At 48.6% G+C, this 113,848-nt stretch carries 122 protein-coding genes, 2 tRNA genes, 3 pseudogenes, 1 riboswitch and 1 other annotated feature (1 of these 129 cut by a window edge); of the genes and pseudogenes, 18 read left to right on the forward strand and 109 right to left on the reverse strand.

All coding sequences use genetic code 11. The features are described from left to right. Positions 1–1,060: 1,060 nt before the first annotated feature. Together AC2JF6_RS02035 and AC2JF6_RS02040 are read right to left on the reverse strand one after the other, a co-directional pair. Complete coding sequence (locus tag AC2JF6_RS02035; RefSeq protein ID WP_500729100.1) at positions 1,061–1,363, reverse strand: hypothetical protein; 303 nt, start codon at positions 1,361–1,363, stop codon at positions 1,061–1,063. Positions 1,364–1,365: 2 nt separating this feature from the next. After that, the gene (locus AC2JF6_RS02040; protein WP_500729101.1) at positions 1,366–1,890 is read right to left on the reverse strand and encodes a hypothetical protein; all 525 of its coding nucleotides are present in this window, start codon (positions 1,888–1,890) and stop codon (positions 1,366–1,368) included. Between the two features lie 338 nt (positions 1,891–2,228). On the opposite strand from AC2JF6_RS02040, the pseudogene AC2JF6_RS02045 reads away from it, so the two are divergent. Together AC2JF6_RS02045 and AC2JF6_RS02050 are read left to right on the forward strand one after the other, a co-directional pair. Beyond that, positions 2,229–2,414, forward strand: a pseudogene (locus AC2JF6_RS02045) (DDE-type integrase/transposase/recombinase); the annotation flags it as partial. Positions 2,415–2,500: 86 nt separating this feature from the next. Beyond that, on the forward strand, positions 2,501–2,617 hold the full coding sequence (locus tag AC2JF6_RS02050) for an IS3 family transposase (RefSeq protein ID WP_500729234.1): 117 nt from the start codon (positions 2,501–2,503) through the stop codon (positions 2,615–2,617). Between the two features lie 179 nt (positions 2,618–2,796). Here the strand turns inward: AC2JF6_RS02050 and AC2JF6_RS02055 are convergent, their stop codons facing one another. From AC2JF6_RS02055 to AC2JF6_RS02185, 27 genes are all read right to left on the reverse strand, one after another. Continuing rightward, a complete protein-coding gene (locus AC2JF6_RS02055; protein ID WP_500729102.1) occupies positions 2,797–3,858 on the reverse strand; it encodes a C40 family peptidase in 1,062 nt (353 codons plus the stop codon). 49 nt (positions 3,859–3,907) lie between these two features. After that, on the reverse strand, positions 3,908–4,840 hold the full coding sequence (locus tag AC2JF6_RS02060) for a C39 family peptidase (RefSeq protein WP_500729103.1): 933 nt from the start codon (positions 4,838–4,840) through the stop codon (positions 3,908–3,910). 183 nt (positions 4,841–5,023) lie between these two features. Next, entirely contained in the window at positions 5,024–5,764 is a 741-nt protein-coding gene (locus AC2JF6_RS02065) for a hypothetical protein (RefSeq protein WP_500729104.1), read from the reverse strand. Between the two features lie 199 nt (positions 5,765–5,963). After that, positions 5,964–6,893: an SLAP domain-containing protein gene (locus tag AC2JF6_RS02070; RefSeq protein WP_500729105.1), complete on the reverse strand. Its 930-nt coding sequence runs from the start codon at positions 6,891–6,893 to the stop codon at positions 5,964–5,966. 172 nt (positions 6,894–7,065) lie between these two features. Further along, positions 7,066–8,082, reverse strand: coding sequence for a D-alanyl-D-alanine carboxypeptidase family protein (locus tag AC2JF6_RS02075; protein ID WP_500729106.1), 1,017 nt, complete (start codon positions 8,080–8,082; stop codon positions 7,066–7,068). A 134-nt stretch (positions 8,083–8,216) separates the two neighbouring features. Then, positions 8,217–8,582 (reverse strand): 50S ribosomal protein L7/L12, encoded by a 366-nt coding sequence (rplL, locus tag AC2JF6_RS02080; protein ID WP_500729107.1) that lies wholly within the window; start codon positions 8,580–8,582, stop codon positions 8,217–8,219. 49 nt (positions 8,583–8,631) lie between these two features. Beyond that, positions 8,632–9,141 carry a 50S ribosomal protein L10 gene (gene rplJ, locus AC2JF6_RS02085; RefSeq protein ID WP_500729108.1) on the reverse strand — a complete coding sequence of 170 codons (510 nt, stop codon included), beginning with the start codon at positions 9,139–9,141 and terminating at the stop codon, positions 8,632–8,634. Positions 9,142–9,174: 33 nt separating this feature from the next. Beyond that, positions 9,175–9,300: a sequence feature (ribosomal protein L10 leader region), on the reverse strand. A 33-nt stretch (positions 9,301–9,333) separates the two neighbouring features. Further along, positions 9,334–10,002 carry a phosphate signaling complex protein PhoU gene (phoU, locus tag AC2JF6_RS02090; RefSeq protein WP_500729109.1) on the reverse strand — a complete coding sequence of 223 codons (669 nt, stop codon included), beginning with the start codon at positions 10,000–10,002 and terminating at the stop codon, positions 9,334–9,336. A gap of 15 nt (positions 10,003–10,017) precedes the next feature. Beyond that, entirely contained in the window at positions 10,018–10,773 is a 756-nt protein-coding gene (pstB, locus tag AC2JF6_RS02095) for a phosphate ABC transporter ATP-binding protein PstB (RefSeq protein ID WP_500729110.1), read from the reverse strand. A 10-nt stretch (positions 10,774–10,783) separates the two neighbouring features. After that, entirely contained in the window at positions 10,784–11,584 is an 801-nt protein-coding gene (gene pstB, locus AC2JF6_RS02100; RefSeq protein WP_500729111.1) for a phosphate ABC transporter ATP-binding protein PstB, read from the reverse strand. Between the two features lie 9 nt (positions 11,585–11,593). Further along, a complete protein-coding gene (gene pstA, locus AC2JF6_RS02105) occupies positions 11,594–12,487 on the reverse strand; it encodes a phosphate ABC transporter permease PstA (RefSeq protein ID WP_500729112.1) in 894 nt (297 codons plus the stop codon). Positions 12,488–12,493: 6 nt separating this feature from the next. Next, the gene (gene pstC, locus AC2JF6_RS02110) at positions 12,494–13,486 is read right to left on the reverse strand and encodes a phosphate ABC transporter permease subunit PstC (RefSeq protein WP_500729113.1); all 993 of its coding nucleotides are present in this window, start codon (positions 13,484–13,486) and stop codon (positions 12,494–12,496) included. Next, positions 13,487–14,350, reverse strand: a complete 864-nt coding sequence (locus tag AC2JF6_RS02115) for a phosphate ABC transporter substrate-binding protein (RefSeq protein WP_500729235.1) — start codon at positions 14,348–14,350, stop codon at positions 13,487–13,489. Positions 14,351–14,485: 135 nt separating this feature from the next. Then, on the reverse strand, positions 14,486–15,178 hold the full coding sequence (gene rplA / locus AC2JF6_RS02120) for a 50S ribosomal protein L1 (protein WP_500729114.1): 693 nt from the start codon (positions 15,176–15,178) through the stop codon (positions 14,486–14,488). 71 nt (positions 15,179–15,249) lie between these two features. Beyond that, complete coding sequence (gene rplK / locus AC2JF6_RS02125) at positions 15,250–15,675, reverse strand: 50S ribosomal protein L11 (protein WP_500729115.1); 426 nt, start codon at positions 15,673–15,675, stop codon at positions 15,250–15,252. Positions 15,676–15,797: 122 nt separating this feature from the next. Beyond that, positions 15,798–16,346, reverse strand: coding sequence for a transcription termination/antitermination protein NusG (nusG, locus tag AC2JF6_RS02130; RefSeq protein ID WP_500729116.1), 549 nt, complete (start codon positions 16,344–16,346; stop codon positions 15,798–15,800). 103 nt (positions 16,347–16,449) lie between these two features. Beyond that, on the reverse strand, positions 16,450–16,620 hold the full coding sequence (gene secE, locus AC2JF6_RS02135) for a preprotein translocase subunit SecE (protein ID WP_500729117.1): 171 nt from the start codon (positions 16,618–16,620) through the stop codon (positions 16,450–16,452). Between the two features lie 6 nt (positions 16,621–16,626). After that, the gene (gene rpmG, locus AC2JF6_RS02140) at positions 16,627–16,776 is read right to left on the reverse strand and encodes a 50S ribosomal protein L33 (protein ID WP_500729118.1); all 150 of its coding nucleotides are present in this window, start codon (positions 16,774–16,776) and stop codon (positions 16,627–16,629) included. Between the two features lie 226 nt (positions 16,777–17,002). Continuing rightward, positions 17,003–17,221 (reverse strand): P8 family protein, encoded by a 219-nt coding sequence (locus AC2JF6_RS02145; RefSeq protein ID WP_500729119.1) that lies wholly within the window; start codon positions 17,219–17,221, stop codon positions 17,003–17,005. A 67-nt stretch (positions 17,222–17,288) separates the two neighbouring features. Next, entirely contained in the window at positions 17,289–17,864 is a 576-nt protein-coding gene (locus AC2JF6_RS02150) for a sigma factor (protein ID WP_500729120.1), read from the reverse strand. A gap of 293 nt (positions 17,865–18,157) precedes the next feature. Then, complete coding sequence (gene rlmB, locus AC2JF6_RS02155) at positions 18,158–18,916, reverse strand: 23S rRNA (guanosine(2251)-2'-O)-methyltransferase RlmB (RefSeq protein ID WP_500729121.1); 759 nt, start codon at positions 18,914–18,916, stop codon at positions 18,158–18,160. Beyond that, positions 18,903–19,346 carry a Mini-ribonuclease 3 gene (locus AC2JF6_RS02160; protein ID WP_500729122.1) on the reverse strand — a complete coding sequence of 148 codons (444 nt, stop codon included), beginning with the start codon at positions 19,344–19,346 and terminating at the stop codon, positions 18,903–18,905. The genes rlmB and AC2JF6_RS02160 overlap by 14 nt, the downstream gene beginning before the upstream one ends. Continuing rightward, on the reverse strand, positions 19,339–20,769 hold the full coding sequence (gene cysS, locus AC2JF6_RS02165; protein ID WP_500729123.1) for a cysteine--tRNA ligase: 1,431 nt from the start codon (positions 20,767–20,769) through the stop codon (positions 19,339–19,341). The genes AC2JF6_RS02160 and cysS overlap by 8 nt, the downstream gene beginning before the upstream one ends. Before the next feature lie 220 nt (positions 20,770–20,989). Further along, positions 20,990–21,142 carry a hypothetical protein gene (locus tag AC2JF6_RS02170; RefSeq protein WP_500729124.1) on the reverse strand — a complete coding sequence of 51 codons (153 nt, stop codon included), beginning with the start codon at positions 21,140–21,142 and terminating at the stop codon, positions 20,990–20,992. Positions 21,143–21,732: 590 nt separating this feature from the next. Beyond that, positions 21,733–23,238, reverse strand: a complete 1,506-nt coding sequence (gene gltX, locus AC2JF6_RS02175) for a glutamate--tRNA ligase (protein WP_500729125.1) — start codon at positions 23,236–23,238, stop codon at positions 21,733–21,735. 75 nt (positions 23,239–23,313) lie between these two features. Continuing rightward, a complete protein-coding gene (gene radA / locus AC2JF6_RS02180) occupies positions 23,314–24,690 on the reverse strand; it encodes a DNA repair protein RadA (RefSeq protein WP_500729127.1) in 1,377 nt (458 codons plus the stop codon). A gap of 14 nt (positions 24,691–24,704) precedes the next feature. Continuing rightward, positions 24,705–25,250 carry a dCTP deaminase/dUTPase family protein gene (locus tag AC2JF6_RS02185; RefSeq protein WP_500729236.1) on the reverse strand — a complete coding sequence of 182 codons (546 nt, stop codon included), beginning with the start codon at positions 25,248–25,250 and terminating at the stop codon, positions 24,705–24,707. Between the two features lie 114 nt (positions 25,251–25,364). On the opposite strand from AC2JF6_RS02185, the gene AC2JF6_RS02190 reads away from it, so the two are divergent. Both AC2JF6_RS02190 and pepC read left to right on the forward strand, forming a co-directional pair. Further along, positions 25,365–25,667, forward strand: coding sequence for a hypothetical protein (locus tag AC2JF6_RS02190; protein WP_500729128.1), 303 nt, complete (start codon positions 25,365–25,367; stop codon positions 25,665–25,667). 169 nt (positions 25,668–25,836) lie between these two features. Further along, the gene (gene pepC / locus AC2JF6_RS02195; RefSeq protein ID WP_500729129.1) at positions 25,837–27,183 is read left to right on the forward strand and encodes an aminopeptidase C; all 1,347 of its coding nucleotides are present in this window, start codon (positions 25,837–25,839) and stop codon (positions 27,181–27,183) included. Between the two features lie 102 nt (positions 27,184–27,285). Here pepC and AC2JF6_RS02200 read toward each other — a convergent pair whose 3' ends face one another. The 18 genes and pseudogenes from AC2JF6_RS02200 to AC2JF6_RS02285 all read right to left on the reverse strand — a co-directional run bounded on the left by AC2JF6_RS02200 (position 27,286) and on the right by AC2JF6_RS02285 (position 44,775). Then, positions 27,286–27,579 (reverse strand): nucleoside triphosphate pyrophosphohydrolase, encoded by a 294-nt coding sequence (locus AC2JF6_RS02200; protein WP_500729130.1) that lies wholly within the window; start codon positions 27,577–27,579, stop codon positions 27,286–27,288. A 50-nt stretch (positions 27,580–27,629) separates the two neighbouring features. Continuing rightward, positions 27,630–29,108, reverse strand: coding sequence for a UDP-glucose--hexose-1-phosphate uridylyltransferase (gene galT, locus AC2JF6_RS02205; RefSeq protein WP_500729131.1), 1,479 nt, complete (start codon positions 29,106–29,108; stop codon positions 27,630–27,632). 16 nt (positions 29,109–29,124) lie between these two features. Further along, complete coding sequence (locus tag AC2JF6_RS02210; RefSeq protein WP_500729132.1) at positions 29,125–30,288, reverse strand: galactokinase; 1,164 nt, start codon at positions 30,286–30,288, stop codon at positions 29,125–29,127. 181 nt (positions 30,289–30,469) lie between these two features. Beyond that, positions 30,470–31,405 (reverse strand): AAA family ATPase, encoded by a 936-nt coding sequence (locus tag AC2JF6_RS02215; RefSeq protein WP_500729133.1) that lies wholly within the window; start codon positions 31,403–31,405, stop codon positions 30,470–30,472. Positions 31,406–31,507: 102 nt separating this feature from the next. Further along, the gene (locus AC2JF6_RS02220; RefSeq protein WP_500729134.1) at positions 31,508–32,182 is read right to left on the reverse strand and encodes a 2,3-bisphosphoglycerate-dependent phosphoglycerate mutase; all 675 of its coding nucleotides are present in this window, start codon (positions 32,180–32,182) and stop codon (positions 31,508–31,510) included. Between the two features lie 3 nt (positions 32,183–32,185). After that, complete coding sequence (locus AC2JF6_RS02225; protein ID WP_500729135.1) at positions 32,186–32,368, reverse strand: hypothetical protein; 183 nt, start codon at positions 32,366–32,368, stop codon at positions 32,186–32,188. Positions 32,369–32,377: 9 nt separating this feature from the next. After that, the gene (locus AC2JF6_RS02230) at positions 32,378–33,268 is read right to left on the reverse strand and encodes a cation diffusion facilitator family transporter (protein WP_500729136.1); all 891 of its coding nucleotides are present in this window, start codon (positions 33,266–33,268) and stop codon (positions 32,378–32,380) included. A 57-nt stretch (positions 33,269–33,325) separates the two neighbouring features. Next, the gene (locus AC2JF6_RS02235) at positions 33,326–34,006 is read right to left on the reverse strand and encodes a histidine phosphatase family protein (protein WP_500729137.1); all 681 of its coding nucleotides are present in this window, start codon (positions 34,004–34,006) and stop codon (positions 33,326–33,328) included. 196 nt (positions 34,007–34,202) lie between these two features. Then, a complete protein-coding gene (locus AC2JF6_RS02240) occupies positions 34,203–34,865 on the reverse strand; it encodes an ATP-binding cassette domain-containing protein (protein WP_500729138.1) in 663 nt (220 codons plus the stop codon). A gap of 19 nt (positions 34,866–34,884) precedes the next feature. Further along, positions 34,885–35,544 (reverse strand): hypothetical protein, encoded by a 660-nt coding sequence (locus AC2JF6_RS02245; RefSeq protein ID WP_500729139.1) that lies wholly within the window; start codon positions 35,542–35,544, stop codon positions 34,885–34,887. Continuing rightward, on the reverse strand, positions 35,541–36,224 hold the full coding sequence (locus AC2JF6_RS02250) for a hypothetical protein (protein WP_500729140.1): 684 nt from the start codon (positions 36,222–36,224) through the stop codon (positions 35,541–35,543). Before AC2JF6_RS02250 ends, AC2JF6_RS02245 begins: the two co-directional genes overlap by 4 nt. Continuing rightward, positions 36,211–36,975, reverse strand: coding sequence for a hypothetical protein (locus AC2JF6_RS02255; protein ID WP_500729141.1), 765 nt, complete (start codon positions 36,973–36,975; stop codon positions 36,211–36,213). Before AC2JF6_RS02255 ends, AC2JF6_RS02250 begins: the two co-directional genes overlap by 14 nt. 101 nt (positions 36,976–37,076) lie before the next feature. After that, positions 37,077–37,535, reverse strand: coding sequence for a DUF2712 domain-containing protein (locus tag AC2JF6_RS02260; RefSeq protein WP_500729142.1), 459 nt, complete (start codon positions 37,533–37,535; stop codon positions 37,077–37,079). Between the two features lie 232 nt (positions 37,536–37,767). Next, on the reverse strand, positions 37,768–38,631 hold the full coding sequence (locus tag AC2JF6_RS02265; protein ID WP_500729143.1) for a helix-turn-helix domain-containing protein: 864 nt from the start codon (positions 38,629–38,631) through the stop codon (positions 37,768–37,770). A gap of 245 nt (positions 38,632–38,876) precedes the next feature. Further along, on the reverse strand, positions 38,877–40,184 hold the full coding sequence (locus AC2JF6_RS02270) for a PTS sugar transporter subunit IIC (protein WP_500729144.1): 1,308 nt from the start codon (positions 40,182–40,184) through the stop codon (positions 38,877–38,879). Between the two features lie 19 nt (positions 40,185–40,203). Further along, positions 40,204–41,565 carry a glycoside hydrolase family 1 protein gene (locus tag AC2JF6_RS02275; RefSeq protein WP_500729145.1) on the reverse strand — a complete coding sequence of 454 codons (1,362 nt, stop codon included), beginning with the start codon at positions 41,563–41,565 and terminating at the stop codon, positions 40,204–40,206. 125 nt (positions 41,566–41,690) lie between these two features. Then, positions 41,691–41,822, reverse strand: a pseudogene (locus AC2JF6_RS02280) (fructokinase/branched chain amino acid--2-keto-4-methylthiobutyrate aminotransferase); the annotation flags it as partial. Between the two features lie 349 nt (positions 41,823–42,171). Then, positions 42,172–44,775, reverse strand: a complete 2,604-nt coding sequence (locus AC2JF6_RS02285; protein ID WP_500729146.1) for a cation-translocating P-type ATPase — start codon at positions 44,773–44,775, stop codon at positions 42,172–42,174. 508 nt (positions 44,776–45,283) lie between these two features. On the opposite strand from AC2JF6_RS02285, the gene AC2JF6_RS02290 reads away from it, so the two are divergent. From AC2JF6_RS02290 to AC2JF6_RS02300, 3 genes are all read left to right on the forward strand, one after another. Further along, positions 45,284–46,012: a TatD family hydrolase gene (locus AC2JF6_RS02290; RefSeq protein ID WP_500729147.1), complete on the forward strand. Its 729-nt coding sequence runs from the start codon at positions 45,284–45,286 to the stop codon at positions 46,010–46,012. Between the two features lie 85 nt (positions 46,013–46,097). Beyond that, positions 46,098–46,195, forward strand: a riboswitch (purine riboswitch). An 83-nt stretch (positions 46,196–46,278) separates the two neighbouring features. Then, positions 46,279–47,667: a glycoside hydrolase family 1 protein gene (locus tag AC2JF6_RS02295; RefSeq protein WP_500729148.1), complete on the forward strand. Its 1,389-nt coding sequence runs from the start codon at positions 46,279–46,281 to the stop codon at positions 47,665–47,667. A gap of 14 nt (positions 47,668–47,681) precedes the next feature. Further along, entirely contained in the window at positions 47,682–48,968 is a 1,287-nt protein-coding gene (locus AC2JF6_RS02300) for a PTS sugar transporter subunit IIC (RefSeq protein ID WP_500729149.1), read from the forward strand. A gap of 72 nt (positions 48,969–49,040) precedes the next feature. Here the strand turns inward: AC2JF6_RS02300 and AC2JF6_RS02305 are convergent, their stop codons facing one another. Beyond that, positions 49,041–49,676 (reverse strand): SdpI family protein, encoded by a 636-nt coding sequence (locus AC2JF6_RS02305; protein WP_500729150.1) that lies wholly within the window; start codon positions 49,674–49,676, stop codon positions 49,041–49,043. Then, entirely contained in the window at positions 49,663–49,941 is a 279-nt protein-coding gene (locus tag AC2JF6_RS02310) for an autorepressor SdpR family transcription factor (RefSeq protein WP_500729151.1), read from the reverse strand. Before AC2JF6_RS02310 ends, AC2JF6_RS02305 begins: the two co-directional genes overlap by 14 nt. Positions 49,942–50,308: 367 nt before the next feature. Between AC2JF6_RS02310 and AC2JF6_RS02315 the strand changes: the two genes are divergently transcribed. The 7 genes and pseudogenes from AC2JF6_RS02315 (at position 50,309) to AC2JF6_RS02345 (ending at position 59,323) form a co-directional block, all read left to right on the forward strand. Continuing rightward, positions 50,309–50,968: an HAD family hydrolase gene (locus AC2JF6_RS02315; protein ID WP_500729152.1), complete on the forward strand. Its 660-nt coding sequence runs from the start codon at positions 50,309–50,311 to the stop codon at positions 50,966–50,968. Positions 50,969–51,003: 35 nt separating this feature from the next. Then, positions 51,004–51,588, forward strand: a complete 585-nt coding sequence (locus AC2JF6_RS02320) for a DJ-1 family glyoxalase III (RefSeq protein WP_500729153.1) — start codon at positions 51,004–51,006, stop codon at positions 51,586–51,588. A gap of 232 nt (positions 51,589–51,820) precedes the next feature. Next, positions 51,821–54,487: an SLAP domain-containing protein gene (locus AC2JF6_RS02325; protein ID WP_500729154.1), complete on the forward strand. Its 2,667-nt coding sequence runs from the start codon at positions 51,821–51,823 to the stop codon at positions 54,485–54,487. A gap of 205 nt (positions 54,488–54,692) precedes the next feature. Further along, positions 54,693–55,770 (forward strand): annotated as a pseudogene (locus AC2JF6_RS02330) (S66 family peptidase). A 200-nt stretch (positions 55,771–55,970) separates the two neighbouring features. Then, positions 55,971–56,654, forward strand: coding sequence for an ABC transporter ATP-binding protein (locus tag AC2JF6_RS02335; protein WP_500729155.1), 684 nt, complete (start codon positions 55,971–55,973; stop codon positions 56,652–56,654). Then, positions 56,651–57,919, forward strand: a complete 1,269-nt coding sequence (locus AC2JF6_RS02340) for an ABC transporter permease (RefSeq protein ID WP_500729156.1) — start codon at positions 56,651–56,653, stop codon at positions 57,917–57,919. The genes AC2JF6_RS02335 and AC2JF6_RS02340 overlap by 4 nt, the downstream gene beginning before the upstream one ends. Positions 57,920–58,105: 186 nt before the next feature. Further along, on the forward strand, positions 58,106–59,323 hold the full coding sequence (locus tag AC2JF6_RS02345) for a CPBP family intramembrane glutamic endopeptidase (protein WP_500729157.1): 1,218 nt from the start codon (positions 58,106–58,108) through the stop codon (positions 59,321–59,323). Between the two features lie 198 nt (positions 59,324–59,521). Here AC2JF6_RS02345 and AC2JF6_RS02350 read toward each other — a convergent pair whose 3' ends face one another. The 39 genes from AC2JF6_RS02350 to rpsL all read right to left on the reverse strand — a co-directional run bounded on the left by AC2JF6_RS02350 (position 59,522) and on the right by rpsL (position 81,492). Continuing rightward, a complete protein-coding gene (locus tag AC2JF6_RS02350; RefSeq protein ID WP_500729158.1) occupies positions 59,522–59,896 on the reverse strand; it encodes a DUF6176 family protein in 375 nt (124 codons plus the stop codon). Positions 59,897–60,020: 124 nt separating this feature from the next. After that, complete coding sequence (gene rpsI / locus AC2JF6_RS02355) at positions 60,021–60,416, reverse strand: 30S ribosomal protein S9 (protein ID WP_500729159.1); 396 nt, start codon at positions 60,414–60,416, stop codon at positions 60,021–60,023. An 11-nt stretch (positions 60,417–60,427) separates the two neighbouring features. Continuing rightward, positions 60,428–60,871 (reverse strand): 50S ribosomal protein L13, encoded by a 444-nt coding sequence (rplM, locus tag AC2JF6_RS02360; protein ID WP_500729160.1) that lies wholly within the window; start codon positions 60,869–60,871, stop codon positions 60,428–60,430. Positions 60,872–60,980: 109 nt separating this feature from the next. Next, the gene (truA, locus tag AC2JF6_RS02365) at positions 60,981–61,763 is read right to left on the reverse strand and encodes a tRNA pseudouridine(38-40) synthase TruA (protein WP_500729161.1); all 783 of its coding nucleotides are present in this window, start codon (positions 61,761–61,763) and stop codon (positions 60,981–60,983) included. Beyond that, complete coding sequence (locus tag AC2JF6_RS02370) at positions 61,763–62,560, reverse strand: energy-coupling factor transporter transmembrane component T family protein (RefSeq protein ID WP_500729162.1); 798 nt, start codon at positions 62,558–62,560, stop codon at positions 61,763–61,765. Before AC2JF6_RS02370 ends, truA begins: the two co-directional genes overlap by 1 nt. Before the next feature lie 6 nt (positions 62,561–62,566). Continuing rightward, positions 62,567–63,412: an energy-coupling factor transporter ATPase gene (locus AC2JF6_RS02375; RefSeq protein ID WP_500729164.1), complete on the reverse strand. Its 846-nt coding sequence runs from the start codon at positions 63,410–63,412 to the stop codon at positions 62,567–62,569. Continuing rightward, positions 63,388–64,248, reverse strand: coding sequence for an energy-coupling factor ABC transporter ATP-binding protein (locus AC2JF6_RS02380; RefSeq protein WP_500729165.1), 861 nt, complete (start codon positions 64,246–64,248; stop codon positions 63,388–63,390). The genes AC2JF6_RS02375 and AC2JF6_RS02380 overlap by 25 nt, the downstream gene beginning before the upstream one ends. A 177-nt stretch (positions 64,249–64,425) precedes the next feature. Then, positions 64,426–64,809 carry a 50S ribosomal protein L17 gene (gene rplQ, locus AC2JF6_RS02385; protein ID WP_500729166.1) on the reverse strand — a complete coding sequence of 128 codons (384 nt, stop codon included), beginning with the start codon at positions 64,807–64,809 and terminating at the stop codon, positions 64,426–64,428. Between the two features lie 24 nt (positions 64,810–64,833). Then, positions 64,834–65,772, reverse strand: a complete 939-nt coding sequence (locus tag AC2JF6_RS02390; protein WP_500729167.1) for a DNA-directed RNA polymerase subunit alpha — start codon at positions 65,770–65,772, stop codon at positions 64,834–64,836. A 45-nt stretch (positions 65,773–65,817) separates the two neighbouring features. Next, positions 65,818–66,201: a 30S ribosomal protein S11 gene (gene rpsK / locus AC2JF6_RS02395; protein ID WP_500727720.1), complete on the reverse strand. Its 384-nt coding sequence runs from the start codon at positions 66,199–66,201 to the stop codon at positions 65,818–65,820. 21 nt (positions 66,202–66,222) lie between these two features. After that, positions 66,223–66,573 carry a 30S ribosomal protein S13 gene (rpsM, locus tag AC2JF6_RS02400; protein WP_500729168.1) on the reverse strand — a complete coding sequence of 117 codons (351 nt, stop codon included), beginning with the start codon at positions 66,571–66,573 and terminating at the stop codon, positions 66,223–66,225. 22 nt (positions 66,574–66,595) lie between these two features. Then, positions 66,596–66,712: a 50S ribosomal protein L36 gene (rpmJ, locus tag AC2JF6_RS02405; protein ID WP_003647815.1), complete on the reverse strand. Its 117-nt coding sequence runs from the start codon at positions 66,710–66,712 to the stop codon at positions 66,596–66,598. A gap of 14 nt (positions 66,713–66,726) precedes the next feature. Next, positions 66,727–66,948: a translation initiation factor IF-1 gene (gene infA, locus AC2JF6_RS02410; RefSeq protein WP_034980408.1), complete on the reverse strand. Its 222-nt coding sequence runs from the start codon at positions 66,946–66,948 to the stop codon at positions 66,727–66,729. A gap of 68 nt (positions 66,949–67,016) precedes the next feature. Beyond that, positions 67,017–67,670, reverse strand: a complete 654-nt coding sequence (locus AC2JF6_RS02415; protein WP_500729169.1) for an adenylate kinase — start codon at positions 67,668–67,670, stop codon at positions 67,017–67,019. A 10-nt stretch (positions 67,671–67,680) separates the two neighbouring features. Beyond that, positions 67,681–68,976 carry a preprotein translocase subunit SecY gene (gene secY, locus AC2JF6_RS02420; RefSeq protein ID WP_500729170.1) on the reverse strand — a complete coding sequence of 432 codons (1,296 nt, stop codon included), beginning with the start codon at positions 68,974–68,976 and terminating at the stop codon, positions 67,681–67,683. Then, positions 68,976–69,416: a 50S ribosomal protein L15 gene (gene rplO / locus AC2JF6_RS02425; RefSeq protein ID WP_500729171.1), complete on the reverse strand. Its 441-nt coding sequence runs from the start codon at positions 69,414–69,416 to the stop codon at positions 68,976–68,978. Before rplO ends, secY begins: the two co-directional genes overlap by 1 nt. 20 nt (positions 69,417–69,436) lie before the next feature. Continuing rightward, a complete protein-coding gene (gene rpmD, locus AC2JF6_RS02430) occupies positions 69,437–69,622 on the reverse strand; it encodes a 50S ribosomal protein L30 (protein ID WP_500729172.1) in 186 nt (61 codons plus the stop codon). A gap of 13 nt (positions 69,623–69,635) precedes the next feature. Continuing rightward, entirely contained in the window at positions 69,636–70,142 is a 507-nt protein-coding gene (rpsE, locus tag AC2JF6_RS02435; protein ID WP_500729173.1) for a 30S ribosomal protein S5, read from the reverse strand. Positions 70,143–70,159: 17 nt separating this feature from the next. Continuing rightward, positions 70,160–70,519 carry a 50S ribosomal protein L18 gene (gene rplR / locus AC2JF6_RS02440; RefSeq protein WP_500729174.1) on the reverse strand — a complete coding sequence of 120 codons (360 nt, stop codon included), beginning with the start codon at positions 70,517–70,519 and terminating at the stop codon, positions 70,160–70,162. Between the two features lie 23 nt (positions 70,520–70,542). Continuing rightward, positions 70,543–71,073 (reverse strand): 50S ribosomal protein L6, encoded by a 531-nt coding sequence (gene rplF / locus AC2JF6_RS02445; protein WP_500729175.1) that lies wholly within the window; start codon positions 71,071–71,073, stop codon positions 70,543–70,545. 24 nt (positions 71,074–71,097) lie between these two features. Then, the gene (gene rpsH, locus AC2JF6_RS02450; RefSeq protein WP_500729176.1) at positions 71,098–71,496 is read right to left on the reverse strand and encodes a 30S ribosomal protein S8; all 399 of its coding nucleotides are present in this window, start codon (positions 71,494–71,496) and stop codon (positions 71,098–71,100) included. A 22-nt stretch (positions 71,497–71,518) separates the two neighbouring features. Further along, a complete protein-coding gene (locus AC2JF6_RS02455; protein ID WP_046307561.1) occupies positions 71,519–71,704 on the reverse strand; it encodes a type Z 30S ribosomal protein S14 in 186 nt (61 codons plus the stop codon). Between the two features lie 20 nt (positions 71,705–71,724). Next, a complete protein-coding gene (gene rplE / locus AC2JF6_RS02460) occupies positions 71,725–72,267 on the reverse strand; it encodes a 50S ribosomal protein L5 (RefSeq protein ID WP_500729177.1) in 543 nt (180 codons plus the stop codon). Positions 72,268–72,281: 14 nt separating this feature from the next. Further along, positions 72,282–72,533 (reverse strand): 50S ribosomal protein L24, encoded by a 252-nt coding sequence (rplX, locus tag AC2JF6_RS02465; RefSeq protein WP_500729178.1) that lies wholly within the window; start codon positions 72,531–72,533, stop codon positions 72,282–72,284. Positions 72,534–72,549: 16 nt separating this feature from the next. Then, positions 72,550–72,918 carry a 50S ribosomal protein L14 gene (rplN, locus tag AC2JF6_RS02470; protein ID WP_500729179.1) on the reverse strand — a complete coding sequence of 123 codons (369 nt, stop codon included), beginning with the start codon at positions 72,916–72,918 and terminating at the stop codon, positions 72,550–72,552. A gap of 31 nt (positions 72,919–72,949) precedes the next feature. Beyond that, entirely contained in the window at positions 72,950–73,216 is a 267-nt protein-coding gene (gene rpsQ, locus AC2JF6_RS02475) for a 30S ribosomal protein S17 (protein WP_317637139.1), read from the reverse strand. 18 nt (positions 73,217–73,234) lie between these two features. Next, positions 73,235–73,432, reverse strand: coding sequence for a 50S ribosomal protein L29 (gene rpmC, locus AC2JF6_RS02480; protein WP_500729180.1), 198 nt, complete (start codon positions 73,430–73,432; stop codon positions 73,235–73,237). After that, positions 73,422–73,862, reverse strand: coding sequence for a 50S ribosomal protein L16 (gene rplP, locus AC2JF6_RS02485; RefSeq protein WP_500729181.1), 441 nt, complete (start codon positions 73,860–73,862; stop codon positions 73,422–73,424). Before rplP ends, rpmC begins: the two co-directional genes overlap by 11 nt. Then, a complete protein-coding gene (gene rpsC, locus AC2JF6_RS02490; protein WP_500729182.1) occupies positions 73,862–74,530 on the reverse strand; it encodes a 30S ribosomal protein S3 in 669 nt (222 codons plus the stop codon). Before rpsC ends, rplP begins: the two co-directional genes overlap by 1 nt. Before the next feature lie 13 nt (positions 74,531–74,543). Continuing rightward, entirely contained in the window at positions 74,544–74,897 is a 354-nt protein-coding gene (rplV, locus tag AC2JF6_RS02495; RefSeq protein ID WP_122018831.1) for a 50S ribosomal protein L22, read from the reverse strand. An 18-nt stretch (positions 74,898–74,915) separates the two neighbouring features. Next, positions 74,916–75,197 carry a 30S ribosomal protein S19 gene (gene rpsS, locus AC2JF6_RS02500; protein WP_500729183.1) on the reverse strand — a complete coding sequence of 94 codons (282 nt, stop codon included), beginning with the start codon at positions 75,195–75,197 and terminating at the stop codon, positions 74,916–74,918. Positions 75,198–75,215: 18 nt separating this feature from the next. Next, positions 75,216–76,052, reverse strand: coding sequence for a 50S ribosomal protein L2 (gene rplB / locus AC2JF6_RS02505; RefSeq protein WP_500729184.1), 837 nt, complete (start codon positions 76,050–76,052; stop codon positions 75,216–75,218). A gap of 15 nt (positions 76,053–76,067) precedes the next feature. Further along, positions 76,068–76,373, reverse strand: a complete 306-nt coding sequence (gene rplW, locus AC2JF6_RS02510; RefSeq protein WP_500729185.1) for a 50S ribosomal protein L23 — start codon at positions 76,371–76,373, stop codon at positions 76,068–76,070. Next, positions 76,370–77,002, reverse strand: coding sequence for a 50S ribosomal protein L4 (gene rplD / locus AC2JF6_RS02515; protein WP_500729186.1), 633 nt, complete (start codon positions 77,000–77,002; stop codon positions 76,370–76,372). Before rplD ends, rplW begins: the two co-directional genes overlap by 4 nt. A 14-nt stretch (positions 77,003–77,016) precedes the next feature. Further along, entirely contained in the window at positions 77,017–77,646 is a 630-nt protein-coding gene (rplC, locus tag AC2JF6_RS02520) for a 50S ribosomal protein L3 (RefSeq protein ID WP_500729187.1), read from the reverse strand. Between the two features lie 26 nt (positions 77,647–77,672). After that, positions 77,673–77,981, reverse strand: a complete 309-nt coding sequence (gene rpsJ / locus AC2JF6_RS02525; protein WP_317637148.1) for a 30S ribosomal protein S10 — start codon at positions 77,979–77,981, stop codon at positions 77,673–77,675. 503 nt (positions 77,982–78,484) lie between these two features. Then, a complete protein-coding gene (fusA, locus tag AC2JF6_RS02530; protein WP_500729188.1) occupies positions 78,485–80,578 on the reverse strand; it encodes an elongation factor G in 2,094 nt (697 codons plus the stop codon). 21 nt (positions 80,579–80,599) lie between these two features. Then, entirely contained in the window at positions 80,600–81,070 is a 471-nt protein-coding gene (rpsG, locus tag AC2JF6_RS02535; RefSeq protein WP_317637151.1) for a 30S ribosomal protein S7, read from the reverse strand. Positions 81,071–81,084: 14 nt separating this feature from the next. Continuing rightward, positions 81,085–81,492 carry a 30S ribosomal protein S12 gene (gene rpsL, locus AC2JF6_RS02540; RefSeq protein WP_500729189.1) on the reverse strand — a complete coding sequence of 136 codons (408 nt, stop codon included), beginning with the start codon at positions 81,490–81,492 and terminating at the stop codon, positions 81,085–81,087. Between the two features lie 183 nt (positions 81,493–81,675). On the opposite strand from rpsL, the gene AC2JF6_RS02545 reads away from it, so the two are divergent. Then, entirely contained in the window at positions 81,676–82,365 is a 690-nt protein-coding gene (locus AC2JF6_RS02545; RefSeq protein ID WP_500729190.1) for a prepilin peptidase, read from the forward strand. A 54-nt stretch (positions 82,366–82,419) separates the two neighbouring features. Here the strand turns inward: AC2JF6_RS02545 and rpoC are convergent, their stop codons facing one another. The 5 genes from rpoC to AC2JF6_RS02570 form a co-directional block, all read right to left on the reverse strand. Next, entirely contained in the window at positions 82,420–86,085 is a 3,666-nt protein-coding gene (gene rpoC, locus AC2JF6_RS02550) for a DNA-directed RNA polymerase subunit beta' (RefSeq protein WP_500729192.1), read from the reverse strand. Positions 86,086–86,101: 16 nt separating this feature from the next. Further along, positions 86,102–89,743 (reverse strand): DNA-directed RNA polymerase subunit beta, encoded by a 3,642-nt coding sequence (gene rpoB / locus AC2JF6_RS02555; RefSeq protein WP_500729193.1) that lies wholly within the window; start codon positions 89,741–89,743, stop codon positions 86,102–86,104. Between the two features lie 208 nt (positions 89,744–89,951). Continuing rightward, a complete protein-coding gene (locus AC2JF6_RS02560) occupies positions 89,952–92,453 on the reverse strand; it encodes an ATP-dependent Clp protease ATP-binding subunit (RefSeq protein ID WP_500729194.1) in 2,502 nt (833 codons plus the stop codon). A 250-nt stretch (positions 92,454–92,703) separates the two neighbouring features. Beyond that, a tRNA-Pro gene (locus AC2JF6_RS02565) sits at positions 92,704–92,777 on the reverse strand. Between the two features lie 45 nt (positions 92,778–92,822). Next, positions 92,823–92,894, reverse strand: a tRNA-Gly gene (locus AC2JF6_RS02570). Positions 92,895–93,132: 238 nt separating this feature from the next. Between AC2JF6_RS02570 and AC2JF6_RS02575 the strand changes: the two genes are divergently transcribed. Next, positions 93,133–93,963 carry a DUF2785 domain-containing protein gene (locus tag AC2JF6_RS02575; protein ID WP_500729195.1) on the forward strand — a complete coding sequence of 277 codons (831 nt, stop codon included), beginning with the start codon at positions 93,133–93,135 and terminating at the stop codon, positions 93,961–93,963. A gap of 219 nt (positions 93,964–94,182) precedes the next feature. Then, positions 94,183–94,839, forward strand: a complete 657-nt coding sequence (locus AC2JF6_RS02580; protein ID WP_500729196.1) for a hypothetical protein — start codon at positions 94,183–94,185, stop codon at positions 94,837–94,839. Between the two features lie 80 nt (positions 94,840–94,919). On the opposite strand, the gene lysS is transcribed toward AC2JF6_RS02580, so the two are convergent. From lysS to pth, 12 genes are all read right to left on the reverse strand, one after another. After that, entirely contained in the window at positions 94,920–96,461 is a 1,542-nt protein-coding gene (lysS, locus tag AC2JF6_RS02585; RefSeq protein ID WP_500729197.1) for a lysine--tRNA ligase, read from the reverse strand. Then, a complete protein-coding gene (gene dusB / locus AC2JF6_RS02590) occupies positions 96,462–97,496 on the reverse strand; it encodes a tRNA dihydrouridine synthase DusB (RefSeq protein WP_500729199.1) in 1,035 nt (344 codons plus the stop codon). It lies immediately after the preceding gene. 103 nt (positions 97,497–97,599) lie between these two features. Continuing rightward, a complete protein-coding gene (locus tag AC2JF6_RS02595; RefSeq protein WP_500729200.1) occupies positions 97,600–98,226 on the reverse strand; it encodes a histidine phosphatase family protein in 627 nt (208 codons plus the stop codon). Between the two features lie 122 nt (positions 98,227–98,348). Then, complete coding sequence (locus tag AC2JF6_RS02600; RefSeq protein WP_500729201.1) at positions 98,349–99,926, reverse strand: ATP-binding cassette domain-containing protein; 1,578 nt, start codon at positions 99,924–99,926, stop codon at positions 98,349–98,351. A 56-nt stretch (positions 99,927–99,982) separates the two neighbouring features. Next, entirely contained in the window at positions 99,983–100,855 is an 873-nt protein-coding gene (gene hslO / locus AC2JF6_RS02605; RefSeq protein ID WP_500729203.1) for an Hsp33 family molecular chaperone HslO, read from the reverse strand. Between the two features lie 45 nt (positions 100,856–100,900). Continuing rightward, on the reverse strand, positions 100,901–103,141 hold the full coding sequence (gene ftsH / locus AC2JF6_RS02610) for an ATP-dependent zinc metalloprotease FtsH (RefSeq protein WP_500729204.1): 2,241 nt from the start codon (positions 103,139–103,141) through the stop codon (positions 100,901–100,903). 86 nt (positions 103,142–103,227) lie between these two features. Then, positions 103,228–104,487, reverse strand: a complete 1,260-nt coding sequence (tilS, locus tag AC2JF6_RS02615) for a tRNA lysidine(34) synthetase TilS (RefSeq protein ID WP_500729205.1) — start codon at positions 104,485–104,487, stop codon at positions 103,228–103,230. Beyond that, positions 104,477–104,842, reverse strand: coding sequence for a S1 RNA-binding domain-containing protein (locus AC2JF6_RS02620; RefSeq protein WP_500729206.1), 366 nt, complete (start codon positions 104,840–104,842; stop codon positions 104,477–104,479). The genes tilS and AC2JF6_RS02620 overlap by 11 nt, the downstream gene beginning before the upstream one ends. Next, positions 104,842–105,219 carry an FtsB family cell division protein gene (locus tag AC2JF6_RS02625; protein WP_500729237.1) on the reverse strand — a complete coding sequence of 126 codons (378 nt, stop codon included), beginning with the start codon at positions 105,217–105,219 and terminating at the stop codon, positions 104,842–104,844. Before AC2JF6_RS02625 ends, AC2JF6_RS02620 begins: the two co-directional genes overlap by 1 nt. A gap of 75 nt (positions 105,220–105,294) precedes the next feature. Then, the gene (locus AC2JF6_RS02630) at positions 105,295–105,537 is read right to left on the reverse strand and encodes an RNA-binding S4 domain-containing protein (protein WP_500729207.1); all 243 of its coding nucleotides are present in this window, start codon (positions 105,535–105,537) and stop codon (positions 105,295–105,297) included. A 14-nt stretch (positions 105,538–105,551) separates the two neighbouring features. Next, positions 105,552–109,043, reverse strand: coding sequence for a transcription-repair coupling factor (gene mfd / locus AC2JF6_RS02635; protein ID WP_500729208.1), 3,492 nt, complete (start codon positions 109,041–109,043; stop codon positions 105,552–105,554). Between the two features lies 1 nt (position 109,044). Continuing rightward, positions 109,045–109,602, reverse strand: a complete 558-nt coding sequence (gene pth, locus AC2JF6_RS02640) for an aminoacyl-tRNA hydrolase (protein WP_500729209.1) — start codon at positions 109,600–109,602, stop codon at positions 109,045–109,047. 222 nt (positions 109,603–109,824) lie between these two features. Here pth and cbpA point away from each other — a divergent pair, with 222 nt between their 5' ends. Then, positions 109,825–110,532, forward strand: a complete 708-nt coding sequence (cbpA, locus tag AC2JF6_RS02645) for a cyclic di-AMP binding protein CbpA (RefSeq protein ID WP_500729210.1) — start codon at positions 109,825–109,827, stop codon at positions 110,530–110,532. Positions 110,533–110,694: 162 nt separating this feature from the next. Here cbpA and alr read toward each other — a convergent pair whose 3' ends face one another. The 4 genes from alr to AC2JF6_RS02665 form a co-directional block, all read right to left on the reverse strand. Next, positions 110,695–111,834 (reverse strand): alanine racemase, encoded by a 1,140-nt coding sequence (alr, locus tag AC2JF6_RS02650; RefSeq protein WP_500729211.1) that lies wholly within the window; start codon positions 111,832–111,834, stop codon positions 110,695–110,697. Between the two features lie 2 nt (positions 111,835–111,836). Then, positions 111,837–112,190 (reverse strand): holo-ACP synthase, encoded by a 354-nt coding sequence (gene acpS / locus AC2JF6_RS02655; protein WP_500729212.1) that lies wholly within the window; start codon positions 112,188–112,190, stop codon positions 111,837–111,839. 75 nt (positions 112,191–112,265) lie between these two features. Next, entirely contained in the window at positions 112,266–113,828 is a 1,563-nt protein-coding gene (cshA, locus tag AC2JF6_RS02660; RefSeq protein ID WP_500729213.1) for a degradosome RNA helicase CshA, read from the reverse strand. Between the two features lie 10 nt (positions 113,829–113,838). Then, positions 113,839–113,848, reverse strand: the end of a protein-coding gene (locus AC2JF6_RS02665) for a UDP-N-acetylmuramoyl-tripeptide--D-alanyl-D-alanine ligase (protein ID WP_500729214.1). It continues 1,358 nt past the right edge of the window; the window shows 10 of its 1,368 coding nt (coding positions 1,359–1,368); its start codon lies beyond the right edge, outside the window — the gene reads right to left on this strand; its stop codon occupies positions 113,839–113,841.

Genomic DNA, 113,848 nt, shown 5'->3' on the forward strand with positions numbered 1-113,848 from the left:
TTGCCTGCTTTAGTTTATTAAGTCAAAGGATCTAGTTTTTTCCCAGACTCTTTTAAAGTAGGTAAATAAAAAATGATTTAAGAGCTAGTTTTCATACTCGTTAATCGTTAACCCAACATAAGTCCTAGACCAAGTGTGTCAGTCCTTTCCATGACGATGATGCCTGGCTGCCCGAGCACCTAGCCTATGAAGAGTTTAGTAGGGACTGCCCGCGCAACAATCAGTATTTAAAGGGCCAATCGACGTAGGAATAAATCGTGACTGATGGTTTGCGGCTTGATTCAATATCGGAAAAGCCCTGCAACTTCATGTAGGACCTAAAAGATAAAGATAATAAACAAATACGAACTTGTTTCAAAATTACGCTGGCAAATCTAGGTTATCTGCCAGGTCTACTCAATGCCATTCAATATCAAGAGTCTAACGGCTGTTTGGAAGGAATCAGTCGCAAGATCAAGCGCACGACCTAAGGCTACCGCAACTTTATATATTTAGTAGCCCGTATTAGGCTGGAAAAAATCAAACCTGGAATCAAGCAAAAGGCATCAAGCTACTTAGTAGCCTGATGCCTAATCAAAATTCCACTTATCTATTTGTACGAAGGATTTCTAAAAATAATTTTTATTGAATTCAATAGCTGCAGTGAGTAATAGATCTTTCTCTTTATAAGGCGAGGACATTATATTAAATCATCTTTCAAAAAAATAAGGAACTCCACAAAGAGTTCCTTTTAATTAACGATAATGAGTGTTTTATGTTGGCTTGAGGTGTTCACACACAACCCTATGAAGACTCCTTAAGCCAGTGCAATTAAGTCCAACCCACCAACTTAAGTTGTAACGTCTAACAGATACTCAAGTTACCTGTTATTATACATATTTTATAATATAATTTTTGTAAAAACAAGAAAAATAAAAAAGGAAAGAATTTCTCCGATCGAGTGTACTCTGATGAACCAAAACTCAAAAACTTTAGGGGTAGCTGTTTTTTCAAAATACTCTAGGCAAATAAAAGAAGCCATTTTAAAGTGACTTCTTTAACTCTAGTGATAGATAATCTATCAAATATTATTAGAATTTATATGTTCACGTGTCAATCTTGCAGCCTCTGAAAGATCAAGTCCATAATCAGTTATTGAAATTTCGTATTCAAAAGCATGAATTTCATCAACATCTTTTGCCTTACCATAATTAAAAAAGGCACCAAGCGTTCCACATAAATGTAAAATGTTAGAGAGACTTTCATTAGAATACACAACGATAAAAATACTATTTTTATACGATTTTTCAATTCTATATTCAAAAGCATTTTTAATACTTGTTTTTATGACAAGCATTAAATCTTCTAGTTTCTTTTCGTTCATTACTAAAAACTTGCTGTGGGTTCCAAAACTACTGCGGAGACGGGTAATATATTAGAAGAGGCCCTTCCTGTTAAAACTACATATCCATGACTATTATTAACATTAGGAATAGTCACTTGTTTTGTCCATGCATTATTAAGAATCCCTAACCCGCCTCTAACGATTGAAATATTTCTTACTTTTCCATTATTGTAATGAGCATGCAAGTCCAAGTCTAGTCTGAAAGACGCAAAATCAGGGTCCGTCATTTTTATGTAAATGTAATAAGTTCTACCCGATACACGCGTTACTTTAGATATGCCTGCGTTACCCGTTATTGTTGAACGAGTTAGGTTACTAATCGAACTCATTGATTTAATATTTTCGTCAAAATTTAAGTAAGGTGTATTATTTTGTTGTTCAGTGTTATCTTGAAAATTATCTGGTGTATCAGTATTTGCACTAACGCTCTTACTATTCAAAGCAAGAGAAAAAGTTATTAATCCTAGTGCGATAAAAGACAAAAACCATTTGTTATACTTTCTCATAATATTAACCTACATGATATCAATATAAATAATAAATTTTTATCATTATATCACAAAATGATTAATATACTACACGATAATTCATTTAATAAAAAATATTTCACTTTAATAGCATAATCAACTCTATTACGGACCGGTATTGTAATTAAATGAAAGCTCAGACTGAATATTGAACAAATCACCTAAAAAACCAGTTAAGTATACCACCCTTTACTGTCGCTAATTAAAGTTGTTAAAAGGCGTAATCCTGGCTTTGGCTCTCTGCTCATAATCGACACGTTAAAAATCAAGTACGGCCTGCAGGTGAATCATAACCCTTTAAAAATCTTTACAGCGGTGAAATCATCAGCTACACGATCAGCCAGCGGCCGCAGACCAAGTATGTTCTGGACGGACTCAAGCAGGTTTTGACCATCCGGCCTAAATTGCCTTACCGCATGACGATTCATAGCGACCAGGGCATTCAATACCAGTCCAAAGTATATTCTCAGACCCTAAAGCAGCACCACGTTTTTCAAAGCATGTCGCGGCAAGCAGCCTGCGAGAGCCTCTTTCACATCATAAAGGTTGAGCTAGACTACTACACTTATACTTATCCTACTAAGAAGCGCTGCAGGAAGCCATGGAAAAGTGGATCAAATACTGGAATCAAACTAGAATCAGGCACACGCTAAAAGGTCGCACCCCGATTGAATATCGGAATACGGCCTTAGCAAACATGAATTAATGTTAACGTCCAATTCTAGGGGTTAACTTCATCTAGTACCACTCAACGTCCCTTTTGAATATATTAAACTATCATCGATTTATATTTTAATAACATATATCTGACTGCAGTATCTCTTTCAAACTTTAAAAGACATAAATTATCTAGTCATAAGATTAATTATCTAACTAATTTTGCTATTAAGACATTTCATGTATTCCTACGGCTTTAGTTAGCGGAAAAACGCGTTTAGCATAGTAGTATTTACGAAAATTAGCGGGCCACACGGACACGCCTGCAGCTGGCCATGAATGTAGAACCTTATTGTGGCCAAGGTAAATCCCCACGTGGTAACATGCTTTCTTAGGCCTGCCATAAAAGATCAAATCCCCTTGACGTAGCTTTTTCAAGCTGACAGTTTGTAGAGTTGGACTTTGAACAAACGAACGACAACCCCATTCGTGGGTTGCATGCCAACGTGGATTAGCAGGTGACGGATCGATGCCCGTAGCATACATACACTGCATCACAAGGCCAGAACAGTCTACTGAGGTGCCAGGCTCCTTGGTAGTAAAGTCCACCCAGGCCGTTCTAGCATTTTTATATTGAAAGCCGCGTTTGAGAAAGGCTCTAATATAATCACTTCGCGTTGAGGCGTAATTCAATGTCTGATCAAGCGGACTAGCATAATAACCCTTAATGTGCAGACTAGTCATATGCGGCTGACGGAACATCTGCGGAATTTGGTAACGTCTGACTGTTTTAATTGCAATTTTATCACTGGTAGCAGCTAACGCAGTTGACGTGCTTGGCACATAAAGACGCCACGTACTATGTAAATGGTGGTACCAGACAGCTGGATATGTCACCGTAAAGTTACCTTTATCGTCAGTAACATACTTTTTCATTATAATGTACTTCTTGCCGTTCCACTTTTGTAAAAAAACTGGTCTTTTTTCTGCACTGTTTAAAGCTACTCGATCAAGAATTTGATCTCCTGCAGTCCACTTATACTTAGTATAGAGACCTTTAAAAATTGTTTTGGTTTTTGTTGATTGTGCAGGTAAAGTTACTTCGCTAAGTTGCACCTGTCGGTTTACATCATTACTAGTTTTGCTTGTTTTAGATTGCTCATTAGGTAGCACCTCCATCTCAGTACTTGGTACTTGGTTTGTTGTAGCTGCTACAGCTGCAGATGAGCCCATAGTAGCCATTAAGGCGATAGCTACAATGCTAGCTAACACTTGCTTTTGATATTTCATATTGTTTCTTTCTCCTTCAACAGGTTGTTATCCTTTAAATCTTAACTATTCAGTAACTTAAAGCTCTGCATCCATCACGACGCCAGTATCTAACAAAGTTTTTGTTGCTCATCGAGGAGGGATGACCAGTCCATGGATCATTGTAGAAAAGCACGTTGTGGTGGTACCCCGTTAAAGTTAGTGCATGGTTAGCCAGACCATTCATACCGCACACCCAAACAACTACCAAGTGTGAATGAAGCAGTTTTTTCTTGATTGCCGTCAAAGAACAATTGGTCATTACCTCGGCTGTACCTAGATACTTTTTGACCAGACTCTTCAGGCCAGCAGGTGCAATCCAGTAACCGGCGGGATATTCTTTATAAGGCGAGCCGACAAAACCTTTATTGGGATCTTTGCTACGAGGGGTCTCATTGGCAATCTGGAGCTTAGACACTTTATGCCCCGCAAAGTTGATCATCATTGCAGTCGCAGTCATTTCACATCCAGTTGGCAATTCAGGTTTCTGCGATATACATTTGACCTTGTTCTTAACCCCAACTACGTTACCGTTACGAATCCAATAATAAGCCTTCTTAGTGACGATTGACTTCTCACTTCTAGGTCCGTTAGGTAAGTAATAGCTGTAGGAGGATTTGCAAGGCGTTTTACGTAAACCAGTTAGTAAAATACCATGTTTATTAAATAAGTAGTGGTAATTCTTGATTTTTACAAGACCAGTAGCCTTCCTATTTGAACTGTAATAGTATATTTTTTTACCTGATTTTGTAATCCAGCCTTGCTTTACCATTGGTCTGGAAGGTGCTTGATTAATTGCATCACTATTAATCACATTAGACTTTCCTATGTCAGCTTGGTTTTCTTGAGCCGCATTACTTTGGTGGTCAGTCAATCCGGAGTTTGCTGCCTTTACTTGATCAATACTCTGGGTTGCCAACAACGCCGAAATAAATACAATTATAAATAGCCGCTTTTTATTCATTGTTTATCCATAAATCCATAATATAAATTATTCTTTATTATTAAATTACTCCAGTAAAATCAATTTAACAATAGTATCAACAGCAAATAGCAAAAATATTAGCTTAGAATCATTGAATTTGGTAAGCTAGTCAAAAGCAAAATGAGATTTTGGTCAATATTCTGACTGCAATTTTCAAATTTATTAATTTTTATATCCTTGGTAAGTGACATGGGCCTTAACGCGACCCTGTGCTAATTTTTTAATTTTCACCTGCACAATGGCCTTGTGGTAACCATAATCCTCAAATTCAGGTTCATTGTCTTCAATTGCGTCAAGATCACTCTCAAAGGTATCAGATGTGTCCAAGATGGTTGGACCACTATTGAAATCACGGTGGTGCTTGGCCTTATGATAATCGGCAACCGTGCCGTTGCGGTGACCAATGCGACTAAGCCGTTTATAGATACCCTTGCGCAGTTTTGCAGACGTCAATTTTATTCTTTTGACCTTGATCTTTTGCTTATTTTTATAAGTGACACCATCAGCATCGTCACCAATGTAATGCTTCCCGTCAATCTTATATTTGGCGTGCCAGTCAAGTAATGATATTGCTGAAACCTTATATTGCGCACCACGAGGTACTCGCTTAATAGCTTTTCCTCTATTGTTAAAAAGCGTCCCGCTGTGTTGAGTTACCATAAAGCAGTTAACCGGTATCCATTCATCAACAATTAACCAGTTATGCTTCTTAAATATTCTATTTACCAACGCATTGTGGTAGGCAAACTTGCTAGCATGCGGACGCTCCACATAAGTATAAGCCTCAACTTTTTGTCCTAAGCCTCCAATTATAGCAGCACTTGCCAATCCAATAAGTGCGGTAACAATCAGCACCTTACTAAATAATCTGTTTAGCCAAGTAGACTTTCCTTTTTTTTGCACTATCTAGTCCTCCAATTATAAATTAAAAATATCACCATTAAATTTAATTTCTAATTCGGTGATTCAGCAATCCCTAGTCTGATAATTCCAGTCAGAACATCCGAATGAAATCCTTAACTCGCCATCCCGTCCATTTGTTCTAGCACACAAAAACAAGCCCGCGGCAAAGCAGAGCTTGTCTTACTTAATCACATTTTTCTTAATATGTTGCACCGACAGCTGAATAAACCTGCCCCTTACCGGCAACCACAACGGCGCCCAGGCCAATTGTCTTGTCCTGCGGATTAAGCAGAATGTCACGGTGGCCCCAGTTGGAAGCAGCGTCATTATAGATGTATTCGTAGAGCATGTTGTCGGCAATCAAGGCACTCGAAGGGTTTTTAGCGGCTGTCAGTTCATTGGTCTTGTGGTCAACGGTCCAGCCCCATGGGAACATCGCGATGCATTCGCCGAGACCATTAAAGGAAATACCGGCCTGCTTATAGTAGTCTTCCAAGATGAAATTACCTGACTTGCCGTTGTGACTAAAGTTAGCCGGGAGCAGCTTAGTCCTCTCCTGCGTTACTTCGTCGTAATGCGTGTCTGCTGTTACCGGGGTCAAACCACGCTTTGTGCGTTCATCGTTCAAGACCTTTAAAAATTCCTGTCTGAATTCACTAAGCGAAAAGTCAGCAATTGTGGCCTTGGCTTTCTTGGGCTCAGCCTGCTTAACCGGCGTAGCTGCTGGCTTTTGCACCCTGACCTTCTTAATCTTAATGCAATTTGCGGGTACAAACTTGCCTTGGATCACTAAGTAAAACTTCTTACCCCTGATTTTTTGGCTGCCGACAACCGTCAGTTTCTTACCCTTTTTCAATACGGACTTTTTAATCTTGCGACCCTTCTTGTTGTAGAAGTTGGTCTTTTTGATAACCCTGCCGCTTTTCATGCCTATGCCCGGAGCTTGGGGGGCCTGCTCATCGTAACTGACGGTCCACTTAGCAGCATCCGCCAGTGATGGCACCTTCAAGGTCGCAGCTGCGGAAATGTCCTCAGCGGCAAGCCGGTTTGCACCCCAAGACAGGCCACCGGCAAGTCCAGCCGCAGCCAGAACTCCGGCAACTAACTTGCGATATTTAAAATTCTTCATTGCTCTTTCTCCTTATAGATTGCGCACGGACGCCCCCGAGGCGCCGTCATCATCGTGCATGGCTGCAGCAAGAGCCAATCTTACCGTCAGGTCCACTAGTTTGCTTGATTTCTATTAAAGCACAACGCACAAACGCAAGCAATAAAGAAATTAATATACTCTTGATTGAGTCTTATTGCCTGTGGCGGTAGGTAAACTGCAGCAGCTTGTTGGCGTCGGTAAATTCGTCTTCGTCATCGAGCACGACAACGATGCGGCCGCTGCCTTTCCTGCTGCTCCCGACGAAGCAGTAGCCCGCACGCGGCGTCCAGCCCGTCTTCATGCCGTCGGTTTTCAGCGCTCTCACGTTATACTTGCGGCCAGGCAGCGTATTGTTATAATTGTGCAGCTGCTGTCCCGCCACGTACTTGGCGGGCGTACTAAAGTACTTCATCAGGTCCGGATAATCGCGGGCAACGTGGTAGGCAATAATTGCCAGATCCTTGGCGGACATCAGATTACCCCCATTCCACGCACCCTTGACGTAAAAGCCGTACGGTGCTAGTGCATCGTTTTCCAGACCGGAAGCGGAAACAAAGCTGGCGGACAGGTGCCACAATTTGGCCTGCTTGTTCATCATCTTAATAAACTTCTTGTTGGAGCCGGCGACCCACTGACCCAGTCGGATGGCGGAATTGTTGTCGGAGTCAATGATGGTTGATTCCATTACCTGCCTGATCGTGTACATGCGTTTTGAATGAACGCGCAGGCTGTTCAGGTTGGGATTAGAGCCCATTCGCACCAGCGCTTGTGAATACTTCACCTTCTTTTGCCAGCCCTGCGGATTTCTCGCCAATTTGCGGCGGGCCAAGTAAATGGTCATTAGCTTGCCGGTTGAAGCCGTTAGATAGCGCTTTTTAGCGTTTTTGGCCAGCAAAACTTGGCCCGTTTGCCGGTCTAGCACAAGGTAGGCCTTGGCCTTGGTCTTAGGCTTCTTGGCCTGGATGTAGTCGTCATACTTGCCCACTGTTGTGGGCTGCGCGTGGCTGTACACCGGTACCTTAGTTATAGCGGGAGCGGGTTGCACGGCTGGGGTGACAATGTCTTCAGGCGGTATACCGCTGGCTGCCTTTGCCCTTGCAGCGCCACTTAGGCCGATTCCAGCAAATAGAAGGCCAATGACCAAATAAAAATATTTCTTTAACTTCAAATTTATTTCCTTTCCGGTTAGCACTTCAGACTTTAGAACACAGCTTAAAAAGCAAATCGTTCAAAAGTAAAAGGCGCAAACTCAAATCGTTGAGTTTACGCCTTTTTTATTCGCTTTGTCCAGTTGGACCGTAACTATTTTAAGGTTACAGTAGCGCCAACTTCTTCAAGCTTAGATTTAATGTCATTAGCTTCGTCTTCAGAAACGCCTTCCTTAACGTTCTTAGGAGCGCCGTCAACAAGATCCTTGGAGTCCTTAAGGCCAAGTCCAGTGATGTCACGAACAGCCTTAATAACCTTAACCTTTTCTTGGCCAGCTTCAGTTAATTCAACATCGTAAGTTGATTTAGCAGCAGCTTCGCCACCGGCAGCACCAGCTGCGGCAACAGGAGCAGCAGCTGAAACGCCAAATTCATCTTCAATTGCCTTTACCAGGTCATTCAATTCAAGAATTGAAGCACTCTTCAAGTCTTCAATAATCTTTTCAGTATCTAAAGCCATACTTATGTATCCTCCGAAATTTTAAAATTAGATATAAATTACTTTAGTTTTATTCTGCAGCTTCGTCTTTAGAATCAGCAACAGCCTTAACAGCGTATGCGACATTGCGCACTGGCGCTTGTAATACGGAAACAAGCATTGACAACAGACCTTCACGGCCAGGGATAGCAGCAAGTTCCTTGATTTCATCCTTTGAAGTCAATTTACCTTCTAACATACCACCCTTGATCTCAATGACCTCGAAGTTGTCCTCGTATTTAGAAACAATCCGGGCTGGCTCCGTAATATCATCAGCGTTGTCAGTGTAAATAACAGCAGTCGGACCAACAAAAGTATCATTAAGTCCTTCAATGCCAGCCTTAGCAGCAGCACGTCTTAAGTATGTGTTCTTAACAACCTGCATCTTAACGTCATTGTCGCGCAGTTCCTTACGCATGTTAGTAACTTCTTCAACCGTCAAGCCCAGGTAGTTGATTACCAAGATGGCTTTTGCACCCTTAAGTTCTTCAGCAAATGCGTCAACGAACTTTTCTTTTTCAGCAATAGCAGCTTTACTCAATCAAATTCACCTCCATCAGTTTCATTAATAAATTCCATCGGACCAAAAACTCCATGCCGAGAAGGACATGGAGCATAAATCATCTTCATTATCTTCTGGCCTCGGCGGGATATTGAGGCACCATGCCACCCGAGTCTTAGGTAGAATTTACTTTGACTAGTATAACAAGACTTAGCCCCAAATGCAAGATAGTTATTTATTTTCGTCTTCAAGTAATTCAAATAATTCACCCGAAGTCTTATAGATAACCCAACTGGCTATATTAACAATGTGGTCACTAATCCGCTCGAGCAAGCGAATAATAACAAAGTAGCTGGCCGAGGCCACTGCCACCGCTGGATCCTGCTCAACGCCATCAATAATTATTTTTCTAGCCTTGTTGTAAGCCTCGTTGACTTCTGCGTGACCTTCGAGCATCCTACGCGCCGTCTCTTCGTCTTCTTGCACATAAGCGGTCAGCACCTGAATCAGCATCGTGCGTACTTCATGGGTCATGCGGGAAATAATTGTTTCGGCTTCTGGAATACGCGGGTTGCCCTTGACCCTGACCGTCTCAATAGCGATGCTGTTAGCATTCTCACCAATTCGCTCCAGGTCGGTTGTCGCCTTCAGGATGCTGATAACCACCCGGAAGTCGGTTGCAACGGGCTGCTGCAGGGCCATTAGCGCTAGCGCCTTTTTCTCAATCTTGATTGCTTCCTTGGCAACTTCCTTGTCTTCAGCAATCATTGCCTGCGCCGCTTTTTTATCGTGATCAACAAACGAACGCGTTCCCTTATCAATTAGATCATTAACCAGCACCCCTAGTTCCATAAAGCGGGTGTTCAACTTCTTTAGTTCATCTAAAAATATCTCGTGCATAATCCTACCTCTGATTTAGCCAAAACGGCCGTTAAGATAATTACTCGTCAGTTCCTTTTTGGGTGCCAAAAACATCTCTTCGGTGGGGCCCGCTTCGATCAGGTCGCCATTCATCAAAAAAGCCACCTGGTCAGCAACCCGGCTGGCCTGCTGCAGGTTGTGCGTTACCATGATGAAAGTATACTTTTGCTTCAAGCCCATTAGCGTTTCCTCAATTTCCGCACTTGAAATCGGATCAAGCGCCGAAGTGGGTTCATCAAGCAGAACCACCTCCGGCCTGATTGCAAGGGCGCGCGCAATGCAAATACGCTGCTGCTGGCCCCCAGAAAAAGCCAGGGCATTGCGCTGCAGCGCATCCTTGGTTTCCGCCCAGATAGCGGCCTGCTGCAGGCTCTCCTCAACGCGCTGCTCAATCAGTTCCTTGTCCTTGACGCCGGCAACGCGCAGTCCGTAGGCCACATTGTCAAAAACAGAAAACGGGAAGGGCGTCGGTTGTTGAAAGACCATGCCGACGTGCTTGCGCAAGGCAACCAGGTCAAGATTGGAAGAATAAATATCCTTTTTTCCCAACAAGATTTTACCCGCGATCTTGATGCCGGCAATATCATCATTCATCCGGTTCAAGCAGCGCAAGAAGGTGGACTTGCCACAGCCCGACGGGCCAATTAGCGCCGTTAATTTCTGGGCGGGGAAGGCCAGGCTGATCCCGTGCAGCGCTTCAAACGTGCCGTAACTCAGTCTAACGTCTTCAGCTTCCATAATATTTTTCATCTGAGCTCCTTTAGCCAAAACTACCCTGAATGTATTTTTCCGTAATTTCACCCTGCGGATTGGTAAATATGTTGGTCGTCGTGTCATACTCAAGGGCGTGGCCCAAGTGGAAAAATGCGGTGTACTCGCTGATTCTTGAGGCCTGCTGCATGTTGTGCGTTACCATCACCATGGTGTATTTCGCGCGCAACTGCTTTAGCGTGTCCTCAAGCTTAGCGGTTGACACCGGGTCGAGTGCGCTTGCCGGTTCGTCCAAAAGCAGCACTTCAGGCTTCAAGGCGATTGCCCGCGCAATGCATAAACGCTGCTGCTGGCCGCCCGAAAGGGCCAAGGCACTCTGGTTCAGCTTGTCCTTGACCTCATCCCATAAGGCCGCCGCCCGCAAACTTTCTTCAACAATCTGATCGAGCTTGGCTTGATCTTGCTGGCCGTTGGCCTTCAATGCATAAACAATGTTTTCCCTGATCGACTTCGGGAAGGGATTAGGTTTTTGAAAGACCATGCCAATTGCCTTGCGTAGCTCGTACACGTTAACCTCTTTTTGGTTGACATTCAGATCATGAAACATAATCTTGCCGTCAACCTGCGCCACCCGATCATTCATCCGGTTCAGGCAGCGCAGGAAAGTCGACTTGCCCGAACCCGAGGCCCCAATGAGTGCCGTAATCGTGTTTTTCTTAAAACCCAGACTGACGTCAAACAGCTTTTGAATCGTCCCCCCGTAAAAAACGGACAGGTCCTGTGTGTAAATTGCGCAGTCTTCTTTGCTAAACGTCTTAATGTGTCTTGCTTTTTCTTGCCAGTTTTTCATAGAACTTCCCTACTTCACTTGCGCAGCGGTCAGGCGGGTATAAACCCAGTTGCCCAGTGCCCGTGCGCCAAAGTTAAAGATAATAACCACGATCACCAATAAGGCCGATGAGGCCGCCGACACGGCATTAACGTCGGGGATAATCCCCTCAGTGTTAACCTTCCAAATGTGCACAGCCAGGGTCTCAGCCGGGCGCATCACATTCAAAAAACTGCTTGGACTAAACATGTTCCAGTTGGAATAATCAACCGTTGATCCGCTCTGTCCCGCTGTATAAATAAGCGCTGCGGCCTCACCAAAAACACGCCCAGCACTCAGAATAACGCCCGTGATGATCCCAGGCAGCGCCGCAGGCAGAACAATCCCGCGAATAGTTTTCCAATTAGATAACCCGAGTGCCCATCCGGCCTCGCGCTGGGTCTGGGGCACGCCCTTGATTGCTTCTTCGATATTGCTGGTCAAAATCGGCAGGTTGAAGAAGGTCAAGGCCAGCGCACCGGCAATAATGGAGAAGCCCAACCCAAACTGCACTACAAACAGCAGGTAGCCGAACAGCCCGACAACGATTGACGGCAGCGAACTCAAGATTTCAATCGTCGTCCTGATGAGCTGCGTTAGCCAGTTATCCTTGGCGTATTCCGCCAGGTAGATTGCCGCCCCAAGTGCAATCGGCAGCGAAATTATGAGCGTGAGCAGCAAGAGGTACAGCGAATTGAACAGCTGGTCGCGCACGCCCCCACCGGCCTCAAAGGAAGAGGCCGCCGCGGTCAAAAAGTGCCACGACAAGTGCGGCACGCCAGACGCCAGAATGTTGCCGATGATGCTAGCCAACAATAAGATGACTATTCCCACCAAGAAGTAAATGACGCCCGTAGCAATCCGGTTAGTCCTTTTTGAATTCATAATCTCCTAGCTCTTCTTTCCAATCAAGTGCACCAAAAAGTTGAACACCAACGACATTACCAAAAGCAGCAGAGCCAGCGACCACAGCGCGTTGTTGGGCAGCGTGCCCATCACGGTATTGCCCATCTGGCTGGTCAATTGACTGGTCAAGGTGGCCGCCGGGTTAACCAGATTAGGCGGCAGCAGGACCGCATTGCCGATTGCCATCTGGACCGCAAGCGCCTCGCCGAAGGCACGCGCCATGCCAAAAATAACGGCGGTCATGATCCGTGCCCGGGCTGCGCGCAGAACAACGTGAAAGATGGTCTGCCACTGGGTCGCGCCCAGCGCGGCCGATGATTTGCGCAGTTCTTTGGGAACGGCCTTAAATGCATCGACAGTCAGTGAAGTGATCGTCGGCAGCACCATGACGAACAGGATTAGCGTGGCCGTTAAAATTCCAAAACCGGTTCCCCCAAAAACAGTTCTAACCGCCGGAACAATCACACTCAGGCCCAAGAAGCCATAAACGACGGAGGGAATGCCCACCAAAAGCTCCATCGCAGCTTGGAGCAAACGGCCATACTTAGCCGCCGAATACTCGGTCATAAACAGCGCCACTGCAATCGAGAAGGGCGTCGCCAGCAAAGCAGCAAGCAGCGTAACGGCAAACGACGTAACGATCAGCGCCGCCGCGCCAACGTGGTCCTTGCCCGCAGCCGGATTCCAGTCAGACGAAAATAAAAAATGCAGGATATTGACATGGTCAGAAAAGAAGGTTGCCAGTCCCCTTGCTCCAACAAAGCCAATGATTGCAACGATTAACACACCAATCAGGGCGATTGCACAAAACGTCAGCCCCTTGCCCCAGCGTTCCTGCCGCGTTTCTTTAGAAGGCCTGGTCAAACGTGCAACGTCAATATCCCGTGGATCAATTCCCTTGAACTTGACGTGGGGAACCTTTTGCTGTGCAATTGCCTTTTCGACAACTTTTTGCAGATCTTGCTTTTTTCTTCCCATTTACTTACCTATTTTTGTAACTCGATTATGACTGTCACGGGTAACCTGCATTTCACCGATGCTCAGGTACCCGATCTTAGGAACTAGTTCCTTTTGTACTTTTGCGCTTAACACGTATTTAATGAAGGCCGCCGTCGCTTTATTGGGCTTGCCCTTCGTGTACATGTGCTCATAGGACCAGAGCCGCCACTTGTTGGTGGGAATGTTCTGGTTCACAGGCTGCACGTGATCGATGGCGAGCTTCTGAATGTGCGGATCATTGGCATAGGGAAAAGAAATATACGAGATTGTCCCCGGCGTCGAACTGACAATCTTCTTAACCGTCCCGTTAGAATCCTGCTCCTGCGAATTGACCGCGTCCCTGCCCTTCAAGATGATATCTTCAAAACTCGTTCTGGTGCCACTGCCCCGCGAACGGTTGATAACAATTATTGGCAGGTCCTTGCCGCCGACCTCGCGCCAGTTCTTGACCTTGCCGGTATAGATTGCAGCCAGCTGGGCCGTTGACAGGTTCTTAACGCCTACGCCCTTATTGGCAATCGGAACAATTCCGACAACCGCGACGGGGTAATCGGCAAGTTTACCAGCATCAATGCCCTTCTGGGTTTCCGCAAAAACGTCGGACGTGCCGACTTCAACCGCCCCGGCCTGCACCTGGCTAAGTCCCGTGCCTGAGCCGCCGCCCTGGACAATAATGTTGCTGTCCAGGTGGGACAGGTGGTAGTCACTTGCTGCCTGCTCGATTAGGGGCTGCAGGGCACTTGAGCCCACAATGGTGATCTTTTTTTGATTTTTGCTGCACCCAGCTAGTAGCGGCACCAGCAAAAGACCGACTAACAGCTTAACCCAGTTATTTTTGCACATCATAATCCCTCAACAAGACAATTAAATTAGCTCTAGTTTACCAAACATTGCACCAGCGATAAACCATAAACTTTCTGAAGACAACAAAAAGGGGCAATCCAGCTAAGCTAGATTGCCCCCCTAATCAGCAATGATTTAGTCCAAATTTAACGGATCAAGCTTGATCCCCGGGCCAAAGGTTGCAGCAACTGCAACACTCTTAATGTACTGACCCTTAGCAGCTGACGGACGAGCACGCAAGATGACGTCGCGCAGTGCATCAAAGTTTTCGATTAATTGTTCATCGGTAAATGAAACCTTGCCGATGGCGGCGTGGATAGCAGCCTGACGGTCAACCCGGTATTCAACCTGACCGGCCTTCACGTTCTTAACGGCCTTTTCAATGTCCATGGTAACCGTCCCGGTTTTCGGGTTAGGCATCAAGCCTTTTGGCCCCAAGATTCGGCCCAAGCGTCCAACCTTAGCCATCATTGTTGGCGTAGCAACAACAACGTCAAAGTCCAAGTAGCCGTTTTGCACCTTTTCGACCAAATCGTCGGAACCAACTTCGTCAGCACCAGCGGCCTTGGCTTGTTCAGCCTGTGGGCCTTCAGCGAAAACAACAACCTTCTGGGTCTTACCTGTACCGTTTGGCAAAACGAGCGAGCCCCGAATTTGTTGATCGGCTTGCTTAGGGTCAACGCTCAAGTTGTATGAAACTTCAACTGAAGCGTCGAAGCCTGCGTATGAAGTCTCTTTAACCAGCTTCATTGCTTCGGCAACCGAATATAATTTCTTTGAATCTACTTTTTTAGCAGCTTCTAAATATTTTTTACCATGCTTTGGCATGTGATTTCCTCCTTAATATGTGGTCAAGCAAGCCTTAGGCTCTCCCACCTAAAATGTTATAAATAACAGGATTAGTCTTCGACTTCGATACCCATGCTTCTAGCAGTACCTTCGATCATCCGCATAGCAGATTCGACATCAGCAGCGTTAAGGTCCTTCATCTTGGTTTCAGCGATTTCCTTAACTTGATCCTTGGTGACCTTGCCCACCTTCTTGGTGTTCGGTTCACCGGATGCCTTGTCGATCTTTGCAGCTTGCTTCAAAAGCACCGGAGCTGGTGGAGTCTTGGTTACGAACTCAAATGAGCGATCTTCGTAAACCGTGATGACTACAGGAATAATCATGCCCTTTTGGTCAGCAGTTCGAGCATTGAAGTCCTTGGTAAAGCCAACAATGTTAATGCCCGCTTGACCTAAAGCAGGACCAACAGGGGGAGCTGGTGTTGCAGCCCCAGCTGGTATTTGTAATTTGACAACATTAATAACTTTCTTTGCCACGGTCAATACCTCCTTGATTCCGTGCGTGGTTAAAATGGAAAACTAACCCGTTTCCCTCCCACAATAATAAAAGTACCTTACTATGGTACCATTGTTTGCCTGGTTTTGCAATATCTCAGTTGTTAACCGATTTTCTTGACCTGGTCGTAGTCCAGTTCGGTGGTCGTTGCCCGGCCAAACATGTCGACCGAAACAAACAGTTTGTACTTGTCCGGTTGAATCTCGGTAATCTTGCCCTCGACGCCGTTAAAGGCACCGTCGGTAATTGTGACCGTCTCGCCCACTTCAAAGTCAATCTGCGGCCGCTTGGCTGGTTCGCCCTGCTGGCGCAGGAGCCGGTTAACTTCCTCTTCAAGCAGTGGCGACGGCTTGGAGCCACCACCATGCGAGCCGACAAAGCCCGTAACGTTAGGCGTGTTGCGGACAACGAACCAGCTCTCATCGGTCATCACCATCTCAACCAGCACGTAGCCCGGAAAGATTTTTTCTTCAACGTTTTTTTTCTTGTCGCCAACCTTTTCGACTTTTTCTTGCTCAGGCACCATTACCCGGAAGATGTAGTCCTGCATCCCCATGCTTTGCGCACGTGACAACAAGTCGGACCTAACCTTGTCCTCGTATCCCGAATAAGTATGGAGCACGTACCACTGCTTCTTGACTGTTTCAACCATTATTACCAATTCTCCTTTAAATTCTTGGCAAACAAAAAAACCTCCACGCTAGAGGTCCGTTTAACTTGGTTTTATTATAACACAGATAGAAAATCATTGCTAATCACATTACTACCTGGGTCATGCTGCTGAATACTAGATCAAGCAGACCCAAGTATGAGGCAAACAAGATTGACGACCCGATGACGATTGCCGTATCATGCCGGTTTTGCTTGGCGCTTGGCCACGTGACCAGACGCATTTCTTCGCCAACGCTCTTTAAAAACTTAATCATTACCTCTTACCTCGTTTCCTTGTGCAAAGTCATTTTGCCGCAATACTTGCAGAACTTTTTTAATTCAAGCCGCTGAGTGCGATTCTTGCCTGCGGTGATCGAGTAGTTACGCGAGCCGCATACACTGCAGGCCAAAGATGCTTTTTTCACTGCCATAATCTCACTTCCAAACTATTGTATTCTAGCAAAAAATATGTGCACAAGCAATTGACTTAATTATTAATTTACTAATTGTGGCGATTGCCATGCCGCTTTTTGCATTAACATTCTCTCATTGGCTCGTCTTGTCAAATAAAAACAACTGCCTAATTCTATTGGCAGCTGCCTTCTGGTGGACAATAAATGCGTGCCCACCGGGCGTAGAACATTGTGTTAGTCGGATTTACTTCTTAAGATTCTCATTTACGAAGGATTCGATTTTATCGTCAGAATCATCCAGGAACGGAAGCATTGTTTCCTCCGTCTTGATGGTATCCCTACCATTCTTTTCCATAAAATAATCCCACAGGGCGTCTCTGACCGGAACATCTGAATCGCTCCAGTCAAACACTTCTTTCATGTGACGATCTAACAATGCAGTCTTAATAACTTCTTTACTCATCTTAATGCCTCCTAAAATATTCCACACCGTTAATTATAACGCGTTTGGGCACTCAGTGGTACAAATGCTAACTGAGAAGTAGCCGGCGCATTTTCTGCAGCACGCGCGCACGGGCCCGCACCAGCATGAGGCGACTGAAGTGGTATTTGCGCTTGATCTCTTCGTACTTCATAGTGCCCAGGGCCAAAAGCAGCGCGCTTAACTCTAAATTGGAAAGGTGCGCCACCAATTCCTTTAAGTTTTCACTCAGCGGTACCGCCGCCGTTTGGGCAAAATTCTGCCGTAGAGGACTCAGCCCCTCTGCAGCGGCGTTCTCCAGGGAGATGGCCTGAGTTAACGCTCGTCGCCTATAAGCTGCATCGTACCTGACCAGCGACTTGGCGTGGTTGGTCAGCAGCGTTTTGTAATAACTGCCAAAGCGGCCCTTATTGTCATTAAACTTCTGGACTGCCCGGTAGCAAACAATCAGCGCATCCTGGTCCCAGTCCTGGCTATCGTAATAGCGCACGTGGTACCTGCGCTTGATGCAGCTGATAAGCGGTTGGTACGTGCGGCACAAGTCCTTTAAAGCATCATCATTCCCCGCCCTCACCTGGTCAATACGTCTGCGTTCCACTTCAATTGCACGTTCAAAATCTTGCATCTTCATTCCCTCCTAATTCAGCAGCTTTCAGAGTGAAGGATACGCAGATTGCCCGTAGTAAAATATCGAACGGTCGTTCATTCGTAGCGGTGGGATCTAAATGTCACTTGCCTAGAAAACGAACATGGCAAGCTGTCGAATTAGTCATTTTTTTAAAAAATAAGCAAAATTTGCTTCGGGGAATTTGACCCTTGCGTTTGACCTTGATGGCCTTCATCATCGACTCAATCCGACCACTTTTGCCCACAAAAAATCACCCCCCTGATTGGATTGGGGGGGTGATTATGCGTTAGTTATTTGGCAATGGGATTGCGGCTATTGAGCATCTGGTAGAGCAGAACGCCAGTTGCCACGCTTGCGTTGAGCGACTGCACGTGACCAACCATTGGCAGGGTCAGCATCTGGTCCATCTGTTCCTTAAGCAGGCGCGCGATGCCCTTGCCCTCGTTGCCGATGACGAGAACGGTTTTGCCACGCGCATCCCACTTGCGGTAATCAGTGCCCGCCATATCCGTCCCAAACAGCCAGTAGCCACGCTGTTTCAGCTTTTGACTAGTTTGCACGAGGTTATTAACCCGGGCGACCGGCACATAGTCAATCGCCCCGGTCGCGGTCTTGGCCACTACCGACGTGAGCCCGGTTGCGTGCCGCTTGGGGATGATGATCGCATCAACCCCCGTGGCGTCAGCCGACCGCAAAATTGACCCCAGGTTGTGCGGATCTTCAATCGAGTCCAGCATCAGCAAGAAAGGCTCCTTCTGGTCATGGTCATATTGGTCCAGCAGCTGGTCTAGGTCCGCATATTCAAAGCTGGCAACAGTTAAGACCAGGCCCTGGTGGTTTTCGCCCTGGACCAACCGGTCCAGTTTGTTTTTGGGCACCGTTTGAATAATCAGCCCCTTTTTCTTAGCCAGACCAAATACCTCATTAGCAAAATTTTCCTGGACGCCCTGCTGCAGGAACACCTTGTTGATCCGTCCAGCATCCTGCGTTCTTAAAAAGTCCAAGCCGGCATGCTTGCCGAAGATAAAATCCTTATCATTTGAAGTCATATTGATCAATGGCCCCTTCCTCTACTGCCTTGATGCACCACAAAGTTAACTCCTGGATGCGGTCCTTCTGACCGCACAATTCCAAATAGCCCCACACCGCCTCAAAGCCGGTAGACAGTTGGTAAGTTGCGAGGCTCGTGTTCTTGGCCTTAGTGTGCGTTTTCGAGTTGCGCCCCCGATGAAAGGTGGCCACTTCCTCCTTAGTGAGCATCTGTTCCTCCTGCAGCTTGGTGATCAAGGCGGCCTGAGCTTTGGCCGACACGTAGTGCGTGGCCTGCCTTTGCAAAACTTGCGGCTTGACGATGCCACACTTAAGCAGGTGGCGGCGAATATCTATTTCATAGACCGCATCGCCTAAGTACGCCAGCGTTTGCCCGTTTAGCGTATCCGGATTAACTTCTTCTTCCACCATTTTTTTGTTTTTAGTCACGTTTCCACCTTGTTCCCTGGGGAGTGTCCTCCACCGTGATGCCCCTTTCCTTTAATTGTGCGCGCAGCTGGTCGCTCTTTGCCCAGTCCTTGGCCGCGCGCGCCGCTTCACGTTGTTTTATCAGTTCGACTACTGCGGCGTCGGTGCTGCCCGGTTCATTATTCTGCGCAAGCAGCTTGTCTGCATCAATGCCAAAAATCGCCAGCCACGTGGTTAATAGCTGCTGCGCTTTCTTAAGCGCCTGCTTGTCCGCGTTGAGTGCGCTAGAATTGGCGTTGATCTCGGGCAATAGGTCATAAATGGCAGCCAATGCATTCTGGACGTTAATGTCATCGTCCATTGCCACATTGAATTTCTGTGCAGTTGTATCCAGTGCTGTTTCCAGTGCAGCCGACCTCATGCTTTTGCTCTTATCGGCTAACCGGTATTGCAAGTTGACCAGGGTGTTCTTAAAGCGCTGCAGAATATTCTCTGCCTGGGCAAGGTTGGTGCGCGAATAGTTGATCTGCTTGCGGTACTGCACGCTCGCCATGAAAAAGCGCAAAACCTGCGCATCGACGTCTTTCAACAGTTCGTGAACCGTCACAAAATTGTGCAGCGACTTAGACATTTTTTCCTGTCCTGCGCCCACAGTCACGAAGCCGTTGTGCATCCAGTAGTGGACAAAGGGTTGCCCCGTTGCGGCCTCACTCTGGGCAATTTCATTTTCATGGTGCGGAAATTCCAGGTCCTGGCCACCACCGTGAATATCAATAGTCGAACCCAGGTACTTGGTAGCCATGACCGAGCATTCAATGTGCCAACCGGGCCGGCCTTGGCCCCAGGACGATGCCCACGCAATCTCATCTTCTTGCTTCTGCTTTTTCCAGAGGGCAAAGTCGATGGGGTCTTCCTTACGCTGCTGGTCCGCGGCATTGACGTGCTTAGAAGCACCCTCCTCAAGCTCAGCAATATTCTGACCGCTAAGGTCACCGTAATGTTTGAACTTGCGAGCACGAAAGTAGACGTCGCCGCCTGCCTCGTAGGCATAATCCTTGGCAATCAGCTTGGCGATAAAAGCAGTGATCGCAGGAATTTCATGCGTCGCCCGGGGATTCAGGGTCGCCGGCTCAACGTTCAAAGCCGCCGTATCTTCTTGGTAGGCCTTGATGTAACGCGCGGCCAATTCAGAAACGGTTGTCTTCTCAGCACGCGCTTCATTGATCATCTTGTCGTCAACGTCGGTAAAGTTCGAGACGAAGTTGACTTTATAACCCCGATATTCGAAGTAGCGCCTGATGGTATCGAAGGCAATCACGCTCCTGGCATTACCGATGTGTATGTAATTATATACTGTCGGCCCACAGACGTACATTGTAATCTGACCGGGAGTAATGGGCTTAAATTCTTCCTTAGTCTTGGTCAGAGTATTGTAGATTTTCACACGGCTAACTTCCTTTCCTAAAAAACTATCATGTTCATTTTAACAGAAACCGCTGCATATTCTAGTGCGGAACAAAGAAAAAGCCCGTGCGAAAATTCTTGCACACGTGTTTTTAGACAATCACATTCCATTTTGCTACTTAAATTGACTGCCTTGACAAAGCGGTTATGTGCAATGATGTAATACTTGCACCATAAAGCTTTCTGGAGCAGCATACACATCAACCGGCCGGCCCCTTCTTGAACACCCAGCTGTGCCTTACCTGGTGACCATACTGGTTGTAGACCAAAGCGTTGTGCCGCAGCAACGTAATACTTGCGGCATGCTCATTGTGATCAATAGCATACGCGGCCATTAATCGTTTTTTGGCCATAACTATTCATAATTGAGCCATACTTGAGCGTAATCTGTGACTTCCGCTGGGGTACCTTGTCCAGGCCGTTATTGGTCTCAACACGGGATAACCCACTAAATAATTGATTTGCTGAGCCTTTAAGCGGCAGGTTACCGGTGACATTGCTTGACTTAAGATCATCAGAAGACTTGTACCCAGTAACCTTACCTCCAGCAACATAGCCATTCAAGCCAACGTTATAGATCTAGCCATTTTGGCCAACCGGATTATCAACCGTTCTGCCCATTCTTCTTAATCTGACCAGTCTCATTGCCCTTGAAACGCACCGCTTTAACTATTTTTTGAATGAATGAACTTCCTTAAGCCCAGCGTGGCGGCCGTGCGACTACCAACAATGAGCTTCTTACCGTCCTGAGATAACTTTTTCTGCCTTTTCACCAATTGCCTGCCATTTCTAACTATCCCAATCTGCTTTCATGATATAGTATACATTAATTATTTAGTATACCTTATAAAGAGATTATTACCGCAATGAGCATAAAAACCACCCAGACAAGACTATTGCCTTTGTCAAGGTGGTTCTAATATCTTTTATTTAGTAAGGAAAATTACAAGCCGTTTGCGCTCATCTGCTCCAAGGTCAAATCAAGGTGTTCAAGCACCCGGTCTTTGCCCAGCAGCTCCATGGCCTCGCCGATTCCGGGACCAACCATTGACCTGGTAGTCGCAATCCGAATCGGCATGAAGAGCCGTCTGCCCTTAATGCCAGTCTCACGACGCGTAGCCTGGACGGCATTCATGATTTGCACTGATGTAAAGCGCGGAATGGCGTCGACCTGCTTCTTGAATTCTTCAATGACTGGTCTTGCATCATCCTTGCGAATCTCAGCAATTTCTTCATCAGACAGGTTCTTGGGCGCAGCGAAGAATATCTGGGCGAGGTCAACAATCTGCTTCGTGTAGGACATCTGAACGGAGTAAATGTTGACCAGTTGGCGCACCCACTCCAGCTTTTCAGGCGTTGGGTCGGCTTCAACCAAGCCTTCATCCTGCAGGTTGCTCAAAGCCAAGTCAAGCAGGGTGTCGCGGTCGGCCTTCTTGATGTACTGGTTATTAATCCACTCCAGCTTCTTGCGGTCAAAGGCGGCCGGCGACTTGGACAAGCGGCTCGGATCGAACTGCTTGATCAGGTCGCGTTGGCTGTAGATTTCGCCTTCGCCCACCGGTGACCAGCCGAGCAGCGTGATGAAGTTGAACATTGCATCTGGCAGGTAGCCCATGTCGCGGTACTGCTCGATAAACTGCAAGATCAACGGGTCTTTTTCACGCTTGGACAGCTTCTTGCCTGTGGCGGCATTGATAATCAAGGTCATGTGGCCGAACTTCGGCGGTTCCCAGCCTAGTGCCTGGTAGACGGCCAGCTGCTTAGGCGTGTTCGACACGTGGTCATCCCCGCGCAAGACGTGGGTGATTTCCATCAAGTGGTCGTCCACGACCACGGCGAAGTTGTAGGTCGGCATGCCATCCCGCTTCTGAATGACAAAGTCGCCGCCGATGGTGTCGGACTCAAAGCTGAGGTGGCCCTTAACGATATCGTCCCAGGAATAAGTTTCCATCTCGGGAATGTGGATGCGGACAACCGGCTTCAAGCCCTTGGCCTTTGCCGCCTCTTGCTTTTGCGCAATTTCATCGGCCGTCAGCCCCTCATACTCGTAAGTGTAGTGCGGCGCAATTCCCATCGCGCGCTGCTCTTCACGCTGCTCTTCAAGTTCCTCCTCCGTCTTGTAGGAGTAGTAGGCCTTGCCCTCGTCGAGCAGCTGCTTGATGTACTTATTATATAGGTCTTTGCGTTCCGATTGCCGGTACGGGCCGTAGTCGCCGCCCTTGTCCGGGCCCTCGTCCCAGTCGATGTCGAGCCAGTGCAGGTTCTCCATCTGTGACTGCGAGCCACCCTCGACGTTCCGCTTCTGGTCGGTGTCTTCAATTCTCAAGACAAACGTTCCCTTGTTGTGCCGTGCAAACAAGTAGTTAAACAGCGCCGTCCGCGCGTTACCAATGTGCAAGTGCCCCGTTGGACTGGGGGCATACCTTACCCGAATTTTTTGTTTTGCCAAAATTCATGCCTCTTTCAAATAGTAAAATTCAAACAATTTTAGTTTACCCGTAAACCGGTAAAAGTTCAATGCAACCTAGCCCAAAACCAGTTTTAACGCCTGGGGGATGCTCGAAACCGGAATGACCTCGATGCCAATCTTCTTCAAGCTGGGCCGCATGTTGTGCTTGGGGATAAAAATCCGCTTGAAGCCGGTCTTGGCGGCCTCCTTGATGCGTGCATCGACCTGGTTGACCCGACGCACCTCACCGGTCAGGCCGACTTCACCGACAAAACAATCGGTCGGCAAAATCTCCTGGTTCTTGTAACTTGATGCAATCGCCATAACCACGGCCAGGTCAACCGCCGGTTCGTTTAAGCGAATGCCGCCTGTTGCCGTCAAGTAGACGTCCTGGTTCTGCAGCATTAGGTTGCCCCGCTTTTCCAAAACGGCTAAGAGCAGGGCCGCCCGGTTGTAATCGATTCCCGATGTCGTCCGTTTGGCATAGCCAAAGGCGGTCGGTGTGACCAGCGCCTGGATCTCTGCCAGGATGGGGCGCGTCCCTTCAAGCGACACCACGATGGACGAACCCGTCGACTGCGGCAGGCGTTCGTCCAGGAAGATGGCCGAGGGATTGGTAACCTCCTGCAGACCCTTGTTGACCATCTCGAACATGCCGATCTCGTTGGCCGCGCCGAAGCGGTTCTTGACCGAGTGCAAGATGCGGTAAGCGTGGTGTTCGTCGCCCTCGAAGTAGAGCACGGTGTCAACCATGTGCTCCAGAATCTTGGGCCCGGCAATTGTCCCCTCCTTGGTGACGTGACCGATGACGAAAATGGTGATGGCGTCCATCTTGGCAATCTTCATCAGTTCGCTAGTGACCTCACGCACCTGCGAAGCCGAGCCGGTCATCGAGTCCAGGCTCGGTTCGTTCATCGTTTGAATGGAGTCGATGACGACAAAGTCGGGCTGCAGCTGTTCGATCTGCTGGCGGATATCCTCCATGTCGGTTTCAGGATAGAGCAGCATGCTGCTAGCCTCAAGACCCAGACGAGTTGCACGCAGCTTGATCTGGTTGGCCGACTCCTCGCCCGATACGTATAACACCTTGTACTTGCTCGACAGGTCGCTCATAATCTGCAGCATCAGCGTCGACTTGCCAATGCCGGGATCACCGCCGATCAAAACGAGGGACCCCGGCACGATGCCGCCGCCAAGGACCCGATTTAATTCGTCCGAGCTGGTCTGAACCCGCTCTTCTTTTTCGCCCTTGACCTGGTCAAGCTTCACCGGCTCGCTGGCGCCGGTCTTCTTGATCAGGCGGCTCGGGCTACCCTTGGTTGAACGGCTGGCAACGGCTTCCGTCTCCTTTTCAAACTGGTTCCAGGCCCCACAGTTGGGGCAGCGGCCCAGGTAGCTGGCCGAGATGTAGCCGCAGGAACGGCACTTGTACTTCGTCCTGATTTTTGCCATTAGATTTTCCTTTCTTACTTATTCGAGTTGGTGGAGCCAAAACCGCTGGCGCGCTGGCGGCTGACCGGCAGGTCATCATCGGTCTTGCGGTACTGTACAAAAATTGCTTGAGCGATCCGCTCGCCCTTGTGAATTTGCATGGGCCGAACACCGTAATTAAGCAACTGCGCAAAAATCTCGCCCTCATTAGTTGTATTGTTATAGTAATCGGCATCAATGACGCCGATCCCGTTGGGCAGGCAGAGGTTGCGCTTGAAGGTGTTGGATGAGCGGTTCGCCAGGATGAGGACCTCGTCTTCCGGCATGTAGGCCTTGACGCCCGTCGGAACCAAGAGCGGCTTCAAAACCTCATCAGCCTGGTCGTAGTCCGGCTCATAAAGTTGGTGTCCGTTTCTGAGCAAGCGAAAAATCCGCACAAAGTTCAGCCGCCAAATACTGGGAATCACCATATCAACGGCTGCCTCCAGATCATAACCGGCACTGGCAATCGTCTGCCGCCTGGGCAGATTAATATTTTTGTTTTGATACTTGGAAACAACTTCAAAGCCCCGTGTTTTAATCATTTTTTCTCCTTTGAATACTTAGCACTATTTTACATTAAATTGCAGGTTCAAATGAAAATCAACTATAATTAACTACGGAATTAAGCAAATTTTATTTTTAAAGGAAAAATCATGTTCAGTATTAACGACCCCCACCAATTCTTCGAAACTCATGATGACGATGACGTCCTAACCTGCCGCTGGACGATGGACCGAATCGAGCGCAACGACGGCCCGGTCTGGATAATGAACCACATGTTTATCAATCCGGATGCAGACCGGGACCAGGTACTGCGCAAAGAAATGCACACCGTCCAATTGATAGCCCGTGAATCGCACGTGCCGGTGTGGCCGCTGGATCCCATGGTGATCGACTACTTCAAGATCCACCCCGAATTCGACCGGATCTGGTACCACAAGCCCTGCGGCGCGTAAACGCCCAAGCGCAGGTTGGGGGCCCATCTTTTAAAAATTCACAAGCACTGAAAATTAACAAATTAGCCCAAAATTAAATATTTTTTCATAATTGCTTGCACACCAATAGACTCCTCCCCGCAGTTAGGCTAGAATAGTAGGTAATTAACTTTAAGGAGGAATAATCTACATGACAAAAGAAATCACCAACGACGCCATTGCCAGTTACACCGCTGACCTCGCCAAGCACGCCGGCTTTAACATCGCCAGCAACGCGGCCCAGGAGAACGGCATCTACAAGGCAAGCCAAAACCTGCAATCCAAGGTTGACCTAACCCCCACTTTTTCAGTTGAAATCGAGACGGGCAAACCAGCCGACCAGAAGCAATCGGGCCGTTGCTGGATGTTCTCCGCGCTGAACACCATGCGTCACCCGCTGCAAAAGAACTACAAAGTCAAGGACTTCGAATTATCCCAGAACTACACCAACTTCTGGGACAAGTTCGAAAAGTCCAACTGGTTCTTCGAAAACGTGATTGCCTCGGCCAATAAGCCCCTCGGCGACCGCAAGGTCAGCTTCTTGTTTGCCACCCCGCAACAAGACGGCGGCCAGTGGGACATGCTCTGCGGTTTGATTGAAAAGTACGGTATCGTGCCGAAGTCGGTCTACCCCGAAACGGCCAACGCAACCAATTCCAGTGCACTGAATGACACCCTGAACACGCTCCTGCGCAAGGACGGCTTGGCCCTACGCCAACTGGTCAACGCCGGCAAGTCGGAGGACGAGGTTGAAGCCCGCAAGAACGAATTTTTAAACGACGTCTTCCGCATCCTGGCCGTTTCCCTTGGCGTTCCGCCGAAGAAGTTTGACTTTGAATATAAGGACGACGAGGGCAACTACCACCGCGACGCCGACTTGACCCCGAAGGCCTTCTTCGACAAGTACGTGGGCATGAACCTGGAAGACCACGTTTCGGTCATCAACTCGCCGACTGCGGACAAGCCCTACCACAAGGTTTTCTCCGTTGAATACCTGGGCAACGTGGTTGGCGGCCGGCAGGTGCGCCACCTGAACCTCAAGGTTGCCGAGATGAAGGACCTGATCATCAAGCAGCTTAAGGCCGGCGAGGTGGTCTGGTTTGGTTCCAATGTTGGCAAGGATTCCGAGCGGCAACTTGGTCTGCTTGATACCAACATCTACAAGCGCGATGAGCTGTTCGACGTTGACTTCTCAATGTCCAAGGCCGAAAAGTTGGACTCGGGCGAAAGCATGATGGACCATGCCATGGTCATCACTGGCGTTGACCTGGTTGACGGCCAGCCAACCAAGTGGAAGATTGAAAACTCCTGGGGCGAAAAGCCCGGCTTCAAGGGCTACTTCGTGATGAGCGACTCCTGGTTCGACTCCTTCGTCTACCAGGCCGTAATCAACAAGAAGTTCCTGCCGGAAGACCTGAAGCAAGACTTTGACGAAGGTGCCAAGGATCCAATTCAGCTGTTGCCGTGGGACCCGATGGGTGCTCTGGCCTTCAAGTAATTTTAGCTATTAAATAATACAGGAATTTCTGTTCCTGATCCAAATAAAAAGCGTTGAGATTTTCTTCTCAACGCTTTTTTATCATCTGCAATTGTGCTGGGCTTACCGTTTCATCAACCAGTACTCAGAAAAGCCGCCCCGTGAAGCCCGCTTTTGCTCGCCCCGGTTCATAAAGCTTTCCTGGCTCACGCCCTTAAAGTCCAGGTAGGTCCGCAAGACCTCGTAAACATCGCCCAGTTCTTCGATCAGGTTGTCCTCGGTCTCAGCGTCCAGGACTTCATTGGTTTCCTCAAGCAATTTTTTCTTTAGCGCCGGTTCTATTTCCACCGGGGTCAGTTTGCGAAAAGCCGCCCCTGTAGCCAGTTCCGGTATCCGATCGCGCACCAATTTTTCCATTTGTCATGCTTCCCTTCGTTATTGTCTTTTTGCGGCAGTAAGTTGCTGGCCTAGACCACGCCTGCTTCTTGTGCAAAGCGCATGAAGGCCGCCCGGCCCGCATCCGTCTGCTTGAACACGCCGGCATCTTCAAGGACGCGCGCAAAGACTTGGCCCAGTTCGCCCTGCAAAACCTGGTCAACGTTCGCCGGCGTAACCTGGTTCTTGGCCTTAATCGCACGTGCCCACGCGAGGTGAATTGGCGCGACCACGCTTGGCTGCCCCAACAAAAACTTCTTGACCTCAAGCATCTCCGGCTCCAGCCGCGGTGGCAAGATTGCCAGCCCCATCACCTCAATGAGGCCAATATTTTCCCGTTTAATGTGCTGCACGTCCTGGTGCGGGTGAAAAATACCGTCGGGATAGCGCTTGGACGTCTGGTTGTCACGCAGGACCAAGTCCAGCTCAAAGTCGCCGCCACGCTTGCGGGCAATCGGCGTAACCGTGTGGTGGGGCGTGGTACCCGTGAAGGCGCGCACGTCAACGTCCTCATCGCTATAGCTGCGCCACGTATCCGTAATCTGCGTTGCAAGCTCCACCAGCTGCGCCTTGTCCGCTCCCCGCAGGCGAATCACGGACATCGGCCACTTGACGATGCCGGCCTGCACGCCCTCATAGTCCGCAAAGTTCAGCTTGACGGTAACCGGTGCCTGTTCCATTGCAAACCGGTGCCGGCCGCCCTGGTAGTGCTCGTGGGCCAAGATAGAGCCGCCGACAATCGGCAGGTCGGCGTTGCTGCCGGCAAAATAGCCCGGAAAGAGGTCAACGATTACAAGCAGGTCCGCAAAGGTGCGCGAATTGATCCGCATTTTTTCGTGCTTGGACGAAAGAAAGATGCAGTGTTCATTGAAGTAGGCGTAAGGCGAATACTGAAAGCCCCAAACCTCTTCGCCGAGGTTAAAGCGGATGATGCGGTGGTTGCTGCGCGCCGGATAGTTGATTCGACCCAGGTAGCCCTCGCTTTCCATGCACAACTTGCAGAGCGGGTAACCGCCTGTCTTGGCGTCACGGGCCGCGGCAATCTCCTTGGGGTCCTTTTCCGGCTTGGACAAGTTAATCGTAACCTCTAGGCCGCCGTACTTGCTGGGCGCTGTGAAGTAAATATTCCGCGCAACAGCCCGCGTCTTGATGTAGTCGCTGCGTTTGCTGAGGTCGTAAAAGTCGCCAATAGCCTGCGCCGGCCTCTTCTCATAGGTCCGCCAAAAGCGCTGGTTGACCAGGCTCGGCCGCGGCACAATCAGCGCCATCAGCTGTGCACCCAAGACGTCTTTGTCCGCACTGCTGCCGCCGCAGCGACCGTCCACCTGTGCCGCCTGAACCAGCTCGTCGCGCAGATCCAAGAGACTGCGAGCGGCCGTCTTCTTGTTTTTGGCCTCGTCGCCCACCAGTGCAAACACGCGGTTACGCAGGTAGACACGGTCCAGCTCCTGGTAATCGCTATTTGCAATCACCTGGCTAACAAAATTTTCAACTAAATTTGCTTCGATCATTCTTAATCCTTGTTTACTATAAAACCTTCGTGCCCGCACTCGTTTCTGCCAGGTAGAATGACGGTGCATAACCAATTTCACGCTCGTAAACCGCTGCAACGCTGCGCTTAAAATTGTCAACCTGACTCTTGGCAACCAGCGCAATCGCGCAGCCGCCAAACCCCGCACCGGTCATGCGGGCACCCAGGACGCCGCCTTGCTTCCACGCCGTGTGAACAAGCGTATCGAGCTCCTTGCCCGTGACTTCATAGTCATGTTCCAGCGAAACGTGCGATGCGTTCATCAAGCGGCCGAACCGGGCCAGATCATGTTCCTGCAGCGCACGTTCGGCCGCCAGCGTCCGCTGGTTTTCCCAGACCGCATGCCGGCAGCGCTTGAGCAAGTTGTCCTGCGGGAGCAGGTAGCTAAACTCATCGAACGTGCATAGGTCCAGTTCGCCCAGCGATGTGATCTCAAGCTGCTTCTGCAGATAGCGCAGGCCCTCCTCGCACTCGCCCCGGCGTTCATTGTACTTCGAATCGGACAATTCCCGTCTTTTGTTCGTGTTCATGATGACGATAACATTGTCCTGCAGGTCGAGCGGTACCAGCTCATACTTGACTGTCTCAGTGTCCAGCAGTATTGCGTGATCCTTCGCGCTCATTGCGACCGCGAACTGGTCCATGATGCCGGAGTTGACGCCGATGAAGTCGTTCTCCGTTTTTACCCCCATCTTAACCAGGTCAAGCCGGTCAACGTGCAGGTCAAACTGGTCCTGCAAAATCACCCCGACCAGCATTTCCAAGGCGGCCGAGGAAGACAGGCCGGCGCCGTCCGGAATGTTGCCGTCCACGTAAACGTTGAGGCCATGGTCAATCTCTGCCCCGTGTTCAAGCATGAAGTGCAGCATCCCCTTGGCGTAGTTGGCCCACGAGTCTTCCTTGACATAGTGCAGGTCGTCCAGGTCAGCCTCAAGCACCCCGAGCTGGGCAAAGTTAGTCGAATAGAATTTAAACTGGCGGTCCGCCCGTGGACTGGCGGCCCCGTAGATGCCCAGCGAAATCGCACACGGAAAGACGTGGCCACCGTTATAGTCGGTGTGTTCACCAATGAGGTTGATCCTGCCCGGTGAGAAGTAGCAACCCGTTGGCTGTTCGTGGAAAATTTGGGCAAAGCCAGTTCTTACTTGTTCAGTTTGCATTTTTACTCTGTCTCTTTCTATATTTCACTAATACTACTAAAGCGATTACAGGTTAATTATACAGCTTTTAAAAAACAGAAGCAGTCTCATCTTGATATTGCGTGATTTTTGATGCAGCGTGGCCGCACACGCAGGCATCAACTTAAGTGCAACAAAAAAGACGCTACGCTAGCGTCTTTTGTTACCAAATATGGAGCAGCCGGTCCGGATGCAGCTTAGTCAGGTTAAACTGGTGAACGTGCTGCGGTCTGCTCTGGGGAAATTCTTGCACAAAATCGGCCAGGTTGATTAACCCGGTGGAATACGTCCAGACCCCCTTGACCTTCTTAATGGGGTCAAGCATCTCGTTTCTAATCGGATAAGCCGAAATCAGGAAGTGCTTGTGGTGGAACTTGAAAACAAAGTACGGCAAGCGAAATTCGTCAACAATCTCTTCCCTTGTCTTGCCAATTGTAACCACATTGCGGTAAGTGCCGTATTTTTCCGTAAAGCGGTCATTAAATGAAAAGTAAAAATTTGAAATGTGAACGTGGGGAAAATCCTCTTCTGGCACCTTGTCCGGAACCGCAAACACATGGGTGAAGTGGTCCAGGTTGCTTTCCCGCTGGGACAGCGCCCGGTTCAACTGGTTGGGATTAATAATATGCGCCCACTCGGGCAGCTGCATGTTATCCCGGTAAGACAAGTACATCTCCCTTATTACATTGGGCTTGACCCAATCATACTGCTTCCGCACCTCATTGCGGTTCAACAGGTTTTGCAATGATTTGTGATACATTAAGTCAACGACAAACAACTCATAACGATAGCGCTCGACCCACGGTTGGTAATGCTCAATGTTCTCTGTGAAAACGTGCGTGCTATCTACAATGACCGTTTCGCCGCGTTTCATCTTTTCTTCAACGAGATAGTCTACCCAGTGCTCCGTCTGCTCATTTGCATACCGCGGAATGACTTGGTGTAAGCAATCGGTATCTTCTTCATAATAATAGGTTAAATTAGCCAGCAGCAATCTAATCTGATCACGACTAATCGCATATGGCTGTAAGTGATGACGAGCAATGAAAGAAGATTTACCGGAGCCGGGTGCGCCTCGCAATAAAAATATTTTACGCATGCCTTTACTCCAAACTAAGAATGTAAAATTAAATTGATATCGTATTAAATTTTAACACATATCTGGATAATTCCTTAGTTAGAATTAACAGACTGCCAAAAATCAACGTAAAATTTTCTTATTAATAATTTGCAGATGCGCATCAAACGTATAAACAATCGGCTCTGCATTGGACACTTCCAGTTTGACAACATCGCGGTCAGAAATTTGTTCCAGCTTTTTGATTAGGGCGCGCAGGCTCGAACCGTGCGCAACAAGCAGCTGGTCTTCGCCGCGCAATAGCCGGCTGGCCACCTGCTCCTGGTAATAGGGCAGCAGGCGCTGCTGCGTCTGAAAGAGACTCTCAGCCCGGGGCAAAGAGCGGATATCACAGTTAGCGTAGCACCTGCTCTTTGGCGCTTGGCCCTGCGGCGGAACCGCATAAAACCCGCGCCGCCACCGCAGCACCTGGTCTTCACCATAGATGGAGCGGGACACATTCTTGTCAAGACCGCGCAGCGCACCGTAATGGCGTTCATTCAGGCGCCAGGTCTTGGTGATGGGCACGTACAGGAAGTTGCAGACGTTGGCAACGATATTGGCCGTCACAATTGCGCGCCTTAAGACGGAAGTGTGAATATGGGTGGGCGCAAAATCTGTTATTTGACTAATCAGCACGCCGGCCGCCCGTGCCTGTCTTTGGCCCTTGGCGGTCAGGGGAACATCATTCCAGCCCGTGTACACGTTGCTATGATTAGCAGTACTCTCGCCGTGCCTGAGCAATACCAACTTAGCCATTTTTTACTGCATCCAGTGCATAAGCAGAAGCACAATTCCGCCAATAGTGAAAATAACGCCTAAAATCATAAACGCTTTAGCACCGCGCCCGCCATTTTGCCGGCGGCGGTTATACGCATAGGCCATGTCATACAGGCCCACAATTAAGACGATAATCGCAGTATAAATATTGACTTCCAAACTCATTTTAATACCTCACTCCCCGTGGTCACGATCTGAAACAATCATCTCGTTATTTTTTCCACGGTCACATTCCGCCTGAAAATTAATGTGGTTAATCCCCAGTACCTGCAGCTTTTGGCTGATGGCCTGCGTCAGTTTTTCAAACTCGCTCGCCTTCAAATCCTGCTTAACGTTGACGTGCGCATCCAGCATGACGTAACGGTCGCTATAACGCCACACGTGCACGTGATGAATATTCTTGATTGCGGGAAAGGACAGCACTATGCGGTTGACCTGGTCCAGGTCAATATCAGGATTTGATTCCATCAGCACGTTGGCCGCCTTCATGGTCAAGGACCAGGCCTCGTGGAAGACAAAGACCGACACCAACAGCGTCATCACGGGGTCAAGCCACGTAACGTGCCAATAGTAAATAAAAATGGCGCCGACCACAACCGCCACGCTGGATAGGGCATCGCTCAACATGTGGATAAAGGTTGAGCGCACATTCAGGTTTTCCTGCCCGTCTTGGTGCATAACCACCATTGAGATCACGTTGGCGAGCAAGCCGATAATCGAAACGACCAGCATGATGCCGCCACTAATTGTGGTTGGTTGCCAAAACCGTTCGATTGCCTCAATAAACAGCACAACACTGATTAGGATGAGTATTATTCCATTAGTAAAAGCCGCCAGTGTTTCCGCCCGGTCGTAGCCGAAGGTTTTGCGCCGGTTGCTCGCACGGTTGCTGATCAGCCGCGCGACAAACGAAATAATAATTGCACCAACGTCACTCAGGTTATGGACAGCATCCGATAAGAGTGCCAAAGACCCCGAGACGAAGCCGCCAATAAATTCGGCAATGGTAATAACAACGTTAAGTGCCGTTACATAGGCATAACGCCTGGCTGTGTGATCCTTCATTTCATCGTTCCCTTTAAATATTATTGTAACAAAAAATCCCACTTACCAAGTAGGATTCTACATGTCTTCTGCATCAACATTATAATCGACTATCTCAAAGTGCCCGTCATTATACAGAATGCCGCGGGTCACGCTCCCATTCTCGGGAAAAACAATGTCGTGCAGGCCGTCACTCTGGTTCCAGTACTTAATGCCCAGGGTCTTGATGAAGTCGCCGTGAGACACAATCAGAACCCGCTGGTCATTTTGGGTCAGGCTGCGCAGAACCGCAATTGCCCGCACCATCCGCTCATCCAGTTCTTCCTTGTTCTCGGCTAAATGGCGCGGATCGGCCTCCTTGGTGGCCTCGCGGAATTCATAGATGCCAACCCGGTTGATAATCTTGGTGACGTCCCGCTCCGGGCCAACTCCAGCAGCCTGGGCCACCCGCTCCCAGGTGTCTTCAATGTCATCGCCCTCAAAAGAGCCAAAAAAGACCTCGCGAAACTCTGGCAATTTTTTGATTTTGCCGATTTCTGAAACGCGGTTAGCGTCCTTCATCAGGTGGACCGTGTCGATTGCCCGCTTCAAGTCGGAGGAATACATGTTGTCAAAGTGAATCTGGCTAAGTGCCAGTGCCGTCTTTTTCAGATCGTTTATGCCCTTGACGGTCAGCGGCGAATCGCACCACCCCTGAACCTTGTTCAACTGGTTAAACATCGTTTCGCCGTGCCTAATTAAGTAAACTTCTGTTGCCATTTGCATTCCCCTTTCTCGTCCATATCGTTGGTAAATGATAACATATCTCACCTGTAAAATAAACATTACGGCGCCCCGCAGACGGGCGTAATTTAGGACGGTGCAACCAGACAATCAGGAACAAGCGGCGCTGATTCTGCCAGGCACAAAAAAGCCAGCCGTGGTGCTGACCCATTGAATTCACAACAATCTTAGTTTAACCGCAGACCGCGTCCTTAATTGACCGCTTGTCTGATATCCGGCCACCGTCAAGTTCATAAAAGTCATCGGCAATCGACCTGATTACCCGGTCATCGTGGCTGGCAAGCAGAATCGTCCGTCCTTCTTGGCGCAATCTAAGCATCAATTTTTCAAAAACTGCAATCGATTCTTTGTCCAAGCCGTTGGTGGGTTCGTCCAGCACCAGCAATTCCTGCTTCTCCATAAAAGCCTGGACAATTGCCAGTTTTTGCCGCATGCCGAGGGAAAACTTTTTCACCCGCTTGTCCTTAACTTCGTCCAGACCAAAGACCCTCATGGCCGCCAGAATTTCCGTGGTCCCCACCAGGTTCTTGATGGCCGCGAGGTACTGCAGGTTCTTCAGTGCCGAATAGGAACTGATGAAGCCCGGCGTCTCAATGATTGCACCGACATTGGCCACCCGCGGACTGTTCAGACCCACCCTTTGCCCCTTGAGCGTGATTGTCCCGGCGTTGACTTTGACAAGGCCCAGAATGGTGCGAAACAGCATGGTCTTGCCCGAACCGTTCGTCCCGATGAAGCCCGTAATGCTGCCCCGCTCAACGGCAAAATTGACGTCTTGCAGCACGGTTTCATTTTTAATCGTCTTAGTTACATTGCTTAATTCTAAAAAGCTCATCGCTTATCTCCTTGTTTCCTTATTTCGTTTCAATCCCCTTGTTGAGCCAGCTCAACCCAAGTCCCGTGGCCAGCAGCCAGCCGCAACTGATCAGGTCCGCTCCCCAGCACAATTGCGTTGTCAACAGCGGCAGGCATCTTGTCTTCAGTGCCAAGGCGATTAGAACAAGCGCGATGCCCGCAAGCTCGCCCAGGACTGGTTCAAGCAGTGAGCACAGCAGCAAGAATGTGGTGAAGGCGGCAAGACTCAAACACAGGCTGCAAAGCAGGTGCAGGCTGGCTGCCCAGGTCATATTGCCGCCCCCGGCAAAGGCCGTGATTACGCCCAAGAACAAAAGGTTATACACAATCGCAAAGGCAATTGTCGTCAACAGGCAATTTTGTAAAATGGTCGTCCTTTTTTCATTCCTGACCACCACCAGGGGATTGGCAGCCAGCAGCTTGTCCTGCAGCGTGGGGAGCAGGTAAAATTCGCCGCCCAGATAATACAGCAGCCAGGCGAGGTTGCCCGTAATTCCGCCCGGGCCAACAAGCGGATAGGTAGTAAAAATATTGTGCTGCAGCGTGAAGCCCTCAATATTGCAGTACTGCCAGCAGAAGAGCAGCTGAAAAAAGAGTACAACCACCTTGCCGGTCCGGTTGGACGTCAGGATTTCATTCCCGTAAACGCGCCACTTCATAAGCGTTCACCCCGGGAAAACTGCCTGCTGCTGAGACCCCAAAAGACCAGCATGAGCCCCCACATGACGAGCGTCTGCAGGATAAGCCGGCGCACATCGCCCTGAAGCAGAAAGTCGCTGTTGATCAGGGCACTGAGTATTTTATTACGGATCAGCGTGGTGGTCAGCAGAACGACTAGTGCATAGACAAGGCCGTTCACAAAAAGATAATTCAGCATGGGCACCAGCAGGTAAATCAGCAGGATAAGGCTCTGAAAGAAGAGAAGGTTCTCAAAGGCAACTGCCACGGTTAAAACGAGGGGCAGCCAGTAGATTTGGCTAATTGCCGGCTCCGCTAGCAGGAAGCCCTCAAGGACTGCGGCGGAAAGCACGCTGGTCCACAGGCTGCTGAGCAGCAGCCAGCCAATCACCGTCTTGAGCCAGTCTTCTTTTTGTCGCAGCCGAATCTGTTCCAAACTGCTGGGCAGCGGCTGGGCCACGGCAATAAACAGAACGTTAATGAAGGCAATCAGCGAGTAAAAGGAATTGGGCATTAGCAACTGATAGACCGCCGCCCTCTTGCCGAGTCCGCGGGCCAGTCCGGCCAGTGCGTAGAAAGCAACCAGCAATCCCAGTGCAACGAAGCTAATTAGCACAAGCCGGCGTGCATGTGCCTTTAACAAGCGCCTAATTGAAGACATCTTGCTTAACCTGCTTCCACGTTATCAGGGTGATTGCACCGACAATGACCACGAAGTAGCCCAGCAATATGTATATATTATAAAAATAATAATTGCTTGAGTTAGGTGAAAGAAGTGAGTTGAGTGAAGCCTCGACCTCACCAGTCAATCCGCCGAGCAAAACCGTTAAAAACATAAAGACAAAGGCGGTTACAATCTCAATGCCTTTATGAACATCGAAGTATGAAGTGGCTAAGCCCATCAGACCGAATAAGCCACTGAAAACGAAGACAATCACCATTGTGCACAACCAGAACAACAGGATGTGGTGCATGAACAAGTTGTAGCCCCAGCCACTTGGATCAATAATTTGAATATCACGACTTTGGGGAAGATTGGCGATATGATAGTTTAAAAAGAAGTATCCCGCCTCCAGCAGAAGGGGCAAAATGCCCACAAGTCCACCGACCACAAAGGAACTTGCACTAGTTGCCAAAAGATACCGTCTTTTACTTGTTCGGATCAGCAGCCCATCTAGTCGGTGGTTGAGCTTATCCTCTTGGAAAGTAGAGCTGGCGGCTAGACCGCACATTAATGGCAGCAAAAAATAATACATCGTCGAACCTACCCCGGTGAAGTCAAAGCCTGTTAGATGCAAGAAGGCATTGTTTACTACGCGGGTGGCATTCATCTGGTTGATGGTTTTGGCCTGCAGAAGAATAACCGTAAGGCCGATTGCCAGCGCCAGCCAGGTCTGCCAGCGCAGACACATTCTCTGTACCTGTTTTTTAAAAAGCATAATTGATTCCTAGTAATATTAAAAAAGAAAAATACCCAGATAAAGGACATTTTCCTTTTCATTGATAATATAGTTTAGATAGAATCTGGACTCCATTTACCACCTGCATGCACGGTGACAATCTCTAATCCAGCAGTTTTGACACCTAATTTAATGTTTGTTTTGCCATACATTTCATAAGCTCTATTGTATATTTTTGCACTCTGACCCTGCTTTAAGATATACTCACTTGTGTTGATATTTCCACCATTCGCTCTTTCAGTCCAGACTGCAATTTTTCCTTTACCAATGGCAGTTGCTTTTGCATAACTTCTGCTTTTATCCTTCTTCATTCTGCTATTAGTATACATATTTCCCTGCAACCTTGGTAAATTAAAATCCCAGTTACTATCTGTGTGATTGTTTCTCAACAATTCTGAAGTATCTTCTTCTAAGTTACCAGTATCTTCGTTTTCATCAGCTAATACTAAGCCCGAAGATCCTATTGACAGCATTACACCAGCTAAAGCCGATAATATAAATCTCTTTTTCATGATATGCTCTCCCATAACTACTTCTAATTCAGAGTATAGATTATAAATTTGATCAAAATCTCGTAATCTACTTCTCTTACACATTAATAATGAATGCAAAAATTTAGGATCCCTCTACTTTCATTCATTATGGACAGTTTATCATCGCAAACCACAATAAAAATAATATGTTCACTATAGTGAACATATTATTTATTTTTTCCGTAATAATAGTATCATTACAGTAGCTAGACTACTGAATCTGATATATCTGCTTTATTTGCAAAAAAATCTTTTTTGCAATTGTCCTAAAGTGGTTCATACCGAGGTAGTCTAACAGCGAAAAGTAATTGTTAACAATTTGCGTCTCATCTTTTGTATCAATGTAATGCAGCAATTCAAGGGCAAACTTTAAGCGCAGTCTTTCGAAGAAAAACTCATCTTTAATCTTGATTGCATCAATTAGGGGAAGGAGTCTTTGCGCATTCTGATAATCGTCATAGATCAAGGCAAAGGCCGCATTAAGGATGGTCATAAGAGCCGCGCGCTGCCACTTTTCATCGCTTTTATCCTGTTTGTCAATGAACTTAGCAATCAGCATTTTAGTAAACGCGACTACCTTTCGCCCCGGCAGGAGAGACAACGTGTTGCCAAAAATGAATATGTCTTCGTAGTACCACTCATTAGTATTCGACAATATTTCTTCGAGGTGCTCAACGTCACCGGGCAAAAATAAATTTTCCTCCGTGTCGGCCTTCAAGAATTGGCACGCAATCGCCGCACTCAACAGAAGATTTCTGCTGTATGGATTGCTTCTGCTTTGTGTGAGGTACTTAACCGCAATTTTCTTCAGCTTTCGGTCGTCATTATTAATATAAGCGGCATTGATAGCGTCAATATTCGTGTCATTGCCTATTGTATCGTCAACCAGTTCTGTCACTTTGATATTCATTCTTTTTAGCATCGCGACAACCTTGCCAAAGGGCATGTTGCCTTGACCCTTCTCCCAGTAATAAAGCGCCGTTTTGGATGCAACACCGCTCGCAGCAAAATCTAGGCTGTAATTTTTCCCTTCCCTTAATCGTTTAAATCTTTTACCGTATATTTTATCGTGCATGGAGGTACCCCAAATGAAAAAAATATTTATCTATTCTGTTATCGCAATCATTTTTGAAGGTGCTATGGTAACAATTCCCAGGTCGCTTGATCTGCTCAACAACATAATTGCCTGACCGTATCAACTGCAGTTTAACATTGTTGCAGTAAGCGCTGTCAAGTTTTTTTAAACAAAATAGCTTCTAGAGCGTATATGCGTCCTAGAAGCTATTATTTTTTGCAAATGCCATTATTACAACAAGCTTTTTATTCCTGGGCTAATTCCGCTTGTTTCAGTGCAACCCGTTCAGAAATCTTGATGAACGGAACGTAGAACAGCGTGCACACGATAAGAATGATGATCTGCACCAAGACGACCTTCCAATCGCCGGCACTAGCCAGGACGCCGCTTAAAATTGGCGGCGTCGTCCAGGGCACGAGCACACTCAGTGGCTTAACAAAACCGCTGGCCGTTGCGAAATAGCCGATCAGTGATCCAATCACCGGGCTCAAAACGAACGGGATAATCATCGGAACGTTGAAGACGATTGGGAAGCCAAAGATGATGGGCTCGTTAATCTCAAAAAGCCCCGGAACTGTTGCCAGTTTGACAACATCCCTGTACGGTTGATAACGCGAAACGAGCAGCCCCGCAATGATCAAAGCCAGGGTTAACCCCGTACCGCCCATCTGCGCATAAACGGTCACGAAGTCCGTATTGATGATATGCGTGGGCTGCTGACCCGATATTGCCTGGGCCATATTTTCAATCATTCCCACTAAGAGCACGGGGTCAAGAAAGGTGCCGTTGATGACTGTTTGGTGAGCGCCCAGCGTATATAAAAAGTTGCCGAGAGAATAAATAATTAAAAAGCCGGGTAGTGATGTGCCGATTGCCAGTAACGGTTGCTGAACAAAACACGACAGTAAAAAAATAACATCAAAATCAAAGTAAAAGCAGGTAGCTGCAACAAGGCCAAAAATGCTCAAAGCCAGCAGCACCGGGACTAAGGCCGCAAGATCCGCAAGAGCTGCTGGTGGTACTTGAGTCTTAGGGTTAACTGCCGGTTGCATTAATCGGGCTATTCTCATGTGAATTTCTGCTGCAATTAGGCCAATAATGAGCCCCGCAATGACTCCACTCGGGCCTACCTGTTCGAACAAACCAGGCTTTGTGCTAATAGCCGGGTAAGTGCGACTAGCAAACAGCATGATAAATAGTGCTGCACTTGCCGTCAATGCCACCGCAAGTGGATTGGCAAAAGCCTTATTTTGGGCTAAATGATACGCAGCCAGCGGTGCAATCAATATGCCAGCAACATTAATTGTCCCCTTGCAGAGGGCAAGTGCCCAAACGTGAAGCTGGGCTAAAGCTGCACCCTGTAAAATTGTGCTCAAAGCAGCAATAAGCAAAACGGCTAGCCCCGCGACTAGCAAAAAAGGCATCAACGCCGTAAAGGCTGCACGCATTGACCGCAAATGAACCTGGTTGCCAATTTTTACCAACTCTTTTGCATGCTTGTCTGACAAGCGGTGCAGCTTCAATTCCCCCGGGCTGTTTGTAGAACCATTCATCTTAAGTTTCTCCTCGCTGCTACGCCAAATCTTGGCCATCAGAGTGGATAACCTTTTTCAGCCAGTAATAGCTCTTCTTGGGCACCCGCCTCATATCACGCAGATCATGGTTGGTGCGATTCACGTACACCACGCCGTAGCGCTTTTCCATGTTCCCCTGCGAGCTCATAATATCGATCAGTCCCCAGCCTAAATAACCCAGAACTTCGACCCCATCCTGCCTTATTGCATCCTGCATCGCCTTGATGTGCTCCCTGTGGTAATCGATCCGATAATCATCCGCAATTGGGTGCTGACCATCCCAGCTTTCCCGCACGCCTATTCCGTTTTCAATTGGAAAAACCGGCAGATGGTAACGGTGGTAAATCTTGTTCAGAACATCCCTGAACCCCAAAGCATCAATCTGCCAGCCCCACTCCGTGGACTTTAGAAACGGATTGTCCTCCTTGCCAAAATCCAGGTATAAATTTGGCGCCGTACCAGCAGGGACGCGGCTTGCATCAATCGTACTGGAAGCATAGTAACTAAAACTCAAAAAGTCGCTTCTTAGTGCCGCAATTTCTGCTAGCTCCGCTTTCGTATGCGCAACCTTTATCTGCTTATTGCGCACAAAGGCTTTGACCATGGCGGAATATTTCCCGTACGCAAAGGCATCAAGCAGGTTATAATTCAAAAATTCAGCAATTTGGTGCGCGGCAAAAACATCTGCGGGGTTTGCCGTTGCCGGGTAAACCTGGCTGTAAGCCAGCATTCCGCCTACTTTAGCGGTGGTTGTGGCATGGAGATAATTGGCAACGGCCGCATGACAATACATCACGTTGTGGGCAATCTGGCATAAGACGGTCAATGAGTGGTCGCCCTTTACATAACCTGCAATCTTAAAGGCCTCTGAGGTATGGTAAAGGTTCTGCTCGTTAAAGGTGATCCAATACTTGACGCGGTCCTTGAAATGATCAACCACCACCTTGCCAAAACGGATAAAGGCCGCACAAACTTTCTTGCTGCTAAAACCGTTATATTCTTCTGCCAGATGCAAAGGCATATCAAAATGATAAAGGCAGATCATCGGTTCAATGTTGCGCGCAAGCAGGGCATCGACTAGTCTGTCATAATAACGCAAGCCCTCCTCGTTAACCTCACCGTCACCATTTTTTATTATCCGTGACCACGAAACCTGGAACCGGTACATGTTCATGCCCAAGTCTTGCATGTAGTCAAAATCCTCCTCAAAGTGGTGGTAGTTGTCGTTTGCAACGTGCCAATCGCTGGCATCGTTAGCAGCTTTTTTTACGTCATAAACCGATAGGCTCTTGCCGCCCTCGTTCCAGCCGCCTTCCGTTTGCATGCTTGAGGTCGAATTGCCCCAGAAAAATTTATTCATTTTATCTCATCCTTGTGTATTAAGTTTCTAATCGACGCATACTTGCTTTATGCAGTAAAAGAAGCGCAACAGTAGCAGTGAACACCGTTGCGCTTCTTGCGTATTCAACTATTTTGGCCTACTGCCTAGCTCAATGCCCGCAGTGCATTTTTGGCCAAGGCAAAGTTGCCAACGGTTGCCGAACCATTATCCGCAATTGCCGGCATTGTAGTATAAGCGGTCAATTCCGGCACCTTTACGTACCCGCTCAGCAGTGTCCTCTGTATAACCTGCGTCAAAAGCGGCTTGAGAAGCATACTTCAAGAATGAATCAACACTCGACTTATTAACGTTTAAAAAAACATCATTTGCAGTGAATTTCATCTTTCCTCCTTCACTTTTGTTCTTTGAAACCCTTTACAAAAACATAATAACTTTAATCGCAGTCTTTGTAATTACGGGGAATTTCCATTTAAGGTGGAAATTTTATATAGAAGCGGCCACTAGTTATTTAACTTCGTTACTTTAACTTTGCGTTTTTGCAATCAAAAAAGCCCGTTTCCTCTTGTGAAACGGACTTATAAAATTGGACGGCTAGTCAACTAGTCAGAGTTGCGCCGGCAAAAATCACTCGGACTCACTGCAAACTTGCTCGTGATACTCAACGGCTCGCTTGTTCAGCTCCAAAACCAGGGTAGGCAACAAGCTCCCGGCAAGAACCACGAGCCATCCGCTAGGCGGCAGTTGCGCCAACTGCATGAAATCACGCAAAGCGGGCAACAGGGCCAGTGCTAAGACTAGCAGTATGCCCAGTGACAGGCCCCAATTCAGCAGCGGGTTGCTCTTGAACGTGTTCCAGCTAATCGGCTGCGTATCCTTGATTGCGTAAATATCAACCATCGACCCCAATGCCAGAACCAGGAAGACAAGCGTCATCCCCACCTGGGCCTGATCCGATCCAAGGACAAAGCGCCCCCAAGTGTAGACGCCTAGAGTCAGGCACGTAAAGGTGGTCGCCCGTACGGCCATCCGCTGCAGCAGGCCGCGGCCAAGCAGGCTCTCGCTGTTTGCAATCGGTGCTTGGTTCATCAGGTGGGCTTCTCCCGGTTCCTGACTAATAAAGAAGCCGGGGATGCCATCGGCCAGCACGTTGATGATCAACAACTGCTCGGCCAGAAGTGCGGGTCCCCAGCCTAGGAGTGCAGTGAAAATCATCAAGAAAATTTGGGCAAAGTTGACCCCGACCAAAAATTCAACCGCCTTGACAATATTTTGGTAGACGGTCCGACCCGCAGCAACGGCCGCGATAATCGTGGCAAAATTGTCATCCGTCAGAATCATGTCGGCCGCTTCTTTGGCAACTTCGGTGCCGGTGATGCCCATGGCTACGCCAACATCGGCAGCCTTCAAAGCAGGCGCATCATTAACGCCGTCCCCCGTCATGGCAACGGTCTTATCAAGGTCCTGCCAAGCCTGGACGATGCGAATCTTATCACGTGGCGACACGCGGGCGTACACCGCAATGTCTTCAAGCTGCTCTTTCAGTTCGGCGTCGCTCATTTTTTGCAAATCGCTGCCCGTAAGCGCACGCTTGGTGCCCTCCAGAATGCCAATTTCCTCTGCAATTGCTTTGGCAGTGATGAGGTGGTCGCCGGTGATCATCACCGTCCTGATTCCCGCCTGCTTTGCTTTTTCAACTGCTGCAAAGACCTCTGGCCGTGGTGGATCAATCAGACCGATTAAGCCCGCGATTTCAAGATCTGCCTGAAGTGCTTTTCGGTCCTTGATATCAGCGGAAGCGGGCAAGATTTTATAACCGACGGCCAAAATTCTCAGAGCAGACGCCGCTAGCTCATTGTGCGCCCGTTGACCGGCGGCAAGCGCCGCCGATTTTTTAAAGGGCAGACGCTCCCATGCCCCCTTGACAATAACAAGCTTGCGGCCATCCGACAAACGGTGAACGGTCGCCATCGTTTTTTGGGCCGAATCAAAGGGGTCTTCTGCAATTCGCGGAGCGGTCTGTTCCAGCTCCTGGCGACTGGTCCCGAGCGCAGTCAGCCAGTTCACTATCGCTATTTCGGTCGCGTCACCCAACGCGTGCGTCTCGCCGTCAATTTCAGTTACTTTGGCATTCGTCGCTAGACCCAAGTAATGCGCCAGGTCGCGTCCGGCTGCGGGCACCTGCGCCTCAGCCTGCCTTACTCCGGTTGCAGGCGTCCAATACTTGGTAATGGTCATCTTATTCTGCGTCAGTGTGCCCGTTTTATCGGTTGCAATAACATCCACGTTGCCAATGGTTTCAACGGCCCCAACGCGGCGCATGATTGCACCTTGTGCGGCCATTTTCTGGACGCCGCGCGACAGACTGATAGTCACGATGATCGGCAGAGTTTCGGGTACTGCGGCCACCGCCAGGGACAATCCCACCATCATGCTGTCGGCTATGCCCTTATTTTGGATGCCAATGCTTAGAGCGAAGATCACTAGACCCCCGCAACCGGCAAAAATGGTCATCCACTTTGACAGGTTATTCAATTTTCCATCTAGCGGTGTAGCGCGCTGCTCGGTTTGATTCAGCAAACCGGCAATCTGGCCTAATTCCGTCGCCATGCCCGTCTTAGTGACTTGCACCAGGGCGCGGCCACTAACCACTGCTGTTCCAGAATAAACCTGCTGCTTGGCCTTTAACTGACGGTCCTTTTGATAAGTAGTTTTAGAAACGGCCTGACTTTCACCCGTTAGAATCGCTTCATCGACGGCGAAGCTCGCTGCTTCAAGCACAACTGCATCTGCGGGCACCTGGTCGCCAACTTTCAAGTGGACCAGATCGCCTGGAACCAGTTCCGTGACCGCAACAGCCAGGTCCTGACCGTTTCGCCGCACGTTAGCCTGCGGCAAACTCATTGACTTCAGGGCGGCGAGCGCTTTTTCCGCCGAGGACTCTTGGTACAGCCCGATCACCACGTTAATCAGCAGGATTACGCCAATGACGACCGTCTTCGTCCAGCCACCGTTTTGAAAAAGTGCCAGGTAAGTAGACAGCGCCACCGCAAACAGCAGGACCAGTGATGATACGTCACTTAGATGACGCCCAATTTTTTGGTACAAGGGAATTGGGGGCTTTGCGATAAGCTCATTTTGGCCAAATTTAGCGCGCCGCTGCTGGACCACAGCATCAGTTAAACCGGACTTGGGGGTTTGTTTTAATAGTAGTTCTGATTTTTGGGACATGCTATTCCTCCATTATTGCGATTGCTTTTTTTACAGAAAAGAGGCTTGCTACCCTTGCGCAAAGTAAATGCAAAGCGGCAAGGGCTAATAATAGAAAGAGTTTAATTTATGTTATTAATGCCATATGTCTTGGGTAAGACTCTTTTTAAAGTGAAAATAACTATTCCTCAGCTTCGCTCCCTATTTCTGTAAATAACGTACTCTTATTATAACGATAGGTCTGAATTAAAGCCAGAATAATGCCTGTTTTCGGTAGGTGAATTATTTCTGGCCTTTTTATTTTCTTTAGAAAATCTTAAAATTGCGGATTCCTGACTTTGCAGTCGCACACGCAAAACCTTAAACGTGGCGTGCAGTCAACTGGCATCGTCAGTGTGCCGCCCCACTTGTTAAGTGCACCAGACCGTGCTTTAAAAACTGCCTTCTTGCCCGTTAACTTTGTCCGTTAAGCCGTTGAAATACTTGCAATAAGAGTGCTATATTGAAGAAATAAGTCATTTAATTATTAATGAAGGGAATTTTACCGATGCTCACTGATGCCCACTGTCACTTAGAAAAAAACGCCGCACTGGCAAAAATGCAAAGCACAGAGAAAATCACAGCCGTTATTAACTGCCAGACGCCAGCGGAATGGGCGGTTAATGAGGAATTGACCGAACGCAGCCAACCCATGAGTTTTGGCATTCACCCCTGGGACGCGGACAAGTTCGCCTTTTCAGCTGCTCTTCCCTACCTCGAACAAGCGGATGCGGTCGGTGAGATTGGACTTGACCGCGTATGGACGCATAATAGCTTAGACTTGCAAAAGCAGGTCTTTGTGCCGCAGGTGCAGTGGGCCCAGAAAAACCAGAAGCCGGTTATTCTCCATACCAAAGGCTGTGAAGCAGAAATCCTGCAGACAATTCGGCAGTATCCCAACCGCTACCTGATTCACTGGTATGACTGCCCCAATTACCAGCAAGAATATATTGCCGAAGATTGCTATTTCAGCATTTGCCTGGCCGTACTAAGTGACCCCAGCGTTACCGCACTGGCCCGGCGCGTGCCGCTCGATCGCTTGGTCATTGAAACCGATGGTCTCGGGTCCACCGCCTGGCTGCTGGGGCATTCCGTTGCGGTTCAAGAGTATCCGCTTATTTTAAAAAAGACAATTGCGGCGCTGGCCCGGCTGCGTCAAATAGATGCCACCGCCTTGACCACGCAGCTTGAAGATAACCTAAACCATTTCATTGGCTAAGTTATCCCTTTTTCTGTTTTATAATTCACTGCACAAGTAATTTTTATATTCTTATTGCAGAATGATACCCACTTTGCTAGAATGCAAGTATCATCAATAATATATCTATATATTGTCGTAATAAGGTCGACAGTTTCTACTCAGAACCGCAAATTCTGAACTATAGATTGGGAACCAACAGTATTAGCAAATACTGTTTTTAGCGGCCCTTTTCTGTAGTCTGAGCAGAAAAGGGCCTTTTTATTTCTCAATGTAAAGGAGTGTCAATGAATAATAATTTTTTGTGGGGCGGAGCAACCGCTTCTTACCAGTGTGAAGGTGCGTGGGACGTTGATGATAAAGCCGAATCCATGTGGGATCATTATCTACACGAAAATAATTTAGAAAACGGTGACGTTGCCAGCGATAATTACCATCATTTTGAAGAAGATATCAAGATGATGAAAGAGGGAGGACAAAATGCTTACCGTTTTTCCCTTTCGTGGCCCCGCATAATTAAAAACCGTGAAGGGGACGTTAATTCAAAGGGAATTTTCTTTTACAACAAACTAATTGACTGCTGTATGGAAAACGGGATAACGCCCTTTATTACCCTCTACCACTGGGACCTGCCACAATACTGGCAGGAGGTCGGTGGTTGGCTTAACCCAGATGTCTGCACGGCCTTTGCCCACTATGCGGAAGTTTGCTTTAAGGCTTTCGGTGACAGGGTTAAATATTGGACCACATTTAATGAGCCTAAGTGGTTTACCGCTAACGGCTATCTGATTGGCAACTACCCGCCCGGTGAACACAACCTGCAGCATACCATTGAATGCGGCTTTAACGTGATGTATTCCAGTGCGCTGGCCATTCAAAAATATCGCACCGGAAAATTTACTGGTCAAATTGGCATTGTCCACAGTTACTCACCAATTGATGGGGTCGACGATACGATTGAAACACAGATTGCCATGCGTAATGCCGATAATTACGCCAATAATTGGATATTAGATACGGCTGCACTCGGTCGCTTTCCTATTGACCTGGTTGCCAAACTAGCACAAACGTGTGATGTCTCCTTTATGAAACCGGCTTCTCTTGAAGTTATCAGGAACAACACGGTTGATTTCTTGGGACTCAATTATTATGCTCGCACGCTCGTAAAACCTTATACCAGTGGTGAAACCAAGATGATCTTTAATCATTCCGGGAAAAAAGGCGAAACCCAGATGCGCATAAAGGGCTGGTTCGAACAGGTAATGGATCCCAACAGTCAATATACCGAGTGGGACACTGAAATCTACCCCAAGGGGCTTGAAGATGGACTGAAGCGTGCTTACCAAAAATATCATTTGCCAATTTTTGTCACTGAAAACGGCGTGGGCGTCCACGAAGACATTAACATCCCGCAGGTTAACGATGATTATCGTATTTCTTTCATGAATGATCATCTTAACGCCCTGATGAATGCCCAGGATGCAGGCGCTGATGTCCGCGGATACTTCACTTGGTCACCATTTGATTTGTACTCGTGGATGAACGGAGTCGAAAAGCGGTACGGCATAGTAGCCGTTGATTTTGCCAGCCAAAGAAGAATACCTAAGGCATCTTATTATTGGTATCAAAAAATCATTGTCTCCAATGGAAAACTGATTAAGCGTAAGCACTATTAAAGGGGAATAGCCAAATGAAAATCGACCAATTAATGTCCTGGATGGAGAAACACATCACGCCTTTTGCCAATAAGATGGCCACTGAACGCCACCTCGCCGCAATCAGGGATACATTCATGACCCTTCTGCCCATCACCCTGTTTGGGTCAATCTTCGTGATAATCGGTGCTGCCCCACCCGTAACTAAAAACAGCAACGGCATTTTAGTTGCATGGGCCAATTTTGCCCAGCACAATGCACTGATTTTGAGCTGGCTTAGTGATGTTTCAATGAGCGCGATGTCGGTCTTTATATGTGTCGGTATTACCTACTTTCTTTGTCAGCATTACAAAGAGACCCCAATATCACCAATCATGTTTTCGCTCGCTGGATTTTTCATGCTGGTATTTGATCCCCAACAATTAGGTTTCAAGGGCAACATTGTTGATATCAGCTACTGGGACGGGCGCGGGATAATAATAGCCCTGCTGGTCTCAATCCTAACCACCGATTCCTATCACGCAATGCGCAAACATAATTTTGGGCGAATCAAAATGCCCAAGGGCGTCCCTTCTGCCCTGTCAGAAAGTTTTGCTTCATTTATCCCGGCCTTAGTTATTTTAGCGGTTGATGCGGTCATCTTCATCATCTGCCAACTGAACCACACGACCGCCGTCAGGGCCATATACAGTGCGCTTTCTCCTAGCTTTCAGGTCGCAGACAGCCTTCCGGCCACAATTTTGTTAACCGTTCTTGTCCACCTCTTCTGGTTCTTTGGCATCCATGATGCTGCCCTGGCGGGGATTTTGGGGCCTATTCGCGATGGCAACCTGTCAATTAATGCTGCCGCAAAGCTCGCCGGGAAAACTTTGCCGCGCATCTTTACCACGCCTTTTTGGGTCTACTTCGTAATAATTGGCGGCTGCGGGTCTGTACTTGCCCTGGCCATCCTGATGTCATTTTCCAAATCCAAGCAGCTAAAGACCGTGGGCCGCGTAGGTCTAGTACCGGCAATCTTCGGTATCTCAGAGCCAATGATTTTTGGTACACCCCTGATGCTCAATCCCATCTTCTTTATTCCGTTCATTTTCACCTCGGTCATCAACGCAATTCTCAGTTACTTGTCGATGTCTCTGGGACTTATCAAAAAAACTTTTGCCCTCTTTTCGTGGCAGATGCCCGCACCTATCGGTGCCTTTCTTTCAACCATGGATTGGCGTGCTGCGGTCCTAGTTTTATTGTTGATCATGATTGATGCAATCTTATACTACCCGTTCATGAAGATATACGAGAAAAATTTATTAAAAGAAGAAAAAGCATAGCCAAGGATAAGCACTCGCTAGCAAAAAAGGCGCGATTCACAGTAGAACCGCGCCTTTTAGTTTGATTATTTTTCAATATCCGCTTTTGCTAAGCGCATACGAGTAGACGGTGGGGATCAAAATGATGCCCACAACAACCGCGACAACCAGCCAAAACAGGTGCAAAAAAGCGGTTAGCAATAATATCAGACCACCACAGAGCGCGGTCCACCCCGCCAAGTGGTGCGTCTTTTGCCAGTTCAGCTTATTTTTCAACGTCCAGGGAAGACGAATGCCAACAGCCTGGTTAGGCCGGATTTTAGGCAAATAATTCCCCAAAATAATGAAAAAAAGACCTAAACAGATGCTCAAAACAACCGAGATCCGTAACTGATAGCCCAGGGCAATAACATAAAAGGAAAGATTAACGACGTTAATCATCACCGGCAAGAACCAGAAAGTGATCCCTACCACCTTAAAGTTAAGGTTCTTAGTGCGTGCTTCATGCTTAAAACACCAAAACATCACTCCTTGAATTATCAATATCACAGCAGGCAAGCCCAAAACAACCCATGCCTTGTTGCTAAAGCCATTGGGCGCGTCATTTAAGCCAAAGTGCGTCGCCATTTGCTGCGGCAGCTGGTTATACAGCACTAGTCCCACCGCTGCCGGCAATAGTATTAACAAATTGGAAACAATAAAAGTCTTGTGAAAATTATTTTGATTCATCTTGATCTCCTTTCAAATCAACCAGCCACGACATAATCTCTTCTAAAATCGATGTGTTCAATGAATAATAAATGAAGTTTTTTTCACGTTCTTCGTCAATTAAATCAGCCTTTTTCAGAACACTGAGATGATAGGATACCGTGGCCTGGGTCATGGAAAAATGACTGGCAATTTCGCCTGCCGACATCTGACCATTCTTTAACAACTGCAGAATCTTGCGCCTGACCGGGTCTGATAGAGCCTTGAAACTACCCTCGAAACTCACTTTTTCCTCCTTCTATTTAGATATAATTCTAATTAGATTTATATCTAAATAATAGCACATTTTTAGCAAAACACAACTAGTTATTGTTCATTGGCGTGCTATGCAATTGTAGCCTGCCTAGCACGGCCCGGTCTGCGCCAATTATTGAAGCAGCCGGCAAGTGCTTGTTCATACCCGCTAAGCAGTAGACAATCAGCCGGGGCAAGCGCTTGACAGGCATAAATAAAAGACTTTAAACTTAATAATCATTGTGATCTTTATTCACAATGATTACAAATAGCAAGAAACAAATAAGTTGTTGCATATATCTTTATTATTTATTCAAACCTGGTTATAATATAGTTTATTAAAAGAAAGGAAAACACAAGTGTCACAGTTTGAAACACTAATCTTTATTCCTGAGGGCAGCTTGTTCGACGAACGGACTGCCGAACGGAATGCGCTTCGCCAGACTCTAAAAGAGCTTGGCGGTGAATTAGGGCCTGCTGAACGATTGAAGTATGCGGCCATGCAGGAACAGACCAAATTGTTGGGCTTAGCGGATCGCGTCAGGCTCATTTTACAAACATTCTTTAAAAAAGAGGAGCTGGCTGAAGCATTAGAGGTTTTCACACGCAAGCTCCAGCAGCAGAACCACCTTGTTAAAGATGCCATCCCCTTTTTGGATGAGGTTAAAGACGAGGTCAATCTGGTCTTACTGGCTAAAGAAACAAAGGCAGTTGCGAAAGCGCGCATGCAGGAAAGCGAGCTGCTGAATTATTTTTCAGCTGCTTACTTTAAAGATGACTATGACCAATTCCTGCCTGCCAAAACCGTCTTGACGGAGATTGTCCAAGCGGAAAAGCTTGCGCCAGCAACTTGCCTTGTTATCGGTACAGACTTAGCGGAAGAGATTCAGGGAGCTGAAAATGCCAACCTCCAATCCCTCTGGCTTGCACCAAAAAAAGTCAAGATGCCGATTAGTCCACGTCCGACGTTGCACTTGAATAAGTTGAGCGACTTATTGTTTTACCTTGAATTAAATTGATTTTAACTGATGAAAGGATTGTGAAGTATTAAATTATGAAAAAAGTAGCGGTAGTGTTTGCCACCGGCTGTGAAGAGGTCGAGGGCTTAAGTATTATTGACGTGCTCCGGCGCTTGGGCGTACATGCCGACATGGTCGGGCTTACGGATAAGGAAGTTACCGGAGACCACCAGATTAAGCTGGCGTGCGACCGGGTAGTTGATGACGGTCTGTTTGACTACGATCTGGTCGCATTTCCGGGCGGTAAAGCGGGCGCGGAGAATTTGCGTGACAATACCAAATTACGCGAATTAATGGTTAAAAGAAACAAGGCCGGCAAGTGGGATGCTGCAATGTGTGCCGCACCCATTGCACTGGCACGGTATGGCGTCTTAAAGGGCGCCAACTATACCTGCTATCCGGGCTTTGAGCAGCAGACCAAGCAGGATGCCCCGAGTGGCCGCTTCTGCGAATCAATCACAGTAACTGATGATGAGCACAAGGTGATTACCAGTCGCGGTCCGGCAACCGCCTGGGCCTTTGCCTATGCAATTGCCGAGGCGCTAGGGCTTGACACCACGGAGTTAAAAGAGGGAATGCTGTATGACTACTTAGCTGCCAATATCCAAGCGAGTTTGTAAATCCGGTTCAAAAACAGGTGGTTGACAATCAGTGTGCCAAAATTTTGTTTTGACTAATTAATTAGCCCAGTATCACTAATTAACTTTTTCTCTTTGTAGCCAGCTGTAAAAATACAATTAAATAAAAAAATAACCAGCTAGACTAATATCTATAGCGTATTGTTATGTGCTTTCATATATAATAATATATTTACTAATATAATTGATGATTATGAGGTTAAATAATTAATTCATGAATAAACAAAAAGGGCTTTATCACAACAGCAGAAAAATTATCGTTAGCAGCGTTACTGCTGCTGCCTTAGGCATGCTCGCCCTGTCTAACCCGGAAACTGTAAATGCTGACAGCCTTGCAGGCCACCAGCCTAAGATTGCGAAAAAAGTTATTGCAGCAGCTCAAAGAGAAGTTAATACTGCCAGTGACAACCTGACCCAGAAGAAAGCTGCAAAGGACGCCTCGCATCCTGCCAGCGGACCAGATGCCGGTGCCAAAGACAGCGATAACGATATCGCCGGCGATGACACGGCTTTAGTGAAAGTAACGGTTCATTATGTCGATCAAGACGGCAAGCCGATCCCCGCTGCACCTGATGAAACCATCAGTGGCAAGGCGGGCGACGAATACCCTGAAAAGGCAATTCCGGGTTACAAGCTGATGGACAAGTCCGGCGAAAAGTTCTCTGCCGATGAAACTGAAGTAACGTATACTTATAGGGCAAAAAGTGAAGCGGCGGATGCTCCTCTCCTTGCACCTAGGGAAACAGAAGCAATCGATGACTGGATGCCAGACAAGAACCTCCAAAAGTTGGTTGCGCTTAATCTGAAAAAATCTGTATCCGAAATCACCAAAGCCGATGTGGCAGCAATGGATAGCCTTAGCATCTATCCCGTGGCCACGAAAAACAAAACGGATTATCAAAACGCAATGAGCATCGAATCTTTAGAGGGGATGCAGTATGCGACAAATCTAAAAATACTCGATTTATCTCCGGATATTAATTCGAATAATCAATTTTTTCAAAATCCAATGGTGCACGGTGCACTTAATGACATATCCGCACTGAAAGACTTGCAGAAGCTGAACAATGTCAAAGTGCAAATGTGCAACATCAGCGATATTTCCGCCCTTGGCAACAAGCCCAACTTGGTAAATCTTTCCATTTCATATAACCACATCATGGATTTTTCACCCCTAAAAACAGATCCCGTTCTGTATCCTTCCGTACAAGCTTATTATCAATCCGTGGCCTTGCCGGTTAAGCAAATTCCGCAAGGAACTAGCAAATATACTAGCGGCCCCTATGAATTTTTTGACGCTGATGGCAGCCGGATACCAATTCGGGTGGCTGATACCGATGATTTTGACCACGACCACTACGTTAAGTTTTATCTTAGCACCCAGCCAGGAACCCCCAGTGCAGACGGGAAGTTTGTGGAATGGGACATGAGCAAGTTTACCGCCGGTGATAGGGGGTATATGACTGTCAACTACCGGGGAAAACTGTTTGGCAGCGCCGGCTATCCTTCTGGCGGCTGGTATATTATTCCCTTTGAAATCGTGAACGGCCTTTCCGTTACGGCGCACTACAAGGACACGGCTGGCAACATGATTGCACCCGATGAAACCATCACGGGTGTCAGCGGTGACAATTATCCGGATAAGGACATCAAGGGTTATACCCTAAAAAGCAAATCAAGTGAAAAATTCACCAGCACTGAAACCGAAGTTACCTACGTCTACGCCAAGGACATTATTCCTGGCAAGGACGTCACGGTCCACTACAGGGATACCGATGGCAACACCATTGCACCTGACAAAGTCCTCAGCGGCAACATTGATGACCCCATTCCCGATGCCCAGCTGAACATCACCGGCTACACCTTCAAGGAGGTCCATGGTTCTGCTACTGGCAAGTTCACGGATGCCGCACAAGAAGTCACCTACGTTTACACCAAAAATCCAACTAATCCAACTAATCCGATTAATCCAACCAATCCATCTGTACCAGGCATCCCTGGAAACAATCAGCCGGGCAGCAATGTGCCAATAAACACCGGGAATAACCAGCCAGGCAGCTCAAATCCTGAAATTACCGATAAAATCCAAAAAGTTGTCCTCATGCACAACGCATACATGTACAACGAAGCGGGTCAACGTACTAATGCAGTTACGCTTAAAGCGGGATCCGTTCTCGACGTCTACGGCAACAAAAAGATCAATGACCGGTTGTTCTACGTCCTAGTTGACCATGGCGACAATAAGAAGAAGTACTATGTAGCCACCGATAACGTTGAAGCTACCAAGAGAAGCCTGAAGCACAATGCCTTTATCTACAACCGTTATGGCAAACGCGTGAAGCACTCTAAAGTCCTCAAAAAGGGGCAGTTAGTTGATACTTATGGCGATCCCATCAAGATTCGCGGTCACAAGTACTACATCGTTGCACACAACCGTTTTGTAAAGGTCGCTAACTTCCCAGCAGCAACAGCAAAGGCAAAGAAACTAATTCAGGGTGCTAACGAGGGTAATTCGGTTAACTTAATCGAAAAGAACATTATGCACAATGCCTACCTCTACAACAAACAGGGCAAGCGCGACAACGGCGTAATTATCGCAGCGGGCTCAAAAGTCAAGACAACGGGCAAGGACAAAATCAACGGCAAAACTTACTATGCATTGCCTGATGGCCTGTACATTGCAGCCGGCAACATCGATGGCAAGAAGTTGAGGCTCAAGCACAACGCCTATATTTACAACCAATACGGCAATCGTCATGGCAGAAAGGTGCTGAAGAAACGGCGCTCGGTTAGAACTTACGGCAGCGCAGTATCAATTAAGCATAAGCAATACTACATTGTTGCCCTGAATCGCTACGTCAAAAAAGCAAATTTTAAATAGTCAAACATCATAATACATTATCAATATAACAAGTGCTCCTAACTGCCGAAATAGCTGTGGGGAGCACTTTTTCTTTTCTGCTGCGCAAGCCTAATGATTAAATTGACTTCAGCTTTTCAGCAGAATACAATTAGTCATTAATATACTGGTTAAGGTGCTCTAATTTCGAATAATGGCCGGCACTACTTAAGAAAGGAATGTAATCATGCTTGCAAAACCTCCTTCCCTAAAAGCAGGTGACAAAATCGCAATTGTCAGTCTTTCGCGCGGCGTACTAGGCGAAAATTTTGCTGCTCGTCAACGCCGGCTGGGCGAACAGCGTCTTAAAGAATTGGGACTTATCCCTGTGTATATGCCTAATAGCCTCCGCGGCATTGCTTATTTGGATGCTCATCCAGAGGCACGCGCTGCTGACCTCAAGGAAGCCTTCCTCAATCCCGCGATCAAGGGTATCTTTGCGGCAATTGGTGGTGATGACACCTACCGGCTTCTGCCCTATTTAATGGCAGATACTGAATTTACCACTACCGTACGCAATCACCCCAGACTTTTTACCGGCTTCTCGGACACCACCAACAACCATTTGATGTTTTACCGTTTAGGAATGCAAAGTTTCTATGGTCCTAGTTTTCTGAACGACCTGGCCGAGCTCGATAACAAGCTGCTTCCCTATACCCAAAAAACGCTGGAACACTTTTTTGACAATTCACCAACCACTGCCATCACAGCCAGTGAAACTTGGTATGAAGAACGCACCGACTTTTCGCCTGCTGCACTGGGAACGCCTCGGGTCAGTCACCCCCGACACAGGGTATCAGGTCTTGCGTGGCCGGGGGCAAATACAGGGGCGCCTGTGGGGCGGCTGCATTGATACGTTGTACGATGACCTGACCACGACCCGCTATGCTGATGAGGCAGAGATTATTCGGCGTTACCACTTGATACTATCGCAAGAAGAAGCTAGGGCAGCGGTGCTTTTTATTGAAAGCAGCGAAGAATGTCCCCCACCCGCGCTTTACCGCAAGATGCTCGCGAAATTAGACAAGGCCGGCATATTGGCGGCGGTTCGGGGCATCATTGTGGGCAAGCCTCAGAACAAGAAGTACTACGAGGAGTACCAGCAAGAATTGCTTAAGGCAACACAGGAATACGGAACGCCCATTCCTTACAGCCTTAACTTTGGTCATGCATACCCGCACGCTGCCCTGCCATACGGAATTCAGGTGCAGCTAGATTTCGACCAGCGCCGGGTCACTATTCTTGAGCCTTATTTTTCTAATTAGCTTATTGATCGCAAAGAAGCAGCTGTCAAGCTGCTTTTTTTATTGCTTTTTAGTTTAATCGTGGTAATATTTAGAAAAATATCTAAATAGTTTTATGAAGATTACAAGGGTGCCTGTGCAATTTTTTTTAAAAAAATATTGTCATTCGTCAAAATTGGTGTATTATATTTGTATAACACTAATACAAAAGGGGAGTACAAATGAGTTTACTAGAAACACGCGCAGTAACGCGGACATATGGCAAAGGCGCAACGAAATTCGACGCGTTGCGCGGAATCAGCTTACAGATCAACAAGGGTGAGTCAATTGCCATCATTGGTAAAAGTGGCTCGGGCAAAACAACCTTGATGCATATTATGGCACTGCTTGACCACCCTACTTCGGGGAGCGTGTTGCTCAACGATGAGCCGACCAGCAAGTTCAAGGCACGGGCCTTAAACAAATTGCGCAACCAAACCTTCGGCTTCGTCTTTCAGCAGTTTTTTCTAAACGCACAAGACAGTGTGCTGGAAAATGTTATGCTGCCCCTAAAAATTGCCGGCATCACCGGTAAAAGGCGTCGTGAACTGGCGCTTGAGGCTATCAAAAGCGTTGACCTGGAGAGCAAGGCCCAAAACAAGGCCAGTGCCCTGTCGGGCGGACAGAAGCAGCGGGTCTGCATCGCCCGCGCACTGGTCAACAACCCCCAGATTATTTTTGCCGATGAACCGACGGGCAATTTGGATTCAACAACGGGAAAAATGGTTGAGGACACGCTGTTCAAACTGAAACAGGAAAAAGGAATTACGCTGATTATCGTCACCCACGATCCCGACCTTGCGCAAAAGTGCGAACGCCAAATTCAAATTAAAGACGGTCAAGTTGTCGAAGGAGGCCAACAATGAAATTTCACGATCTTTTAAACTCAGCAGCAACCAACCTGTGGCACAACAAGGGCAGGACATTGCTAACAATTATCGCGGTGCTGATCGGCTCGCTCACAATCAGTTTTACGATGGGCATCAACAACGGCGTTAACGATTATTTGAAAAAACAAATCGGTAACGTTGGCAATACCGAGCAAATGTTGATTTCGCCCGCAGCTTCCGGCGGCGGCAATAGCAACACGCCGGAAAAATATGATCCCAATAATAGCAGTCAAAATACCGATAGAATGATGACCAATAAGGATGTCAAGAAGATCAAAACGGTTAAAGGCGTCAAGGACGTCAAGGCCTTAAAGGACAGCAGCGTCCTTTATGTTCAGGGGCCCAACAAGACCAAGTATGTTTTGGACGCCCAGGTGACTCTTGGCGTTGACTACGACCTAAAGGCTGGCCGGCAGGTTGCAACTTCAGGAAAGAGCCAGGAAATTCTCCTCACCAAGCAGATGGCCAAGGCATTTGGCTACAAGAGTGCACAAAAGGCCTTGGGCCAGAAACTTAAACTCGTCACGGTTTCGCCAATAACCAAAAAGACCACTACGATTAACCCCACGGTTGTTGGCGTGCGCAACGACAGCATGGTCAATAGCGGCCAGGGCGTATACAGCCAGGGCTTAAACGAAAAGATTGTCGCCGCCAACCAGGCGGGCATGCCTAAAGCACTGCGCGAGCGTTACGTTGAAGTTTTAGCAACGCCAACCAGCAAAGATCCTGACAAAATTGCAGCCATCGAGGATAAGTTTACCAAAAAAGGCTACAGTGCAATGACGCTGAAAGATGCCGTCAAGCAATTGTTTACCACCTTCAACGCGGCCACCGGCATCCTGATTGTCTTTGGTGCCATCGCGTTGGTCGCCGCCAGTTTCGGCGTAATCAACACCCTGTTCATGTCGGTGCGGGACCGGACCCGGGAAATTGGTCTTATGAAGGCACTTGGATTGAGTCGCGGCAAGGTCTTCTCGATCTTTAGCTACGAAGCTATACTAATCGGCCTGGTTGGCTCTGTCTTAGGCTTATTAGCCGCAATGGGGCTGGGACAGCTTTTGAACCGGGTAGCCAGCCAAACCTTCCTTAAGGGAATTGACGGTTTCACTTTAGTTCAGTTTAACTGGGGCGGCAGCCTGATCATCATCGGCGTTATCTGCCTGATTACCTTCCTAGCCGGTACCTTGCCGGCGAAACGTGCGGCTAGGCTTGATCCCATCACCGCTTTACGGTACGAATAAACCCAATTTTATTCAAAGAATGCGTCGAATGCGTGCAGCCCACAAGCTCACGCATTCTTTATTGCCAGCAAACACCTGTCGTGGCCGTGCCGGTTTCACTTTTACCTTGCTTCAAACGCAGCAGATACAACCCGGGCAAATTTAAAATTGCCCATACGACCAAATTAACGAAGGAGAAAAAATATCATGTTTTCAGAACACGCACTCAAAAAATTCCACCTCGTGCAGACCAGTGGACAGCTCATTGTCTTGTTGCTTTGCGGCGTGCTGGGTCTTGTTAATACAGGACTTTTCAAGCAGTCGCAGATGCTTGTGCTATTAGCCTGCTTAGCGTTGACACTCCTGGAGTTTACCCTGCTTGTGCCGGAAGAGGTGCAGCCCCCAAAATGGCGGTCAGTTAGCCACTACCTGGAGACAATCGTGATTTGCTACGCGCTGCCGCAGAGTTTATTCTTTCTGACGCAAGTGTTGAACCATTATCACTTGGTCAACATGACCTTGTGGATGGTCCTGATTACCCTCTACTCTCTTGTCATGTACATTCCAATGGCCGCGTTGGCGCTCAGAAAAGTCAAGAACAACTGGGGCAGGATTATCCTTTTGGGCTGGTTCATTTTTGATTCAGCCATTGGCACCCCCAGCATTATCGCTGGTTCCCTGCCCTATGCCAAAATTCTCATGCAGCTGAACAATTCGGGCTTCTCCGGCACCTTCGTTTTAATCATTGTGACGTTAATCGTTATGTCCGACTGGAAAATCCAAAGGCCGCACTTTACGTTTAGTCGCCACAGTTCTTTTTGGGTCAGCAGCTTGATCGTGCTGCTTCTGGCCGCACATTTATGTTTTATACTTCTTCCTACCTTGGTTGATGCGCTCCATTCAGGTTCCGTTTTAAACTATTACCTGGGAAAAATCAGCGGTGGCATTGTATTCACCAGCTTTGAGGCCGGCATTGCGGAGGAGTGGCTGATGCGCTTCATCGTGATAGCGCTTCTGGCCCAGATTTTTGCCCACAACCGCTACCGGATCTACCTCATTGTGTTATTCGATGGTCTCCTCTTTGGCCTATGGCATTTGTCGAACGTCCGTTACCAAACGCTTTCGGCCACCCTCATGCAGGTAGTCGCCATTGGCGGGTGGACGCTGGTTATCAGCGCCGTCTACCTCTACACGCACGCGCTGCTGTTGACGATGGTTTACCATGGCCTATATGATTTCATCCTGTTTTTCAGGAATAGTGGAATCGACAGTACGGGCAATGCGGTGCGCAGCACCACGTCCCCCACCGCCTACCAGTGGCAAGTCACCTTGATTATGGTGGCAATCTACTTCGTCATTGCTTTAATTATTATTAGCGGCAAGCGAAAACATCAGGCAATCGAGGACAACCTCGCAAGCATGTAGTTGCCGTTTCCACAAATCAAAGGCCTGGAGCAAGTTATTCCAGCCTGCAAAAAAAGACGTTGAGCAGTCAAGCCCAACGCCTTTTTACATATTCACATTATCCCTATCTTGCTGGCCGCCGCACGTATTACGGGCAGCGGTGAGGCCAAAAAGCCACGCCACGCAGCGCACGCAAGACATCAAGCTGACGTCCCGGGGCTAACGCTGATCGTTGTCCGGTGTCTTGGCAATCGCCTTCTCAATCTCAGGCGCCAGCAGGTTCTGTTCCAGAATCATGTCAACGGGACGGTAGCTCTCATCGATGCAGGCGTTCCAGTACTCCAGGTGCTTCTGGTCAATGTAGCTGGTCGATTCCTCCACGGCACTGCCGCCGTCGCCCTGAATTGAATACCAGTAGAAGTAAGTATAGCCGTCGCCATTCTCCTCTTTGAACACAGACTCAACGTACATGCGCTCGCCCGCCATCGTGGCGACAGTATCGTCATGGTGGTCATTGAGAAAGTCCATCCATTCCTGGGCCTCAGTTTCCTTACCCCTTTTAATCCTGAACCTGGTTAACTCAACCCTCGTCATTGCGCTCCCTCTCCTAAACTCCGACTTTAATAATTATTTTTACTACTATACAAAAAGCACCAACGTGTGCTGGTGCTTTAAAGTTAACTTAAACGTTAAGATCCAGCCTAAGGCTGAGCAAAAATTAACGCTTACTGAATTGTGAAGCTTTACGGGCCTTCTTGAGACCTGGCTTCTTACGTTCAACCATTCTCGGGTCACGGGTCAAGAATCCGGCCTTCTTGAGTGGTCCACGGAAGTCTGGGTCCACTTCAAGGAGCGCTCTTGCAACACCCAAACGGATTGCACCGGCTTGACCGGCGAATCCACCACCGTTGACGTTAACCATAACGTCGTATTGGCTTTCAGTTTCGGTCAGTGTCAGCGGTTGCTTCAAGTCCTTAACCAGGTTAGGGAACGGAATGTATTGGTCAACATCCTTGTTATTAACAGTAATTTTTCCAGTGCCTGGTACTAAACGGACACGCGCAACTGAATTCTTGCGCCGACCAGTACCTGCATATGCAACTTGTTGTGCCATTGTTTAACCTCCTAGATTAACTTGTTAATGTCTAATTTTTCGGGTTGTTGTGCTTCATGCTTGTGCTCAGCATCAGCATATACGTGCATCTTCAAGAATTCTTGGTGACCCAGAGTGTTCTTCGGAAGCATCCCTTTAACTGACAATTCAACTAATCTAACCGGGTTGTTGGCAAGCAGCTTGCCAGCTGGAGTAGCCTTGATGCCGCCAAGTGTACCAGAGTGGTGGTAATAAATCTTGTCGGTGGCCTTTTTGCCAGTCAACTTGATTTTACCAGCATTGACAACAATAACGTTGTCGCCAGTGTCAACATTAGGCGTGTACTGTGGCTTGTTCTTGCCCCTTAAAATAGTTGCTACTGCGGTAGACAGACGGCCTAAAGGCACATCGGTTGCGTCAATAACATACCATTTACGGTCAATTTCATTAGGTTTTGCTAACTGTGTAGTACGCAATTTAATTTCCTCCGTTTATACGTTGTTCGTAAACAATAAGATTCCGGGGCCTATCGTGGACAAACATACTTAACTATGATACTTCCTTTAGACAAAATTGTCAATATTATTAGCAATCCAGCCGGTATTTTTCGGGAATGTCATCGTAAAAAACATGATACAAAAACAACCCGCTGGCCTGTGCTGTTTCTCTAACCTGTTCACGATCACGTGCCATTATTACCCGGGGAATATCATCAACCGGTCTCTTGCCCCGGCCAATTTCAAGCAGCAACGCCACTAAAATGCGCACCATGTTGTATAAAAAGCCCGAGCAGATAAAGTCAAAAATTACTTCATTAGCATCGTCAGCCCTTTCAACGTTAACGTAGTACATTGTCCGGACCTTGTTTTTGATCTGTCCGCCACTTGCGGCAAAGCTGGTAAAATCATGCGTCCCGAGCAGATCACGCGCTGCCCTCCTCATCTTCTCGACGTCAACCGGATAATGATAATGGCCCGTATAGAAGCGCTTGAAGGGATCGACGAACCGGTCCAAGCTTACCCGGTAGCGGTACCACTTCCCCTTTGCGCTGTAGCGCACGTGAAAATTTTCGTTCACGATTTCGCTGTCCTTAAAGACGACGTCAAGTGGCATGATTGAATTAAGTGCATATAGCATTCTTTCGGGGGGCAGTGGATTCCCGGGGTAATCAAAATGGATAACCTGGCCCAGGGCGTGCACGCCCGCATCGGTTCTTCCCGAGCCCTCTACGGGGATAAATGTACCCTTGGTCATCTTGGTCAGGGCCGCTTCAACTGTGCCCTGAACAGTTCGCTGGTGGGGCTGGGACTGAAAGCCGTGAAAGAGGTGCCCATCATATGCAAGCGTCATTTTGTATCTTGTCTTCATTACCGTGTCCTAAAAATCAATAGCAGTATGACTAAAAGTGCAAAGTATGCCAGGTTGTATAGGTCCGCACTCGACCAGTGCAGCACCCGAAACTTGGACCTCCCCCGGTCTCCCTTGTAACCGCGTGATTCCATTGCCGTTGACAAATCCACCGCCGTCTGCAGCGAGTTGATGAATAACGGAATCAGGAGGGGCGTTATCGCCTTAGCACGGGTAACCAGCCCGCCGTTGTTGAAGTCGGCGCCGCGAGACCGCTGAGCATTCATAATTTTAAACGTTTGGTCAAACAGCGTGGGCACAAAACGGAGGGCAATTGACATCACGAGGGCAATTTTGTCAACGGGCACCCGGAACAACCTCAGCGGTTTTAGCATCCATTCGATTGCATCCGCAATTTCTAGCGGCATCGTCGTCACCGTCATCACCGTCGAAACCAGGATAATCACGGTGAAACGGATAAAGATAAAAATGGCATTGGTTATGCCGTAACTGGTGATGGCAAATATGCCCCACTGCCAGTAAACCTTTCCCCCCACCGTGAAAAACAGCTGCAAAAAAGACGTGAAAAGAATCAGCCAAATCAGCGGTTTGACGCCATCCCAGAAAACCCTGGGCTTCAGTCTGGTGGCTGCAACCGCAATGAAGCTAAAGGCCGTGATGATTGCGTAAGTTGCCGCGTTATTGGCCATAAAAATGACTAAAATGAAGAGGATAGTTGCCAGCAGCTTGCCCCGCGGGTCCATCTTGTAAACGAGCGTATCGCCAGCGATGTAACGTCCTATTAAAATTTTGCTCACAAGTGCTCACCTCCCTAAGTTCTTGGTAATGCCCTGAATCAGCGCGCCCACCGTCAGTGGTGGATTGACAAAGTCATAATTGGTCAACTTCGATGCGAACAGCGAAGCCTTGGGTTCCTCCAAGTGGTGAACCCTAAGCCAGTCACGGTCTTTGAAGACCTCACCCGGGCCCGCGTGCTTAATTAGCCGGCCGTGTTCCATCACCAAGACATCATCGGCATAGTTGGCCACGTCGTCCATGTTGTGCGTTACCAAAATGACCGTGTGCCCCTCCTTTCGATATTGTGAAAAGAGGGTCATCATTTGCTCACGCGCCCGGGGATCAAGGCCGGCGGCCGGCTCATCGAGGCAAAGGATGTCCGGCTCGTACGCCAAAACGCCCGCAATCGCCACGCGGCGCATTTGGCCACCAGAAAGTTCAAACGGCGATCTTTGGCCTATTTCCGGAGGCAGCCCGACCTTCTCAAGCCAGTTCGCAGCGCTCTTCTTAGCCTGCTCAGCAGTATAGCCAAAGTTCTTGGGACCAAAGGCAATATCATCAAGAACCGTATTTTCAAACAACTGCGTTTCCGGAAATTGAAACACGAGGCTAACATGCTGACGCAGTGCCTTAAGGTGCTTATTGGTCGTATCCGGTGTAATATGCGTGCCCGCAATTTCAATATGACCGCTTGTCGGTTTTAACAGGGCGTTGAAGTGCTGCATCAGAGTCGACTTGCCGCTGCCCGTATGGCCAATTATTGCAGTGAACGAGCCCTCGTTCAGTTCAAAGCTGACGTCTTCCAGGCCCTTCTTCTCAAGCGGGGAATCGGGCGAGTACGTGTAGCTTACTTTTTCGAATTTAATTGACATAAGTATTTGATCAACTCTTTTTCTGTATCAAGGCCACCGGAAAGCGCAATGCCCCTATCCTCCAGTGCCTCCTTAATTTGGGCAAAGAAGGGTACGTCAAGTCCCAGCTTTTTTAAAAGCTTAGACTGGCTGAAAACATCAGTGGTGGACCCTTGCGTAATTAGCCGGCCATCGCTCATTACCAGCACCTGGTCCGCCAAGTTGGCCTCATCAATGTCGTGCGTGATGGAAATAACCGTCAGGTCATACTCTTCCTTCATTTGACTGACTATTTGCAAAATATTGTCCCGACCTTCCGGATCAAGCATTGACGTTGCCTCGTCAAGAATAATTATCCGGGGCCTGATAGCTAAGATTCCGGCGATTGCCACACGCTGTTTTTGCCCGCCCGACAGACTGGCCGGCTCTGCATTGGCATAGTCAGACATTCCGACTGCCGCAATTGCCGCAGGAACAATCTTGATCATTTGCTCGCGGGGCACCCCCCTGTTCTCCAGGCCAAAGGCAACATCGTCGGCAACCGTGGCTCCGACAAACTGGTTATCGGGATTTTGAAATACCACTCCAACTTTATCACGAATGCTCCACACTGTCTCATCATTGAGTTCGGTGCCGTCGACCTCAATCGCCGGCTTGCCCTTCTCGTCCGGTACCAGCAGCCCGTTGATCAACCTGATAATCGTCGACTTGCCGCTGCCGTTATGACCAATGATGGCGGTCCAGGACCCCCGCTTAACATCAAAGCTGATGTTATCAATCGCCGGGGTATCTGCCTCGGGGTAAGTAAAACTTACATTGCGAATTCTTATAATATTATCTGCATTATCTGCCGCCATACTCTCACCATCCTAAAAAGTCTGACTCAATTGTAACAAAAAAAACCAAAAAAAATCACCCATGAAGAGGGATAATGAGTAATTATCTAAGCTAGACTAAACTTTCGTCATCATCTTAACGCTTATTCTCACTTTCAAGGGTAATTCTTAATAGCTATTAAGTTCGGTTGTCTTAAATTAAACTAATTCAAGGATAACCATTGGGGCAGCATCACCCTTGCGGGCATTTGCTAACTTCATAATTCTGGTGTATCCACCATTGCGTTCTTTGTAACGCGGTGCGACATCGCTAAAGAGCTTTTGCAGGGCAGACTTAACTACTACTGCATCTCCTTCTTCTTTGATATCAGCAACTTCATTGCGGACAAAAGCAGCAGCCTTTCTCCTAGCGGCTAAATCTCCCCGCTTGCCCAAAGTAATCATTCTTTCGGCAGTTTTGCGTACTTCTTTGGCACGGGTTTCAGTCGTAACAATGCGTTCCTTCATGATCAATTGCGTGGTCATTTCTCTCAGCATTGCTTTTCTATGAGCACTGTCGACCCCTAATTTACGGTATGCCATCAGTTTACCTCCTTTTATTTTCAATTAATCTTCTTGACGAAGTGAAAGTCCTAAGTCAGCTAATTTGTTTTTAACTTCTTCCAATGATTTTCTGCCCAAGTTGCGTACCCGCATCATATCCGCTTCGGTCTTGTCAGTTAACTCCTGCAGGGTATTAATTCCGGCTCGCTTGAGGCAGTTGTATGAACGAACGGACAAATCGAGCTCTTCAATCGTCATTTCGAGCTTCTTCTCGACTTTGTCGTCCTCTTTTTCAACCATTACATCATTGAATTTAGTCTTTGCATCAGCAGTTTCAAACACCTTAAAGTGTTCCACCAAAATCTTGGCGGCAAAACTCAGGGCGTCACTAGGCTTGATTGAACCATCAGTCCAAATCTCTAAAGTGAGCTTGTCAAAATCGTCTCTTTTACCAACACGCGTTGATTCAACCTGGTAATTGACTTTTTCAATTGGTGAAAAAAGGGAATCAACTGGAATGACGCCAATTGGCATGTCATCACTCTTGTTGTCGCTTGCAGCTACGTAGCCGCGACCATTAGTGACCGCGATCTGCATGTGCAGGTGACCACCGTCAGCGATGGTACAAATATACTGGTCAGGATTCAAGATTTGAATGTCCGCGTCAGCCTTGAGGTCGTCAGCCGTAACGGTTGTCGGTCCCTCAACGTCCAACTCAATAATTTTTTGTTCATCAGAAAAAGACTTTAATTCAAGTTTCTTCAGGTTCAAGATAATCTTAGCAACGTCTTCTTTTACGCCAGGAATGGTTGAGAATTCGTGTAAGACATCGTCAATTTGAATATAAACAAGTCCTGTACCCGGGATAGATGTCAGTAAAACTCTACGTAATGAATTACCTAAAGTAGTACCAAAGCCTCGTTCAAGTGGTTCAATAACAAATTTACCATAAGACTTCTCTTGGTCCACAACGGTAATATTTGGTTTTTCAAATTCAATCATTACTAGGCCCCTCTCAAAACGCAACGTCCTTCATTAAGAACAAAATTAAACACGACGACGTTTTGGTGGTCTAGAACCATTGTGGGGAACTGGGGTAACGTCACGGATTGCAGTAATCTCAAGACCTGTGGCTTGAAGTGATCTGATAGCAGATTCACGACCTGAGCCGGGACCCTTAACTGAAACTTCTACATGCTTCATGCCCTGATCCATTGCGCTCTTAGCCGCTGCTTCAGCTGCCATCTGGGCTGCAAACGGAGTAGACTTACGGCTACCCTTAAAGCCCAGCGCACCGGCTGAAGACCAAGCAATTGCGTTGCCTTGAACGTCAGTAATCATGACTAAAGTATTATTAAACGTAGAATGAATGTGCGCAACGCCTTTTTCAACGTGCTTCTTCACACGACGCTTACGTGCTGTTTTAGGCATCAATAAACCTCCTTATAATTTTTATTTATTCTTCTTACTACCCTTACGAGTACGGGCATTATTCTTGGTATTCTGACCGCGAACCGGGAGTCCACGGCGGTGACGCATACCACGGTAAGAACCAATGTCAATAAGCCGCTTGATGTTCATGCTGATTTCTCTACGCAAGTCACCTTCAACGCGGTATTTATCAACTTCTGCGCGAAGCTTTTCCTGGTCGTCTGGAGTCAAATCTTTTGAACGTATGTCTTCAGAAACACCAGCATCCGCACAAATTTTCTGAGCTGTTGGTTCACCAATACCATAAATATATGTTAATGCAACAACTATTCTTTTATCTCTTGGTAAGTCAACACCAGCAATACGTGCCATAAATTGCACCTCCTATTTTATTTTAACCTTGACGCTGCTTGTGTTTTGGATTTGCAGAACAAATAACCATCACACGACCATGTCTTTTAATTATCTTACAATGTTCACACATTGGTTTAACAGATGGTCTAACCTTCATGTTTCCCTCCGTTATTACTTTATAAACCGATAAGTAATTCTACCTTTTGTTAAATCATAAGGAGAAAGTTCGACAGTAACACGGTCTCCAGGCAGGATCCGGATGTAGTGCATCCTAATTTTGCCGGAAACATGTGCTAAAATCACAGCTCCATTTTCCAATTCAACTTTAAACATAGCGTTAGGCAAGGTATCGACTACCTTACCCTTTACTTCAATGACATCATCTTTTGCCAAAGCTGTTCCTCCGCATTTAAACAGTCACACTTTGAAATTATAACACGGAAAAGTAAAGATACCAATTATTACTTTTTACTTAAAACCGCATCGACACTTTCAAAGACCTTTTCTGGCGTTTGTTCACCATCAACAACAGTCAACAACCCATTTTTCTGGTAATAGTCTTTCAAGGGCGTATTCATCTTTTCGTTAACTTCTAAACGATTCTTAACTACTTCAGGCTTGTCATCATCACGCTGGTAAAATTCGTGGCTACCACACCGGTCACAGGTGTCCTTTACTTTGGGCATCTTAGTGATCTTATTATAAGTGGCACCGCAATTCTTGCACATAAAGCGTGCCGATAAGCGCTTGATCAGGGTTTCTTCCTTAACTTCAAGCGAAATTGTGCTCGTTAGGGGTTTGCCCAGCCGCTTTGTGATACCTTCGAGGAGTTCAGCCTGAACTATTGTACGCGGAAAGCCATCCAAAATGTAGCCTTCCTTAATATCCGGCTCACTTAAGCGTTCCTCAACCAGTCTGGCAGTAACCTCGTCCGGTACCAAATCGCCCTTGTCAATATAATTCTTAGCCTCAAGACCAACTTTGGTCTTGTTAGCCATTGCTTCTCTAAACATATCCCCAGTTGAGATGTGAGTTAGATGGTATTTATCGACAATCTGCTCCGATACAGTGCCCTTGCCGGCACCCGGCAATCCTAAAATAAACAAGTTAATCATATATCCGTTCCTATCTGATGAATCCGACGTACTCTCTCTTCATTAGCAAACCGTTAACTTGGCGCGATAATTCCAAGACAACCCCGATAACGATCAATAGGCTAGTTCCGCCTAAACCAATCGAACTCGGCAAATTCCAAATATTAGTTGCAAGCTGCGGCAGTAAAGCCACTAGGCCCAAGAACACAGAACCAACAGTTGATAATCTAATCAATAGTTTAGAAACATAGTTCTGCGTGTCCTTGCCCGGCCATACGCTAGGGATATAGGCACCCTGTTTTTGCAGGTTCTTGGCCAGCTTCTCAGGATTAACCTGAACAAAAGCATAGAAGAACGTAAACAAAATAATCAGAACGGTGTAAATTATTACCCCCGGCGTGGTCTGCATGCTAAAAATCTCGGTCATTACCTTGTACCATTGCTGATCGCCCTGGCTTCGTTGAAAGGCCATTAAAATTGTTGCTGGTGTAATAATAAACGAACTGGCGAAAATTACGGGAATAACACCTGAAACATTAACTTTCAATGGTAAAAAGCTCTCAGAGCCACTGATAGTTGCTCGTCTTGTATATTGGATTGGAATACGGCGATCTGCCTGTTCAACCCACGTAACGATCTGCGTCACGATGAGTATTGCAATGATAATCGCGATGAAGAACAAAATACCTTGCCAACGATCACTCGCACTGTTGTTAATGACGCTTTCCTTATAAAGCTGCCACAATCCGCGCGGAAGTCGCGCAATAATACCGGCAAAAATAATTACCGAAACGCCGTTGCCGAGACCCTTGTCGGTGATCTCATCACCGAGCCAGGTCAACAGCATCGTTCCCGCCGTCATCACCATGGCGATTTCGGCGTAGGTCTGCGGCGTTTGCGTCTTAACCAAACCCATCTGCGTCAACGCATTGAAGCCGAGCGTGATGCCCAGGCTTTGAACAAATGCGACGACCAAAGAGAGCCACCGCGTGACTTGGTTAGTCTTACGACGTCCTACTTCACCTTGCTTTCCCCATTCCACTAACGTTGGAACAATGTCCATCTGCAATAGTTGAATAACAATCTGTGCAGTAATGTAGGGGGAAACACCCAGTGAAAAGATCGAATAAGTATCTAGTCCACCACCAGAAACGGTATCCAGCATCGGGACTAAGCCAGTTTGTGCGACTTGAGTAATCGCTTTTGCATTAACACCTGGAACCGTAATATTAGCCCCAATACGGTATAGCAAAAGAATAAAGAGCGTGAAATAAATCTTATTTCTAATTTCTTTATCCTTAAAGGCGTTCTTCAAGGTCGAAAACATTAGATCACCTCAACAGATCCACCGGCTGCTTCGACAGCTTTTTGAGCAGCGGCGGAAACTTTGTTAACCTTTACGTTTAACTTAACTTTTAACTCGCCTTTAGCAAGCAACTTGACGCCATCTAATTCTTTCTTAACCAAGCCCTTTTCCTTAAGATTGGCAACAGTAACTTCGCTGCCGTCTGCAAACTTGTTTAAGTCTTGCAAATTAACAATGGCGTAATCTTTACGGTTAACGTTCTTAAATCCACGCTTAGGCATCGTTCTGAACAATGGCATTTGGCCACCTTCAAATCCCAAACGGGTGTGGCCGCCTTGACGGGCTAATTGCCCCTTTTGTCCACGACCAGAAGTCTTTCCGTGACCGCTTGATGTACCACGACCAACACGTTTTCTCGTGTCGCGTGAGCCTTCAGCGGCATGTAATTCATGAAGCTTCATTAATTTGAGCACCTCCTCAATTAGTTATTGATCTCTTCAACAGAGATTAAGTGAGCAATTTTCAGCAATGCGCCGCGGCTAGCAGCGTTGTCTGGTAGAGTAGCTGAACTGTTGATCCTACCCAAGCCAAGAGCTTTAACAATTTTCTTTTGTTCAGGCAGACGGTGCGCAGCACTTCTAATTAAAGTAACTTTTAATTCAGTCATTTATCTAGTCTCCCTAATCTAAATTTGCGTGGCGCAGTTTTTCAATATCTTCGCTAGTTCTCAGCTTCTTCAAACCATCCATCGCAGCACGTACGACGTTGATTGGCGTGTTTGAACCAAGGGACTTGGAAGTAACATCCGCGATGCCAGCCATATCCATAACGATACGAACGGCACCACCGGCTGCAACACCGGAACCGGCTGGAGCAGGCTTAAACAGGATGCTGCCTGAGCCGTAGTGGCCAATTACTTCGTGCGGAATGGTTGAACCAACAATCGGAACGTTAATCATGTTCTTCTTGCCGGCTTCAACAGCCTTACGGATTGCTTCTGGAACTTCTTGAGCTTTACCAGTACCAAAGCCTACACGACCTTTTTTGTCGCCAACGATTACCAGAGCAGCAAATCTCATTCGTTGACCACCCTTGACAACCTTGGTGACGCGATTAATTGCTACTAACTGATCTTCGATGTCGTCTTTATTTCTGCGATTATTGCGAGAATCGTTGCGGTTTGCCATGTATTTAATCTCCTTTCCTAGAAATCTAATCCGTTTTCACGAGCGGCATCTGCCAAAGCTGAAATACGGCCGTGGTATAGGTAACCACTTCTATCAAACACAACGTTTGATATGTTCTTTGCCTTGGCTGCTTCGGCAATTGCCTTGCCTACAGCCTGGGCCTGTTCTACCTTAGTTGAATCCTTCGAAACAGAATCGTCTAAAGTTGAGGCACTTGCTAGCGTTACACCCGCTACGTCATCAATTAATTGAGCGTAGATGTTTTTATTCGAACGGAAAACACTTAAGCGTGGGCGCTCAGCAGTACCAGAAATCTTGCTACGAATACGTTTATGACGCTTTAAGCGCAATTTATTCTTATCTGGTTTTGAAATCACAATTTCACCTCAAAATTTATCTATTACTTACCTGTCTTACCTTCCTTACGACGTACGTATTCGTCAACATAACGAATACCCTTGCCCTTGTAAGGTTCTGGTGGACGTACAGCACGGATCTCAGCAGCAAACTGTCCAACATTTTGCTTTGAAATTCCTTCCACTTCAATGTCAGTGTTTGAAGTGGCATTTACGCTAACACCTTCCGGTGCCGTCATCTCAACCGGGTGCGAGTAGCCAACGTTCAAGGTCAGCTTATTGCCCTGCGTAGTTGCACGGTAACCAACACCGATCAACTTCAAAGTCTTCTTGTAGCCGTTAACCACGCCTTCAACCATTGAAGCCAAGTTTGCTCTTTCAGTTCCGTGAAGTGCTTTGTCGCTTTCACTTGAACGAGAAAAGTTAATCTTGCCATCTTCCTGCTTAAAGGTAATTTTCGGATCGAAGTATCTAGTTAATTCACCCTTTGGTCCCTTGACGGTGATGTCGTTGCCATTCTTGGTAACGGTGACACTGTCTGGGACGTCAATTGTTTTTAAACCTATACGGCTCATTGATTATGCTCCTTTCTGTCAGAATTACCAAACGTAAGCAACAACTTCGCCGCCAACGTTCTTCTGTCTTGCTTCCTTGTCGGTAATCACGCCGGCAGAAGTAGAAACGATGGCGATGCCCAAGCCGTTAAGTACCTTAGGCAGGTTTTCAGCACTAACGTAATTTCTCAAACCCGGTTTGGAAATACGCTTTAAGCCTGAAATAACACGTTCACCGTCTGGTCCATATTTCAAGAAAACCTTGATAATGCCTTGTTTATTGTCATCTGCAACTTCGTAATCACGGATGAAGCCTTCGCGTTTCAGAATTTCTGAAATAGATTTTTTAATGTTTGATGCAGGAATTTCAACTGAACTATGCTTTGCCATGTTGGCATTTCTAATTCTAGTCAAGTAATCTGCGATCGGATCTGTCATGACCATTTATGCTATCCTCCTAACCGTATTACCAACTGGCCTTTTTAAGACCGGGGATTTGACCCTTGTGAGCTAAATCCTTCAGACAAATACGGCATAAGCCAAATTTACGGTAAACGGAGTGTGGGCGACCACATCTCTCGCAACGAGTATATTCACGTGAAGAAAATTTAGCAGGACGATGATTTCTAATTTTTTGTGATGTTTTAGCCATTAATGTCCTCCATTATCTTGCTATTTTGCAAACGGCATGCCGAACTGGCTGAGCAGCGCATGGGCTTCCTCATCAGTGTTGGCAGTAGTAACGATAACAATATCTAATCCCCTGGTCCGGTTAACCTTGTCGAAATCGATTTCCGGGAAGATCAGCTGTTCTTTAATACCTAAAGTGTAGTTGCCCCGGCCATCAAACGAACGGCTTGAGACACCACGGAAGTCACGAACACGAGGAAGTGAAACATTGACTAACTTGTACAAGAAATCGTACATTCTATCTCCTCTAAGAGTTACCTTAGCACCGATAGACATGCCTTCACGCAAGCGGAAGTTGGCGATTGATTTCTTAGCCTTAGTGACTAACGGCTTTTGTCCCGAAATCAAAGTCAATTCTTCAACTGCTTCGTCCAAGTTCTTGGCGTTTGAAACAGCGTCACCAACACCCATGTTCAGAACAATCTTATCAATCTTTGGTACTTGCATTACTGACTTGTAGTCAAATTTTTCTTGCAGTGCAGGAACGATTTTTTCTTTGTATTCTTGAGCTAAATAATTTGCCATTTGTGTCCTCCCTTCTACTTCTTAGTTTCTTCTTTTTTGCTTTCAGACTTAGCAATCACCTTGACGTTTGATGCGTGGATTGAACCATTTGACTCAACCACGCCACCATTTGCGTTGGTTTGTGAAGGCTTTTCGTGTTTCTTAATCGTGTTAACGCCCTTGACAACCACACGGTTTTTCTTGGTGTCAACGGAAAGAACGATACCTTCTTTGCCCTTGTCTTTTCCGGCAATTACTTTTACTTTGTCACCAGTTTTAACAAACATCAGTGCACCTCACTTATTATAAGACTTCAGGAGCAAGAGAGACGATCTTCATAAAGTCGTGCTCACGCAACTCACGCGCAACAGGCCCAAAGATACGGGTACCCCGGGGGCTCTTGTCTGCATTAATAACTACGCCAGCATTCTCATCAAACCTAATGTATGAGCCATCTTCACGACGCGCGCCTGATTTTGTTCTAACGATGACCGCCTTGACAACGTCACCTTTTTTGACAACGCCACCTGGTGTTGCTTGTTTAACGGTTGCAACCACGATGTCACCAATGTTACCGGTCTTACGCTTTGAACCACCCAAGACCCTAATAACCAAAAGTTCTCTGGCACCTGAGTTATCAGCAACCTTCAAACGGGATTCATTTTGAATCACTATATAATCCTCCCCTCACTAAATCCGCAAGTTAAACAGATTTCTTAACAATTTCAACTAAACGAAAGCGCTTTGTACGAGATAATGGACGAGTTTCCATGATACGAACAGTATCGCCAACTTTAGCTTCATTATTTTCGTCTTGTGCGTAGTATTTCTTGGAATATTTAATCCGCTTCTTGTATACAGGGTGATTCTTGTAAGTGTCGACAACAACTGTAATCGTCTTATCGTTCTTATCAGAAATTACTCGACCTTGATATACGTGACGATGATTTCTTTCGATTGATTCGCTCAAGTTAATAACTCCCTTCCACTAATCGTTCTTCAATGCTTTTTCGCTCAGAATTGTCTTAATCCTAGCGATATTCTTGCGGACCTTGCCGAGGCGAGCGGTATTTTCTAATTGACCCGTTGCTTGTTGGAAGCGCAAATTAAAGAGTTCTTCTTTGTATTGCTTTTCCTTGTCTAACATTTGATCAGTGGTTAGTGCTCTGATTTCCTTAGCCTTCATTAGAATTGCCACCTACTTCCGAACTTTTCATCACGAACTTGCATTTGATTGGCAGCTTGGTTGAGGCAAGACGGAGAGCTTCGCGCGCAACTTCTTCGCTAACGCCGCCAATTTCAAACATAATTTTTTCCCGCTTGACTACGGCTACCCAGCCTGCTGGTGCACCTTTACCGGAACCCATCCGGACACCAACACCCTTAGCAGTGTATGACTTTTGCGGGAAAATTCTAATCCAAACTTTACCGCCACGCTTCATGTAACGTGTCATCGCAACACGGGCAGCCTCGATTTGTTGAGAGGTAATCCAGTGCGACTCAAGCGCTTGGAGGCCGTATTCGCCAAAGGCAATGGTTTTGCCGCCCTTAGCGGCGCCACGCATCTTGCCACGGAACTCACGACGGTGTTTTACTCGTTTTGGTACTAGAGGCATTATTTGTTTCCTCCCTTCACGTTTTCGGGCTTCTTACTTCTTGAAGGTAAGATTTCACCCCGGTTGATCCATACTTGAACGCCAATTTCGCCATAAGTGGTGTAGGCATTTACCCAAGCATAGTCAATATCCGCTCTTAAAGTTTGCAGTGGAACCCGGCCCTCTGTGTGCCATTCTCTTCTTGCCATGTCGGCACCGTTCAAACGACCAGAAGTCTGCACTCTGATGCCCTTGGCACCGGCGCGCATTGTTCTTTGCGTAGCCTGACGGGTAGCACGCCTAAACGCAATACGCGCTTCAAGCTGGCTGGCGATACTCTCAGCAACTAACTGAGCATCGAGGTCTGGTTTCTTGATTTCAACAATGTTAACGTGAACCTGCTTGTTAGTCAAAGCATTCAGGTCTTTTCTCAATGCTTCAACTTCAGCTCCGCCCTTACCAATTACCATACCTGGTTTTGAGGTATTGATTGATACGTTGATTCGGTTGGCTGCACGTTCAATTTCAACAGTAGAAACAGAGGCGTCCTTTAATCTCTTCGAGATGAATTTTCTAATCTTCAGGTCCTCAGTTAAGGTTTCTTTGTATCCTCTGTCAGCATACCATTTTGATTCCCAGTCACGAATTACGCCGAGACGAAAACCATTTGGGTTAATCTTCTGACCCATTAATATACCTCCCTTAATCGTTCTTTTCTGAAACTACTACAACTACATGACTAGTTCTCTTGTTAATCGGAGAAGCCATACCTTTGGCACGTGGTCTGAATCTCTTTAAGGTTGCACCCTCATTGACATATGCTTCAGATACGTACAGGTTAGCACTTTCAAGATCATAGTTGTGTTCTGCGTTTGCAATTGCTGAGCGCAAAACCTTTTCAACGATTGGGGAAGCAGCTCTAGGCGTGAATTGCAAGATTGCCAATGCTTCAGCAACGTCCTTGCCGCGAATCAAATCAACGACTAGGCGCGCTTTTCTTGCAGCGATCCGGACAGTTCTTGCTTCAGCCCTAGCTGAACTAATTTGTTCTGCCATTTAGTGTTTCTCCTTCCTCTATTTTGCAGTAGCCTTGTCACTAGATGTCTTGTGTCCACGGAAAGTTCTCGTTGGAACAAATTCACCTAGCTTATGGCCAACCATGTCTTCAGTCACATAAACCGGGACATGCTTTCTACCATCGTAAACAGCTATAGTCAATCCAACGAAGGAAGGGAAAATAGTTGAACGACGCGACCAAGTCTTAATAACCTGTTTTTTGTCTGTGTCCGCTTGAGCATCAACTTTCTTTAACAATGATGCATCGGCAAAAGGCCCTTTTTTTATACTACGGCTCATTAATTAACCCTCCTTCTATTACCTGCTGCCCTTACGGTGACGAATAATTAAGCGCTCGCTGGCTCTCTTCTTGTTTCTGGTCTTAACACCACGGGCCTTCTTGCCCCAAGGAGTCATCGGTTGTGGACGGCCAACTGGGGCCTTGCCTTCACCACCACCATGCGGGTGATCGTTAGGGTTCATTACGGAACCACGAGATTGCGGACGTCTGCCCAACCAGCGGCTACGACCAGCCTTGCCCAGTTGAATCAGTGAGTGCTGCTCGTTGCCAACAACGCCGATAGTTGCGCGGCAAACGGACAAAATCTTGCGTACTTCGCCACTCTGCAGTCTAACCAGCGTGTATTTGCCATCGTTGCCCAAAACTTGTGCGCTGGTTCCGGCACTTCTCACGAGTTGTCCACCCTTGCCTGGTCTTAATTCAATGTTGTGAATTGAGGTACCAGTAGGAATGTCCTTTAATTGCAGGGCGTTGCCCGGCTTGATGTCGGCGTTTGAACCTGATTCGACAATATCGCCCACCTTTAGTCCCTTTGGAGCTAAAATGTAGGCCTTGATACCATCTGTGTAGTGCAGAAGCGCGATGTTAGCAGTTCTGTTAGGATCATATTCGATAGCCTTAACAACTGCCTTTGCATTGTCCTTGTTGCGCTTAAAATCGATAATACGGTATTTTTGCTTGTGACCACCGCCACGGTGTCTGCTAGTAATATGACCATATGAGTTGCGACCTGCAGTGTGTGATTGCGCTTCAAGCAAGGTGCGTTCTGGCTTGCTCTTGGTAATCTCAGCAAAGTCGGAAGAAGTCATATTACGGCGACCGTTTGTGGTTGGCTTATATACTTTAATAGCCAATTGACTGACCTCCTATTACTTACTTTCTTCTGTGTTTTCGTCTTTGAAAATCTTGATGTCGTTTGAATCGTTAGTCAAGGTAACAATCGCCTTGCGGCTGCGAGCAGTCTTGCCGCTGTAACGGCCAACCCGCTTGTCCTTGCCCCGAACATTCATAATGTTAACTTTCTTAACCTTAACATCGAAGATCTCTTCAACAGCATCACGAACCTGAGTCTTAGTTGCAGTTAAAAGCACGTTGAAAGTGTACTTCTTATCATCCATTAAGTTCGTTGACTTTTCAGTAATGACAGGTCTTAAAATGATATCGTGTGCACTCATTTCTCAGAAGCCCCCTCAACATTCTTTTCAATCTTCTCAATGGCGTCTTTAGTCAAGATTAACTTGTCAAAATTGACAACATCTTCAACGTTTACGCCGTTGATCGTAACAACCTTAACGTTCGGCAAGTTCTTTGCTGATAGCTGGACGTTTCTGTCCTCTGAGACAACCAGCACCTTGCCTTCAACCTTTAAGCCGTCCAGTATTGACTTGAATTCCTTAGTCTTAGGAGCAGCCATTGTCAACTGGTCTAAAACGATTAAATCTTGATCAAGCAATTTTTGTGAAAGAACCGACTTGATAGCCAAACGACGTTGCTTTCTTGGCATTGAATATGCGTATGAACGTGGAGTTGGTCCGAAGACTACACCACCGCCGCGCCATTGTGGTGACCTGATGGAACCTTGACGAGCACGTCCAGTACCCTTTTGCTTCCAAGGCTTCTTGCCACCGCCGCGAACAGCAGATCTGTTTTTAACCTTCGAGGTACCCTGACGCCTGCCGGCCCTTTGTCTGATGATAGCATCAAAAACGACGCTTTCGTTCGGTTCAATTGCGAACACTTCATCTTTTAAAGTGACTTCACCAGCATCTTTGCCCTTTTGATCGATAACTTTTATATTAGCCATTCTAGTCCTCCTTCCTAATCGTTACTCTTAACAGCAGATCTAACGGTAATCAATGAGTTCTTAGCACCTGGAACATTGCCCTTAATTAAAAGCACGTTCTTGTCTGCTACAACTTTCTCAATTACCAAGTTTTCAATGGTAACCTTCTTAGTACCCATGTGCCCTGGCAAACGCTTGCCCTTTGGCACACGGTTGATGATGGAACCCATTGAACCAGGAATTCTGTGGTATCTTGAACCGTGAGTTTCTGGTCCACGTGATTGGCCCCAACGCTTAATGTTACCCTGGTATCCATGACCTCTTGTAATTCCGGTAACGTCAACAACGTCGCCTTCCTTAAATGTGTCCACAGTAATTTCTGAGCCGACTTCGTAGTCCTTAAGCTCAACTCCGCGGATTTCACGTATGAAGCGCTTAGGCGAAGTCTTTGCTTTTGCAGCATGACCTTTTTCTGGTTTGTTGCTCAAAACTTCACGCTTGTCCTGGTAGCCTACTTGAATTGCCTCGTAGCCGTCTGATTCAACAGTCTTAACTTGCATAACAACGTTAGGAGCTGCTTCAACAACAGTTACAGGAACAAGGATACCATCTTTGGTGAAGATTTGAGTCATACCGACTTTTCTTCCTAAGATTCCTTTGGTCATGATCACACCTCTTTCTTTTTTTAAAATTATAACTTGATTTCGATGTCAACGCCGCTTGGTAGATCAAGCTTCATTAGGGAATCAACAGTCTTAGGTGTTGGGTTCAAAATATCGATCAGACGTTTGTGCGTCCGCATTTCAAACTGTTCACGCGAGTCCTTGTTCTTATGCGGTGAACGCAGAACCGTGAATAAAACCCTCTCTGTTGGCAATGGAACTGGTCCTGAAATTTCGGCACCAGTTCTCTGCGCAGTAGCTACAATTTTAGCAGCTGATTCATCGAGAATACCATGTTCGTAAGACTTAAGTCTGATACGAATTGATTGACTTGCCATTAAATTACCTCCTCAACGTCTTCTTTAAAAGATGACTGGCTTCCGCAAAAATTCCCGGCGCCACCACTGTGGCAATGCATCCTGGTGTGCCGCAACCTTTTGCATCAACGCTTTACAACAAACATGTGCATGAGAGCAGAGTACGCCCTAAAAGCACAAAGACTATTGTACCGATTCTAAGCCGAAATATCAAGGGTTTAGCGGGATTTTCTTTGCTTTTTTGCAAAAGTTGATCGTCCTTTCCCCCTTTTTTCGCCAAGCAAAAAAATGCAGCTTTATTCAACTGACTCTTTTGGCCTATTCCGATTTCGCTGCCCGCTTGGGTCAGGCACAACAGGCTCAGCTAACTCTTGGCCCATATCGGATTGCGGAGCACAAGATATTAATGTGATAGTTGTATTGGTACACGTTGACTTGGGACACGTTTATTTTTGTCCGCAAAAAAGAGACGCTGGCTCTACCAACGTCTCGATTTTAACTTTAAGTTTTATCTGCTAATAAGTTTATTCAGCGTGACCGCCGCGACTCTTAATAATTTCTTCTTGGATTGACTTAGGGGTAACCGCATAATGGTCAAATACCATTGTAAAGGTTCCGCGTCCCTGGGTCGATGACCGCAAAGTAGTTGCGTAACCGAACATTTCGGCAAGTGGCACCATTGAGTTCAAAACTTTGGCACCGGCACGGTCTTGCATGTTGTCCATTGTACCACGACGGGCAGTGATTGACCCCATAACATCACCGAGATATTCTTCTGGCGTAATTACTTGTACCTTCATAATCGGCTCTAAGATTACGGCACCGGCTTTGGGAGCAGCATTTCTCAGTGCTAAGGAAGCAGCAACCTTGAAGGCAGCTTCAGAGGAGTCGACTTCGTGGTAGCTACCATCGTAAAGCTTAGCCTTGACATCAATCAACGGGTAGCCGGCAAGAATGCCGTTCTTCATTGACTCCTGCAGACCAGCATCAACGGATGGGATAAATTCACGCGGAACAACCCCACCGACAATGGCATCTTCAAATTCGTAGCCCTTACCGCGCTCGTTTGGCGTAAATTCAATCCAAACATCACCGTATTGACCCTTACCACCGGATTGACGAACGAACTTACCCTGTGCCTTAGTTGGCTTAGTGAAGGTTTCACGGTAGGCAACCTGCGGATTACCAATCTTGGCCTCAACGTGGAACTCGCGTTTCATACGTTCAACCATGATTTGCAAGTGCAGTTCACCCATTCCGGAAATCAGCGTCTGGCCAGTTTCAGCATTGGTTTCAGCCCTGAAAGTTGGGTCTTCTTCAGTCAATTTTTGCAGGGCAACGTCAAGCTTGTCCCGGTCAGCCTTTGATTCTGGCTCGATGGAAACTTGAATAACTGGATCTGGAACTTCCAAACTTTCCAAAATAAGCGGGTGGTCTGGATCGGTCAGCGAGTCACCGGTAGTGGTGTTCTTCAGGCCGATTGCACCAGCGATATCGCCTGAGAATACTTCAGGAATCTCGTTTCTGGAGTTGGCGTGCATCTGGAGCAGACGTCCAACACGTTCACGACTATTCTTAGAAGCGTTCAGCACGTATGAACCAGATTCAAGTGAACCAGTGTAAACCCGGATGTAAGTCAAACGTCCAACGAACGGGTCAGTAGCAATCTTGAATGCAAGTGCGGCAAATGGCTTGTCGTCACCAGCCATTAATTCGCTCTCCTCACCGGTCTTAGGGTCGTGAGCAATATAAGGCTTAACGTCTACTGGTGATGGCAGGTAGTCAACAACACCGTCCAGCATCATCTGCACGCCCTTGTTCTTGAATGCTGAACCAGCGAAAACAGGGAAAATCTTTAATTCCAAAGTAGCCTTACGGATGGCTGCCTTCAACTCGTCGATGGAAATTTCCTCACCATTAAGGTACTTTTCCATGATGTCGTCGTCGACGTCGGCAACCTGCTCGATTAACTCGCTGCGGCGCTTTTCGGCTTCGTCCTTGTACTCGTCAGGAACCGGAATAGTGTCCCAGTTGGAACCAAGCTTGTCCTCGTCGTAAACGTCGGCGTTCATGTTGATCAGGTCGATAACGCCTTCGAAGGTCTCGGCTGAACCGATTGGCATCTGCACGGCTAATGCATTGGCGTTTAAACGTTCGTGCAGCGACTTGACGGAATTGTCGAAGTCAGCACCGATTTTGTCCATCTTGTTAACAAAAACAATTCGAGGAACACCGTAAGTTTCAGCCTGGCGCCAAACATTTTCAGTCTGGGGCTCAACACCGGCCTGAGCGTCAAGAACAGTTACCGCACCGTCGAGCACACGCAGGGAACGCTCAACTTCGATGGTGAAGTCAACGTGTCCTGGGGTGTCGATGATGTTGATCCGGTAGTCATGCCACTGCGCAGTCGTTGCGGCTGACGTAATGGTGATACCACGTTCTTTTTCTTCGTCCATCCAGTCCATCTGTGAGTCACCCTCGTGGGTCTCACCGATCTTGTGGATTTTACCAGTATAGTAAAGAATACGCTCTGTAGTGGTAGTCTTACCCGCATCAATGTGGGCCATGATACCAATATTACGTGTTTTTTCTAATGGAAATTCACGCTTATTAGCCATAAATTTTTCTCTCCTTAATAATTAGAAACGATAGTGGGCAAACGCACGGTTTGCTTCAGCCATTCTGTGTACGTCTTCGCGCTTCTTAACCGCTGAACCGGTGTTGTTGGAAGCGTCGATGATTTCATTGGCCAGGCGCTCATCCATCGTGTGTTCGTTACGCAGGCGAGCGTAAGAAACGAGCCATCTCAAGCCCAAAGTCGTTCTTCTCTCGGGACGAACTTCAACGGGGATCTGGTAGTTGGAACCACCGATACGGCGTGCTCTAACTTCCAAAACGGGCATAATGTTGTTCATTGCTTCCTCAAAAACATCAAGTGGCTCCTTGCCGGTCTTGTCTTTAACAATGTTGAAAGCATCATAAAGGATTGAAGACGCCTTAGCTCTCTTACCATCAAGCATCAAGTGGTTGATCAACTTAGTAACGAGCTTTGAGTTGTACACTGGATCCGCTAAAATATCTCTTTTAGTAACATGTCCTTTTCTAGGCATTATTTAACTCCTCCTTAATCTTTCTTGGCACCGTACTTAGAACGGCCTTGCTTTCTGCCGTCAACGCCGGCAGTATCGAGGGCACCACGAATGATGTGGTAACGAACACCAGGAAGGTCCTTAACACGGCCACCACGGATCAAAACAACCGAGTGCTCCTGCAAGTTGTGACCTTCACCGGGAATATAAGCGGTAACTTCGATCAGATTAGAAAGACGCACACGCGCGTACTTACGCAGCGCTGAGTTTGGCTTCTTTGGCGTCATAGTGCCGACACGAGTGGCAACTCCACGCATTTGGGGTGCTGGATTGTTTACCAGTTCCTTTTTCATACTGTTGTAGCCGTAGCTCAAAGCTGGCGATTTTGATTTAGTCGTCTTGGTGTGACGGCCTTTTCTTACCAATTGGTTAATGGTTGGCATTAATTTTTCCTCCTAAAATCGATTATTCTGTTCACACACCCAGGAGTTTCTTTTTTACCCCTGATGTATACTTCAAAATGCACAATGACTATTGTACGCGTTTTTAGGCAAAAAGCAATCCTTAATTAAATAAAAAAGATGAAAAACTCCTTTTCTGGCGTAGTTACTGGTGAGGTGAACGAAATGACGCAACTCTATTGTCTGACCAACTTTTTTATTGGTGCCTGCCTTGCATCCCACGCAGCTGTGATTGCCGCACGCATCGACCGGGAAGACTTTATCTTCTCGCGCTCGCACTGCCAAGCGTGCAGAACGGAACTCAGCCTGCTGGATGAACTGCCCATCGTTTCTTACTTCTGGCTGCACGGCAGGTGTCGCTACTGCCACGCACCCATTCCGGCCACGCTGCCGGTCATTGAAACTGTTGGCGGATTTGCGTACGCCCGCGTCGACTTCAGCGGCCGTGACGGAATTGCGCTGGCAATTCTGCTCTTCAGCCTGCTCATAACCGCTATCTCCGACCATGAACACAGGGAATTTCACGTTAGCATGCTGCTGCCGGCCGCTGGGCTTGCGCTCTCCCGCAGCAGCAAGATCTTACGCTACCAGCTGCTGGACCTGTTCGAATTGCTGCCTGTTGTGGTTATCCTCGTTTGCTACGTTTGCCGCGGCAAGATGGGGACTGGCGATTTGATTATCTATTTGATTTTGGCTATTTACTTCAGCCCCGCGTTTGCCAACCGTATTTTTCTCTTGGCCGCGCTTTTTTTGCTGGTTCACTTCCTGCTGGAACGGAAAAACCGGCGGGCGCAGGATGAGATTGCCTTCGTTCCGTACATTTTTTTGGGACTAACCGTCCTGCTGCTAGCGTAAGAAACAAAAGAAGCGTTCCTGCTCTTTACAAGCAGAAACGCTTCTTAAATTATATTAGGCCTGAGGTTCCTTCGTCTCGTCAGCCTCTTTCATCTTCTTTTCAATGTCAGCGATTGAATAGACGGACTTCGGCTTCTTAACGTCGGATTCGGGTTCCATGTTCCGGTAAACCGGAAGACCGGTACCGGCAGGAATAATCTTGCCGATGATAACATTTTCCTTTAATCCCAGCAGCGGGTCGTTCTTGCCCCGAATAGAGGCGTCGGTCAGAACCCGGGTCGTCTCCTGGAAGGAAGCGGCGGACAAGAAACTGTTCGTCTCAAGGGCAGCCTTGGTGATACCCAGAATTACGCTCTGCGCAGTCGCTGGAATGCCACCCGAAATGATCACAGACTTGTTGCGCTCCTTGAACTGGTCGATATCCATCACCTCGCCCGGAAGGAGGGTGGTCTCGCCCGGATCAAGGATACGGACCTTTTGCAGCATCTGTCTGGTCAAAACCTCGACGTGCTTGTCGGAAATATCCACACCTTGCATCCGGTAAGCCTTCTGGACTTCAACCAGGATGTACTCTTCGGTCGTCAGCGTGTCGGTAACCTGGATCAATTCCTTCGGGTCGACCGAACCAAGCGTCAGCTTGTCGCCGCGGCGCACTTCGTCACCCTCGGCAACCGCCACTGAGGCGGTGTAAGGTATGCTGTAGCTCCGAGTATCGATCCTGCCCTTAACGGTAATTTCACGCGTGTGTTCCGCCGGATTCTCCTGGATTGAATCAATGGTCCCATCGACCTCGGAGATGATTGCACGACCCTTAGGGTTACGTGCCTCAAACAATTCCTGCACACGCGGCAGACCTTGAGTAATATCTTCAGCACCGGCAACACCACCGTTGTGGAAGGTACGTAGCGTAAGCTGGGTACCCGGTTCACCGATTGACTGGGCAGCAACAGTGCCGACTGCTTCACCAACCTCAACCTCTTCACCGGTTGCCAGGTTCATGCCGTAGCACTTGCGGCAGATGCCGTGGGAGGTGTCACAAGTCAGAATCGAACGAATCTTGACGTTCTTGACGCCGGCATCACAGATTTCGTGCGTCAATTTTTCATCCATTAATTCGTTGGGACCAACAATTGCCTTGCCCGTCTGCGGGTTCTTAACCGTTTCTGCGGTAAAGCGACCCAACAGCCGGTCATAAAGCGGCTCGATCAGTTCATCGCCTTCCATAATGGCGTGAACGTTGATGCCCCGGTCAGTACCACAGTCATCATCACGAATGATGACGTCTTGCGCAACGTCGACCAGCCGCCGGGTCAGATAACCGGATTGTGCGGTCTTCAGGGCCGTATCGGTCATGCCTTTCCGGGCTCCGTGGGTAGACATGAACAGTTCCAGAACAGACAGCCCTTCCTTGAAGTTGGAGGTAACCGGAATTTCGAACAGCCCACCGTTTGGCGTAGCCATCAGGCCCCGCATCCCGGCCAGCTGGGTAAAGTTGGAGATGTTACCCCGGGCACCGGAATCGGCCATGATGGTAATTGGGTTCCGTGGATCGTAAATCTGTGCGATTTCATCCTGAACCTGGTCCTTGCATTCGTTCCAGATGCTGATAACCCGGTCATGCCGCTCTTGTTCGGTAATCAGACCACGTCTGAACTGCTTGGAAACAACGTCGACTTGCTTGTGGGCCTTGGCCACCTTTTCGTCCTTGTCATCAATCTCAGGAACATCGGTCATGCCGATGGTGATGCCCGAAGTAGTGGAACTGGTGTAACCCAGCGTCTTCAGATCATCGAGGTATTCTGACGTCCTCTGTACCCTGTAGTACTTGTAGATTGTGGCAATGGAATCAGACAAAAATGACTTCTTAAACGGCGTGGAAATAAGTTCGCCCGCAACCGTGTCGATCTTCTCGTGAATATTCTCGCCCGGCTCCAAGAAGTACTTGGAATCAAGCGGATTGTTCAGGTTTTCTGCGGTCGGCTCGTTAACGTAGAAGTAGTCTTGCGGGAAAATCTGGTTGAAGATTACCCGCCCGTAAGTCGTAATGAAGATGCTGTGCTCATAGCCCTTCGGCCACGCCTTTTCTGGCATCGAATCAGCGGAAATACCAATAATCGTGTGGTAGTGGATGTCGCCGTTGTTGTAAGCAACCGTTGCTTCAGCAGGAGAATTAAAAATCATTCCCTCGCCTTCACGGCCCTTTTCGGCTTGGGTTAACCAGTAGTTGCCTAAAACAATATCCTGTGAAGGCGTCACGATTGGCTTACCGTCTTTAGGTGCCAGGATGTGGTGGGCCGCAAGCATCAGCAAACGTGACTCGGCAACCGCCTCGTCTGACAGCGGAACGTGAATGGCCATCTGGTCGCCGTCAAAGTCGGCGTTGTAGGCTTCACACGCCAGCGGGTGCAAACGGATAGACTTGCCCGGAACCAAGACCGGTTCGAAGGCCTGGATACTCAAACGGTGCAAAGTAGGTGCCCGGTTCAAGAGAACCGTTCTTTCCTTAATGACGCTTTCCAGTACGTCCCAGACGTCGTCATCCTCGCGGTCAATCTTGCGCTTGGCACTCTTGATGTTTGAAGCAAGCTTGCGCTTAACCAGTTCGTGCATAACGAACGGCTTGAACAGTTCAAGTGCCATCGGACGCGGAACGCCACACTGGTAAAACTTGAGCTTAGGCGAAACGTCGATGACAGAACGACCGGAGTAATCGACACGCTTGCCCAGCAGGTTTTGACGGAAACGTCCCTGCTTACCCTTCAGCATGTGTGAAAGTGACTTCAGCGGACGGTTACCCGGCCCGACAACTGAACGACCCCGGCGACCGTTGTCAATCAGCGCATCGACTGCTTCCTGCAGCATCCGCTTCTCGTTCTGCACGATAATGTTGGGCGCATTGAGGTCAAGCAGACGCTTCAGCCGGTTGTTGCGGTTGATAACCCGGCGGTAAAGGTCGTTGAGGTCGGAAGTCGCAAAGCGTCCACCTTCCAGCTGGACCATTGGACGCAAGTCCGGCGGGATGACCGGTACCGCGTCAATGACCATCCATTCGGGCTTGTTGCCTGAATTATTGAAGGCATCCAGGATGTCCAGACGTCTGATTGCACGTGTCCGCTTCTGGCCGGTAGCCGTCTCCAGCTCCTTGCGTAGCTCGGTTACTTCCTTAGCCAGGTCCACCTTGCGCAACAGGTCCCGAATCGCTTCGGCCCCCATCTTGGCGGTAAAGCGGTTGCCGTACTTGGCTTTTTGCTCACGGTATTCAACTTCAGTCAGGAGCTGCTTGAATTCAAGGTCGGTATCACCCGGGTCAATCACAATGTACGCGGCAAAGTAAATGACCTCTTCAAGCAGTCTGGGCGACATGTCGAGTATCAATCCCATCCGGGACGGGATGCCCTTGAAATACCAGATGTGAGTTACCGGTGCGGCCAGTTCAATGTGACCCATCCGTTCTCTTCTAACCTTGGAGGAAGTAACCTCGACCCCACAGCGATCACAAACGATGCCGCGGTACCTTACGCCCTTGTACTTGCCACATGCACAGGACCAGTCCTTGGTCGGCCCAAAGATCCGCTCATCAAACAACCCGTCTTTTTCGGGCTTAAGCGTCCGGTAGTTAATCGTCTCTGGCTTCTTAACTTCGCCGTAGGACCAACTTCTAATCTTGTTCGGTGATGCAAGACCAATCTGCATGCTTTCAAATTTATTTACGTCGATCAAAAGTTTAACCTCCTAATTATTTAGAAATCTTGTTGTCATCATCGGACTCATCTACAGGAGTTTCGGCTTCTGCCGGTTCTTCTGCCTCGCCATCTTCTGATTTTGCGGTTTCTTCGGCCAACTTCTTCTTTTGCTGCTCTTCAGCCATCTTCGACAGCGTGTCAATGTTCAGGTGTTCGTTAGAGTCATCGTCCATGTCGCGCAGCTCGATTTCCTTGTGATCCATGTCAAGAACACGAATATCCAGTCCGAGGGACTGGAGTTCCTTGACCAGAACCCGGAAGGATTCGGGAACACCAGGCATTGGAATTCTTTCACCTTTGACAATTGCTTCATAGGCCTTCACACGACCAACGACGTCATCGGACTTGTAGGTCAAGATTTCTTGAAGCGTGTAGGCGGCACCGTAAGCTTCCAGTGCCCAAACCTCCATTTCACCAAACCGTTGGCCACCAAATTGCGCCTTGCCGCCAAGAGGCTGCTGCGTAACAAGTGAGTAAGGCCCAATTGAGCGGGCGTGAATCTTGTCGTCAACCATGTGCGTTAGCTTCAGGTAATGCATGATGCCAACGGAAACACGGTTATGGAATGGTTCACCGGTCCGGCCATCGTACAAAACGGTCTTGCCGTCCTTATCAATGCCAGCCTTGTGGACCGTGTCCCAAACGTCGTCTTCGCTTGCACCGTCAAATACTGGCGTTGCAACGTGAATACCAAGGCTATTGGCAGCACGCCCCAGGTGCAATTCCAAAAGCTGTCCGATGTTCATACGTGAGGGAACACCCATCGGGTTCAAACAAATATCAACCGGCGTACCATCTGGCAGGTACGGCATGTCCTCTTCCGGAACAACGGCCGCAACCGTACCCTTGTTACCGTGACGTCCGGACATCTTGTCGCCGACCTGAATCTTACGCTTCTGTGCAATATAGACGCGGACCAATGTGTTCACGCCAGGCGCCAGTTCATCGCCGTTTTCACGGGTGTAGACCTTGACGTCGCGCACGATCCCGCCGCCGCCGTGAGGCACGCGCAAAGACGTATCGCGGACTTCACGGGCTTTTTCGCCAAAGATGGCGTGCAGTAGACGCTCCTCGGCCGAAAGCTCAGTTACCCCTTTAGGCGTAACCTTGCCCACCAGAATGTCGCCGTCGTGCACTTCGGCACCGATGCGGACGACGCCGTGCTTGTCGAGGTCCTTGAGTGCGTCCTCACCAACGTTAGGGAGTTCGCTCGTAATTTCCTCGGGGCCAAGCTTCGTGTCGCGGGCCTCGGACTCGTAGTCTTCAATACTGATCGAAGTGTACACGTCGTCTTTAACCAGGCGCTCCGACAGCATGATGGCATCCTCATAGTTGTACATGTTCCAGGTCATGAAGGCGATAACCGGGTTTTGCCCGAGAGCAAGCTCTCCGTGGTCCATCGTTGGACCGTTACCGATAACTTCGCCCTCTTCAACCTTGTCGCCGAGCTTAACGTTCGGTGTTTGGTTGTAAGACTTGGAGTTATTAGACCGGCGGTACTTTTCAAGCGTGTACTTGTCCAACGTGCTGTCTTCACGTCTAACCCTGATTGAATTAGCATCGACGTATTCAACCGTACCGGCTGCCTTAGCTAAAACCGCGGCACCGGAATCGTGCGCTGCCCGGTATTCCATACCGGTACCAACGAGCGCACTGTGCGGATTGATTAGCGGCGCAGCCTGACGCTGCTGGTTGGCACCCATCAGCGCACGGTTGGAGTCATCGTTTTCCAAAAACGGGATACATGCCGAAGCGACCGAAACCACTTGCTTGGGGATAACGTCCATATAGTCAATCTTGTCCGGACTGACCTCAACGTTGTCTTCCTTGTGCCGCGCCAAAATCAAGTCATCCTTAAAGGAACCATCGGGATTCAAACGCGTGTTTGCACCGGCAATAATATAGTTATCCTCAACATCAGCGGTAAGGTAGTCAATCCTGTCGGTTACCTTGTGCGTCTTCCACGAAACGCGGCGGTACGGCGTTTCAATGAAGCCATACTTGTTAATTACCGCATACGTAGCCAACGAGTTAATCAAGCCAATGTTAGGGCCTTCCGGCGTTTCAATCGGACACAGACGACCATACTGGGTATAGTGTACGTCACGGACCTCATAGCCGGCACGGTCACGGGTCAAACCACCAGGTCCCAAGGCAGACATCCGGCGCTTGTGCGTCAATTCGCCCAGGGGGTTATGCTGGTCCATAAACTGTGACAGTTGTGAGGAACCGAAGAATTCCTTGATGCTGGCAACAATCGGCCGGATGTTGATCAATTGCTGGGGGGTCACCGTTGACGGATCCTGAATTGACATTCTTTCCCGAACAACCCGCTCCATTCTGGCCAGTCCAATTCTAAACTGGTTCTGCAGCAGTTCACCAACACGACGGATACGGCGGTTGCCTAGGTGGTCAATGTCATCGGTGTTGCCAATTTCATCCTGCAGCAGCAGGAAGTAATTGATTGACGCCAGAACATCGGCCGGCGTCAAATACTTGACGCTCTTGTCAATGTGACCGTTAGAAATAAGCTTAACCACACGTTCTGGGTTAACCTTAGAGTATACCTTGATTTCCTGAACGTTGATGGGATCCGGCAACACGCCTTCCTTTGAAGGCTCGTAGGTAACCATCTTAAAGTCATCCCGGTCAAGGTAGTCCTCAAGTGTTTCCATTAATTCATGGGTAACAACCGTGCCCTTCTTGGCAATAATTTCACCGGTGTCGGGGTCGGCCAGGGTTTCGGCCAGGGTCTGACCATACAGGCGGTTCTTAAGGGATAATTTCTTGTTAACCTTGTAACGGCCTACCGGCGCTAGGTCATAGCGGCGGGGATCAAAAAAGCGTGCGTATAGAAGCGAACGTGATGAATCAGTCGTCTTCGGTTCGCCCGGGCGCAGCCGCTCGTAGACATCCTTCAACGCCTCGGCAACGCGCGAATCGGCTGGATTCTTGTGCACATCCTTTTCCAGCGTGAACTGCAGGGTGTCACTCTGACCGAACATATCGAGGATTTCATCGTCTGAACCGATTCCAAGTGCCCGAATAAAAACAGTCAGCGGCAATTTACGGGTACGGTCAACCCGGACGTACGACACATTCTTGGCGTCGGTCTCGTATTCTAGCCATGCACCCCGGTTAGGAATGACGGTCGTGCCAAAAATCTGCCGGCCGTTCTTGTCATAGTCTCCAGAATAATAGACGCTCGGCGATCTAACTAACTGAGAAACAATTACTCTTTCGGCACCGTTGATAATGAATGAACCTGATTCGGTCATTAGCGGCAGGTCACCGAAGAAAACTTCCTGCGTCTTGATTTCACCGGTCTTTTGGTTGGTTAATTTCAGGGTGACGTTCATCGGTGCGGCATAGGTCGCATCGTGGTCCCGTGCTTCATCTACAGTATACTTGGGCTTCTGCAGCTTATAGCCTAAGTATTCTAAGGAAAGCTTGCCCGAAAAGTCACTAATTGGCATAATATCGTCAAAGACGTCTTTAATACCTTCATCCAAAAACCATTGATATGATTCGGTCTGGACATCGGTCAGGTTAGGCAGCTTCAGCACTTCTTTAATGCGGGAAAAACTGCGCCTAGTACGATGTTTGCCAAAATTCACTACGTGTCCATTTAACAAGGAGAAACATCCTTTCTGTCAGAGAAAGCTAATATTACATTTCGATTACAATTTTAAAAAGGGGTGATTTTAGGCATAAAAAAGACAAAAACAACATTGTCGTTTTTGTCTTTTATTATTTTGCTGGACAATATATCAGCAAAATCCTGAAAATCAGCTTTTTAATCACGTTTAACCATAACAAAAAACTTTTTTGATGTCAACGGATCTACCTTGCGCCGATCAAACTGTCCTCATTTGCATGCACAATGTCAAACTTCAGCTTATTGTGACTGCAGCCAATCTTTAACAAGTCGCCGGCCCCGAGGGCGCCCTTGACCAGCATTGAGGCAATCTCATCCTCGAAGTCGGTCTGAATCGCGCGGCGCAGCGGTCGTGCGCCCATCTCAGGGTCGTAGCCGTCCCTAACAACCTTATCGAGCGCCGCCGGCGATATCTTCAGGCGAATCTCCTGCTTGTGCAGGCGGTCGATCAGCTTGTGCGTGAGCAGCGTGACAACCTGACGCAGCTGCTTCTGGTCCAGCTCGTCGAAGATAATCGATTCGTCAATCCGGTTCAAAAACTCCGGCCGAAAGAACTGCTTCAGCGCCTGCTGAACGCGGTCGTGCCGCATCTTGGCCATACGGGTATTGTCTGCCGAAAAGCCAACCGTCTTCGTCTCAAACAGTGAACGCGAACCCAGGTTGGACGTCATGATGATAATCGTGTTCTTGAAGTCAACCTTGCGTCCCTTCGAGTCGGTCAAAAAGCCGTCGTCAAGAACTTGGAGCAGCAGGTTGAACACGTCCGGGTGGGCCTTTTCAACCTCATCCAGCAAAACAACGGAATAAGGGTGGCGCCGGACCTTCTCGGACAACTGACCGCCCTCATCGTAGCCAACGTAGCCGGGGGACGAGCCAATCAGCTTGCTGCTGGCTACTTGGTCCATGTACTCGGACATGTCAATCCTAATCAGGTTGTTTTCCGAGCCGAAGACGGCCGCCGCAATTGCTTTGGCCAGCTCCGTCTTGCCAACGCCAGTCGGCCCCAGGAATAGGAAGGAACCAATCGGTCTGTTCTCGTCCTTGATGCCGCTGCGACTGCGCCGGACTGCCCGGCTGACCGCAGAAACGGCCTTGTCCTGCCCGATGATCCGCTTGTGCAGGTCACCTTCAAGGTTGGCCAGCTGCTTGGATTCATCGCGGTTCATCTGGGTTACGGGAACGCCGGTCCAGTTAGAGACAACCTTGGCAATGTCTTCGGGCTGCACCATGGCCTTGCCCGTAATCGTCTTTTCCAAACGGTCGTCCAGCTTGTTCAGCCGCACCTGCAGGCTGTTCTGCCGGTCCTGGAGCTGGGCCGCCTTCACGAAGTTTTGGTTAACCGCGGCCTGATTCTTCTGGTCCACGACCTTTTTTATCTGCTCGGCAACCTGCAGCATCTGGTTGTTCGAGCCCTTGCCCGAACTAATCTTGACGGCCGCACTGGCCTCGTCAACCAGGTCGATTGCCTTGTCCGGCAAGTAGCGGTTAGAAATATAGCGGCTGGACAGGTCAACCGCACTTGCCAGCGCCTCATCCGTGATCTTGACGTGGTGAAACTTCTCGTACTTGGGCTTCAGGCCGGTTAGAATTGCCAGCGACTCCATGCGGGACGGCTCATTCAGCCGCACAATCTGGAAGCGCCGGGCCAGGGCCTGGTCCTTTTCCACGTATTTTTGGTATTCATCAAAGGTTGTGGCGCCAATCATCTGAATGTCGCCGCGCGCAAGGGACGGCTTCAGAATGTTGGCCGCGTCGATCGAACCTTCGGCACCGCCCGCACCGATTAGCGTGTGCATCTCATCCACAAAGAGAATAATGCTGCCGTCCGCCGTGATTTCCTTGATGATCTTCTTCATCCGGTCCTCAAACTCGCCACGGTACTTGGTGCCCGCAACCAGACCCCCAAGGTCCAGCGATACCACCTGCTTGTCCAGCAGGTCGCGGGGCACCTTTTTATTAACAATCGCCGTTGCAATTGCCTCGGCGACCGCCGTCTTGCCGACGCCCGGCTCACCAATGAGCACCGGATTATTCTTGTTGCGCCGCGAAAGAATTTCAATCACGCGTGCGACTTCGCGGTCGCGCCCAATCACCGGGTCAATCTGGCCGTTCTCGGCGCGTGCGTTCAGGTTAACCGAGACCTGATCTAAAGTCGGCGTGGAGCTCTGCGCACTAGGCGCGTTGTAGTCGGGGCCGTTAAAGCTGGACCAACCGTTATCATAGGACTGACCGCCCCCGCCGAGGTCCTCCTCGTCCTCGCCCAGGCTGTGGAGAATATCGCTGCGCAGCCCGTCGAGGTCAATGCTGAGGTTGCGCAAAATGACTGAAGCCAGGACCTGTTCGTTGAGAACCAGGCCCAGCAGGATGTGGCAGGTTCTAATCTTGGCTGAGCCCTCACGTTCGGCCAGGGTGCCCGCATAGGCCAAAACCATGCTGAGGCGTGGCGACATTTCCATGTACGTGGTCTTGCCGGCCGACCCGTAGCCCGTGTAGCGCTCAATCTCTTCACGGATTGCCTTCGGTGTTGCTCCCCACGCACGCAGGTCCTTGCCCGCCTCACCATCGGATTCAATGACCATTGCAAGCAGCACGTGCTCGGTGCCGATCAGGCGGTGATGGAACGCCTGCGCTTGCTCGCGTGCAATTTCCAAGACTTGATTTGCACTGTTAGTATAAGATTTTTTCATTATTGCACCACCTTTCAAATTGACGTGTTTATACTATAAACTTTTTTGCCAGAATGTAAAATATTATGTTCTTAATTCTTTTACCGTCAAAAACATTGCAACCATTATATCAAAGACTACTTTGTGATGCTAATTTTCCACCTTTGGCGAAGCATTATAAAGAAAAAGGCCCGGAAGTGCATGATCGAACACAAAAAATGCCTTCATGCCAACGATTCAAACCGTTAGCACAAAGGCAAAATTCCCATTATCGGGAAAACAGGATTCGAACCTGCGACCTCTACGTCCCGAACGTAGCGCTCTACCAAGCTGAGCTATTTCCCGTTTAATAAAAAGGCCCACCCCAAGCGGTGGGCTCTTTTTAGATAGAGCGGAAGACGGGATTCGAACCCGCGACCCCCACCATGGCAAGGTGATGTTCTACCACTGAACTACTTCCGCAAGACAAATATTATTATAGCAAATCGGTCCCAGTTTGCAAGTGCTTTTTGCAAAAAAATCTAAAAAAATATTCTGCTTGCAATAAGGCCCGGCTTATCAAGCTTTGCAGCGGCCAGTTTTTTTGCACCGTCCCGCCTTGCCCTGCTTGACGCACCGTTAAAAACGCTTGACGGCCATCCGTCGTTTGGGCTATCATTTCTTAACCACACATTTTTGATTTTGAAAAAGGAGCCACCCAATGCAGACATCCCTAGAAGAACTTTTACAATCAGACACCCCAGCTTTCCGCTTCACGGATGCGCAGGTCGCCTTCATGCTGCAAAACGTGGGCAGCCTCGACCCCCACCTGCGCGATGACCTCATCTACAGCCTCTTTGCCCGCGGCTTTGCCGGGGATGCCTTCACCAAGAAGCAGGTAGAAACAATCATTGCGACGTTTATTAATGAGGAAAACCTGTTCAGGGGCATCGATGAGCCCGAAAATGACCTGGTCTTCTTGCGCACCTTCAGCGCGCTGCTTGGCAGCCTGCTGTTAGAGAAAGACAACGAGCAAAACATTCTAACGGATAAAAAGCGGCAGCTCCTGTTTGACTGGAGCGTTGCCTACCTGGTCCGCGAAAAAGACTACCGCGGCTTTGTGACCGGCAAGGGCTGGGCCCACGCCGTGGCGCACGGCAGCGATTTACTGGGCGCAGCATTCGGTCACAAGGATTTTACAACAAGTGATAGCGCAAGACTCTTTGCACCGATTGAAGCGATTTTCCACAACATGCAAACGCCCTTCGTCGACGACGAGGAGCAGCGCCTCGCCTATGCCTTCTACCAGGGCGTCAGCGTCGGCAATGTCGCTGGTGCCGACTTTAAGCACTTCATCTGCCGCTTCGATGATGAACTCTACCAGCAGCTAGACTGGCAGAAGCAGTCGGACTGGTACCGCCTGTCCAGCTGGCTGCGCCTACTGCAGAACTGGTACTTTTTCTTTTCAAGGCAAAAAGATATTCAGGATTTGTTAGCAGACAAAATCTACAAGCACTACGAAAAAATGGGCTATGACGTTTGCAAAAAGTAAGACCACCGCACTCGGTGGTCTACATTATCATTTGTTAATTTGTTAAAAAGTATTTAATTAGCCCGTTTTCCTTTGATATGCCTGAAGAATACAAACCACTCATAAACAAAATCAACAACTGCAATATCAAATTGCTTTATTTACTTCTGATATAAATGAGATACAATTGATTTAATCATATATTAAAGGGTGAAAATATCCGTGAAGAGGGGAACGGTTATGAACAGAGTATTTAAGTTAATAATGGCCCTAATGCTGGCAGCAGTCCCGGCAACCGTAATGGCGACTCATAATGAAACCAAGGCTGCACAAGTGTCATGGCCTAAAGATGTAACTGCCAAAGCTTGGACCAAGCGTTTAGCCAAGGCTGGTTATGTTTTCAAACTCCCCAATGCTAACAAAGGAGTTTTGTATAAAAACACTGCGGCTAAAGGCGGTAATTCATACAGTAAAAAAGTACTCCAAAAAATTGTTCGACAGAATACCCTCTTCAAAGTAACGCGGGTATCAACGGTAAAAAATTCTGTAACTGTTGATTTGGTCTCACAAGATGGCAAGTATAAGGGTTATACGAACTATGTGAATGGTATTTATAATAAAAACTTGCTTAACAAAGATCTCCAGCCGCTAATCAAGGCGGAAATAAAAGTGATTAGAGCTAAAGGTAAGAAAGCTAAAGCAAATGAACTGAAAATAGTAAATGGTTTAGCAGCTGCTTTAACTGGCGAAAATCAAAAAATAGCTCTTGCTTCAATTAAAGAGCTAAAGCAGCTCATCAGGCATAACAATGACCTTTCAAAGGTTCCAGTTCTTTTAATTGGTCGTTATCCTGGCAACTTGCTAGAATTTAATCAGATTGGCCCGGTAAAAGAATAGCCGACTATGATAAAAAATAAATTAGTCCTTATACAAAAAGAAGACGAACTCAAACTCGTCTTCTTTTTCTCTATCAATTATTATTTGTTCTTCTTTTCCAAGTCGGCGCGCACCTCGCGGTCGATGTCCTCAACCTTTTCCGGACGCATCGTCGGGAAGAGCAAGACGTCGCGGATAGCCGGCGCATCGGTCAAGAGCATGACTAAGCGGTCGATGCCGATTCCGAGGCCGCCCGTTGGCGGCATGCCGTATTCCATGGCCCGGAGGTAGTCCTCGTCGATCATGTCGGCCTCGTCGTTGCCGGCTTCACGCTCGGCCATCTGGGCCTCGAAGCGCTCGCGTTGGTCGTCGGGGTCATTGAGCTCGGAAAACGCGTTGCCGTATTCCTCGCCCATGATGTAGATTTCAAAGCGGTCGGTGAAGCGCGGATCGTCTGCGTTTTTCTTGGCCAGCGGGGAAATCTCCACCGGGTGACCGTAAACGAAGGTCGGATCAACGATGGTTTCCTCGCAATACTTTTCAAAGAAGGCGTTGATGATGTGGCCCACGCCCCAGAAGCTCTCGACCTGAATCTTGTGGTCGCGGGCAATCTGCTGCGCTTCTTCCAGGCTCATCTTAGGCCAGAAGTCGACGCCGGTCTTCTCCTTGATCAGGTCAACCATGTGCACGCGCCTAAACGGCTTGCCCAAATCGATTGCGGTGCCCTGGTAGGTTACCTTGCCGTCGTCTGATACAACGCTGGCAGCGGCCCGGATAATGCCCTCCGCCTCGTCCATGACGTCGTGGAAGTCCCAGTATGCGGCGTAGGTTTCTAGCTCGGTAAATTCCGGGTTGTGGTGCGTGTCGAGGCCCTCGTTTCTGAAGACCCGGCCGATCTCATAAACGCGTTCCATGTCCCCGACAATCAGGCGCTTAAGCGGCAACTCGAGCGCGATTCGCATGTACAGGTCAATGTCCAGTGCGTTGTGGTGGGTAACAAACGGCCGCGCCTCTGCGCCACCGGGAATGTTGTGCAGAACCGGCGTCTCAACTTCCAAAAAGTCCTTCTTGTTCAAGAAGTCGCGGATGGCCTGGATGATCTTGGTCCGGTGGACAAAGCGTTCATAGCTGGCCCGGTTGGAAATAAGGTCAAGGTAGCGCTGGCGGTAGATCTGCTCAACGTCTTTCAAGCCGTGATACTTGTCCGGCAAAGGCCGCAGGGCCTTGGACAGGAACGTGACGTGCAGTGCCCGGATGGTCAACTCGCCCGTGTCGGTCTTCATGACCTCGCCGTCAATGCCCAGGAAGTCGCCGATGTCAGACTTTTTGAAAATCTGGTAGTTGTCTTCGCCCACCATGTCCTTGCGGACGTAAATCTGAATCTTGCCGGTCCGGTCATACAGGTCGGCAAAGCCAACCTTGCCCTTGCCCCTTTTTGCCAGCATGCGCCCGGCAATCTTGGTCTTCGGCAGTTTTTCGTTCAGTTCATCCTTGTCTTCGTCCTGGTACTTCTCGTTCAGGGTGCGGGCCAGGTCTTGCCGGTCGAACTTTCTCATGCCGAAGGGTTCGATCCCCTTTTCCCGTAGCTCCTGCATCTTTTGGCGACGAACAATCAACTGGTCGTTCATTTCATTCTTAGCCACTTACTTTTCCTCCATCATTTTTCTTTCACTTCGGTCAGCTCTCTGCGCCTGCCGCTTCTCGTAGTCTTCGACAAAATTATCAAGCAGATCATATACTTCCTGGGCCGTCCACACCTCGTTTATTCTAGCGCGGGTGCGGGCCGAACGCGGAACGCCCTTCAGGTAATAGGCGGCCTGCTGGCGAAATTCCGGCACGGCAATCTTCTCGCCCTTGAGTTCAACCAGACCCTGCAGCTGGTGCTCGGCGGTTGCCACCCGCTCGCGCACGCTCTGCGGCGCGAGCTTTTCACCGGTATCAAGGTAATGCACCATGTCCTGCAGAATCCACGGGTTGCCCAGAGCAGCCCGGCCCACCATGATCGCGGTCGAGCCGATTTCCTTGAGCGCCTTGGCCGCTAGTTCGGGCGTTCTAACGTCGCCGTTGGCCACAAAGGGCACGTCGAGCACCTGGGCAACGTCGTGCAGCGTCTCCCAGTCGGCCTCGCCCTGGTACATCTGCTTGCGCGTGCGGCCGTGCATGGCAATCATTGCGGCACCCGCTTCCTGGGCGGCCAGTGCGTTCTCAACGGCAAAAATGTGCTTGCGGTCCCAGCCAATCCGCATCTTAACGGAAACGGGCTTGGACACGTTTTGCACAACTTTATGCACCATCTGGTAAATCTTGTTGGCGTCCAGCAGCCACTTGGAGCCCGCGTCGGTCTTCGTCACCTTGGGCACCGGACACCCCATGTTAATATCAATAATGTCGGCCGCAGTATGCTGGTCAATGTATTGTGCCGCTTCCAGCAGCGTCTCCTCGGAGCCACCGAAAATCTGGATGCTCATCGGGTGTTCGCGCGGATCAACCTTCATCATCGACATCGTTTTCTTGTTCCGGTAAATTATTCCGTGATCGGAAATCATCTCGCATACAACCAGCCCCGCACCGTATTCCTTGCAAATTATGCGGAAGGCCGCGTTGGACACGCCGGCCATGGGCGCAACAACCACCCGGTTGGGAATAGTTATATCGCGAATTTTCCAGCTATTATCCACCAAATCATCCCCTTATATCTTTCATAATGATAACAAAAAGCGCCCCTTAAGCAAAATCACAAGGCGCGGACTAGGCAAAAACCCGTCCACCCGCAGCAGCCAATTATTTTTTAATAAAGAACTTGCCCGGCGCTACCCGGTTGTAGTAGCGCAGGAACGCCTTCTTGCTTTGATCGTCAACCGAAATATTGGTGACGCCGGCGTTCTGCACTTCCCCAATGGTCGCAATCTCTGGAATATTCAAAATGCTCTGGATCAGCGACCGCGAAGCCGTACCGTGAAAAACCAGGGCCACGGATTCATTTGCGTGCTTTTGCACCAGGTCATGCCAGAAGTCGGTCAGCCGCTGGGAGAGATGCTCGTAGCTTTCGCCCGTTGAATAATCTGTGTACTTTTCGTTAAAATAGCCCAGTTCATCGAAGACCTGCGGGTACTTGGCAATGATGTTCTGAATGGATTCGCCGTCCCAGTTGCCGTAATCCATTTCCTTCAAGCGGTCATCAAGGATAATTTCGTGCCTGCCCTGGTCCAAGATCTCGGCTGTCTGCTTTGCCCGCTTTAGGGGACTGGCGTAGACATAATCAATCTTGCCCAGGTCGAAGCTGTCGCGCAAGGCTTCGGCCTGCTTAATTCCCGTTTCGTTGAGGGGCAGGTTGGTACGCGACCCGTTGATGGCATCGGTCTTGTTCGTATCCGTTTGACCGTGACGCACAATATACACGTTTAGCATTAATTACACTCCTTCTTTCTAATTCAAGTCAACCCTTCTATTATAATCAAAATTGGTACTTACCGCACCCCTTAATTGGGCAAAGACATGCTTTAGCAGTGGACTAGTCTTGAAAACGGAAGTCAGTCTTCCGGCAGCTGGACCACATCATCATAGTAATGCAATTCGGCATTGCGGTGCACAACGCTGATTACCGTCGCCCCGGGCAGATATTTTTTGATCATCGAGTAGACGTTTGCAATCGCATTTTCATCCAGGTTGCTGGTAAGTTCGTCAAGCAGCAGAACCTGCGGTTTCGTCACAAATGCACGTAAAAACAAAATCTTTTGTTCCTCGCCGCCTGAGATCCTGTTCTTGAAATCGCCGGGCGTCTTGGTCAACAAATCTTTTTCTGAATGAATCAAGGTGTCCAGCCCAATTTCTTTTACCAGTTTAAAAACGAGGCCCGCATCAACCGTATTGTTTGGATAACAGATATTAGCCATAATTGAGCGGTTAAAGAGGGGAGCGTCTTGCGCCACATACATCATTGTTGGCCGCGCCTTGAAGGGAAAGATTACCCAGCCCGCTTCTAACGGATAAAAGCCGACCAGTATTTTGATCAGCGTGCTCTTGCCCTTGCCATTGGGACCCACCACCGCGGTTAATTTGCCTTTTGGAAAGCGCAGGTTCAAGCCTCTAAAAAGCGGCCGGTGGCTGTCGTAGGCATAATCAACATTTTCCACGACAACGGAATTTTCCGCAGGAGCATATTTGAAGCGCATTTCTGAATCAGCATTGCTTTTACCATACTCGAGCTCCGCCAGACCCGACCGAATACGATTGAGGAACTCCTCAATCGCCAAGTACTGGGTACCAAAGCCAGACAGGTTTAACACCGAATACAACAGAATCAGCACAACTGAGAGCGATTCGCTCCCACTTGCACCGAAAAGATACTGTCCGAGCATGGCAATAACACAGGCCAAAATAACAATTAAGAATTGTTGAAAGAGAGCGGCTTGGTTGGTAATATTCTGCACCCCCTTGAAGGTCGTTTCTTCACTTGTAAGAACCTGATCCATCTTTCGACCTTCAAATTCATTAGACCTGCTCGACAAAATCGTCTCCACATTCCGGTAATAATCAATGATATACTCATTGACCCGGGAGGCACTCTTCAGTGAGGCCGCAATATTCTTCCGGTTGCGCCGCGCCATTCCAATGGAAATCAGCATGTAGCCCACGAAAAAAAGCAGGTAGAGCAGACCCAGTAGCAAGTTCTGACTGGCAAGTATGATTGTATACATAACAAGCATTACGCCCAATTGAACAAGCACGCCGAGACTTGTCTGCTCCAGTTCGCGGCACGCAAAGGAGACGTCCTTAATGTAACTCTGAACCTTGCCGACGGGCTGGCGTGCAAAGTAGCTAAACGGTTTGCTTGTAACCGTGGCCCACAATTCCTGTTTGGAGTACTTGCGGGTGGCCTGGACAAACGAATTATTGCAGCAATTAACTAGCGGCAGCACCATAAGCGAAACTGCCAGAGCCAATAATACCAACACTTTTAGCCGCTTATTGCCCTGGGCAAACAACTGCGTAATCAAAAACGGCTGCAGGAAGAACAGGGCGTAGCCCAGAAATAAAAACAGCATGAAGGCGGCTATTCTGCCCCTGCCAATTTGTTTAATTATTTTTTTGAAATAAGTCCGGATCATGTCCCTCACCCCCAGCTTAATTACGAGCGTCCCAGAAAAACGTGCTGATCACGCCCCTATTTTTTCGCCAGTATCGCCTTCAGCTCGTCTTCGGTGTAATGATACTTGCTTTTGCAGAAGCTGCAAGTCAACTCCGCACCGTGATCTTCGCTAATCATCGCTTTTAATTGGCTGGCTTTGATCGTTGCTAAGATTTTACCATACTTTTCCTTGGAACAATCACACTTGAAGGCAACCGGATCCTTTTCCAGGATTTTGCGATCGGGACCTAGAATTAGGGTCGCCAATTTTTCGGGCGTCATTCCACCCAAAAATGCGGTAGAAAGTGCCGGCAACTCATTAATCCGCGCAATCGTTGCATTAATCAGACTATCGCTGGCGCCGGGAAGGGCCTGCAGCATGAATCCGCTGGCCTCGCCAATCGTATTGTTGGGGTTGACGAAGACGGACAGACCCACTGCCGACGGAATCTGTTCGGACTTCGTCAGGTAATAGGCAATGTCTTCGGCAATCTCGCCCGAAACAATCGGCACCTGCCCCGTGTATGGTTCTTTTAGCCCCAGGTCCTTCGTCACCTCAAGCCAGCCTTGTCCAACTGCCTTCTTCACGTCAATGTGCCCGTTTTTTTGCGGCGGCAGCGCAATGTGCGGATTTTTCACGTAGCCCTTCACCGTCAGGTCCGCCTTGGCCGTGACTACCGTGGGACCGACCGGTCCGTTGCCGAGCAAGCGCACCGTTAATTCTTCTTTGCCCGTCAGTTCCGCGCCCGCAAGCAGCACGCTAGCAACGAGGCTGCGGCCTAAAACGGCCGAAGAAGCCGACCAGGTGTCGTGACGCGTCTGTGCTTCTTGTACCAAATCCTTGGCCGTGATTGTCAACAGCCGCAGATTCTTCGTTTTGTCAATCGCTCTAATCAAATAATCGTCCATCGTATTTCTCCCCAAAAAAATAGGGCCCGCGGGCCCTATTAATTATTAATCTTGGTGGTCTTCTTCATCAGAATCATTCTGTGGAGCAGCTTTTTTACCATCAGGCGCAGTTGAAGTTGGTTCCTTATCAGCGGAAGGTGCGGATTCGCGGGGGAATTCCATCTTTTCGGGATTCTCCGGATTCCTTTCTTCCGTTTGCTGGTTCTTTTCTAACGGCGTCTCAGGCTTAGCGTCTGCTTCAGAAGGCTTGGCTGCGTCTGTCTGGTTCCCTTGGGAATCGGCAGAAGTGGCCTTGGTGTTTTCCTTCTTCTCAGCGGCGGCCTTGGCTTCTTCATAGGTCAGGGCCTTGGATTCGCTTGGATATTCCTGCTCAGCTTTTTCAGGCATTTTCCCAGTGGTGTAAAGCGACATGATCTGCTTCTCATCCAAAGTTTCATACTTGAGCAGCGCTTCCGCGATGATGCGGTGCTTTTCGCGGTTGTTCTTAACGATTTCAACCGCCTTGGCGTGCGCCTCATTAAGCAGCTCCTTAACCGCCTCGTCGATCTTAGCGGCCGTGGCCTCACTGTACTGCTTGACCCCGTAAGGGTTGGTTTCACCCTCTTTTTCGAGTTCAACCATGCCCAGCGAATCGGTCATGCCGTAGTTGACAACCATGCTGTGGGCGATCTGCGTTGCCTGTTCGAAGTCGTTGGACGCACCCGTTGACTGGTCGCCAACAACCACTTCTTCACCGGCACGACCACCCATCAGTCCTACGATTTGCTCCATCAACTGTTTCTTAGTCAAGAGGAACTGGTCGTCTTTGGGCAGCATCAAGTTGTAGCCGCCAGTACGGCCGTGCGGGACAATCGTAACCTTGCGGACAGTCCGTGAATCGCTTAAAACCAGCCCGCAGATTGAGTGACCAGCCTCGTGGAAGGCGACCCTGCGCCTTTCCTTCTTTGAAATCAAGCTGTTGCGCTTGGCCGGGCCGGCAATCACCCGGTCCTCGGCCTCGTCAAGGTCAGCAGCCCCGATTTCGCCAGCATTGCGCCGGGCAGCCAAAAGTGCGGCCTCGTTTAGCAGGTTGGCCAAGTCAGCACCGACAAAGCCGGGAGTCTGCCGCGCAATTTCCTTCAGGTCAACGTCAGCGGCCAGTGGCATATTCTTGGCGTGCACGCGCAAGATGGCCTCACGTCCGCGCACGTCGGGACTGCCGACCAGCACCTTGCGGTCAAAGCGACCGGGACGCAGCAGCGCCGGGTCCAAAACGTCGGAGCGGTTGGTAGCAGCGATGACGATTACGCCCTCGTTGCCCTCAAAACCGTCCATTTCAACCAGCAACTGGTTCAGCGTCTGTTCACGCTCATCGTTGCCGCCACCACTGGCATTGCTGCCACGGCGCCGTCCAATCGCGTCGATTTCATCAATAAAAATGATACTGGGACCGTTCTTTTTGGCGTTGGTGAACAAGTCACGGACGCGGCTGGCACCGACACCGACGAACATTTCAACGAAGTCGGAACCAGAAATGGAGAAGAACGGCACGTTGGCCTCGCCCGCTACCGCACGCGCAAGCAGCGTCTTACCGGTACCCGGAGGGCCTTCAAGCAAGACGCCAGATGGAATCTTGGCGCCGAGTCGCGTGAATTTAGCCGGATTTTTCAAGAATTCAACAACTTCGACCAACTCCTGCTTTTCTTCCTCTTCACCAGCAACGTCGGAAAAGCGGACCTTATTTTTCTTTGGATCCTCCGGCTTAACGTGCGAACGGCCAAAGTTCATGATGCCGCCATTGCCGCCGCGGCCACCGCCGCTGCTCTGGCTGATCATCATCCAAAGCATGACAATGAAGAGAACAGTCGGAACAAGCATGACGATGGTCGAGATCCAGTTGCCCGACTGCGACTCGCCCTGGGTTGTCATCTTGGTGCTGCTCTTTTGCGCCAATTCCTGCACGTTGGCAACACTGGAATCATTCTGCAGCATCGTCGTCGAAAAGCGTTCGACCTTCGAAGAGGAGCGGCCGCCAAAGAAGTCAAAGCTATTCTTGGACTGGGCCTTAGTATCCTGTGCTTCCTTATAATTGCCCGTAACGGTGTAGATGCCGTTTGCCGGCTGCACGCTAAAATTCTTAACCTTGCCATCGCGCAGGTCCTGGACAAATTCTGAGTAGCTGATATTTTCGCTGCCGCCAGAATTATCGGACCCACCGAGTGCCCAATTGATTCCCCCTAATAATAAAAGGAAAACGATTATATAGAATAAACCGTTTGAAAACAGCCGATTCCGGTTATTTTTCATAAAAAACCTCCGCAAAGTTTCTAGAGATACACGAATAAAAGTTTAACATAAATTTCACTCACACTCTAACATTTTATATTTTCTTATTAATTGCTTGCGTATAAATAATATTCCTGCAAATCGGCCCCGCTGCTCTGCCTGCTGTATGTCTGCTCAACGTAGACGGCGACGTCACCTTCATAGATCGTCAGGCAGTATGGGCGCAGCCTGCCGGGAATTGCCGCCTGGGCAAACTTCTTCTTGCCCTTAGCGTGCTGACCGTTTTTAAGCAGCAATTTCTTGCCGGGTGCGAGCGGTCCTGCACTCAGTTTCGCGTTAGCGCGCACAAAGAGCCGGCCCAGCGGCTGGGCTTGGCCCCTCTTGAACTTGGTAAGCACAAAGCGGCGACGCCCAAATGCAAATTCACGTTCCGGCACAACGAAGCTGATTGCGGGCTGGGGCGGCAATTTCCGGGGCAATAGGTAAAAATAGCCCTGATACGCAATTAGGTCAAAACGGCCCAGATTTTCGTTCACGCGGACGTGCCACGTGCGCCAGATGAAGTACTGCCAAAAAGAGAGTCGATCTGCTTCATCCATAGCGCGCAGAGTGGCTTGCGGCAAGCGGAACGCGACGCCCAAAAACGGCGTCGGCTGCCCTAGCTGCGTAAACGTGCGGGCAACGATGCTTGCCATCTGGTTGACCCGGCGGTTAAAGCGCAGGGCGCTGCGCCCGATGTGGGGATTTTCACGCTTAAGCACGGGAATCACCTGGTGGCGCAGCCGGTTGCGCAAGGCCTCATCTTCGTTGTTGGTCTCATCGATGACAAACGGGATGCCGCGGCTGCGGACGTAAGCCAAAAGATCGGCCTTCTCCAGCGTCAAAAGCGGGCGCAGGAGCAGTGCCCCACGCCAGCCGCTTACGGCCTGCAAACTATTCATCTCGCTAGGATCACCCGAGCGAATAAACTTGATCAGGATATTTTCCAGCAGGTCATCGCAGTGGTGGGCGGTTAGCAGGTAGTCACCGGCGTTTTTGTGCATCACCTGCGCCAAAAAATCGTAGCGGTAGCGGCGCGCCGCGGCCTCCACGCCGCTCTGGGGGTGCAGCGCTTGCGGCCAGGTGCCATGCACGACCTTAATCTGCTTTTTGCCGCAGTACTGGTCGATTGCTGCGGCCTCACGAAAAGAGTCGGGCCGCAGCCGGTGGTCGAGGTGGGCGGCAATCAGGTGAAAGTGCTGGTCGTCCTTGATGGTATTGAGCATGTCAAGTAGAGCCATCGAATCGGGGCCGCCGCTTGTTGCCACCACCAGCGTCTTGTTTTTCAGGCACAGGTTGTTCCTGCTGAAAAAAGCCTCAATCCGCATAACTGCTCAACTCTTGCTGCAGCTTCTCAAGCTCTTTTTGCGCATCCGCCACGGTCTGAGTCAACACCGGCAAAAATTTTTCTTTCTCCACGTTTGTAAATGGATTTGTCCGGTCAACCAGCGCAGCATCGTTAACGCGCATTTTTGACAGTGCAAGCTTCCCCTGACGGTTGGCCGTGACCACCACGCGCACCAACTGCCCCACCCGGTAATTGTGCCGCTCGCGGGCCCAATTATCGCCGAAGTCACTGTGGTGAATCAGCCCCGTGGCTTTCTGCGGAAGCGTCAAAAAGATGCCGAGAGCGCTAATATTGTTGATTACGCCCGTAACGCGCTGTCCAACTTGGTACTTCATTAGTCGTTATTTCTGTCCTCAGGCAAATTATAAACTTTTTCGTTCGGCTTCGAGTATAAGAACTTGGACCGAACGAGCTTGGCCACATAATCCGGATCCTTCAGGTCATCCCGCTTGGCAGCCAAAGTACGCTTCTGGCTGTTAACCTTGTTCAGCGTCTTCTTGGAGGCGTGCACCCGTTCGTTAATCTGGTTCGTCTGTGCGTGCGTATAAGCAATCTGGCCGCCCAAAACCGCAAAAATCACCACAAAAACAGCAATTATCCGGTTGCGCCGAACCCGGTGTACCTCTTTTGCCCTTTTTTCCTGCTTGCGCCGCAGACGGGCAAGCTGCTCCTCGGGGCTGAGTGAATTATAGATGCGTGGACCCTTCATAATTTCAAACCTCTATTACTAAAACAATACCCCTTAATTATAACAAGGGCCCCACCAAAAGTCATTAAATAGCGGGCATTAATCGACCAATTCATAGAGCTCGCTTGCTTCTGCCTTCTTGGTCGTCTCCCTGACCTCGCACACCCTGGCCTTGACCTTCCTTGCACCGTAGCCGACTTCGATTACGTCGCCCACCTTGACGTCGTAGCTCGACTTGACGACGTGCTCATTGACCTTGATCCGGCCCTGGTCGGCCATCTCTTTAGCGATGGGACGGCGTTTAACCAAGCGGGAAACCTTTAAAAACTTGTCAATTCTCATTTCAATACCTCGTTTTACCTTTGAATAATAGCGCTCGCCGCCGTCATGAACTTGGTCAGTTCATTGAATAGTTGGCGGTTATGCATGTCTTTGCTCGTTTCAAGCAGCACCACCATCGTGTGCTGCGGCGTTAAGGCGATTTTAGCCTTAAGCGTCACGTGCTCCAGTGCCTTAAAAATATTGGGCCCGGCGAGTTCTTTTGCCGCCGCTGGCTGAAACTCAACCCTTACCTGCTGGTTTTTCCTGATGATGCCCAGCGCCTGCGCACTGTCCGCTGCCGCCTTCAGTTTCGAAATGGCCAGCAGGTTTTCAACCGGCTGCGGGTAGTCTCCGAAGCGGTCAATCAGTTCATCCTGAATCTGTTCAACCTCGGTGGCATCCGCAGCCTTGATTTTTTTATAAAATTCGATTTTTTCTTCCTGGTCGCCAATGTAGCTTTCGGGAATGTAAGCTTCAAGTCCCAGGTCAACCTCTGCGTTGCTCTTCTTGACCTTTTGCTTACCCTTGCGCTCCTTGACCGCATCGGCCAGCATCTGTGCGTACAGGTCATAGCCGACACTGTCAATGAAGCCGTGCTGCTGGGCCCCCAGCATGTTGCCGGCGCCGCGGATCGATAGGTCGCGCATCGCAATCTTGAAGCCGCTCCCCAGTTCGGTAAAGTCACGGATGGCGTCCAGCCGCTTCTCGCCGACCTCAGTCAAGACCTTGTTAGGCTGGTACAAGAAGTAGGCGTAAGCCAGCCGAGCGCTGCGGCCGATGCGGCCCCGCAGCTGGTAGAGCTGACTCAGGCCGTAGTGGTCGGCGTCCTCAACAATCATCGTGTTGACGTTGGGCATGTCGATGCCCGTTTCAATAATGGTCGTCGTCACAAGAACGTCAAATTCCCGGTTTAAAAAGCGGTAGAGCATGTCTTCCATCAGGTTCTTGCTCATGCGTCCGTGGACGCTGGCAATACGGGCAGTTGGCAGCAGGTTTTGCAGCTGGTTGACCACCTCATCGATATCGCCGATGCGGTTGTGCAGGTAAAACACCTGGCCGTCCCGCTGCATTTCGCGCAGGCATGCATCCTTGATCACGCTGGGAATCTGTTCCATGACGTAGGTCTGAATCGGGTAGCGGTTAGATGGTGGCGTCTCCATGACCGACAGGTCGCGCACGCCGACCATTGACATGTGCAGCGTCCGTGGAATCGGGGTCGCCGTCAGCGTCAAAACGTCAATGTTGGCCTTCAATTCCTTCAACCACTCCTTGTGCTTAACGCCGAAGCGCTGCTCCTCATCAACGATTAAGAGGCCCAGGTCCTTGAACTTGACGTCTTTAGACAGGATGCGGTGCGTCCCGACGACCAGGTCAATCTTGCCGCTCTTTAAGCCCGCAACGGTTTTTCTTGCTTCCTTGTCCGTTTGAAAGCGTGACAATACCGCATAATTGACCGGAAAGTTTTTGAAGCGGTCCTGAATAGTCTCGTAGTGCTGCTGGGCCAGGATGGTTGTCGGCACCAAAAAGGCCACCTGCTTGTTGTCCTCGATTGCCTTGAAGGCGGCACGCAGCGCCACCTCAGTCTTGCCAAAGCCAACGTCGCCCACCAGCAGCCGGTCCATGGGCTTGGATTGTTCCATGTCGCTTTTGACCTCTGCGATTGACCGCAGCTGGTCCGGCGTCTCCACGTATGGAAAAGCATCCTCAAACTGCCGCTGCAGCTCATCGTCCGGTGAATACGCAAAGCCCTTTTCGGCCTCACGCTTGGCATACAGGTCAATCAACTCGTCCGCAATGTCCTCGACCTTGGACTGCACGCGGTGTTTAGTTTTGGCCCACTCGCTGCCGCCCAGCTTGTTAATGTGCGGCGTCTTGCCCTCACTGGCCACATATTTTTGGACCAGCTTCAACTGGTCGGCCGGCACAAACAGCTGGTCGCCGTGCTGGTAGGTAATAGTAATGTAGTCACGCTTGGTGCCGTTGTTTTCAAGCGTCTTGATGCCCTCGAAGCGTCCGATACCATGGTTCACGTGCACGACGTAATCGCCCGGCTTCAGCTCGGTGTAGCTGCGCAGCCGCTGCGCGTTCTCCAGCGTCTTGATGCGCCGACTGTGGTGCGTCGTCTTGTTGAACAGTTCGTGCTCGGTCAGGTAAACGAGGTCGCTTACGGGCAGGGTAAAGCCACTGGCAAAGCCGTTAACCGTAATCTGTACGTGCCCCTCGATCAGGTCATCAGCGCTGACAACCGGCACGTCCATTCCAAAATCAGCAAGCGTCTGGCTGATTTGCCGGGCCCGCTTGGCATTATCGGCCTGCAGGATGACCGTTTGGCCCTTCTTCTGGTAGGACTCCAGTTCTGCCTTAAGCAGGGGCATCTGACTAAAAAACTGCTCGGGTTCACGCGTCTGCCAGTCAAGCAGCTGACCCAAGCGAATGCGTCCAATACTCCTTTGGAAAAGCGAAAAGTAAATGTGGTGGTGCTTGTCCTGCGCCCAGTTGCGGTAGAAATCCGCACGCAGTTCCTGACCCGGCAGCATGGCACCGGTCTTTAATTCATCATCGATAAAGCCCGTGTTTTGCTGGTCAACGGTTTTGACCGCCTGGTCGATCAGGGGCCAGTCATCAAGCATGACCAGTCCGGTGTCATCCAAGTACTCGAGCAGATTGCTCGGGTGCGCGATCAAGAAGTCAACGAGAAATGCATAGTTCGGCGGCAGCGTGCCGGCATTCAATTCTTCCAGAAGCGGGGCAAAGTGGTTGTGGACCGCCTCTGCAGGCGCCGGTGCGTTTGCCATCGCCTTGTCTATTGCGGCAGTGGCACGCTTAAATTCACCCGTTGAAAATACCCGGTCCTGGGCCGCCGCTACCGCTACGCGCTCCAGTTCTTTCTGGCTACGCTGGCTTGCCAGGTCAAATTCCTTAACCGAATCCACCTCATCGCCAAAGAATTCTATCCGCACCGGATTCTCACGGTCCAGCGGGTAAATATCCAAGATATCGCCCCGCAACGCGAATTCGCCGGGCTTTGCCACCAGGTTCTCGCGGCTGTAACCCGCACCCACGAGCCAAGCGGTCAATTCGGATAATTCATACTCAAAGCCGGGTGCAAGCGTGCGGTGGACCTTGGCGTAATCTGCGGGTGCAGATAGTTTATACTGCAGGCCCTGGGGTGTCGTAACGACGATTCCACTCTGCTTGTGCAGCAAAAAATTGAGGGCCTGGATCCGACTGCTCAATTCATCGGGTGAGCTTACCGCCGTTTGCGTCGCAATCGTTGCGTCAACCGGAAAGGTCTGCACGCTTCCCTCCGGCAGCAGTGCATTCAGTTCACTGAAGCGTTTTTGCGCCTTGTTCTCGTTTTCTTCAATCAAAAGCAGCGGGCGATTGAGCTTAGTGACAATCTGCATTAAGAAGAGGCTAAAGGCACCGGCGTTGGCGCCCGTGAGCAGTGAATTATTGACCTGCGTGGTCTTGGTAATAAAATTGGTTAAATCGCGGTCTTTTTCGATTAGGTCTGTTAAGCGCATGTTAGTTGTATCTGTTCATTAAAAACTGGCTGCTCTTGCCCGCAATAAAATCGGCAATTACGTCGCTGCTGCTGGCAAAGGCCGCCTCCATTAATTTTTGCTGGTCAGCGTTAAAGGGCGACAGTACCCAGGAAACGACGCTGGCGTTATCCGGATGGCGGATGCCGATCTTCAGGCGGTTAAAGTCGCTGCTGCCCAGGTCGCGGATGATGCTTTTAATGCCGTTATGGCCACCCGACTTGCCGTTTGCACGGATACGGATCTTGCCCAGGGGCAGGTCCATGTCATCGTGGATAATCAGGACGTCCCGGGGCGCAATCTTAAAAAAAAGGGCAAACTGGGCAACAGACCGGCCCGAATCATTCATAAAGGTCTGGGGTTCAAGCAGAATCACGTCCGTTTCGCCAATCTTTTGCTTGGTGTACTTGCCCTCAAACTTCTCGCGCTCCAGCAGCAGGTTGTTCTTATCCAAATAATAGTCAAGTGCCATAAAACCCGTATTGTGTTTAGTTCCATCGTATTTTTGGCCCGGATTGCCCAGGCCCGCAATTAATTTCATCTGTCTTTCCCCTTGTTTTAGTCGTATTAATGATAGCACATTCTCTTCGCCTGCAATTGCAGCGGACTGTTACACTTTGATTTCACCCTGCAAAAATGCTTTTTTATTCCGGGGGCACGTGCTACACTTAATTGATCAATATTTTGTTTTTAATATTTATTTAATAGTATTGCTGATTATGGTATAATGTCGTGGAGCAATTTTATCAACGGAGGCTGTATCATGCTTATCAAATCTTTAGTTATTAAAAAAGATTACCTGACCACGGTTAACGAACACGCTACGCTTGAAGAAGCGCTGAAAATTTTGGAAGATTCAGGCTTCCGCTGCGTGCCGATTCTGGACGATACGGGTACTATTTTTCGCGGTAACATCTACAAGATGCACATTTACCGCCACAAGTCGCAGGGCAAGGACATGAATCTGCCCGTCACCTACCTGCTTAAGAACGCAACCAAGACCATCAAGGTTAATTCTCCGTTTTTTAAAGTTTTCTTCACAATCAAGGACTTGCCCTACATTGCCGTTTTGGATGAAAGCCACGAATTCTACGGCATCCTGACCCACTCGCGCCTGCTTGACATGCTGTCGGACGCGTGGAACGTCAAGAACGGGTCTTACGTTTTAACGGTGTTAACTGATAATTCACGGGGCAACCTGGTCAAGATGGCCAAAATCATCAGTAAATATTCTGTTATCGCCGGAACAATGAGCCTGGACGCATCTTCTGCTAAAAAGAGCGACAACTCCGTGCGGCGCATTCTGTTTACCCTGCCCGCTGGCGTCAGCGAGGAGACGCTGAAGACAATCGTCAAGAAGCTGGAAAGCAAGAGCTACGTAGTCGCAGAAATTGAAGACCTGCAGGCTGGAATGACGCTCATGAGCGATGAAAATCCAGGAGTTTACCTCAACACATCACAAGATGAATAATCATTGTCCAATTAACTAAAAGAGTCTGGAAAAAAACTCTAATCTAACTAAAAAGGCTGACAAATCACGTTAATCAAACGTTGATTTATCGGTCTTTTTAAATTGTGAAATTTTTCAATTTAACTTCAAGAGCACTTTTTTCCCAGACTCTTTTTAGTTTTCTTATTTACTCTCGTAGTATTCGCGCGGCAAGCGGTCAGTGAGCAGGCAGGCAACTTCGTAGTGGATGGAATCAACGTAGTCGGCGGCTTTTTTAATGCTATTCGACGCCGCTGGATCATTAGAAATGAGTACCACCTTCGTGCCTGCAGGCATTGAATGCGGTAGGCGCACCATCAACTGGTCCATGCAAACGCGGCCCACAATCGGGCAGTAATAATCGCCCACCTTGACCTTAAAGCCCTGAAACTTGCGGATAAAGCCGTCGGCGTAACCAACCGGAACCGTCCCGATAACTTGCTCGCTGGCCGCAACGTACGTTGTACCGTAACCCACGCCCTGACCCCGGGGAATCGTATGCACCTGCACCAGTTCGCTTTCAAGCGACAGGGCAGGCTTAAGCGCGATTTTGGTCGGCAGGTCGGGCCCATCGGGGTTAGACGACGGATTGAGGCCGTAGATGCCGATGCCGAAGCGTACCAGATCGCTGTGCACGTCCTTATCGTACACGCTGGCCGCCGTATTATCAACGTGGATCCACTTAGGCTGCACCTTGAGCAGACCTTTGAAGTGAGCAAACCGTGCGACCTGCTTTTTGAAGTAGGTGTCATCGCTGCTGTCGGCCGACGCAAAGTGCGTGAACATGCCCTCGACCTCGAAGTGCGGGCTGGCCAATAAGAGGTCGTTAGCGGCCAGGAACGCGTCATCCGTGTTAAAGCCGATGCGACCCATGCCGGAATCAACCGCCAGATGAATTTTGAGGCGCGAATCTATGTCCGCCTGTTCCAATACCGTGTCTGCTTCTTTCAGCCAGGCCAAATCAGGCACCGTCAGTGAAATCCCGTTGACCGCAGCCAGGGGCGCAAAGTCTGCTGGCGTCACGCCCAAGACTAAAAGCGGCGCCACGATGCCGGCGCGCCGCAATTCCAGTGCCTCGTCCAGGATAGCGACACAGAAGCCGCTCGCACCGGCCTTTAAAACCGCACGTGCGACCTGCACCGCACCATGTCCGTAAGCGTTGGCCTTTACAACGGCGAACAGCTTCTGGTCCGCTGCCAAATGTTTTATTTCCTGTTTTACGTTCTGCCTAATTGCCGCTAAATCCACGCGAACGGCTGCGCGACGGTGTATACCTGGAACCATCTTTACTTCTCCAAAACAACTAAAGTAACTATTTCATTTTTATCATGAGTAATACTGGGAAAGATTTTGCCAGCAAACTTGGACGAGGTGGTAACTGGGTGACCGACTTCATCCCACAGGGTCTCAACGTCCCGCAATCCTATTTCCTTGCCCAATCCTGTCCCCATCGCCTTAGAAAAGGACTCCTTGAGTGAGAAACGGCCGCCCAGGTACTCCACTTTGCGCTTGCCCGTCATACGCTCATACTGTGCAAATTCTTTGGCGGTCAATACCTTGCGAGCAAAGCCGTCGCCCTTTACGACAATCTTGGCCATCCGCTCGACTTCAACCGCATCGATGCCTACACCAACAATCATTTCCATCACCTCACTTTAAAATTATAGTACAAAAAAAGAGTCGTACATTGCTACAACCCTTTTTTAGTAAAATTGTTAATCTTTTTTATTCTTGATGACGAAATCCCGGCCACTGCCCGAACGGTGCGAGCCACCACGATAACCGCCGTGATCGTGGTCACCACCGCGATAGCTGCCATGGCCGTGACCACCGCTGTGGCCGTAATTGCCACGTCCGCCACGGTCACCACCGCGTCCATGACCATATCCGCCACGACCATGACTGCCACCGTGACCGTAGTTGCTACGGCTTCTACCGCTGCGTCCATGGCCACCACGGTTAGGAAGTGGTTTCTGCGAACTAATATTAACCTCAACGTCGGAAGAATCTTTAGACAAATCCTTCAAAAACGCCGAAACAAGGTCGACTGCAGAGTAGTTTTCCAGCAGCTCGCTTGCATCATCCGTATACTTGGATAGGTCTTCCTTTATCAGGTCAACAATCTTGGACTTGGCCAGCTTTAATTGACCCTGCAGAGCCTGGTCATCCGTTGGCGGAGTCAGCGGCATCATCTGCTTCTTGGTCAGCTTTTCAATCGTCTTCATGTAACTAATCTCACCCGGCGTAACAAAGGTAATCGAGTTACCATTTTGACCAGCACGGCCAGTACGACCGATACGGTGAACGTATGAGTCCGGATCCTGCGGAATGTCATAATTATACACATGGGTAACGCCAGAGATATCAAGGCCACGGGCAGCCACGTCAGTTGCCACTAGAATATCCAGCTTGCCAGCCCGGAAGCGCTTAAGTACGCTAATTCTACGAGCCTGGGAAAGGTCGCCGTGAATCCCAGCTGCATTGTAGCCCCGCGCTTGCAGTCCCCGGGTCACCTCATCAACGCGACGTTTGGTCCGAACAAAGACAACGGCTAAGTCGGGACTTTCGACGTCGAATAACCGGCACATAATGTCGAACTTTTCGGAGTCTTTAGCCCGGACAAAGTACTGATCGATTAGGTCTGCCGTCAATTCCTTAGCCTTAATTTGCACAATCTCGGGGTCATGCATGAATTTTTCACTAATGTTTAAGATGGGTTTGGGCATTGTAGCACTAAATAATAGGGTCTGCTTGCGGTTTTTCACGTAGCTCAGAATGCTTTCAATGTCCTGGATGAAGCCCATATCTAGCATTTCGTCTGCTTCATCTAAGACAATTGTAGAAACGTCCTCCAAGTTAACCGTCTTTCGCTTCAGGTGGTCGAGCAGCCGACCCGGCGTACCGACTAAAATCGCCGGCACGTTATTTTTCAACGAACGAATCTGGCGGCCAATGTCGGCACCACCGTACACAACCTGAACGCGTGCATGTTCATCGCGGCCAAGCCGGAAGAGTTCTTCCTGGGTCTGAATGGCCAATTCACGCGTTGGTTCAATAATTAGCGCCTGAATCACCTTATTATGGTTATCTAAGTTTTGTAAAATTGGCAGGGCGAAGGCGGCCGTCTTACCGGTACCCGTCTGCGCCTGACCAATCACATCTTTGCCCGCAAGGGCAAGTGGAATCGTCTGTTCCTGGATTGGCGTTGCTTCCTCAAATCCTGAACGTTTGATGGCCTTTAACAGCTCATCGTTTAAACCTAATTCCGTAAATTTCACTAAATTCTCCTTATCTAAGC

This window comes from Lactobacillus sp. XV13L (assembly GCF_059900875.1).

Excerpts from the sequence above, each read along its gene's own strand:
- AC2JF6_RS02035 (WP_500729100.1), bottom strand. The coding sequence starts at position 1,363 with ATGAACGAAAAGAAACTAGAAGATTTAATGCTTGTCATAAAAACAAGT.
- AC2JF6_RS02040 (WP_500729101.1), bottom strand. The coding sequence starts at position 1,890 with ATGAGAAAGTATAACAAATGGTTTTTGTCTTTTATCGCACTAGGATTA.
- AC2JF6_RS02055 (WP_500729102.1), bottom strand. The coding sequence starts at position 3,858 with ATGAAATATCAAAAGCAAGTGTTAGCTAGCATTGTAGCTATCGCCTTA.
- AC2JF6_RS02060 (WP_500729103.1), bottom strand. The coding sequence starts at position 4,840 with ATGAATAAAAAGCGGCTATTTATAATTGTATTTATTTCGGCGTTGTTG.
- AC2JF6_RS02070 (WP_500729105.1), bottom strand. The coding sequence starts at position 6,893 with ATGAAGAATTTTAAATATCGCAAGTTAGTTGCCGGAGTTCTGGCTGCG.
- rplL (WP_500729107.1), bottom strand. The coding sequence starts at position 8,582 with ATGGCTTTAGATACTGAAAAGATTATTGAAGACTTGAAGAGTGCTTCA.
- phoU (WP_500729109.1), bottom strand. The coding sequence starts at position 10,002 with ATGCACGAGATATTTTTAGATGAACTAAAGAAGTTGAACACCCGCTTT.
- pstB (WP_500729110.1), bottom strand. The coding sequence starts at position 10,773 with ATGAAAAATATTATGGAAGCTGAAGACGTTAGACTGAGTTACGGCACG.
- pstB (WP_500729111.1), bottom strand. The coding sequence starts at position 11,584 with ATGAAAAACTGGCAAGAAAAAGCAAGACACATTAAGACGTTTAGCAAA.
- pstA (WP_500729112.1), bottom strand. The coding sequence starts at position 12,487 with ATGAATTCAAAAAGGACTAACCGGATTGCTACGGGCGTCATTTACTTC.
- pstC (WP_500729113.1), bottom strand. The coding sequence starts at position 13,486 with ATGGGAAGAAAAAAGCAAGATCTGCAAAAAGTTGTCGAAAAGGCAATT.
- AC2JF6_RS02115 (WP_500729235.1), bottom strand. The coding sequence starts at position 14,350 with ATGTGCAAAAATAACTGGGTTAAGCTGTTAGTCGGTCTTTTGCTGGTG.
- rplA (WP_500729114.1), bottom strand. The coding sequence starts at position 15,178 with ATGCCAAAGCATGGTAAAAAATATTTAGAAGCTGCTAAAAAAGTAGAT.
- nusG (WP_500729116.1), bottom strand. The coding sequence starts at position 16,346 with ATGGTTGAAACAGTCAAGAAGCAGTGGTACGTGCTCCATACTTATTCG.
- secE (WP_500729117.1), bottom strand. The coding sequence starts at position 16,620 with ATGATTAAGTTTTTAAAGAGCGTTGGCGAAGAAATGCGTCTGGTCACG.
- rpmG (WP_500729118.1), bottom strand. The coding sequence starts at position 16,776 with ATGGCAGTGAAAAAAGCATCTTTGGCCTGCAGTGTATGCGGCTCGCGT.
- AC2JF6_RS02145 (WP_500729119.1), bottom strand. The coding sequence starts at position 17,221 with ATGAGTAAAGAAGTTATTAAGACTGCATTGTTAGATCGTCACATGAAA.
- AC2JF6_RS02150 (WP_500729120.1), bottom strand. The coding sequence starts at position 17,864 with ATGCAAGATTTTGAACGTGCAATTGAAGTGGAACGCAGACGTATTGAC.
- rlmB (WP_500729121.1), bottom strand. The coding sequence starts at position 18,916 with ATGACTTCAAATGATAAGGATTTTATCTTCGGCAAGCATGCCGGCTTG.
- AC2JF6_RS02170 (WP_500729124.1), bottom strand. The coding sequence starts at position 21,142 with ATGGCCAAAAAACGATTAATGGCCGCGTATGCTATTGATCACAATGAG.
- radA (WP_500729127.1), bottom strand. The coding sequence starts at position 24,690 with ATGGCAAAAATCAGGACGAAGTACAAGTGCCGTTCCTGCGGCTACATC.
- AC2JF6_RS02190 (WP_500729128.1), top strand. The coding sequence starts at position 25,365 with ATGTTCAGTATTAACGACCCCCACCAATTCTTCGAAACTCATGATGAC.
- pepC (WP_500729129.1), top strand. The coding sequence starts at position 25,837 with ATGACAAAAGAAATCACCAACGACGCCATTGCCAGTTACACCGCTGAC.
- AC2JF6_RS02200 (WP_500729130.1), bottom strand. The coding sequence starts at position 27,579 with ATGGAAAAATTGGTGCGCGATCGGATACCGGAACTGGCTACAGGGGCG.
- galT (WP_500729131.1), bottom strand. The coding sequence starts at position 29,108 with ATGATCGAAGCAAATTTAGTTGAAAATTTTGTTAGCCAGGTGATTGCA.
- AC2JF6_RS02210 (WP_500729132.1), bottom strand. The coding sequence starts at position 30,288 with ATGCAAACTGAACAAGTAAGAACTGGCTTTGCCCAAATTTTCCACGAA.
- AC2JF6_RS02215 (WP_500729133.1), bottom strand. The coding sequence starts at position 31,405 with ATGCGTAAAATATTTTTATTGCGAGGCGCACCCGGCTCCGGTAAATCT.
- AC2JF6_RS02220 (WP_500729134.1), bottom strand. The coding sequence starts at position 32,182 with ATGGCTAAGTTGGTATTGCTCAGGCACGGCGAGAGTACTGCTAATCAT.
- AC2JF6_RS02225 (WP_500729135.1), bottom strand. The coding sequence starts at position 32,368 with ATGAGTTTGGAAGTCAATATTTATACTGCGATTATCGTCTTAATTGTG.
- AC2JF6_RS02230 (WP_500729136.1), bottom strand. The coding sequence starts at position 33,268 with ATGAAGGATCACACAGCCAGGCGTTATGCCTATGTAACGGCACTTAAC.
- AC2JF6_RS02235 (WP_500729137.1), bottom strand. The coding sequence starts at position 34,006 with ATGGCAACAGAAGTTTACTTAATTAGGCACGGCGAAACGATGTTTAAC.
- AC2JF6_RS02240 (WP_500729138.1), bottom strand. The coding sequence starts at position 34,865 with ATGAGCTTTTTAGAATTAAGCAATGTAACTAAGACGATTAAAAATGAA.
- AC2JF6_RS02245 (WP_500729139.1), bottom strand. The coding sequence starts at position 35,544 with ATGAAGTGGCGCGTTTACGGGAATGAAATCCTGACGTCCAACCGGACC.
- AC2JF6_RS02250 (WP_500729140.1), bottom strand. The coding sequence starts at position 36,224 with ATGTCTTCAATTAGGCGCTTGTTAAAGGCACATGCACGCCGGCTTGTG.
- AC2JF6_RS02255 (WP_500729141.1), bottom strand. The coding sequence starts at position 36,975 with ATGTGTCTGCGCTGGCAGACCTGGCTGGCGCTGGCAATCGGCCTTACG.
- AC2JF6_RS02260 (WP_500729142.1), bottom strand. The coding sequence starts at position 37,535 with ATGAAAAAGAGATTTATATTATCGGCTTTAGCTGGTGTAATGCTGTCA.
- AC2JF6_RS02265 (WP_500729143.1), bottom strand. The coding sequence starts at position 38,631 with ATGCACGATAAAATATACGGTAAAAGATTTAAACGATTAAGGGAAGGG.
- AC2JF6_RS02270 (WP_500729144.1), bottom strand. The coding sequence starts at position 40,184 with ATGAATGGTTCTACAAACAGCCCGGGGGAATTGAAGCTGCACCGCTTG.
- AC2JF6_RS02275 (WP_500729145.1), bottom strand. The coding sequence starts at position 41,565 with ATGAATAAATTTTTCTGGGGCAATTCGACCTCAAGCATGCAAACGGAA.
- AC2JF6_RS02285 (WP_500729146.1), bottom strand. The coding sequence starts at position 44,775 with ATGTCCCAAAAATCAGAACTACTATTAAAACAAACCCCCAAGTCCGGT.
- AC2JF6_RS02290 (WP_500729147.1), top strand. The coding sequence starts at position 45,284 with ATGAAGGGAATTTTACCGATGCTCACTGATGCCCACTGTCACTTAGAA.
- AC2JF6_RS02295 (WP_500729148.1), top strand. The coding sequence starts at position 46,279 with ATGAATAATAATTTTTTGTGGGGCGGAGCAACCGCTTCTTACCAGTGT.
- AC2JF6_RS02300 (WP_500729149.1), top strand. The coding sequence starts at position 47,682 with ATGAAAATCGACCAATTAATGTCCTGGATGGAGAAACACATCACGCCT.
- AC2JF6_RS02305 (WP_500729150.1), bottom strand. The coding sequence starts at position 49,676 with ATGAATCAAAATAATTTTCACAAGACTTTTATTGTTTCCAATTTGTTA.
- AC2JF6_RS02320 (WP_500729153.1), top strand. The coding sequence starts at position 51,004 with ATGAAAAAAGTAGCGGTAGTGTTTGCCACCGGCTGTGAAGAGGTCGAG.
- AC2JF6_RS02325 (WP_500729154.1), top strand. The coding sequence starts at position 51,821 with ATGAATAAACAAAAAGGGCTTTATCACAACAGCAGAAAAATTATCGTT.
- AC2JF6_RS02335 (WP_500729155.1), top strand. The coding sequence starts at position 55,971 with ATGAGTTTACTAGAAACACGCGCAGTAACGCGGACATATGGCAAAGGC.
- AC2JF6_RS02340 (WP_500729156.1), top strand. The coding sequence starts at position 56,651 with ATGAAATTTCACGATCTTTTAAACTCAGCAGCAACCAACCTGTGGCAC.
- AC2JF6_RS02345 (WP_500729157.1), top strand. The coding sequence starts at position 58,106 with ATGTTTTCAGAACACGCACTCAAAAAATTCCACCTCGTGCAGACCAGT.
- AC2JF6_RS02350 (WP_500729158.1), bottom strand. The coding sequence starts at position 59,896 with ATGACGAGGGTTGAGTTAACCAGGTTCAGGATTAAAAGGGGTAAGGAA.
- rpsI (WP_500729159.1), bottom strand. The coding sequence starts at position 60,416 with ATGGCACAACAAGTTGCATATGCAGGTACTGGTCGGCGCAAGAATTCA.
- truA (WP_500729161.1), bottom strand. The coding sequence starts at position 61,763 with ATGAAGACAAGATACAAAATGACGCTTGCATATGATGGGCACCTCTTT.
- AC2JF6_RS02375 (WP_500729164.1), bottom strand. The coding sequence starts at position 63,412 with ATGTCAATTAAATTCGAAAAAGTAAGCTACACGTACTCGCCCGATTCC.
- AC2JF6_RS02380 (WP_500729165.1), bottom strand. The coding sequence starts at position 64,248 with ATGGCGGCAGATAATGCAGATAATATTATAAGAATTCGCAATGTAAGT.
- rplQ (WP_500729166.1), bottom strand. The coding sequence starts at position 64,809 with ATGGCATACCGTAAATTAGGGGTCGACAGTGCTCATAGAAAAGCAATG.
- AC2JF6_RS02390 (WP_500729167.1), bottom strand. The coding sequence starts at position 65,772 with ATGATTGAATTTGAAAAACCAAATATTACCGTTGTGGACCAAGAGAAG.
- rpsK (WP_500727720.1), bottom strand. The coding sequence starts at position 66,201 with ATGCCTAAAACAGCACGTAAGCGTCGTGTGAAGAAGCACGTTGAAAAA.
- rpsM (WP_500729168.1), bottom strand. The coding sequence starts at position 66,573 with ATGGCACGTATTGCTGGTGTTGACTTACCAAGAGATAAAAGAATAGTT.
- rpmJ (WP_003647815.1), bottom strand. The coding sequence starts at position 66,712 with ATGAAGGTTAGACCATCTGTTAAACCAATGTGTGAACATTGTAAGATA.
- AC2JF6_RS02415 (WP_500729169.1), bottom strand. The coding sequence starts at position 67,670 with ATGATTAACTTGTTTATTTTAGGATTGCCGGGTGCCGGCAAGGGCACT.
- secY (WP_500729170.1), bottom strand. The coding sequence starts at position 68,976 with ATGTTTTCGACCTTGAAGAACGCCTTTAAGGATAAAGAAATTAGAAAT.
- rplO (WP_500729171.1), bottom strand. The coding sequence starts at position 69,416 with ATGAAGCTTCATGAATTACATGCCGCTGAAGGCTCACGCGACACGAGA.
- rpmD (WP_500729172.1), bottom strand. The coding sequence starts at position 69,622 with ATGACTGAATTAAAAGTTACTTTAATTAGAAGTGCTGCGCACCGTCTG.
- rpsE (WP_500729173.1), bottom strand. The coding sequence starts at position 70,142 with ATGGCAAACCGCAACGATTCTCGCAATAATCGCAGAAATAAAGACGAC.
- rplF (WP_500729175.1), bottom strand. The coding sequence starts at position 71,073 with ATGAGCCGTATAGGTTTAAAAACAATTGACGTCCCAGACAGTGTCACC.
- rpsH (WP_500729176.1), bottom strand. The coding sequence starts at position 71,496 with ATGGTCATGACAGATCCGATCGCAGATTACTTGACTAGAATTAGAAAT.
- AC2JF6_RS02455 (WP_046307561.1), bottom strand. The coding sequence starts at position 71,704 with ATGGCTAAAACATCACAAAAAATTAGAAATCATCGTCCTGCTAAATTT.
- rplE (WP_500729177.1), bottom strand. The coding sequence starts at position 72,267 with ATGGCAAATTATTTAGCTCAAGAATACAAAGAAAAAATCGTTCCTGCA.
- rplX (WP_500729178.1), bottom strand. The coding sequence starts at position 72,533 with ATGTTTGTTAAAACTGGTGACAAAGTAAAAGTAATTGCCGGAAAAGAC.
- rpmC (WP_500729180.1), bottom strand. The coding sequence starts at position 73,432 with ATGAAGGCTAAGGAAATCAGAGCACTAACCACTGATCAAATGTTAGAC.
- rplP (WP_500729181.1), bottom strand. The coding sequence starts at position 73,862 with ATGCCTCTAGTACCAAAACGAGTAAAACACCGTCGTGAGTTCCGTGGC.
- rpsC (WP_500729182.1), bottom strand. The coding sequence starts at position 74,530 with ATGGGTCAGAAGATTAACCCAAATGGTTTTCGTCTCGGCGTAATTCGT.
- rplV (WP_122018831.1), bottom strand. The coding sequence starts at position 74,897 with ATGGCAGAACAAATTAGTTCAGCTAGGGCTGAAGCAAGAACTGTCCGG.
- rpsS (WP_500729183.1), bottom strand. The coding sequence starts at position 75,197 with ATGAGCCGTAGTATAAAAAAAGGGCCTTTTGCCGATGCATCATTGTTA.
- rplW (WP_500729185.1), bottom strand. The coding sequence starts at position 76,373 with ATGAGTGCACACGATATCATTTTAAGACCTGTCATTACTGAAAAGTCA.
- rplD (WP_500729186.1), bottom strand. The coding sequence starts at position 77,002 with ATGGCTAATATAAAAGTTATCGATCAAAAGGGCAAAGATGCTGGTGAA.
- rplC (WP_500729187.1), bottom strand. The coding sequence starts at position 77,646 with ATGACCAAAGGAATCTTAGGAAGAAAAGTCGGTATGACTCAAATCTTC.
- rpsJ (WP_317637148.1), bottom strand. The coding sequence starts at position 77,981 with ATGGCAAGTCAATCAATTCGTATCAGACTTAAGTCTTACGAACATGGT.
- fusA (WP_500729188.1), bottom strand. The coding sequence starts at position 80,578 with ATGGCTAATAAGCGTGAATTTCCATTAGAAAAAACACGTAATATTGGT.
- rpsG (WP_317637151.1), bottom strand. The coding sequence starts at position 81,070 with ATGCCTAGAAAAGGACATGTTACTAAAAGAGATATTTTAGCGGATCCA.
- rpsL (WP_500729189.1), bottom strand. The coding sequence starts at position 81,492 with ATGCCAACCATTAACCAATTGGTAAGAAAAGGCCGTCACACCAAGACG.
- AC2JF6_RS02545 (WP_500729190.1), top strand. The coding sequence starts at position 81,676 with ATGACGCAACTCTATTGTCTGACCAACTTTTTTATTGGTGCCTGCCTT.
- AC2JF6_RS02560 (WP_500729194.1), bottom strand. The coding sequence starts at position 92,453 with ATGAAAAAATCTTATACTAACAGTGCAAATCAAGTCTTGGAAATTGCA.
- AC2JF6_RS02575 (WP_500729195.1), top strand. The coding sequence starts at position 93,133 with ATGCAGACATCCCTAGAAGAACTTTTACAATCAGACACCCCAGCTTTC.
- AC2JF6_RS02580 (WP_500729196.1), top strand. The coding sequence starts at position 94,183 with ATGAACAGAGTATTTAAGTTAATAATGGCCCTAATGCTGGCAGCAGTC.
- AC2JF6_RS02595 (WP_500729200.1), bottom strand. The coding sequence starts at position 98,226 with ATGCTAAACGTGTATATTGTGCGTCACGGTCAAACGGATACGAACAAG.
- AC2JF6_RS02600 (WP_500729201.1), bottom strand. The coding sequence starts at position 99,926 with ATGATCCGGACTTATTTCAAAAAAATAATTAAACAAATTGGCAGGGGC.
- hslO (WP_500729203.1), bottom strand. The coding sequence starts at position 100,855 with ATGGACGATTATTTGATTAGAGCGATTGACAAAACGAAGAATCTGCGG.
- ftsH (WP_500729204.1), bottom strand. The coding sequence starts at position 103,141 with ATGAAAAATAACCGGAATCGGCTGTTTTCAAACGGTTTATTCTATATA.
- tilS (WP_500729205.1), bottom strand. The coding sequence starts at position 104,487 with ATGCGGATTGAGGCTTTTTTCAGCAGGAACAACCTGTGCCTGAAAAAC.
- AC2JF6_RS02620 (WP_500729206.1), bottom strand. The coding sequence starts at position 104,842 with ATGAAGTACCAAGTTGGACAGCGCGTTACGGGCGTAATCAACAATATT.
- AC2JF6_RS02630 (WP_500729207.1), bottom strand. The coding sequence starts at position 105,537 with ATGAGAATTGACAAGTTTTTAAAGGTTTCCCGCTTGGTTAAACGCCGT.
- mfd (WP_500729208.1), bottom strand. The coding sequence starts at position 109,043 with ATGCGCTTAACAGACCTAATCGAAAAAGACCGCGATTTAACCAATTTT.
- pth (WP_500729209.1), bottom strand. The coding sequence starts at position 109,602 with ATGAAATTAATTGCGGGCCTGGGCAATCCGGGCCAAAAATACGATGGA.
- cbpA (WP_500729210.1), top strand. The coding sequence starts at position 109,825 with ATGCTTATCAAATCTTTAGTTATTAAAAAAGATTACCTGACCACGGTT.
- alr (WP_500729211.1), bottom strand. The coding sequence starts at position 111,834 with ATGGTTCCAGGTATACACCGTCGCGCAGCCGTTCGCGTGGATTTAGCG.
- acpS (WP_500729212.1), bottom strand. The coding sequence starts at position 112,190 with ATGATTGTTGGTGTAGGCATCGATGCGGTTGAAGTCGAGCGGATGGCC.